101 protein-coding genes, 1 pseudogene and 1 riboswitch (1 of these 103 running past the window's edge) are annotated in these 114,140 nt (G+C 72.0%); of the genes and pseudogenes, 46 read left to right on the top strand and 56 right to left on the bottom strand.

Annotated features, from left to right (window positions below):
- Positions 1-103: 103 nt before the first annotated feature.
- From gcvP to ABEA87_RS06990, 10 genes are all read right to left on the bottom strand, one after another.
- On the bottom strand, positions 104-2,911 hold the full coding sequence (gene gcvP / locus ABEA87_RS07035; RefSeq protein ID WP_345627168.1) for an aminomethyl-transferring glycine dehydrogenase: 2,808 nt from the start codon (positions 2,909-2,911) through the stop codon (positions 104-106).
- 79 nt (positions 2,912-2,990) lie between these two features.
- A riboswitch (glycine riboswitch) is annotated at positions 2,991-3,092 on the bottom strand.
- Between the two features lie 315 nt (positions 3,093-3,407).
- Positions 3,408-3,983, bottom strand: coding sequence for a MerR family transcriptional regulator (locus ABEA87_RS07030; protein ID WP_425570790.1), 576 nt, complete (start codon positions 3,981-3,983; stop codon positions 3,408-3,410).
- Between the two features lie 121 nt (positions 3,984-4,104).
- Positions 4,105-4,569, bottom strand: coding sequence for a bifunctional nuclease family protein (locus tag ABEA87_RS07025; RefSeq protein WP_345627165.1), 465 nt, complete (start codon positions 4,567-4,569; stop codon positions 4,105-4,107).
- A 175-nt stretch (positions 4,570-4,744) separates the two neighbouring features.
- On the bottom strand, positions 4,745-5,548 hold the full coding sequence (gene ftsR / locus ABEA87_RS07020) for a transcriptional regulator FtsR (RefSeq protein ID WP_345627163.1): 804 nt from the start codon (positions 5,546-5,548) through the stop codon (positions 4,745-4,747).
- 11 nt (positions 5,549-5,559) lie between these two features.
- Positions 5,560-6,003, bottom strand: coding sequence for an oxoglutarate dehydrogenase inhibitor Odhl (gene odhI / locus ABEA87_RS07015; RefSeq protein WP_203921430.1), 444 nt, complete (start codon positions 6,001-6,003; stop codon positions 5,560-5,562).
- A 193-nt stretch (positions 6,004-6,196) separates the two neighbouring features.
- Positions 6,197-6,574, bottom strand: a complete 378-nt coding sequence (gcvH, locus tag ABEA87_RS07010) for a glycine cleavage system protein GcvH (RefSeq protein ID WP_345627158.1) — start codon at positions 6,572-6,574, stop codon at positions 6,197-6,199.
- 19 nt (positions 6,575-6,593) lie between these two features.
- Positions 6,594-7,523, bottom strand: coding sequence for a DUF881 domain-containing protein (locus tag ABEA87_RS07005; protein WP_425570789.1), 930 nt, complete (start codon positions 7,521-7,523; stop codon positions 6,594-6,596).
- A gap of 199 nt (positions 7,524-7,722) precedes the next feature.
- Positions 7,723-8,055 carry a small basic family protein gene (locus ABEA87_RS07000; protein WP_345627154.1) on the bottom strand — a complete coding sequence of 111 codons (333 nt, stop codon included), beginning with the start codon at positions 8,053-8,055 and terminating at the stop codon, positions 7,723-7,725.
- A complete protein-coding gene (locus tag ABEA87_RS06995) occupies positions 8,055-9,059 on the bottom strand; it encodes a DUF881 domain-containing protein (RefSeq protein ID WP_345627153.1) in 1,005 nt (334 codons plus the stop codon). Before ABEA87_RS06995 ends, ABEA87_RS07000 begins: the two co-directional genes overlap by 1 nt.
- Positions 9,056-9,664, bottom strand: a complete 609-nt coding sequence (locus ABEA87_RS06990) for a CDP-alcohol phosphatidyltransferase family protein (RefSeq protein ID WP_345627151.1) — start codon at positions 9,662-9,664, stop codon at positions 9,056-9,058. The genes ABEA87_RS06995 and ABEA87_RS06990 overlap by 4 nt, the downstream gene beginning before the upstream one ends.
- Before the next feature lie 212 nt (positions 9,665-9,876).
- Between ABEA87_RS06990 and ABEA87_RS06985 the strand changes: the two genes are divergently transcribed.
- On the top strand, positions 9,877-10,749 hold the full coding sequence (locus ABEA87_RS06985) for an LLM class F420-dependent oxidoreductase (RefSeq protein WP_345627150.1): 873 nt from the start codon (positions 9,877-9,879) through the stop codon (positions 10,747-10,749).
- Positions 10,750-10,870: 121 nt separating this feature from the next.
- Here the strand turns inward: ABEA87_RS06985 and ABEA87_RS06980 are convergent, their stop codons facing one another.
- Positions 10,871-11,425, bottom strand: a complete 555-nt coding sequence (locus ABEA87_RS06980; RefSeq protein ID WP_345627148.1) for a DsbA family protein — start codon at positions 11,423-11,425, stop codon at positions 10,871-10,873.
- 214 nt (positions 11,426-11,639) lie between these two features.
- Between ABEA87_RS06980 and ABEA87_RS06975 the strand changes: the two genes are divergently transcribed.
- Together ABEA87_RS06975 and ABEA87_RS06970 are read left to right on the top strand one after the other, a co-directional pair.
- The gene (locus ABEA87_RS06975) at positions 11,640-14,966 is read left to right on the top strand and encodes a glucodextranase DOMON-like domain-containing protein (protein WP_345627146.1); all 3,327 of its coding nucleotides are present in this window, start codon (positions 11,640-11,642) and stop codon (positions 14,964-14,966) included.
- 279 nt (positions 14,967-15,245) lie between these two features.
- Positions 15,246-16,184: a threonine/serine dehydratase gene (locus tag ABEA87_RS06970; protein WP_345627144.1), complete on the top strand. Its 939-nt coding sequence runs from the start codon at positions 15,246-15,248 to the stop codon at positions 16,182-16,184.
- Between the two features lie 229 nt (positions 16,185-16,413).
- Here the strand turns inward: ABEA87_RS06970 and ABEA87_RS06965 are convergent, their stop codons facing one another.
- A complete protein-coding gene (locus ABEA87_RS06965) occupies positions 16,414-16,893 on the bottom strand; it encodes a histone-like nucleoid-structuring protein Lsr2 (RefSeq protein WP_345627143.1) in 480 nt (159 codons plus the stop codon).
- 303 nt (positions 16,894-17,196) lie between these two features.
- On the opposite strand from ABEA87_RS06965, the gene ABEA87_RS06960 reads away from it, so the two are divergent.
- Complete coding sequence (locus ABEA87_RS06960; RefSeq protein ID WP_345627141.1) at positions 17,197-18,057, top strand: SDR family oxidoreductase; 861 nt, start codon at positions 17,197-17,199, stop codon at positions 18,055-18,057.
- A gap of 48 nt (positions 18,058-18,105) precedes the next feature.
- On the opposite strand, the gene ABEA87_RS06955 is transcribed toward ABEA87_RS06960, so the two are convergent.
- Positions 18,106-18,768: a TetR/AcrR family transcriptional regulator gene (locus ABEA87_RS06955; RefSeq protein ID WP_345627139.1), complete on the bottom strand. Its 663-nt coding sequence runs from the start codon at positions 18,766-18,768 to the stop codon at positions 18,106-18,108.
- Between the two features lie 546 nt (positions 18,769-19,314).
- Here ABEA87_RS06955 and ABEA87_RS06950 point away from each other — a divergent pair.
- A complete protein-coding gene (locus tag ABEA87_RS06950; protein ID WP_345627137.1) occupies positions 19,315-20,589 on the top strand; it encodes a mannosyltransferase family protein in 1,275 nt (424 codons plus the stop codon).
- Positions 20,590-20,717: 128 nt separating this feature from the next.
- On the top strand, positions 20,718-22,514 hold the full coding sequence (gene murJ, locus ABEA87_RS06945) for a murein biosynthesis integral membrane protein MurJ (protein ID WP_345627135.1): 1,797 nt from the start codon (positions 20,718-20,720) through the stop codon (positions 22,512-22,514).
- 37 nt (positions 22,515-22,551) lie between these two features.
- Here the strand turns inward: murJ and ABEA87_RS06940 are convergent, their stop codons facing one another.
- On the bottom strand, positions 22,552-22,965 hold the full coding sequence (locus ABEA87_RS06940) for a TIGR03668 family PPOX class F420-dependent oxidoreductase (protein WP_345627133.1): 414 nt from the start codon (positions 22,963-22,965) through the stop codon (positions 22,552-22,554).
- A 116-nt stretch (positions 22,966-23,081) separates the two neighbouring features.
- On the opposite strand from ABEA87_RS06940, the gene ABEA87_RS06935 reads away from it, so the two are divergent.
- The 3 genes from ABEA87_RS06935 to ABEA87_RS06925 all read left to right on the top strand — a co-directional run bounded on the left by ABEA87_RS06935 (position 23,082) and on the right by ABEA87_RS06925 (position 25,862).
- Positions 23,082-24,020, top strand: a complete 939-nt coding sequence (locus ABEA87_RS06935; RefSeq protein ID WP_345627132.1) for a sulfotransferase family protein — start codon at positions 23,082-23,084, stop codon at positions 24,018-24,020.
- A gap of 58 nt (positions 24,021-24,078) precedes the next feature.
- On the top strand, positions 24,079-24,993 hold the full coding sequence (locus ABEA87_RS06930; RefSeq protein WP_345627131.1) for a hypothetical protein: 915 nt from the start codon (positions 24,079-24,081) through the stop codon (positions 24,991-24,993).
- A 104-nt stretch (positions 24,994-25,097) separates the two neighbouring features.
- Positions 25,098-25,862 carry an alpha/beta fold hydrolase gene (locus ABEA87_RS06925; protein ID WP_345627130.1) on the top strand — a complete coding sequence of 255 codons (765 nt, stop codon included), beginning with the start codon at positions 25,098-25,100 and terminating at the stop codon, positions 25,860-25,862.
- 100 nt (positions 25,863-25,962) lie between these two features.
- Here the strand turns inward: ABEA87_RS06925 and larC are convergent, their stop codons facing one another.
- Positions 25,963-27,243, bottom strand: a complete 1,281-nt coding sequence (gene larC, locus ABEA87_RS06920; RefSeq protein ID WP_345627129.1) for a nickel pincer cofactor biosynthesis protein LarC — start codon at positions 27,241-27,243, stop codon at positions 25,963-25,965.
- On the opposite strand from larC, the gene larE reads away from it, so the two are divergent.
- Positions 27,242-28,099, top strand: a complete 858-nt coding sequence (gene larE, locus ABEA87_RS06915) for an ATP-dependent sacrificial sulfur transferase LarE (protein ID WP_345627128.1) — start codon at positions 27,242-27,244, stop codon at positions 28,097-28,099. The genes larC and larE overlap by 2 nt on opposite strands.
- 241 nt (positions 28,100-28,340) lie before the next feature.
- Here larE and ABEA87_RS06910 read toward each other — a convergent pair whose 3' ends face one another.
- From ABEA87_RS06910 to ABEA87_RS06895, 4 genes are all read right to left on the bottom strand, one after another.
- On the bottom strand, positions 28,341-29,255 hold the full coding sequence (locus tag ABEA87_RS06910) for a lysophospholipid acyltransferase family protein (RefSeq protein ID WP_345627127.1): 915 nt from the start codon (positions 29,253-29,255) through the stop codon (positions 28,341-28,343).
- Positions 29,256-29,264: 9 nt separating this feature from the next.
- Positions 29,265-30,842: an NPN-dependent hydroxyacid isomerase, LarAH14/15/16 family gene (gene larAH, locus ABEA87_RS06905; RefSeq protein ID WP_345627125.1), complete on the bottom strand. Its 1,578-nt coding sequence runs from the start codon at positions 30,840-30,842 to the stop codon at positions 29,265-29,267.
- A gap of 91 nt (positions 30,843-30,933) precedes the next feature.
- Positions 30,934-32,124 (bottom strand): zinc-dependent alcohol dehydrogenase, encoded by a 1,191-nt coding sequence (locus ABEA87_RS06900; RefSeq protein WP_345627124.1) that lies wholly within the window; start codon positions 32,122-32,124, stop codon positions 30,934-30,936.
- On the bottom strand, positions 32,121-34,403 hold the full coding sequence (locus tag ABEA87_RS06895) for an HAD-IB family hydrolase (protein ID WP_345627122.1): 2,283 nt from the start codon (positions 34,401-34,403) through the stop codon (positions 32,121-32,123). The genes ABEA87_RS06900 and ABEA87_RS06895 overlap by 4 nt, the downstream gene beginning before the upstream one ends.
- Positions 34,404-34,913: 510 nt before the next feature.
- Between ABEA87_RS06895 and ABEA87_RS06890 the strand changes: the two genes are divergently transcribed.
- Positions 34,914-36,086, top strand: a complete 1,173-nt coding sequence (locus ABEA87_RS06890; RefSeq protein ID WP_345627120.1) for a low temperature requirement protein A — start codon at positions 34,914-34,916, stop codon at positions 36,084-36,086.
- Here the strand turns inward: ABEA87_RS06890 and ABEA87_RS06885 are convergent.
- Together ABEA87_RS06885 and ABEA87_RS06880 are read right to left on the bottom strand one after the other, a co-directional pair.
- Positions 36,049-38,151 carry a prolyl oligopeptidase family serine peptidase gene (locus ABEA87_RS06885; RefSeq protein WP_345627118.1) on the bottom strand — a complete coding sequence of 701 codons (2,103 nt, stop codon included), beginning with the start codon at positions 38,149-38,151 and terminating at the stop codon, positions 36,049-36,051. The genes ABEA87_RS06890 and ABEA87_RS06885 overlap by 38 nt on opposite strands.
- Positions 38,152-38,211: 60 nt before the next feature.
- Positions 38,212-38,805 (bottom strand): pentapeptide repeat-containing protein, encoded by a 594-nt coding sequence (locus ABEA87_RS06880; protein WP_345627116.1) that lies wholly within the window; start codon positions 38,803-38,805, stop codon positions 38,212-38,214.
- A 108-nt stretch (positions 38,806-38,913) separates the two neighbouring features.
- Here ABEA87_RS06880 and ABEA87_RS06875 point away from each other — a divergent pair, with 108 nt between their 5' ends.
- Positions 38,914-39,468: a type 1 glutamine amidotransferase domain-containing protein gene (locus ABEA87_RS06875; RefSeq protein WP_345627114.1), complete on the top strand. Its 555-nt coding sequence runs from the start codon at positions 38,914-38,916 to the stop codon at positions 39,466-39,468.
- An 85-nt stretch (positions 39,469-39,553) separates the two neighbouring features.
- On the opposite strand, the gene ABEA87_RS06870 is transcribed toward ABEA87_RS06875, so the two are convergent.
- Positions 39,554-41,116 (bottom strand): carbohydrate binding domain-containing protein, encoded by a 1,563-nt coding sequence (locus tag ABEA87_RS06870; RefSeq protein WP_345627113.1) that lies wholly within the window; start codon positions 41,114-41,116, stop codon positions 39,554-39,556.
- Positions 41,117-41,366: 250 nt separating this feature from the next.
- Between ABEA87_RS06870 and ABEA87_RS06865 the strand changes: the two genes are divergently transcribed.
- The 5 genes from ABEA87_RS06865 (at position 41,367) to ABEA87_RS06845 (ending at position 45,532) form a co-directional block, all read left to right on the top strand.
- Positions 41,367-41,963, top strand: a complete 597-nt coding sequence (locus ABEA87_RS06865; RefSeq protein WP_345627112.1) for a sulfite oxidase-like oxidoreductase — start codon at positions 41,367-41,369, stop codon at positions 41,961-41,963.
- Positions 41,933-42,685, top strand: coding sequence for a ferredoxin reductase (locus ABEA87_RS06860; protein ID WP_345627110.1), 753 nt, complete (start codon positions 41,933-41,935; stop codon positions 42,683-42,685). Before ABEA87_RS06865 ends, ABEA87_RS06860 begins: the two co-directional genes overlap by 31 nt.
- A 31-nt stretch (positions 42,686-42,716) precedes the next feature.
- The gene (locus ABEA87_RS06855) at positions 42,717-43,037 is read left to right on the top strand and encodes a DUF6510 family protein (protein ID WP_345627108.1); all 321 of its coding nucleotides are present in this window, start codon (positions 42,717-42,719) and stop codon (positions 43,035-43,037) included.
- Between the two features lie 245 nt (positions 43,038-43,282).
- Positions 43,283-44,500: a Gfo/Idh/MocA family protein gene (locus tag ABEA87_RS06850; RefSeq protein ID WP_345627364.1), complete on the top strand. Its 1,218-nt coding sequence runs from the start codon at positions 43,283-43,285 to the stop codon at positions 44,498-44,500.
- A 24-nt stretch (positions 44,501-44,524) separates the two neighbouring features.
- The gene (locus ABEA87_RS06845; RefSeq protein ID WP_345627107.1) at positions 44,525-45,532 is read left to right on the top strand and encodes a sugar phosphate isomerase/epimerase family protein; all 1,008 of its coding nucleotides are present in this window, start codon (positions 44,525-44,527) and stop codon (positions 45,530-45,532) included.
- A gap of 180 nt (positions 45,533-45,712) precedes the next feature.
- Here ABEA87_RS06845 and ABEA87_RS06840 read toward each other — a convergent pair whose 3' ends face one another.
- From ABEA87_RS06840 to ABEA87_RS06830, 3 genes are all read right to left on the bottom strand, one after another.
- A complete protein-coding gene (locus tag ABEA87_RS06840; protein ID WP_345627106.1) occupies positions 45,713-47,494 on the bottom strand; it encodes a putative bifunctional diguanylate cyclase/phosphodiesterase in 1,782 nt (593 codons plus the stop codon).
- Positions 47,491-47,625, bottom strand: a complete 135-nt coding sequence (locus ABEA87_RS06835; protein WP_345627104.1) for a hypothetical protein — start codon at positions 47,623-47,625, stop codon at positions 47,491-47,493. The genes ABEA87_RS06840 and ABEA87_RS06835 overlap by 4 nt, the downstream gene beginning before the upstream one ends.
- Positions 47,626-47,886: 261 nt before the next feature.
- Positions 47,887-48,459, bottom strand: coding sequence for a MarR family winged helix-turn-helix transcriptional regulator (locus tag ABEA87_RS06830; protein ID WP_345627103.1), 573 nt, complete (start codon positions 48,457-48,459; stop codon positions 47,887-47,889).
- 109 nt (positions 48,460-48,568) lie between these two features.
- Between ABEA87_RS06830 and ABEA87_RS06825 the strand changes: the two genes are divergently transcribed.
- Positions 48,569-49,228 (top strand): FMN-dependent NADH-azoreductase, encoded by a 660-nt coding sequence (locus tag ABEA87_RS06825; RefSeq protein ID WP_345627101.1) that lies wholly within the window; start codon positions 48,569-48,571, stop codon positions 49,226-49,228.
- A gap of 169 nt (positions 49,229-49,397) precedes the next feature.
- Here ABEA87_RS06825 and ABEA87_RS06820 read toward each other — a convergent pair whose 3' ends face one another.
- Complete coding sequence (locus ABEA87_RS06820) at positions 49,398-49,817, bottom strand: DUF6069 family protein (RefSeq protein ID WP_345627099.1); 420 nt, start codon at positions 49,815-49,817, stop codon at positions 49,398-49,400.
- A gap of 230 nt (positions 49,818-50,047) precedes the next feature.
- Here ABEA87_RS06820 and ABEA87_RS06815 point away from each other — a divergent pair, with 230 nt between their 5' ends.
- The 5 genes from ABEA87_RS06815 to ABEA87_RS06795 all read left to right on the top strand — a co-directional run bounded on the left by ABEA87_RS06815 (position 50,048) and on the right by ABEA87_RS06795 (position 54,784).
- Complete coding sequence (locus tag ABEA87_RS06815) at positions 50,048-51,166, top strand: sensor histidine kinase (protein ID WP_345627098.1); 1,119 nt, start codon at positions 50,048-50,050, stop codon at positions 51,164-51,166.
- Entirely contained in the window at positions 51,163-51,825 is a 663-nt protein-coding gene (locus tag ABEA87_RS06810) for a response regulator transcription factor (RefSeq protein WP_345627096.1), read from the top strand. Before ABEA87_RS06815 ends, ABEA87_RS06810 begins: the two co-directional genes overlap by 4 nt.
- 117 nt (positions 51,826-51,942) lie before the next feature.
- Complete coding sequence (locus ABEA87_RS06805; RefSeq protein WP_345627094.1) at positions 51,943-53,073, top strand: NAD(P) transhydrogenase subunit alpha; 1,131 nt, start codon at positions 51,943-51,945, stop codon at positions 53,071-53,073.
- Positions 53,070-53,387, top strand: coding sequence for an NAD(P) transhydrogenase subunit alpha part 2 (locus ABEA87_RS06800; protein ID WP_345627092.1), 318 nt, complete (start codon positions 53,070-53,072; stop codon positions 53,385-53,387). The genes ABEA87_RS06805 and ABEA87_RS06800 overlap by 4 nt, the downstream gene beginning before the upstream one ends.
- Entirely contained in the window at positions 53,384-54,784 is a 1,401-nt protein-coding gene (locus ABEA87_RS06795) for an NAD(P)(+) transhydrogenase (Re/Si-specific) subunit beta (protein WP_345627090.1), read from the top strand. The genes ABEA87_RS06800 and ABEA87_RS06795 overlap by 4 nt, the downstream gene beginning before the upstream one ends.
- A 78-nt stretch (positions 54,785-54,862) precedes the next feature.
- Here ABEA87_RS06795 and ABEA87_RS06790 read toward each other — a convergent pair whose 3' ends face one another.
- On the bottom strand, positions 54,863-55,873 hold the full coding sequence (locus ABEA87_RS06790) for a hypothetical protein (RefSeq protein ID WP_345627088.1): 1,011 nt from the start codon (positions 55,871-55,873) through the stop codon (positions 54,863-54,865).
- A gap of 650 nt (positions 55,874-56,523) precedes the next feature.
- On the opposite strand from ABEA87_RS06790, the gene ABEA87_RS06785 reads away from it, so the two are divergent.
- Complete coding sequence (locus tag ABEA87_RS06785) at positions 56,524-57,288, top strand: GNAT family N-acetyltransferase (RefSeq protein ID WP_345627086.1); 765 nt, start codon at positions 56,524-56,526, stop codon at positions 57,286-57,288.
- Here the strand turns inward: ABEA87_RS06785 and ABEA87_RS06780 are convergent.
- The 5 genes from ABEA87_RS06780 to ABEA87_RS06760 form a co-directional block, all read right to left on the bottom strand.
- Entirely contained in the window at positions 57,285-59,546 is a 2,262-nt protein-coding gene (locus ABEA87_RS06780; RefSeq protein WP_345627084.1) for an amylo-alpha-1,6-glucosidase, read from the bottom strand. The two genes, ABEA87_RS06785 and ABEA87_RS06780, sit on opposite strands and share 4 nt — an antisense overlap.
- 303 nt (positions 59,547-59,849) lie before the next feature.
- Positions 59,850-61,217, bottom strand: coding sequence for a DUF6745 domain-containing protein (locus tag ABEA87_RS06775; protein ID WP_345627083.1), 1,368 nt, complete (start codon positions 61,215-61,217; stop codon positions 59,850-59,852).
- Between the two features lie 403 nt (positions 61,218-61,620).
- Entirely contained in the window at positions 61,621-62,226 is a 606-nt protein-coding gene (locus ABEA87_RS06770) for a TraR/DksA family transcriptional regulator (RefSeq protein WP_345627081.1), read from the bottom strand.
- An 84-nt stretch (positions 62,227-62,310) separates the two neighbouring features.
- A complete protein-coding gene (locus ABEA87_RS06765) occupies positions 62,311-62,856 on the bottom strand; it encodes a hypothetical protein (RefSeq protein ID WP_345627080.1) in 546 nt (181 codons plus the stop codon).
- Positions 62,853-63,740, bottom strand: a complete 888-nt coding sequence (locus ABEA87_RS06760) for a pirin family protein (protein WP_345627078.1) — start codon at positions 63,738-63,740, stop codon at positions 62,853-62,855. Before ABEA87_RS06760 ends, ABEA87_RS06765 begins: the two co-directional genes overlap by 4 nt.
- Positions 63,741-63,973: 233 nt before the next feature.
- Between ABEA87_RS06760 and ABEA87_RS06755 the strand changes: the two genes are divergently transcribed.
- A complete protein-coding gene (locus ABEA87_RS06755; RefSeq protein ID WP_345627077.1) occupies positions 63,974-64,729 on the top strand; it encodes an SDR family oxidoreductase in 756 nt (251 codons plus the stop codon).
- 132 nt (positions 64,730-64,861) lie between these two features.
- Positions 64,862-65,428: a hypothetical protein gene (locus tag ABEA87_RS06750; RefSeq protein WP_345627075.1), complete on the top strand. Its 567-nt coding sequence runs from the start codon at positions 64,862-64,864 to the stop codon at positions 65,426-65,428.
- A 19-nt stretch (positions 65,429-65,447) separates the two neighbouring features.
- On the opposite strand, the gene ABEA87_RS06745 is transcribed toward ABEA87_RS06750, so the two are convergent.
- Positions 65,448-67,190, bottom strand: coding sequence for an AMP-binding protein (locus ABEA87_RS06745; RefSeq protein WP_345627073.1), 1,743 nt, complete (start codon positions 67,188-67,190; stop codon positions 65,448-65,450).
- Positions 67,191-67,266: 76 nt separating this feature from the next.
- The gene (locus tag ABEA87_RS06740; RefSeq protein WP_345627071.1) at positions 67,267-68,907 is read right to left on the bottom strand and encodes a glycoside hydrolase family 43 protein; all 1,641 of its coding nucleotides are present in this window, start codon (positions 68,905-68,907) and stop codon (positions 67,267-67,269) included.
- 144 nt (positions 68,908-69,051) lie between these two features.
- On the opposite strand from ABEA87_RS06740, the gene ABEA87_RS06735 reads away from it, so the two are divergent.
- Positions 69,052-70,074, top strand: a complete 1,023-nt coding sequence (locus ABEA87_RS06735) for a LacI family DNA-binding transcriptional regulator (protein WP_345627069.1) — start codon at positions 69,052-69,054, stop codon at positions 70,072-70,074.
- Between the two features lie 36 nt (positions 70,075-70,110).
- Here ABEA87_RS06735 and ABEA87_RS06730 read toward each other — a convergent pair whose 3' ends face one another.
- Complete coding sequence (locus ABEA87_RS06730) at positions 70,111-70,665, bottom strand: DUF1707 SHOCT-like domain-containing protein (protein ID WP_345627067.1); 555 nt, start codon at positions 70,663-70,665, stop codon at positions 70,111-70,113.
- Positions 70,666-71,029: 364 nt separating this feature from the next.
- Between ABEA87_RS06730 and ABEA87_RS06725 the strand changes: the two genes are divergently transcribed.
- The 5 genes from ABEA87_RS06725 to ABEA87_RS06705 all read left to right on the top strand — a co-directional run bounded on the left by ABEA87_RS06725 (position 71,030) and on the right by ABEA87_RS06705 (position 74,333).
- Positions 71,030-71,509 carry a peroxiredoxin gene (locus ABEA87_RS06725; protein WP_345627066.1) on the top strand — a complete coding sequence of 160 codons (480 nt, stop codon included), beginning with the start codon at positions 71,030-71,032 and terminating at the stop codon, positions 71,507-71,509.
- A gap of 14 nt (positions 71,510-71,523) precedes the next feature.
- Positions 71,524-72,258 carry an SDR family NAD(P)-dependent oxidoreductase gene (locus tag ABEA87_RS06720; protein WP_345627065.1) on the top strand — a complete coding sequence of 245 codons (735 nt, stop codon included), beginning with the start codon at positions 71,524-71,526 and terminating at the stop codon, positions 72,256-72,258.
- A gap of 64 nt (positions 72,259-72,322) precedes the next feature.
- The gene (locus ABEA87_RS06715) at positions 72,323-72,772 is read left to right on the top strand and encodes an FAS1-like dehydratase domain-containing protein (RefSeq protein WP_345627063.1); all 450 of its coding nucleotides are present in this window, start codon (positions 72,323-72,325) and stop codon (positions 72,770-72,772) included.
- Between the two features lie 5 nt (positions 72,773-72,777).
- Positions 72,778-73,197, top strand: coding sequence for a MaoC/PaaZ C-terminal domain-containing protein (locus tag ABEA87_RS06710; protein WP_345627362.1), 420 nt, complete (start codon positions 72,778-72,780; stop codon positions 73,195-73,197).
- Positions 73,194-74,333 carry a CaiB/BaiF CoA transferase family protein gene (locus ABEA87_RS06705; protein WP_345627061.1) on the top strand — a complete coding sequence of 380 codons (1,140 nt, stop codon included), beginning with the start codon at positions 73,194-73,196 and terminating at the stop codon, positions 74,331-74,333. The genes ABEA87_RS06710 and ABEA87_RS06705 overlap by 4 nt, the downstream gene beginning before the upstream one ends.
- A gap of 29 nt (positions 74,334-74,362) precedes the next feature.
- On the opposite strand, the gene ABEA87_RS06700 is transcribed toward ABEA87_RS06705, so the two are convergent.
- Positions 74,363-75,034: a hypothetical protein gene (locus ABEA87_RS06700; protein WP_425570787.1), complete on the bottom strand. Its 672-nt coding sequence runs from the start codon at positions 75,032-75,034 to the stop codon at positions 74,363-74,365.
- 412 nt (positions 75,035-75,446) lie between these two features.
- Between ABEA87_RS06700 and ABEA87_RS06695 the strand changes: the two genes are divergently transcribed.
- Positions 75,447-76,208, top strand: coding sequence for a TetR/AcrR family transcriptional regulator (locus ABEA87_RS06695; protein ID WP_345627058.1), 762 nt, complete (start codon positions 75,447-75,449; stop codon positions 76,206-76,208).
- Here ABEA87_RS06695 and ABEA87_RS06690 read toward each other — a convergent pair.
- From ABEA87_RS06690 to ABEA87_RS06670, 5 genes are read right to left on the bottom strand one after another with little or no spacing between them, the layout of a single operon-like run.
- Positions 76,124-77,389 (bottom strand): ABC transporter substrate-binding protein, encoded by a 1,266-nt coding sequence (locus ABEA87_RS06690; RefSeq protein ID WP_345627057.1) that lies wholly within the window; start codon positions 77,387-77,389, stop codon positions 76,124-76,126. The two genes, ABEA87_RS06695 and ABEA87_RS06690, sit on opposite strands and share 85 nt — an antisense overlap.
- Before the next feature lie 46 nt (positions 77,390-77,435).
- Positions 77,436-78,536 carry a branched-chain amino acid ABC transporter permease gene (locus tag ABEA87_RS06685; RefSeq protein WP_345627055.1) on the bottom strand — a complete coding sequence of 367 codons (1,101 nt, stop codon included), beginning with the start codon at positions 78,534-78,536 and terminating at the stop codon, positions 77,436-77,438.
- Positions 78,533-79,411 carry a branched-chain amino acid ABC transporter permease gene (locus ABEA87_RS06680; protein WP_345627053.1) on the bottom strand — a complete coding sequence of 293 codons (879 nt, stop codon included), beginning with the start codon at positions 79,409-79,411 and terminating at the stop codon, positions 78,533-78,535. The genes ABEA87_RS06685 and ABEA87_RS06680 overlap by 4 nt, the downstream gene beginning before the upstream one ends.
- A gap of 18 nt (positions 79,412-79,429) precedes the next feature.
- Positions 79,430-80,146, bottom strand: coding sequence for an ABC transporter ATP-binding protein (locus ABEA87_RS06675; protein ID WP_345627051.1), 717 nt, complete (start codon positions 80,144-80,146; stop codon positions 79,430-79,432).
- Positions 80,143-81,066, bottom strand: coding sequence for an ABC transporter ATP-binding protein (locus ABEA87_RS06670; protein WP_345627049.1), 924 nt, complete (start codon positions 81,064-81,066; stop codon positions 80,143-80,145). The genes ABEA87_RS06675 and ABEA87_RS06670 overlap by 4 nt, the downstream gene beginning before the upstream one ends.
- A gap of 229 nt (positions 81,067-81,295) precedes the next feature.
- Between ABEA87_RS06670 and ABEA87_RS06665 the strand changes: the two genes are divergently transcribed.
- On the top strand, positions 81,296-82,858 hold the full coding sequence (locus ABEA87_RS06665) for a trypsin-like peptidase domain-containing protein (RefSeq protein WP_345627047.1): 1,563 nt from the start codon (positions 81,296-81,298) through the stop codon (positions 82,856-82,858).
- 141 nt (positions 82,859-82,999) lie between these two features.
- On the opposite strand, the gene ABEA87_RS06660 is transcribed toward ABEA87_RS06665, so the two are convergent.
- Genes ABEA87_RS06660 through ABEA87_RS06645 form a run of 4 tightly spaced genes read right to left on the bottom strand, consistent with a single transcriptional unit; the run spans position 83,000 to position 86,841 of the window.
- The gene (locus ABEA87_RS06660) at positions 83,000-83,965 is read right to left on the bottom strand and encodes a sulfate/molybdate ABC transporter ATP-binding protein (RefSeq protein WP_345627045.1); all 966 of its coding nucleotides are present in this window, start codon (positions 83,963-83,965) and stop codon (positions 83,000-83,002) included.
- Positions 83,966-84,826: a sulfate ABC transporter permease subunit gene (locus ABEA87_RS06655; RefSeq protein WP_345627043.1), complete on the bottom strand. Its 861-nt coding sequence runs from the start codon at positions 84,824-84,826 to the stop codon at positions 83,966-83,968. It abuts the gene before it with no gap.
- Entirely contained in the window at positions 84,819-85,712 is an 894-nt protein-coding gene (gene cysT / locus ABEA87_RS06650) for a sulfate ABC transporter permease subunit CysT (protein ID WP_345627041.1), read from the bottom strand. Before cysT ends, ABEA87_RS06655 begins: the two co-directional genes overlap by 8 nt.
- A 7-nt stretch (positions 85,713-85,719) precedes the next feature.
- Positions 85,720-86,841 carry an extracellular solute-binding protein gene (locus ABEA87_RS06645; RefSeq protein WP_345627039.1) on the bottom strand — a complete coding sequence of 374 codons (1,122 nt, stop codon included), beginning with the start codon at positions 86,839-86,841 and terminating at the stop codon, positions 85,720-85,722.
- 342 nt (positions 86,842-87,183) lie between these two features.
- Here ABEA87_RS06645 and ABEA87_RS06640 point away from each other — a divergent pair, with 342 nt between their 5' ends.
- The 5 genes from ABEA87_RS06640 (at position 87,184) to ABEA87_RS06620 (ending at position 93,453) form a co-directional block, all read left to right on the top strand.
- The gene (locus ABEA87_RS06640; RefSeq protein WP_345627037.1) at positions 87,184-88,593 is read left to right on the top strand and encodes an O-antigen ligase family protein; all 1,410 of its coding nucleotides are present in this window, start codon (positions 87,184-87,186) and stop codon (positions 88,591-88,593) included.
- Positions 88,590-89,036: a hypothetical protein gene (locus ABEA87_RS06635; RefSeq protein WP_345627035.1), complete on the top strand. Its 447-nt coding sequence runs from the start codon at positions 88,590-88,592 to the stop codon at positions 89,034-89,036. The genes ABEA87_RS06640 and ABEA87_RS06635 overlap by 4 nt, the downstream gene beginning before the upstream one ends.
- 148 nt (positions 89,037-89,184) lie before the next feature.
- Positions 89,185-89,547: an ArsR/SmtB family transcription factor gene (locus ABEA87_RS06630; protein ID WP_345627034.1), complete on the top strand. Its 363-nt coding sequence runs from the start codon at positions 89,185-89,187 to the stop codon at positions 89,545-89,547.
- Positions 89,531-92,281 carry a magnesium-translocating P-type ATPase gene (gene mgtA / locus ABEA87_RS06625; RefSeq protein WP_345627032.1) on the top strand — a complete coding sequence of 917 codons (2,751 nt, stop codon included), beginning with the start codon at positions 89,531-89,533 and terminating at the stop codon, positions 92,279-92,281. Before ABEA87_RS06630 ends, mgtA begins: the two co-directional genes overlap by 17 nt.
- 137 nt (positions 92,282-92,418) lie before the next feature.
- Positions 92,419-93,453, top strand: a complete 1,035-nt coding sequence (locus tag ABEA87_RS06620) for a cytochrome c oxidase assembly protein (RefSeq protein WP_345627031.1) — start codon at positions 92,419-92,421, stop codon at positions 93,451-93,453.
- Positions 93,454-93,617: 164 nt separating this feature from the next.
- Here the strand turns inward: ABEA87_RS06620 and ABEA87_RS06615 are convergent, their stop codons facing one another.
- Both ABEA87_RS06615 and ABEA87_RS06610 read right to left on the bottom strand, forming a co-directional pair.
- Positions 93,618-94,037, bottom strand: coding sequence for a CBS domain-containing protein (locus ABEA87_RS06615; RefSeq protein WP_345627029.1), 420 nt, complete (start codon positions 94,035-94,037; stop codon positions 93,618-93,620).
- Positions 94,038-94,118: 81 nt separating this feature from the next.
- On the bottom strand, positions 94,119-94,802 hold the full coding sequence (locus ABEA87_RS06610) for a class I SAM-dependent methyltransferase (RefSeq protein WP_345627027.1): 684 nt from the start codon (positions 94,800-94,802) through the stop codon (positions 94,119-94,121).
- A gap of 247 nt (positions 94,803-95,049) precedes the next feature.
- On the opposite strand from ABEA87_RS06610, the gene ABEA87_RS06605 reads away from it, so the two are divergent.
- Positions 95,050-95,952: a hypothetical protein gene (locus tag ABEA87_RS06605; RefSeq protein ID WP_345627025.1), complete on the top strand. Its 903-nt coding sequence runs from the start codon at positions 95,050-95,052 to the stop codon at positions 95,950-95,952.
- Positions 95,953-96,008: 56 nt separating this feature from the next.
- A complete protein-coding gene (locus ABEA87_RS06600; protein WP_345627023.1) occupies positions 96,009-96,911 on the top strand; it encodes a haloalkane dehalogenase in 903 nt (300 codons plus the stop codon).
- Between the two features lie 221 nt (positions 96,912-97,132).
- On the opposite strand, the gene ABEA87_RS06595 is transcribed toward ABEA87_RS06600, so the two are convergent.
- From ABEA87_RS06595 to ABEA87_RS06580, 4 genes and pseudogenes are all read right to left on the bottom strand, one after another.
- The gene (locus ABEA87_RS06595; protein ID WP_345627021.1) at positions 97,133-97,567 is read right to left on the bottom strand and encodes a VOC family protein; all 435 of its coding nucleotides are present in this window, start codon (positions 97,565-97,567) and stop codon (positions 97,133-97,135) included.
- A 49-nt stretch (positions 97,568-97,616) separates the two neighbouring features.
- Positions 97,617-97,925 (bottom strand): annotated as a pseudogene (locus tag ABEA87_RS06590) (class I SAM-dependent methyltransferase); the annotation flags it as partial.
- Between the two features lie 12 nt (positions 97,926-97,937).
- Positions 97,938-98,099, bottom strand: coding sequence for a hypothetical protein (locus ABEA87_RS06585; RefSeq protein WP_345627019.1), 162 nt, complete (start codon positions 98,097-98,099; stop codon positions 97,938-97,940).
- Positions 98,100-98,142: 43 nt separating this feature from the next.
- Positions 98,143-98,706 (bottom strand): NADPH-dependent FMN reductase, encoded by a 564-nt coding sequence (locus ABEA87_RS06580; protein WP_345627017.1) that lies wholly within the window; start codon positions 98,704-98,706, stop codon positions 98,143-98,145.
- A 469-nt stretch (positions 98,707-99,175) separates the two neighbouring features.
- Here ABEA87_RS06580 and ABEA87_RS06575 point away from each other — a divergent pair, with 469 nt between their 5' ends.
- Entirely contained in the window at positions 99,176-99,745 is a 570-nt protein-coding gene (locus ABEA87_RS06575) for a hypothetical protein (protein ID WP_345627016.1), read from the top strand.
- Positions 99,746-99,756: 11 nt separating this feature from the next.
- Here the strand turns inward: ABEA87_RS06575 and ABEA87_RS06570 are convergent, their stop codons facing one another.
- The gene (locus ABEA87_RS06570; RefSeq protein WP_345627014.1) at positions 99,757-102,477 is read right to left on the bottom strand and encodes a VWD domain-containing protein; all 2,721 of its coding nucleotides are present in this window, start codon (positions 102,475-102,477) and stop codon (positions 99,757-99,759) included.
- Between the two features lie 266 nt (positions 102,478-102,743).
- Entirely contained in the window at positions 102,744-103,151 is a 408-nt protein-coding gene (locus ABEA87_RS06565; RefSeq protein ID WP_345627012.1) for a PPOX class F420-dependent oxidoreductase, read from the bottom strand.
- Positions 103,152-103,293: 142 nt separating this feature from the next.
- Here ABEA87_RS06565 and ABEA87_RS06560 point away from each other — a divergent pair, with 142 nt between their 5' ends.
- Positions 103,294-103,791, top strand: coding sequence for a GNAT family N-acetyltransferase (locus ABEA87_RS06560; RefSeq protein ID WP_345627011.1), 498 nt, complete (start codon positions 103,294-103,296; stop codon positions 103,789-103,791).
- Between the two features lie 46 nt (positions 103,792-103,837).
- Here the strand turns inward: ABEA87_RS06560 and ABEA87_RS06555 are convergent, their stop codons facing one another.
- From ABEA87_RS06555 to ABEA87_RS06545, 3 genes are all read right to left on the bottom strand, one after another.
- Positions 103,838-104,488 (bottom strand): SUKH-4 family immunity protein, encoded by a 651-nt coding sequence (locus ABEA87_RS06555; RefSeq protein WP_345627010.1) that lies wholly within the window; start codon positions 104,486-104,488, stop codon positions 103,838-103,840.
- 352 nt (positions 104,489-104,840) lie between these two features.
- Positions 104,841-107,045 (bottom strand): CBM35 domain-containing protein, encoded by a 2,205-nt coding sequence (locus ABEA87_RS06550; RefSeq protein WP_345627009.1) that lies wholly within the window; start codon positions 107,043-107,045, stop codon positions 104,841-104,843.
- Between the two features lie 541 nt (positions 107,046-107,586).
- Positions 107,587-108,603: a LacI family DNA-binding transcriptional regulator gene (locus tag ABEA87_RS06545; protein ID WP_345627008.1), complete on the bottom strand. Its 1,017-nt coding sequence runs from the start codon at positions 108,601-108,603 to the stop codon at positions 107,587-107,589.
- A gap of 488 nt (positions 108,604-109,091) precedes the next feature.
- On the opposite strand from ABEA87_RS06545, the gene ABEA87_RS06540 reads away from it, so the two are divergent.
- The 3 genes from ABEA87_RS06540 to ABEA87_RS06530 all read left to right on the top strand — a co-directional run.
- Positions 109,092-110,879 carry an amylo-alpha-1,6-glucosidase gene (locus ABEA87_RS06540; RefSeq protein WP_345627007.1) on the top strand — a complete coding sequence of 596 codons (1,788 nt, stop codon included), beginning with the start codon at positions 109,092-109,094 and terminating at the stop codon, positions 110,877-110,879.
- 1,447 nt (positions 110,880-112,326) lie between these two features.
- On the top strand, positions 112,327-113,766 hold the full coding sequence (locus ABEA87_RS06535) for a hypothetical protein (RefSeq protein ID WP_345627006.1): 1,440 nt from the start codon (positions 112,327-112,329) through the stop codon (positions 113,764-113,766).
- A gap of 16 nt (positions 113,767-113,782) precedes the next feature.
- Positions 113,783-114,140, top strand: partial view of an outer membrane protein assembly factor BamB family protein gene (locus ABEA87_RS06530; RefSeq protein ID WP_345627004.1) — the 5' portion only. Its footprint extends 1,325 nt past the window's final position; 358 of the gene's 1,683 nt are visible here — the first part of the coding sequence; its start codon is at positions 113,783-113,785; the stop codon falls past the right edge of the window.

Here is a 114,140-nt window from a genome sequence, read left to right as displayed (position 1 = left end):
AGGCAACCCCTGAGCGCGACTGGAGCCGCATTCAGCGGCGGGTACGGACGCGTTCGGCGGGTCGCCAGCTGACGACCCGCCGAACGAACGGTCACACCGCCGGCTACTCGGCGAACGCCTCCGGCGGCGGGCAGGAGCACACCAGGTTCCGGTCGCCGTACGCCCCGTCGATCCGCCGTACCGGCGCCCAGTACTTCCCCTCCGCGGTACCGGTCGGGTACGCCGCCACCGACCTGGGGTACGGGTGAGCCCACTCGTCGGCGCTGACCGACGCCGCCGTGTGCGGGGCCCCCGCCAGCGGATTGTCGCCCGCCGGCCACTCCCCCCGGCCCACCTTGTCGATCTCCGCCCGGATCGCGATCATCGCGTCCACGAACCGGTCCAGCTCGGTCACGTCCTCCGACTCCGTCGGCTCGACCATCAGGGTGCCCGCCACCGGGAACGACATGGTGGGCGCGTGGAAGCCGTAGTCGATCAGCCGCTTGGCCACGTCGTCCACGCTGACCCCGGTGGCCTTGGTGATCGGCCGCAGGTCCAGGATGCACTCGTGCGCCACCAGGCCCTTGTTGCCGGTGTAGAGCACGGGATAGTGGTCGGCCAGCCGGGCCGCCACGTAGTTCGCCGCCAGCACCGCCGTGCCGGTCGCCGCGACCAGCCCCTCCGGGCCCATCATCCGCAGGTATGCCCACGGGATCGGCAGGATGCCGGCCGAGCCGTGCGGCGCCGACGCGATCGCCTCGGGCAGGTGCCCGGCCAGGTGCGCGCGCACCGCCACCGGCCCGACGCCCGGGCCGCCGCCGCCGTGCGGGATGCAGAACGTCTTGTGCAGGTTCAGGTGGGACACGTCCGCCCCGAACCGGCCCGGCCGGGCGTACCCGAGCAGCGCGTTGAGGTTCGCGCCGTCCACGTACACCTGACCGCCGGCGTCGTGCACCTTCGCGCACAGCTCGGCGATCCCGGTCTCGTACACGCCATGGGTCGACGGGTAGGTCACCATGATGGCGGCCAGCCGTTCGGCGTTAGCCGTGATCTTGCGATCCAGGTCGGTCAGGTCCACGTTGCCGTCCGCGTCGCAGGCCACCACGACCACCCGCATGCCCGCCATCACCGCGCTGGCCGCGTTCGTACCGTGCGCCGAGGACGGGATCAGGCACACGTCGCGATCGTGATCGCCCTGGGCCTGGTGGTACCCGCGGATCGCCAACAGCCCGGCCAGCTCGCCCTGCGAGCCGGCGTTGGGCGCCAGGCTGACCGCGTCGTACCCGGTGACCTCCGCGAGCCACCGCTTCAGCTCGTCGATCAGCTCGCGGTAGCCGGCGACCTGGTGCGCCGGCGCGAACGGGTGGATGTCGGCGAACTCCGGCCAGGTGATGGGCTCCATCTCGGTGGTCGCGTTGAGCTTCATCGTGCAGGAGCCCAGCGGGATCATCCCGCGGTCCAGCGCGTAGTCCTTGTCGGCCAGCCGGCGCAGGTAGCGCAGCATCGCCGTCTCGTTGCGGTGGCTGGCGAACACCTCGTACCCCAGCAGCGGCCCGGTGCGCCGCAGCGGCTCCGGCAGGCTGCCCGGCAGCCCCTCCCCGGGCTCGGCCTCCTCGACCGCCGGCGCGTCCACGCCGAACGCGGCCCACACCGTCCGCAGGTGCCCGATGGTCGTGGTCTCGTCGCAGGCGATGCCCACCCGGTCCGCGTCGACCAGGCGCAGGTTCACCCCGGCCGCCTCGGCCGCGGCCACCACCCGCTCGGCCTCGCCGGGCACCACCGCGGTGACCGTGTCGAAGAAAGCGTCGTGGGCCAGCCGCACGCCGCCGGCCCGCAGCCCGTCCGCCAGCGTCGCGGCCCGCCCGGCCACCCGGCCCGCGATCGCGCGCAGCCCCTCCGGACCGTGGTAGACCGCGTACATGCCGGCGATCACCGCGAGCAGCACCTGCGCGGTGCAGATGTTGCTGGTCGCCTTCTCCCGCCGGATGTGCTGCTCGCGCGTCTGCAGCGCGAGCCGGTAGGCCGGCGCGCCGTCCGCGTCGCGGGACACCCCGACCAGCCGCCCCGGCAGTGTGCGCTCCAGGCCGGCGCGTACCGCCAGGTAGCCGGCGTGCGGCCCGCCGAAGCCCATCGGTACCCCGAACCGCTGGGTGGTGCCCACCGCGACGTCGGCGCCGGCAGCGCCGGGCGACCGCAGCAGGGTCAGGGCCAGCAGGTCCGCCGCGACCGTGGCCAGGGCGCCCCTGGCGTGGGCCGCCTCGATCAGCGCCGCGTGGTCCCGGATCGCCCCGCCCGCGCCCGGGTACTGCAGGTGCAGGCCGAAGAACTCCTCGGGCAGCGCCTCGGTTTCCAGGTCGAGCACCCGCACCTCGATGCCCAGCGGCCAGGCCCGCGTCTGGATCACCGCTACCGTCTGCGGCAGGGTGTCCGCGTCCACCACGTAGACCTGCGAGCGTGCCTTGCTGGAGCGGCGCGTCAGCGTCATCGCCTCGGCGGCGGCGGTCCCCTCGTCGAGCATCGACGCGTTGGCGCTGTCCAGACCGGTCAGGTCGGACACCATGGTCTGGAAGTTGAGTAGCGCCTCCAGCCGGCCCTGGCTGATCTCCGGCTGGTACGGGGTGTACGCCGTGTACCAGGCCGGGTCCTCCAGCACGTTGCGCCTGATGACGGCCGGGGTGTGGGTGCCGTAGTAGCCCAGCCCGATCATCGAGGTCAGTACCTGGTTGCGTGAGGCAAGCGACTTCAACTCGGTGATCGCCTCCGCCTCGGTGGCGGCCGGCGGCAGGTCCAGGGTGCCGTGCCAGCGGATCGATTCGGGGATCGCGGCATCCATCAGCTCCTCGACCGAGGAGTACCCGACGGCACCGAGCATGCGCTGGATTCCATCCGGGTCGGGGCCGATGTGACGGCGGGCGAAGGGCAGGTCGCTCATTGGTCTGGCTCCAGGGGGGGAGGCGGGGCGTCTGGCTAGCCCTCCCCCTCTGTCGTCACGGTGCCCTCCAGAGGTGCCTGCCCGAGTCGCGGTCCTTTTGCCTGAGAGGTTCCGGGGAGGATTTGCCCCTTCGGCGCCATCGACCCGTGACCGGTCCGATGAACTCTCCCGCGCTGGCGTATCGGCGATCTCCACGCTACCAGCGGAACCTCCCGCCGGCGGAACCCGGTCCCGACATCAGGGGTGGAACCCCTGATGTCGGGACGAGGGCCGGACCACTCCCCCTAAGGCATCCTAGGACGCTAGGTCAGAGGCTGGCCAAGCATGGGCGACGAGGCCATCGCTGGATGCGCGGACGGAGGATGCAGGCGAGAGTTCCTGGTGCGGAAGGGGCTGATCGCCACCGAGCCGCTCGAATGCGGTGCGGACGGGTCGGTGCGGACCGGTCGGTGGCGGTCGAAGGCCGAGGACGGCCCGACGCGGATGGTCGCGCTGGTCAGCCGGCCCGGCGCCGGGCCCGACGGGCGGCCAGCTCGTCCGCGATCACGCCGCTGTCCTCGTCGCCGGCCGGGTCGGACTGGCTCGGAACCTCGCCGGGGCCGGCCCCCGCCGCCCGCTCCGCGGGCAGGTGCGCCAGCGAACCCTGGATCTCCTTGAACGCGCCACCGATCGCGATGCCGAACACGCCCTGGCCGCCCTGCAGCAGGTCCACGACCTCCTCCGGCGACCGGCACTCGTAGACCGTCGTCCCATCGGAGATCAGCGTGATCTGCGCGAGATCGTCGGTCCCCCGCGAACGCAACGCCTCGATCGCCTTGCGGATGTTCTGCAGGGAGACCCCGGCGTCGAGCAGGCGCTTCACGACCTTGAGCACGACCATGTCCCGGAACGAATACAGCCGCTGGGTACCCGAGCCCGAGGCGTCCCGGATGCTGGGGACGACCAGTCCGGTACGTGCCCAGTAGTCCAGTTGCCGGTAGCTGATCGTGACAGCGTGGCACGCGGTCACGCCGCGATAGCCGACCGAGCCTTCCTCGGCATCGATTCCGTTCGGGTCCTGCGGCTGATCCACTGCCACTGCCCTCCCGCTCGTGAGCCAGACCGACTGGCGGTGAGGAACACGCTATACCGGAACGGGCCGCGCGTCGGGGAGCTCTCCTCGCGACACGCCGGACTATCCGCGCGTTGTGGCGCTACCCGGCGAAGTCTTCCGGGCTGACCTGGTCCAGGAACTCCCTGAACTTCTCGACCTCGTCCTCCTGCTCATCCGGGATAACGATGCCGTTCTCCGCGAGGACCTGGTCTGTGCAACGAATAGGCGCACCCACCCGTAGCGCCAGCGCGATCGAGTCGCTCGGCCGGGCGGAAACGCGCACCCCGTCACCGATGAGCAGATCCGCGAAGAAGATGTTCTCCTTCATCTCAACGATCTCGACCGCGTTCAACGGGGCCTTCAGCGCGGCCAGAATGTCGCGCATCAGGTCGTGGGTGAGCGGGCGAGGTGGCTTGACTCCCTGCTGCTCATACGCGATCGCGGTCGCTTCGACGGCACCGATCCAGATCGGCAGGTACCGGTCGCCGTCGACCTCTTTGAGCAGCACGATCGGCTGGTTACTGGGCAACTCGACCCGAACCCCGACCACGCTCAGCTCACGCACCGCCGCCTCCGTGACATGTCGTTCAGGCCGCTGGACCGCGCCACCGCTGCCGGCGACGCCGCATTACTCGTTTCCCCTTCTCTGCACGGTACACGCGCGAAAGCGGGGACGGACCCCACGTATTTGCGCCGGCGACGCGCACCGTACATACCAAGAGTAGTGCATGATCGCTGGACTATTGCCCCAGGGTGTCCCGCAGACCGGCCCTGACCAGCGCCGAATGGAGCTGCTGGGACAACGCCGTCAGCTCCCGCACCACCTCGGCGGCGCGGTCCCGGGCGGCCGGGGTGGTCTGCCGGGCCAGCGGCGCGACGAGCTGTGTGAACAAGCCCACCTCACGGTCGGCGGCGGCCCGGTACGCCCGCAGGTGCCGCGGCTCCAGGCCGTACTCGGCCAGCTGGGCGGCCACCCGGGCCACCGCGAGCGCGTCGGTGTCGTACCGGCCGGCGCGCGCCCGCAGCAGGCCGTGCTGCTCCAGGTCGGCGAGCACCGGCTCGGCCAGCCCGGACCGGGTCAGCAGCTCCTCGCGGGACAGCCTCAGCTCCGCCGGCTCCGGGCGCTCCACCGGCTCGTCGACCGCCATCAGCGGCGGCCGGCGGCCGGCGAGGCCGGTCACGGTCGGCCCGGCCACCCCGGCCGGAGTCGGGTCCTGGCCGGCCACCCCGAACGCGGCCCGGGCCAGCGCGGCGGCCGACTCCCCCTGGTCCAGCGCGGCCAGCTGCTCGCGGATCACCCGCAGCGGCAGGTAGTGGTCGCGCTGGGCGGCCAGAACGAAGCGCAGCCGGGCCAGGTCGGCCCGGCCGTACTTGCGGTACCCCGCAGCGCTGCGCTGCGGCTCGACCAGCCCTTCGGCCTCGAGGAACCGCAGCTTGGAGATGGTCACGTCGGGAAACTCGGTACGCAGGTGTTCGAGCACCTCACCGATGCTCATCAGCGCCGGCGGCCGCGCACTCGCGGCCGCCGCTGGCGAACCCGTCATCTCGCCCTCGTTCAGGGGCCCTCGTCTGGTCGCGGGCCGGCGATGAAGACCAGCCGGAACTTGCCGATCTGGACCTCGTCGCCGTTGGACAGGGTGGCCGCCTCGACCCGCTCCCGGTTGACGTAGGTGCCGTTCAGGCTGCCCACATCCCGGACGGTGAATGTGCCACCCTCCCGGTGGAATTCGGCGTGGCGGCGGGAGACGGTGACATCATCGAGGAAGATGTCACTGTCCGGGTGCCGGCCACTGGTGGTCACGTCGTGATCGAGCAGGAAGCGGGCACCGGCATTCGGTCCACGCCGCACCACGAGCAGTGCCATGCCCGGCGGGAGCGACCCGGACATCCGTCCGGGTGCGACGTCGGCGTCCGGACCCTCGAGCACGTCGTCTAGGGCGCCAAGGTTCAGCGTCGAAGTGACGTCGAGCGGGGGGAACTCGTCGTCTGGGCGCGTCATCGCAAGTCACCTCACGGGTCATCGGCCGGCGCCGGAAGTCGCCGGTACGCGGCTTCGCTGCCGCTCGACGTTGTCCTGACGCGCGACCGCAGGGTTCACGGTCGACTGGGCGAGCCTAGCCATGGTCGAAATGGGGGGTCAACCGGACGCGCGGAGAACTACCCACCAGATCAACGGGGCTCGGCGCCCGGGGTTACTGTTCGGTCAGTTGCCGGTAGCCGTTGGCGTCCAACAGCTCATCGAGATTGGCCGACGCGTCCGGCTCGATCTCGACCAGCCAGCCATCGCCGTACGGGTCGGTGTTCAGCAGCTCGGGCTCGTCGCCGAGCCGGGAGTTGCTGGCCACCACGGTGCCGCCCACCGGCGCGTAGATCTCCGACACGCTCTTGGTCGACTCGACCTCGCCCAGCGACTGGCCCGCCTCGACCGCCGTGCCCGGCTCGGGCAGTTGGACGAAGACGATGTCGCCGAGCGCGTCCTGAGCGAAGTGAGTGATGCCCACCTTGACCGTGGGCACGCCAGGCGCGACCCACTCGTGCTCGGCGGTGTAACGCAAGCCGTCGGGAATCAACGTGGGCCGTCCTTCTGTGTCAGCTGACCGGTTTGGCGTACCGGAGCGGAGTGTTCTGGTGCAGCGCGGTCACCTGGACGGTACCCGGCGCGATGACGGACACCGTACCGCCGTTGCTGTGCACCGTGTCCACCACCCCGCTCGGGATGTTCAGGGCGATCTGCATGGTCGATGGATCACCGATCACGGTGATCGTGTACGGGCCGTTGAGCGTTTCGTCGTCGACCACCAGGGTGCCGTTCGCGCCGTCCACGAAGGAGGTGGACGCGACGATCCGGACCACGGCGCCCGCCTTCCCCGAGATCTGCATGGCCTCGGCACCGGCGCCGCGCAGCTCCTCCACGGTGTCGAGCACGTCGGAGGCCCGGATGGCCTTGCTCGCCGCCCTGAACTGCACCCGCAGGCCCGGCCCCTCGGCGGGCAGCGTGCCGGCCAGGATGCCCAGCGCGTCCGCGCGCTGGCTCGCCTGGTCCAGCGCCGCCTGGCGGCTCTGGGTACCGGCGGTCAGCTGCTGCTTGAGCGTCTGCTGCTGGCTGATCTCCTGGCCCAGGCGGTCCTTCTGAGAGTCCAGGTCGGACAGGAGCCGGACCAGGTCCTCGGGGCGCTCGGAGGACAGCTGGTCCTCGGCGGAGTTGCTGCGCAGCTGCACCACCAGAGCGAAGCCGAGCAGGCCCAGCAGCAGCCCGATGACGGCGCCGGCCGCGGAGATCCGGCGGCGGCGCGGGATACCGCCGGTCGCCGGCCCGCCGGGCCGGTCGTCGGCGGGTCGGTCGCCGCCGCGATCGTCACCGGGACGGTCGTCACCAGCGCCGTGCTGGTCGGCGTGTCGGTCGATCGCGCCGGGCTCCTCGGCCGGCGACGACTCGGCGTGCGGCCGGCGCGCGGCCGGCGGCCCATCAGGCGGGTCGGGCGGCTCGCTTGGGGACGAGTCCGACCGCGGCCCGGGCACCACGGGCCCCGAGGCCACAGGCTCAGGCACCACGGGCTCGGGCGGCGCCAGCGACCGCGACGGCGCGGAATCCGGCCGCCCGGGCTCGGGGGGTGCCGCCGGATCGGGCGACACCGCCTCCGGGGAGGCCGGGCCCGGTGGTGGCTCGGGCGCGTCCGTGGCGGCCCGCCGCTGCTGGTCTTCGGTCATCTCGGCAACCTTAGGCCCGGAACAGGCGCCGGCGGATACCGGCCACGTTGCCGAAGATGCGCACGCCCAGCACCACGACCACCCCGGTGGACAGCTGGCTGCCCACGCCCAACTGGTCGCCGAGGTACACGATCAGCGCGGCGACCAGCACGTTGGACACGAACGAGATGACGAACTGCTTGTCGTCGAAGATGCCCTCCAGCTTCGCGCGGATGCCCCCGAACACGGCGTCCAGCGCGGCCACCACGGCGATCGGCAGGTACGGCTGCAGGGCCAGGGGTACCGACGGCTCGAACACCACGCCGAGCGCCACCCCGGCGATCAGCGCGAGCACCGCGAACATCAACGTCCTCCCGAGGGTGACGGGTCAGGCGAGCCGCTGGTGCGGTTCGCCGCGGTCGAGGGGGTTGACGCAGTGGCGCTCGTCAACGGCTTGGCGTAGTGCAGCTGCGGGTCCGCCGCGGCGGCGACCGTGAGGTCGTTCTGCGACTTCACGGACACCTGCATGTGGTAGTCGGTGGCGAGCTCCCGGAACAGCTCCCCGGTCGACGACCCGTCGAAGCGTTTCTGCAGGTCGTCCGGGCCGATGGCGACCACCTGATAGGGCGAGGTGATGGGCCGGAAGTCGACCAGGATCGTCTCGCCGGCGGTGCGGACCGTGGACGTGGCGGTCAGTCGCTCGCCGTTGATCGCGATCGCCTCCGCGCCGTCGCGCCACAGCTCGTTACAGACCGACTGCAGGTCACGGTCCTGCACCTTGCCCAGGTTCTCGGTCTGCTGCCCGCTGACCGGGTCGATCTGGGGTGGCGCGTCGGTCAGCCGCACCACCGCGCCGTCGCCGCGCACCTTGATGACGCCGGTCATGGCCTCGAGCGTCTGCAGCGCGCCGGAGTCGCCGTCGCCCAGCGCGTCGTCGCGCAGCTTGCTGACCTGGTCGCGAAGCTCGTCGGCCTGCTTCTGCATGGCGTCGGTCTCGGCCTGGCGGCTGCGGACGTCGCCGACCAGGCTGGACTGGATCTGGTCGCTCTCCGGCGTGCTGGCGACCGTCTGGTGGTACGCGACCGCCAGCAGCCCGCCGGCCAGCACCAGGACCACGGTACGGGCCACCCGGGCGCTCAGCCGGCTGCGGCGGGACGGCTCGCCCCGCTCCGCGCGCCGGCGCGCCGCCTCGGCGTACCCGGGGTCCAGCGGATTGCGGAACAGGTCGGTGACGAAATCGGGGGTGTACCTGCGCTGGGCCGGCGCGTCGGGACCGGCCCCGCCGCCCGGGGGCCCGCCGTCCCGGAGCCCGCCGTCCTGGGACCCGCCCCGACCGCTCGGCGCTCCGCCCCCGCCCAGCACGCTCACACAACCGCCGTCGGGCGCGTCGCGGCGTTGCCCCGTCGGGCGGCGCGGACCAGGCCAGACGCCTGGATGACGTACAGCGCCGCGGCGGCCCAGTACAGCACCAGACCCCACCAGGCCAGGGCCCAGCCGGCGGGCCACGCCACGTGCGCCGCGCCCGCGCTGGCGTGGGCCAGCAGCAGCACCGGGAACGCGAAGAGCAGGATGAAGGTCGCGGTCTTCCCCAAATAGTGCACCGGCAGCGGTTCATACCCGTAGCGGCGCAGAACAAGCAGGAAGACCAGCAGGACCAGCTCGCGCAGCAGCAGCGCGGCGGTGAACCACCACGGAACCACGTGGCGTGCGGTCAGCGCGAACAGCGTGGCGAGAATGTAGAGCCGGTCGGCCACCGGATCGAGCAGCGCGCCGAGCCGGCTGACCTGGTTCAGCCTGCGGGCCAGGTAGCCGTCGATCCAGTCGCTGCTGCCGCCGACCGCGAGCACCACCACGGCGGTGACCTCGTGTGAGGTGCCGAGGAACAGGTACAGGAACAGGGGCACGCCGAGCAACCGCGCGAAACTGATGACGTTCGGCACGGTCCAGATCCGATTGGTCACCTCAGAGGTCATCACCAGAGCACGCACTCCCCCCGGCCCACTCGCGATGACGCTTCCAGTGCCGGGCCACTATATCGGACCCCGACAGGCCGTCCGGCCAGGGGCGCTGCCGGCGCGACCGGTTTTCACCATCACCCCAGGTAGCGCCCTAATCACGATGAGCGCCCGACGTTCGGCGTGGCGGCCGGCGGGCGGGACGGGGCCCGGCCGGTAGGGTTGACCGGGTGCGAGTCGGCGTCGTCTTTCCCCAGACCGAGATCGGTTCCGATCCTGGCGCGATCCGCGCCTATGTGGCCGCCGCCGAGGACCTCGGCTACCGGCACCTGATGGCCTACGACCACGTGGTCGGCGCCGATCCGGCGGCGCATCCGGGCTGGTCGGGGGTGTACGACGTGGACACCACCTTCCACGAGCCGATGGTGCTCTACGGCTACCTGGCCGCGATCAGCTCACTGGACCTGATCACCGGCGTCATCATCCTGCCCCAGCGGCAGACCGCGCTGGTCGCCAAGCAGGCCGCACAGGTCGACCTGCTCACCGGGGGCCGGCTGCGGCTGGGCGTGGGCATCGGCTGGAACGCCGTCGAGTACGAGGCGCTCGGCCAGGACTTCTCCCAGCGCGGCCGGCGGCTGGCCGAGCAGGTCGGGCTGCTGCGCCGGCTGTGGACCGAGCGCAGCGTCACCTTCACCGGACGGTACGACACGGTCACCGGCGCGGGGATCGCCCCGCTGCCGGTGCAGCGGCCCATCCCGATCTGGTTCGGGGCACAGTCCCCCGCCGCGTACCGCCGGGTCGGCCGGCTCGCCGACGGGTGGCTGCCGCAGGTCCAGCCGGGGCCGGAGCTGGACGAGGCCAGGCAGATCATCGAGCGGGCCGCCACCGAGGCCGGACGCGACCCGGCCGCGCTGGGCATGGAGGGCCGGATCCACTACGGGCACGGCGGCGCCGAAGCGGTGGCCCGGGCCGCCGCGCAGTGGCGCGACGCCGGCGCCACCCACGTGGCCGTCAACACGATGAAGGCCGGCCTGCGCACGGTCGACGAGCACATCGCGGCGCTGACGGAGGTGGCCGGCACCGGCGTGCTCGACCCGCGGTGAAGCCGCCACCGGCGGCAGGGCTCTCGCGGCAGGTCTCCCCGACCGGCGGTGCGGACGGCGGCCGGCGGGTAGGAACGGGCGGGTAAGAAACAGTGCCCGGCGGTAGGGGCGGCGGACGGGGTCAGTCCCGGCCGGCCGCCGAGTCGACCGCCTCGATCAGCTCGCCCAGCGTGTACCCACCGTCGTGGCGGATCCCGTTGATGAAGAACGACGGGGTGCCGTTGACGCCGCTACGGATCCCGCCGGCGAAGTCGCGCTGGACGCGATCCAGGTACAGGTGCTCGTTGACCTCCCGGGCCACCGTGTCACCCGGCAGCCCGACCTGGTCGACCGCGGTGGCCACGAACGCCGGCTGGAATTGATTCTGGTGCTCGTAGAGCCAGGCGTGCATCTGCCAGAACCGGTCCCGGACCCCGGCCGCCTCCGCGGTCTCGGCCGCCATCTCCGAGTACGGGTGGACGTTGGTGAGCGGGAAGTGGCGGAAGGCGAACCGTAGCGTCTCGGGTCGCTCGCGCAGCAGGTCGTTGATGATCGGGTGGGCCGCCGCGCAGTACGGGCACTGGTAGTCGCCGTACTCGACCAGGGTCACGGCCGCCTGGTCCGGACCGCACACGTGGTCGTACTCCTGGACCGGCACGGTCAGCCGGGCCGGCGACACCTGCAACGGCGTGGTCATCCGCTCTGTCCCCTCTCTCCGATCGCCGGCCGGACCCCGCGGAGGGTCGGGTCACGGCGGGTGGATCACGGCGGGCCGGGTCACGACGCGGCAGGTCACGGCACCGCTCATCGATCGTGCGGCGGGGCGGGGTGAGCGGTCATCACCTCGCCGGAGTGAGACCGACCCCCTCCGTGATATTGCCAGGCATCGAACAACGTGCTCGAATGCCGCCATGAGACGCGCCCCGTTGGCCGGCATCGTCCTTGCCGGCGTCGTCGTTGCCGGCCCCGCGATCGCGATCGCGCCGGCGTCCGCCGCGGCACCCGCCGGGCCGGGCACCCTGTCCCACTTCGACCTGGCCCGCAAGGACTGCCTGGGCACGTCGGCCGGGCGCTCCTCCAAGGTCTGGTACACAGTGGCCGGCGGCGTGCTGTCCGACGTGTACAGCCCGACCATCGACAACACCAACGTCGAGAGCATGCAGTTCGTGGTCACCGGCACCGGGTTCACCGACCTGCAGTCGCGCGACACCAGCTACACGGTCCGCTCGCTGGACTCCACCGGGATGGCGTGCGAGGTCACCAGCACCGCCCACAACGGCAGGTACCGGCTGGTCACCGACTACGTCACCGACCCCGACCGGGACGCCGTGGTGGTCCGGGTACGGCTGCTGCCCGCGCGCGGCGCCGGCCCGCTCAAGCTCTACGTCCGGCTGGACCCGAGCGTCAACGGCAACGGGGGCGGGGGCGCGACCAACGGCGGTGCCGACGACGCGAGCATCGACCCGGCCACCACCGCGCTGGTGGCCACCGACCCGAACACCGTCACCAACGCGACCAACCGGGACTACGCGGTGCCGAACGCCCTCGCACTGCGGGCCGACCGGCCGTTCCTCGCCGGCACGACCGGGTTCGTCGGCACCGGCAGCGACGGGCTGGCCCAGCTGGACGCCGCCGGCCGGCTGACCGCCGACGACCCGGCCGCCAGCGACGGCAACGTGGTGTCCACCGCACGGCTGGACCTGCGCTCCGGCGCCGCCACGCTGGCGTTGGGCTTCGGCCGGGACGCGGGCGGCGCCGTCGCCACCGCGGGCGCGGCGCTGCGCCGGCCGTTCGACGCCACCTACGCCAAGTACCGGGACGGCTGGCGCGGGTACGACGCCAAGCTGCGCCGGCCGGCCGGCTGGGCCGACGCGTACTGGCTGTCGGCGAACGTGCTCAAGGCCAGCGAGGACAAGACCTTCCCGGGTGCGGTGGTCGCCTCCCTGGCCAGCCCCTGGGGCCAGGCGGTCAGCGCCGGTGACACCCCCAATGGCTCCCCGGTCTACTTCGGCTCCTACCGGGAGGTGTTCTCCCGCGACCTGTACGAGGCGTTCACCGGCCTGCTCGCCGACGGCGACCTGGCCACCGCCCGGGACACGGTGCGCTTCCTGTTCGGCAGCCAGCAGCTGGCCGACGGCCGGTTCCCGCGCAACTCCCTGCTCAACGGCGAGACCGCGCCGGACACCGGCGGCGACCAGCTCGACGAGTCGTCGTACCCGATCCTGATGGCCTGGCAGGCGGGGCTGGCCGGTGACGCCTCGCTCTGGCCGGGCATCCGCCGGGCCGCCGACTTCGTGGTCGCGCACGGGCCCTCGTTCGGCAGCGAGCGCTGGGAGGAACAGAGCGGCTACTCCCCCTCGACCATCGCCGCCGAGATCGCCGGACTGGTCGCGGCCGGCGCCATCGCCGACGTCCAGCACGACCCGGACGCCGCCCGGGTGTACCGGTCCACCGCCGACGCGTTCCAGCGCTCGGTGAAGGATTGGACGGTCACCAGCACCGGCCCGTACGGCGACGGCCGTTACTTCATCCGGCTGTCCAAGACCGGCGACCCCGACGCCGCCGTCGAGTACAACCTCGGCAACGGCAGCGTCACCGCCGACCAGCGCGCGGTGGTCGACGCCGGCTTCCTGGAGCTGACCCGGCTGGGCATCCTGCCCGCCGACGACCCCGACGTGCGGCGCTCGCTACCCATCGTCGATCAGGTCATCGGCCGCCCGCAGGGCGAGTACCGGTACGGCACCTCGACCGCCGGCAGCGAGGACGGGTACGGCGACTGCTACACGCCCGACCCGACCGGCTGCCCGGTCGACGGCCAGCCCTGGCCGACCGGCAACGCCGGCTCCGGGCACCCGTGGCCGGTGCTGTCCGGGGAGCGCGGCGAGCAGCAGCTGCAGTCCGGCGACCGGGCCGGGGCCCGGGCCCAGCTGAACCGGATGATCGACGGCTCGTCCGGGGTGGGCCTGGTGCCCGAGCAGGTCTGGGAGGACCCGAACCTGCCGGCGTCGCCGTACGGCACCGACCCGGCGACCGCGTCGATCGGGTTCACCACCGGGCACGCCGCCGGCTCGGCCTCCCCGCTGACCTGGGCGCAGGCCCAGGAGCTGCGGCTGATCCTGTCACTGTCCGGCGACGGGTCCGGGTCGTCGCACGGCGTGGGGCGCGCCGAGCCAGACCGGGCGAAAGGCGGGGACCGGCCGGTGGAGCAGCCGGCCGTGGTGCGCGACCGGTACGTGACGCACCAGGCCCCGGCGGCCCTGCCGCTGACCGTCACCGGCCCCGCCGACGGCTCGACCACCGGCGCCGGCACGGTGCGCGTCACCGGCCGCACCGCGGCGGGCGCGCGGGTGTCGGTGGCCGCCACGCCGACCGACATCGGCGCCGCCACCACCGTCGCGTCGGCCACCGCCGACCGGCACGGCGACTTCTCCGCGACGGTACCGGTCGGCTTCGGCACCAACGTGCTGACCGCGGCGGCGTCGCTGGGCGGGGCGACCGGGTACGCCCGCGTCGGCGTGGTGTCCAGCGCGCTGCCCGGCACCGCGGTGCTGTCCGCCGACGACCCGGCCGGCGACGATCACGGGCCGGGCAGCTACACGTACCCGACCGCCGCCGACTTCCATGACGGGGCCTTCGACCTCCGACAGTTCCAGGTCATCGACGCCGGGGCGACCATCTACCTGCGCGCCCAACTGCGCGACCTGACCCCGACCTTCGGCTCGCCGCTGGGCGCCCAGTTGCTCGACGTGTACGTGCGCGACCCGGGCGCCACGGCCTCCTCCACCGCCGCGCCGTACCCGTCGCGCGGCTACGGGGTGGCCGCCGACTCGGCCTGGTCCAGCCGGATCGAGGTGCAGGGCTTCGCCGACCCGGCCTTCGTCGACACGGCCGGGCACGGCCTCGGTACCGTCTCGGTCACCGCCAACCAGGCCACCGGCTCGATCCTGATCGCCGTGCCGTCCGCCGCCCTGGGTCACCCCACCAGCGGTTGGGTGTTCACGGTCGCGCTGCACGGGCAGGACGGGTTCAGCGCCGACCAGGCGCGAGGCTTCGCGGCCACCCCGCAGCCGTATCAGTTCGGGCTGTGCGCGGCGGGCGGCACCTCACCGGTCTGCGGCATCGACCCGGGCACGGCGCCCAAGGTGATGGACACGCTCACGCCGCCGGGCGTGGACCAGGCCGGCGAGCTGGACCCGACCGTCGGGCCGCCGACCCTGCACGGGGTGACGGTGCCCTGAGCCAGACCGCCGCCGGGCCCGCACCGCCGGGACTCCTCCGCGGGGTCTCCGCCGCGGGGCCCGGGGTTTGCCGGCCCGCGTCTGACAAGGCCCGGGTGCCGCCGATCCGGCGGGGCCCGGGCCCCGCGGTGTCGCCAGGCCGGCCCGCCCGGGGTGCCGCCCTCGCGGCGCGGGCGGGGCGGGCCGGGGCGGCCACCGGCGGGGGTGCCGGCGGGCCGGCGGGGTAGGTTCGTTCCCGGCCCGGTGGTGGGCCGGCGGACGGATGCGGGGAGGCTGGGAATGATCGGGCTTGCGGACGTCGAGGCCGCCACGCGGCGCATCGACGGGCGGGTGCGGCGCACCCCGGTCGCCCCCGTCGGGGGCGCGGACCTCGGCCTGGCCGGCCCGGCCTGGCTCAAGCTGGAACACCTGCAGCACACCGGCTCGTTCAAGGCCCGCGGCGCGTTCAACCGGGTGCTGGCCGCCGCCGAAACCGGTGGCCTGGGCGCCGGCGTGGTGACGGCGTCCGGCGGCAACGCCGGCCTCGCGGTGGCGTACGCGGCCGGGACCCTGGGCGTGCCCGCCGAGGTGTACGTGCCGCTCACCGCGCCCGCCCACAAGGTCACCAAGCTGAAGGCGCTGGGCGCCGAGGTACGCCAGGTCGGCGACGAGTACGCCGAGGCCAACGAGGCGGCCCTCGCGCGGGCGGCGCAGACCGGTGCGCTGTTCTGCCACGCGTACGACCAGCCGGAGATCTGCGCCGGCCAGGGCACCGTGGCGCTGGAGATGCTCGACCAGATCGACGGGCTGGACACGGTGATCCTCGCGGTGGGCGGCGGCGGCCTGCTGGCCGGCGTCGCGGCGGCGCTGGCCGGCCGGGCCCGGGTGGTCGGCGTGGAGCCGGAGACCATCCCCACCCTGCACGCGGCGCTGCGCGCCGGGCACCCGGTCGATGTCGACGTGTCCGGGGTGGCCGCCGACTCGCTGGGCGCCCGCCGCGTCGGCGAGATCGCCTACCGGGTCGCGGTCGACACCGAGGTACGCAGCGTTCTGGTCGCCGACGGGGACATTGTCGAGGCCCGCCGGCTGATGTGGGAGCGGTTCCGGCTGGTCGTCGAGCACGCCGCTGCCGCCGCCGTCGCGGCGGCCGTCACCGGCGCGTACCGCCCCGAGCCCGGCGAGCGGGTCGGGATCCTGCTGTGCGGCGCGAACACCGATCCGACCGATCTCGCGCATTGATCGGCACGGGCCCCGGCCGGCCCATTCGGTAGCGCCCGGTCCGGATCCGGGCACGCCTGACCGGCGGGTAACGCCCGCTATCCCAAGCACACACCTCAGGCGGGGAACTCCGGCCGTACGCGGATAGCTGGGCCCGGGTCCGCGCAATAGCCTCGGTGATTCGGAGGGCCGATCCGAATGGCGACGCCGACCCCCGGGGGCGTCGCGGACCGGTCCGGTTGATCGGCGGCTAGCGGCCGGCCTCGACCTCGTACTGCTCGACGACGGCCCGCGGAATGCGACCCCGCTCGCTCAAGTCCATTCCCTTGCGCCTGGCCCAATCGCGGATAGCCTGGTTCTGCACGCGATCCGACCGGGCCGGCGCGGTGGCCTTCAGCCGACCGGCCGCACCTACCTGGCCGCGGCCCACCCGCCGGGCGGACTGCACGTACTTCTCCAAAGACTTGCGCAGCTTATCGGCATGCCGCGTCGAGAGGTCAATTTCGTAGTTGGTGCCGTCCAGCGCGAACTTCAGGGTTTCGTCGGCCTGCGCGCCATCGATGTCGTCCAGCAGGTGAACTTGAACTTTTCGGGCCACATTCGCCTCCGGGTCGCTCGGGGACTGCTGCGTCCAATGATGGCATAAGCGTGCACGATCCGAACGCCTCATCGGCGAATACGGCGGTTTTAATACGCGCGGTAACGGCGAGTCGAGCGGATCGTCAACCACTCGGCGACATTGGCGGCGCTTTCTGGCCGATTGATCGGCGACCGGCGGCGAATTCATTTCCGAATGCGTGATCGGCGGGAACCGGCGGGGGAAACGAGCGGCGCCGGTCCCGGGGCGGCGGGCGGCGGCGCGGTTGCGGCGGGCGGTCGCGCGGGGCGTTTGGGCACATCATCCCGTTTCGGACGGGTCCGGCCCTCCCGCCCGATCCGCCGGCTCCCCGCCGCTCGGGCCGGCGGCATCGAAATAGTTGGCCCAGGTTCGGGTAAGACCCCGGCAACCGGAACCAGGAGCCAGGGGGAGCAAGTGATCATCGCTATCACCGGGGCCGCTGGGCCACTCGGCCGGCTCGTCATCGACGAGCTGCTCGGTCGGGGCGTACCCGCCTCGGACATCATCGCGGCGGTTGGGGATCCGCAGAAGGCGACCGATCTCGCCGATCGTGGGCTGCAGGTGCGGCAGGCGGACTACGACCAGCAGGACACGCTGTGCCGCGCCTTCCTCGGCGCCGACCGGCTGCTGCTGATCTCCTCCAGCGAGGCGGGGCACCGCCGCGAACAGCACCGCAACGTGATCGACGCCGCGCTGTCGCACGACATCCGGCAGATCGCCTATACGAGCATCCTGCACGCGGACAGCAGCGACGTTCCACTCGCCGCCGAACACCGGGCCACCGAGGACATGATCCGCGAAAGCCGGATACCGTTCGCGTTCCTGCGCAACAGCTGGTACGTGGAGAACTACACCTCGCGGATGGGCCAGATCCTGGACAGCGGGGTGATCATCGGTGCGGCCGGCGACGGCCGGGTCGCCGCGGCCGGGCGGGCCGACTACGCCGCCGCCACGGCGTCGGTGCTGGCCGGCAGCGGTACCGGCGACGCGGTGTACGAGCTGGGCGGCGACGAGCCGTTCACGCTCACCGAGCTGGCCGACGAGATCTCCCGGCAGACGGGCACCGAGGTCGTGTACCGCGACATGCCGCCCGACGACTACGCCAAGGCCCTCATCAACAGCGGCATGCCGGATAGCTACGCCACGGCCATGGCCGACGCGGACGTGGGGCTGTCCAAGGGAGAGCTGGACACCGACAGCGGCGACCTGACTCGGCTGGCCGGCCGGCCGACCACCAGCCTCGCCGACGCGGTGTCCGCCGGGCTGAAGCGCTGAGTCCCGCCCACCCGGGTCGGCCTGCCGCCACCCGGTGGCGGCGGGGGCTCAGCCCGCCGGTGTCGACAGCACGGCCAGCGCCGCGTCGACGATGTACCGCCTGTCCGCCTCGCTGAGCCGGCCGCGAACCGGGGCGCCGGCCGCGGCATCGGGCCCGGAGCCGACCGGTGCGCGGCCGGCCGGTCCGCGGCCACCGGGGCAGGCCGGGCCCGAGGCGGAGGGGCCCGGATTCCGGCGCGCCGAACGCACCCCGGCCTCGATGACGCCCAGCGCGCACCGGCCGCGCAGCATGGCCGCCGGCCCGTCCCGCCCGGCCAGGGCCAGCGCCAACGCCGGAATCCGGATCCGCAGCAGGTGCTCGCGCCCCGATTCGGGGGTCCCCGGCGGCCGGCCGAGCAGTTGCCCCAGCATCCCGGACTGCCGGTCGAACAGGTCCACCAGCCGGCCGAGCAGCCCCGGGCCCACCCGCCCGGTCGCGCCGGCCTCGGCGATGAACGCGCCGAGCTCCTCGGCCAGCGGGGTGACCAGGGCGCCGAACAGCTCATCCTTCGACGCGAAGTGGTAGTACATCGACCCCTTGGTCATGCCCAGGCGCTCGGAGATGTCCCGCACCGAAGTGCCCTGGTAACCGCGCTCGACGAACAGGTCACGCGCGACCTCGATGATCCGCTGCCGCGTCTGGTCCGCAACGCTCCCTGACGTCCGTGCCATAGATACGGATCTCCCAGCTTCGCGAAAGGCGATTCGCACGGTTTCCTCTCATCTGTTCGGAACGCTACGCTACTTTTTCGCGAGGTCGGTACCGGCCGTTCAATTAACTGAGAGTGAGGGATGGCCGGGATCGCTCGGTGGTGTTTCCGCCACAAGTACCTGGTGCTCGTGATCTGGGTAGCCGCCCTGATCGGTCTCGGCGCCGGCGGGCGGGGCGCCGGCACCGGCTACTCGGAATGATTTCTCCCTTCCCGGTGCCGATTCCACGCACGCGCTCAACCTGCTCCAATCGGCCTTTCCCGGCCAGTCCGGCGATTCGGACATCATCGGGTGGCACGTGAACTCCGGCTCGGTCACCGACGCCTCGGTCTCCCGGCCCGTCGCCGGATGCCGCACCTGTCGGTGGAGCCGGTCAAGGCGCCTGAGCACCGGGGCAGGCACCGCGCACCCGAGCCCGTCGGCGTCTGACCTGGGCCTCGACACCGGCCGCCGAGCGGGCACCGGCGGCACGTGGCGAGCGGCGGCCGGTACCCCTATATTGACGGCGTGCCCGAGGCCATAGCCGGCGACGCGGTAGCGGCCGGGGACCACACCGCCGCACCGGACCCGCCGACTCTGGACTCCCGGGTCCCGGACCCACCGGCCGGGACCGCCGACCGCGACGCCCGGGGCTCCGGGGGCTGGCGCGGCTCGCTGTTGTTCGGGCTGTGGACCTGGCTCGGCGGGCTGCTCGCCTGCGTCCTGGTCACCGCGGTGGCCTGGCTGCCGTTCGAACAGCTCCGGGACGCGCCCCGGACGCTCGGCGAGGTGCTGGACAACTGGCACCGGTGGGACACCACCTGGTACGTCATCATCGCGCAGTCCGGGTACCGATACGACCCGCGTGGCGCGGCGTTCTTCCCGCTGTACCCGCTGCTGGTCAGGGGCGCCGACCGGCTGGTGCCGGGCGACGCGTTCGTGGCCGCCCTGGTGGTGGCAGTGCTGACCTGTTACGCCGCGCTGGTCGTGATCCACCGGCTGACCGACGAGATCCTCGGCGCCGAGGTGGCCCGTCGCACGATCTTCTACCTGCTCGCCTTCCCCACCGGCTTCTTCCTCATCGCCGCGTACAACGAGTCGCTGTTCCTCGCCCTGGCCGTCGGCTCCCTGTACTGCATGCGCCGCCGGGTCTGGTGGCTGGCCGCGGTGCTGGCCGGGCTGGCCAGCGGTACCCGGCTGGCCGGCGCCCTGCTGGCCGTGGTGTTCGTCTACGAGTACCTGCGCCAGCGCGGCTTCTCGCCGCGCCGGATCCGGCCCGACCTGCTCTGGGCCGGGCTGGCCCCGGCCGGACTGGTCGCCTACGCCTGGTACTGCGCCCGCACGTTCGGCGACCCGCTGTACTTCCAGGCGGCGCAGGGCGTCTGGTCGCGCAGCGGGTTCAGCGCGCCGTGGACGACCCTGATCGACGTCACCCGGATGATCGTCCATGCCCCGGTGCTGCTCTCCCCCACCGAGATCCGCAACATCATCAATCTCGGCACGGCGCTGGCCGTGCTCGCGCTGCTCTACCTCGCCCTGGACGGCCGGTGGCGGCTGGGGCGCGAGCAGTCCTACCTGGTGCTGTTCGCCGCGATGGACATCGCCCTGCCGCTGCTCAGCCCGTTGCGCACCGACTACCCGCTCAGCTCCCTGTGGCGCTTCGCGCTCGAGTGCGTACCGGTGTTCATGGTGCTGGCACGGATGGGCCGCAACCAGACCTTCGACCGCCTCTACCTGATGGCGGCGCTGCCGGTGCAGGGCGTGATGATCTTGACCTTCGTCCAGAACCAGTTCGTCGCCTAGCGGCCGTCTTCCCTCCCATTGTCAACGGAGGGTACCGACTGGATCGCTCCCGGCTGTCCGGATTCCCCGAGCCGCGTGGTGCCCGGTCCGGACTGATCCGTACCAGCGCAAGTCGATAGGGTCAGGGCATGAGTTGGCCCGCCGGAACCCCCCGGTACGACCCCGACGCGACCGTACTGCTGCCGGTCGTGCCCGCAGACGCCACCGTCGTCCTGCCCGTGTACCAGCCCGACGGCTCGGCGCCCCCCGGCGGGATGGGCCAGCAAACGGTGCCGGACCGGGGTCCGGAGCCCGACGAGGGCGGCCGGTCGGTCGCCCGCAACAGCGCGATCATGGCGGCCGGCAGCATCCTCAGCCGGCTCACCGGTCTGGTGCGCACCGCGGTGTTCGCGGCCGCGCTCGGCGCGTTCGCCGTCTCCAACTCGTACAACCTGGCCAACACCGTTCCCAACCAGATCTACGAACTGCTGCTCGGCGGCGTCCTGGACAGCTCGTTCGTGCCGCTGCTGGTTCGCGCCCGGCGCCGCGACACCGACCGCGGTGAGGCCTACGCCCAACGGCTGCTCACCCTGTCCATCGTCTTCCTGGGCATCGCGACCGTGCTCGCCGTGGCCGCCGCCCCGCTGATCAGCCTGATGTTCTCCAATGACAAGACCACGCCGGCGGCCCTGCACCTGACCACGGTCTTCAGCTACCTGCTGCTGCCGAGAATCTTCTTCTTCGGGGCGGCCGCGATGATGGCGGCGGTGCTCAACACCCGCGACCACTTCGCCGCGCCCATGTTCGCGCCGATCCTCAACAACATCGTCGTTATCGCCACCGGCGTGCTGTTCATCCTGCTGCCCACGAAGGGTCACCCGCCGACACCGGGCAACATCAGCACCGCGCAGATCCTCGTGCTCGGCATCGGCACCACGCTGGGCATGCTGGTGCAGACGATCGGGCTGCTGCCCGCGCTGCGCAAGGTCGGCTTCCGGTGGAAGCTGCGGTGGGACTGGGGCAAGCTGCACCTGCGCGAGCTCGGCCGGATCAGCAGCTGGATGCTGGTCTACGTGGTGGCCAGTCAGGTCGCGCTGGTGATCGTGCTGTGGATCTCCAACCGCGCCGGCTCGCAGAAGGTCGACGGCCAGTTCGCCCCCGGACCGGCGATCTTCAACAACGCGTACCTCATCTTCATGATGGCCAACGGCATCGTGGCGGTCTCGATCACGGTGGCGCTGCTGCCCCGGATGTCCGTCGCCGCCGCCGAGCGCCGCTGGAGCGATCTGGTCCGGAACCTCTCGCTGGGCACCCGGCTCTCCTCGGTGATCCTGATCCCGATCAGCGTCGCCCTCATCGTGCTCGGCCGGCAGCTCGCCGTGACCCTGTTCGGCTGGCACGATTACTCGGGAAAGCCGGCGATCCAGACCGGCTGGGTGATCGCGGGGGCCGGGCTGTGCCTGGTGCCGTTCGCCATCAGCCAGCTGCAGCTGTTCGCGTTCTACGCGATGCCGGACACCAAGACACCGGCGCTGCTCAACTTCCCGGTGGCCGGCGTGCGGATCGCGGTCGACCTGATCCTGCTGGTCACGCTGCCGGTGGTGTGGGTCGACGCCGGCCTGATGGTCGGCAACGCGATCTCCTTCGTGCTCTGCGCCGTCGCCGGGTACTGGCTGCTGCGCCGTCGCGTCGGGTCGCTGAGGCTGCGCGAGGACGGGGCGACGCTGGGCAAGCTGGTCGTCGCCGGAGTGATCGCCGCCCTACCGACCCTGCTGGTAGCCCTGATCTTGGAGCACTACCTGGGGCTGGGCAAGGTCGGCAGCCTCGTCGGCCTGCTGGCCGGCGGGCTGGTGCTGATCGTGGTCTACATCGCGGCCGCGCTGGCGCTGCGGGTCCGGGAGATCAACGAGGTGTGGGGCATGGTGCGGTCCAGGCTGGGCCGCTGACCCTGAGCCACTGAAGGGTTGGGCCGCCCGCGGCGGCTCAGCCCGCGTACCGCCAGCCGCGCCAGGTCGAGATCGTCAGCCGGATCACCGGCCCGCCGATCTCGACCTCGGCGTACTGGCGGTACTTCTCGCGCAGCAGCGCCACCGCCCGCGCGACCTGTTCGGGCTCGTCGGTGACCACGGCCGACCCGTCGACCCGCACCCACCAGAGGCGCGACCAGTCCTCGTCCCACTCCTGGGCCAGCAGGCTGACCTCGGGCCGGCGCCGGATGTTGACGTGCCGGCGCAGCTCGCCGGTGCGCTTGGGCTTCGCGTCCAGCCCGGTCCAGACGGTCGGGCCGTCCAGCGCGAAGGTCACCGGCACCAGGTGCGGGGCCCCGTCGCCGGAGATCGAACCGAGCGTGGCCACCCGGGCGGCGGCCAACCGGGAGCGCGCCTCCGCTTCCGTCACCGATGCCATGATCCACCCTAACTCTGGGTATCCATGGGTCGGATTGTTCAGCACCCGGTAACCCTCGGTCGACCGTCGCGTTTGACCTCCCGAGTGCCGGACAAGGAGGTCTTCCCGTGGCGCTACCCGACTTCCTGGTCATCGGCGTACCCAAGGCGGGCACGACCGCGCTGTACGCCGCCCTGGTCCGGCACCCGCAGCTGTTCCTGCCGGGTGTCAAGGAACCCAAGTTCTTCCTGTCCGACGGGCCGCCACCCCGGCAGCGGGGCGGCCCCGGCGACCGGCAGACCTACGGCGAGCACATCTGGCGCCGGGACGCGTACGAGGCACTGTTCGCCGCGGCGCCGCCGGGCGTCACGCGGGGCGAGGCCACCCCGTTCTACCTGTACGACCTGCGGGCGCAGGAGCGCATCCGCCAGCTGATCCCGCACGCCCGGCTCGTCGCCATGCTGCGCGACCCGGTCGACCGGGCACACTCCAACTGGGCCCACCTCTGGGCGGCCGGGCTGGAGCCGGAGTCGGACTTCGTGGCCGCCTGTCGGGCCGAGCCGTACCGCCGGGCGGCCGGCTGGGCGCACTTCTGGCACTACGTCGGGCAGGGCCGCTACGGCGAGCAGCTGACCCACCTGTACAGCCTGTTCCCGCGCGAACAGGTGCTGGTGCTGCGTTACCGGGATCTTCGGGACCGACCGACCGACACGCTCGATCAGGTGTGTTCGTTCCTCGGGGTCACCACCGGCGTGATCGATCGGGTGCCGGATGAGAACGTGATCCCGTACCCGGCCCAGACGGCGGTCAACGACGCCCTGCGCGCCACACTGCGCCTCGGCGGTCGGATCGGGTACCACTTCCCCGTGCCGCTGCGGCGCACTTTCCGCGAGCCCCTGCTGCGCCTGCTGCACCGCAGGAAGGACCGCCGACCCAAGCTGACGCGGGCCCAGCGCGCCGCGATTTTGCCCTATTTTGTCGATGACATCGCGTTGCTGGAGCGCGTGACGGGCAACTCGTATTCGGACTGGCTTTCCGCAGGTCACAATACGTTAGTACCCGACTGAGGGCCCCTCGCAGCGGATCGGGCCCGCCATGTCCCCGTCCGTGCCGAAGGAGTCCTCGGTGTCCGGCCTCGCGCACTCCATGCCCACTCCCCGATGGGAAGGGTCCACCGTCGTGGTCCCGCCCCCGGAGGCGGGGCCCGGAGCGTGGGCCGGCGCGCCCAGCGCGGTGCTGGTCGACGGCGTGGTGTACCTCGCCTACCGGCTGCGCCTGCGCATCGGGCAGGGGCGCGGGTACGGCAACGTGCTGGCCCGCTCGGACGACGGGGTGCACTTCGAGCAGCTCGGGTTGATCGAGAAGTACCGGTTCGGGGCCGAGTCGCTCGAGCGCCCGGCGCTGACCGTGACCCCGGACGGGCGGTGGCGGCTGTACATCAGCGCCGCCACCCCGGGCACCAAGCACTGGCGGGTGGACCTGCTCGAGGCCGACGCGCCGGAGAACCTGCCCGACGCGCCCGCCAAGACCGTGCTGCCCGGTGACGACACGATCGGCGTCAAGGACCCGGTGCTGCTGCACGACTCCGGCCGCTGGCACCTGTGGGCCTCCGTGCATCCGCTGGAGTCGGACGAGAACGCCGACCGGATGACCACCCGCTACGCGATCAGCCCGAACGGGGTGGACTGGGCCTGGCAGGGCACGGTGCTGCAGGGCCAGGCCGGGCAGTGGGACGCCCGCGGGGTGCGGCTGACCTCGGTGCTGGCCCACGACGACGGGCTGCTGGCCAGCTACGACGGCCGCGCCAGCGCCGCGGAGAACTGGGAGGAGCGCACCGGTACCGCCCGGGGCGGGCGCCTGCCCGACGGGCTGTTCGGAGCGCTCCGGGCCGACGACGCGCCGCCGCTGGGCTCTCCGCACCCCCCGAACGGGCTGCGCTACCTCAGCGTGCTGACCCTGCCCGACGGCCGGTACCGGATCTACTACGAGGCGACCCGCGCCGACGGCGCGCACGAGCTGCGCACCGAGGTCCTGGACTGACACTCCTGGAACCGACCGCCAGGGCGGCGGCGACCGATCGAGACTGACCGAACGGCGGGCGAGCCGCGCTGGCCCGCACCCCCGCCAGCGGCGATCATGACCGGGTGCTACGTCTTCACAGCTTCGGCCCGCCGGACGGGCGGCCGGTCCTGGCCCTGCACGGGCTCGCCGGCCACGGGCGCCGGTTCCGGCAGCTGGCCACCGAGCAGCTGCCGCACCTGCGGGTACACGCGCCCGACCTGCGCGCCCACGGCGGCTCGCCGACCGACCCGCCATGGACGCTGGCGCGGCACGTCGCCGACATCGTGGCGCTGCTGGACGGGCTCGGGGTGGACCGGCTCGCCGTGATCGGCCACTCGCTGGGCGCCACCGTCGCGGTCCACCTGGCCCGCCGGGTGCCGCACCGGGTCAGCCGGCTCGTGCTGCTGGCCCCGGAGACCGGGGTACCGGACGAGGCGATCCGCGCGAAGATCGAGTACCCCACCCAGACCCCGGTCTTCGACGACCCGCGCGCCGCGGCCGGGGCACGTGCGGCTCACTGGCCGCGGACCGTCGCCCACCTGGTCCCCGCCGAGGTCGAGGACCACCTGGAGCGGGGGCGCGACGGCCGGTGGCGCTGGCGGTACCTGCCCGAGGCGGTCGCGGCCACCCGGTACGAGCTGCTCCAACCCGCGCCCACCCCGCCGCCGGGCACCCCGACGCTGCTGGTCGTGGCGGCCCGGGACGGCGCCGTCAGCCCGGAGTACGTGGCCGTCGGCCAGGACGCGCTCGGCCCCCGGCTCAGCATGGTCGAGCTGGACTGCGGGCACGAGATCCACCTCGAACGCCCGGCCTGGACCGGCGCGCTGATCCGCGACTTCCTGGCCTGACGCGCTCACGGCCGGCCCGCCCGGAGAGCAGCCCGGCCCGCCCGGAGAGCGGCCCGCTGCTGTCTCGGAGCCCCGGTCTCGCGGTCCCGGCGGGCCGGCGTCAGCCGTCGCCCAGCGCCCGGTCCAGCTCGGCGAGCAGGCTGGCCACCGGCACCCCGGCACGCCGGGCCTGCGCCAGCAGGTCGTCGTACTCGGGCTGGCTGGTCACCAGCCGGTCGCCCAGGAACCCCCGCTTGACGTGCACCACGCCCCCGCCCACCGGCACCTCGATCTGGTCGCGGCGCAGCGAGCGCCGGCGCACCTGGCCGACCCGGACGCCCAGCGTCGTGGTCTGTTCGAAGATCATCCGGCACAGCAGGTCGACCCGGTCCGCCTCGGCCAGCACGGTCAGCACCTGGCCCGGGCGCCCCTTGCGCATCAGGACCGGCGCGCACCACGCGTCCGCCGCCCCGGCACCGCGCAACTGGTCGAGCAGGTCCGGCCAGATCCGCGGGTCCAGATCGTCCACGGTGGTCTCCAGCTGGTACAGCGTGCCCTCCAGCCAGTCCACCGGCGCCGTACGCGGCTGGCCGACCAGTACCCGCAGCACGTTGGCGTGGCCGGCTGGATCGGCCCGCCCCGCCCCGACGCCGACCGCCCGGGGTACGCAGTCCGGCACGGCGCCCCAGCTCGTGGCCAGGGTGGCCAGCAGCGCGGCCCCGGTCGGCGTACACAGCTCGAACTCCGCCTGGTGCGCCCGGATCGGCGCCCCGGCACCGGTGAGCAGCTCCAGCACGGCCGGCCCCGGCACCGGGATGACGCCGTGGGCGGCGCGCACGGTACCGGAGCCCAGCGCGATCGGCGACACGACCCGTACCGGGGCGTCCAGCAGGTGCAGCTGGTGCAGGGCCAGGGCGCAGCCGACCACGTCCGCGATCGCGTCCAGCGCGCCGACCTCGTGGAAGTGCACCTGCTCGGGGTCGATGCCGTGCACCCGGCCCTCGGCGTCGGCCAGCCGGCGGAAGGTGGCCAGGGCGAAGTCCCGCACCGGCTCGGGCAGCGGCGCGCCGCCGACGATCGCCTCGAGGTCGGCCAGGTGGCGCTGCGCCGGGGCGTCGGCCACCCGTACGGTCAGGGCGCTGGCGCGCAGCCCGTGCCGGCGTACCGGCTCCAGTTCCAGCTCGATCGGCTCGACCGGCAGCGTGGACAGGCCGGCGCGTACCCCGTCAAGATCCGCCCCGGCGTCCAGCAGGGCCGCGAGCAGCATGTCGCCGGCCGCGCCGTTGCCCGCGTCCACCCACAGCACCGGGGCCGGCGGCGGCGCTTGGCCGTCCGGCGCCGAGGCGGGAGGGGTGTCCTCCGCCGCAGCGTCGCCCGATGATCTCCGGTACCGTTGCGCCATGCACTCCCCCAGCCGTGATGTGGGTCCCCTCGCCGATCGGCTGCTCGCCGAATTCGCCGGCTACGGCCGGACCCTGGTCGCCTTCTCCGGCGGCGTGGACTCCAGTGTGGTGCTGGCCGCGGCGGTCCGCGCCCTCGGCACCGACGATGTCGCCGCGCTCACCTCGGTCTCCGACGCGCTGCCCGGCACCGAGCGCGACGCCGCGGCCGAATTCTGCGCCCAGCTCGGCGTCGCCCAGCACTCCGTGGCCACCCAGGAGATGAGCAACCCCGGCTACCGGGAGAACGGGCCGCGCCGCTGCTACTTCTGCAAGAGCACGCTGCTGGACGCCGCTCGGGAGCACGCCGCCACGCACGGCTTCGACACCGTGGTGACCGGCACCAACGCCTCCGACCTGGCGGCCGGGTTCCGGCCGGGCATCCGGGCGGCGGCCGAGCGCGGGGCGCGGACCCCACTGGCCGACGCCGGCCTGGACAAGGAGGCGGTGCGCGGCATCGCCCGGCTGTGGGACCTGCCCACCTGGGACAAGCCGGCAGCCGCCTGCCTGTCCAGCCGGATCGCCTTCGGCGTGACGATCAGCCCCGCCAGGCTGGCCCGGGTCGAGCGCGCCGAGGCGGCGGTACGCGGGCTGCTGACCCACCGCCACCCGGTGCGCGACCTGCGGGTACGGGACCTGGGCGACGCGGTACGGGTGGAGCTGGACGCCGAGCTGGTGGGGCCGGTGCGCGCCGACCCGGCGCTGGCCGAGGCGATCAACGAGGCCGGCTTCGCGGGCGTCCCGTTGAGCGTGGCCGCCTTCCGCTCCGGCTCCATGAACGAGCTGCTGCCCGACCCGGCCCGCTGGCGCGAGGGCTGAGCCGGCGGGAGCCGGACCGCAACGAGAGGCGCCTGGCCAAGAGGGGCCCGAGCCAGCGGGTGCGACGGGTGAGTGCCCGGCGGTCGTCGCCGCCGGGCACGGGAAGCCACCGGCCGCCGGGCCGGGTCGGGCCGCCGCGCGTTGGCCGGCTACGCCGGCCCGTGACACGGACGGACCGGCGTAGCCGAACGGAAGTGGATGACCACCCGGGTACGCGTACCCGGGTGGTGCGCGGGTGGCATCAGGCGCCGTCGCGCCAGGCGGGCGGCGGTCCGGGGCGGGTGACCGGGCGGGTCGACTCCCACATCCGGCGCCACTCCGCCGCCTGCGGGCCGGTCGGCATGCTCAGTTCACCGGCGGCCTGGGCGCGCAGCGACTGGTACCAGCCCATCTCCTCCTCGGCCCACAGCCGGGACACGGTCTGGCCGAGCCGCTGGTTGAACAGCCGGGCACTCTCGCCCTGCTCCGGCTTGACCGGCGCACCGTAGCGCACCACGACCCGCGGCCGGCCGGGCAGCGGCCAGTTGCGACCGCGCGGCATGGCCGCGTACGTGCCGCGCAGCACCACCGGTACCGCCGCGACGCCCTGGGTGACGCACAGCTGCGCGGCGCCCATCCGCAGCGGGGCCATCCAGCCGTCCTCGCTGCGGGTGCCCTCGGGGAACAGCAGCAGGCTCCAGCCCCGGGCCAGCAACTGCGGCGCCAGGCTACGCAGCCGGCGCGACCGGTACCGCTCGACCGGGAACGCGTTGAACACCAGCGCGGTCGCCGCCGCCCGCCAGCGGGCGTCGAAGAAGTAGTCGGCCGCCGCGCCGACCGCCGTGCGCTTCGCGATGTGCTCGGGCAGCGAGCCCAGGATCAGCGGAGTGTCCAGGTGGCTGGCGTGGTTGGCGATCAGCACCACCGGCCCCTTGGTCGCGTCCAGGCCCTCCCGGCCGGTGACCTCCGGCCGGGTCTGGCTCCAGGTCAGCGGGGTCAGCACCCCGCGCTGCAGGCCGCGGCGGGCCACCCGGGCGGCCGGGGTGCGGGCCCAGCCGGTGGGAAACTCGCGCGGCTCGTCCGGCGGCTGGTGGTCGGCCGCCGAGCGCGGGGTGCGCGAGCGCCCCCGCCAGTCTCGGCCGGCGGTGAGCACCCGGGCTTCGCGGAACAGTCCCATTCCCGTCCCTTACCTGACGTCGGCCATGACGAGCGGCGGGGTGTGCTGGTAGGTGATGGTGGGGCTGCCGCCCACCTTCTCCCGGGCCATCTCCAGCGCGTCGTTCAGCGTGGTTGCCGCCCGGAAGCCCATCCGCTCACAGGTGCGCCGGTCGCCGCCGACCACGATGACCTGCCCCAGGTGCTCCAGGGCGTGTGCCCCCCAGTACCACATGTACAGCGGGTGCACGCCGTGGTACGCGTAGCTGTTGCGGTACAGGTGGGTGTACCAGGGGTCGGTGGCGAACTGCTCCTCGTACTTGGCCTCGATGGCCACCGGGTCGGTGGTCTCGGCCAGCACCTCTTCGTAGAAGTCGATGTAGCTGGGGTGGTGCACGGGGTGGAACTCGTTGCTGACCGGGTGGTAGTAGATCGCCACGCCGCCGGGCCGGACCAGGGGCTGGCCCCGGTACAGGTTGAAGAAGTAGCCCAGGCCCAGGCTCATCATCAGGATCGGGTTCATGATCGAGTTGACGTTGTACGGGCAGATGTACGGCAGGCCCCAGATCCCGATGTCGGACGGCCCGTTGACCTCGGTGAGCTGCTGGCGCAGCACGTGCTGGAGGGTCACCTCGTGCACCGCGCCCGGGTCGCCCGCGGTCACCGAGGTGATCCCGTACGGCGCCGCGGTGCGGTGCCAGATCTGCCGGCGCTGCTTGGCCGGGGTCAGGTCGTTGGCCCGCTTGACGGCCAGGTACGCGGCCTGGTCCTTGAGCGTCCACTCCCACTCACGCTTGTTGAGGAAGCCGAGCTGGGTGGGGAACGTGTCGTTGTTGAGCGACGTCTCGATCTGGAAGATCTTGACGTGCTCGTCCAGCACGCCCGCCATCCGGTGGTACGAGTGGTGCATGGCCGAGTTCGGCGGGTCGTTGAACGAGCGCGAGTGCCGCAGCGTGTGCACGTTGTGGTGGTGCTTGAGGCTGCGGTAGGAGGCCAGTCCGACCGACACCGACTTCGGGCCGCCGCTCATCGCGGTCAGCGTGACGTTGACGTACACGATCAGGTCGCTGGTCGCCGCCCGCTTGTTGATCTCCACGACCTCGCCGTGCTTGGTGTGGCCCACCTCGACCAGGTTGGCCCGGTCCTCGGCGTCGTGGTTGCGCAGGTGGTGCGGGAAGAACGAGCGGAACACCCGCTCGCCGACGGTGCGCTTGAGCTCCGCCGGGGTCATCCGGCGGTGCAGCGCGTTGCCGGCGATCAGCTCCACGTCGTCGACGCCCGCCGCGGCGGCCATCTCCAGCACCTGCTCGATGATCCGCTGGCGGACGTCGGGCGTGCGCATCTGCGGCAGCGGGATGGACAGGTCGTCGAAGACGATGGTCAGCCGCATCCCGGCGTGCAGCAGGTCCGGCAACGGCTCGCTACCCAGCGGGTTCAGCAGCGCCTCACGGATGCGGGCGTCCACGTCGCGCAGGCCGGGCAGCGACTCGGGCGGGTACACCACCCGGCTGCCCAGCGGCAGCTTCTCCAGCCGGAAGCCCTCCCCCTGGTGCATCAGCAGCGCGGGGGTGCGCTCGTCGACCTCCAGGACGAAACCGGGGCGGCTCATGCCGTCACCCGTCCCAGCCCGAGGTACCGCTGACGCGCAGCCCGCGGCCTATGATTCGCTCGCTGGCGCTCGCTCATCGATTTCCTCTCCCTCAATCCCGGGTCGGGTCAAAAACGACCTTGACGGTGCCCAGCCGGCCGGCGGCCGCGGCGTGGCCGATCGCGTCGCGCCAGCGCGACAGCGGGTAGACCGCGTCGACGTACCCCTTCAACGGCGCCTGCGCCGCCAGCTCCAGCGCGTGCGGGAAGTCCCTGCCCCCCGAGGCGTACGCGCCGACCAGATTCAGCTCGCGGAACCATACCGGCGTCAGGTCGACCGATCCGTTGGGCATGCCGGATAGCAGCACCGTACCGCCGGCACGGGTCAGCCGCAGCGCGGTGTCCAGGCCGGAACCGCCGGTGCACTCGAACGCCATGTCCACGCCGCCGAGCAGGAACTCCTCGCCGCGCTCCGGGTGGGCCAGAAAGCCGCCGGTCGCGCGGCGCAGCGCGCGGGCCGCGCGGTTGGCCGACAGCACCTCGGTGGCGCCCAACTCGCGGGCACGCTCGCGCTGGTGTCCGTGCTTGGCGATGACGTAGATCGGTCCGGCCTCGGTGCACTCGCGCAGGGCCAGCACGGTGAGCAGGCCGACCGTGCCGGCACCGACCACCACCACGCTGGCGCCCCGCGGGATCGGCACCCGACGTACCGAGTGGATCGCGCAGGCCAGCGGCTCGACCAGGACCGCCTGCTCGTTGTCGAGCGAGTCCGGCACCCGGTGCAGCTGACTGCCGTGCGCCACCAGCATCCGGCTCCAGCCACCGCCGGTACCCGCGCAGTAACCGGTCTGCATGCCGGGCGAGACGATGCCCGCGGTGATGTGGTCGCAGCGGCTGTGCTCGTCGATCGCGCACGACGGGCAGGCCCGCACGCCCCGCGGCTCGCAGCCCAGCACCGGGTCCATCACCACCCGGCTGCCCTTGGGCAGGCCGTCCAGCTCGTCCAGGGTCTCGCCGACCACCTCGTGGCCGGGCGTGAACGGCATCGACACCAGCGCCGACAGGTACGGCGAGTTGCGCCCGGTGAGCAGGCCCAGGTCTGAGCCGCAGATGCCGGACAGCAGCGGGCGCACCCGGGTCCAGCCGTGCCCCGGCCGGTCCGGGTCGGGCCGGTTGATCAGCCGCAGCGGGGACAGGTTCGCGGCGAACACACCCGCCGCCCGGCCACCCACCCGGGTCGAGGTCACCCCGCGCCCGGCGACGTACCGGGTCATCGAGCGGTAGTACTCCAACGTGATGATCATGCCAGGGTCTCCACCAGGGCGTCGCCGGCCGGCAGGGTGTACGCGGTCCACTGGGCCACCGGCCACTGTCGCGACCGCGCGTGCCGGTAGAGCTGCGGATCGGGGTTGACCGCGACCGGGTGCCCGACGGCCTCCAGCAGCGGACGGTCGGAGTAGCTGTCGCCGTATGCATACGAGCGGGACAGGTCCACCCCGGCCGTGCCGGCGTACCGGCGCAGCCACGCCGCGCGCGCCTCACCGACCAGGGGCGGAGACTCCAGGAAGCCGGAGTAGACGCCGTCGCGGGTGTGCAGCCTGCTGGCCACCACCTCGTCGAAGAGCACCGCCAGCGGCTGGACGAGCACGTCGACCGTGCCGGTGATCAGGATGGTGCGGTGCCCCGCCGCGCGATGCTTGCGGATCCGCCGGATCGCGTCGGGCCTGGCCCGGCGCAGCAGCGCGTCGCCGACGCGCTCGTTGACCAGCCGGGCCAGCGCCGCCTCGTTCGCGCCGGCGTACCGGCGAACGAACCGGCGCAGGAACTCGGCACGGTCGCGGCGCTCGGCCGACAGGTACCGGGGCATCCGGCGGGCCAGGTCGATCAGCTCGGCGGCCCAGTCGCCGCGGTTCAGGTCGGACAGCCGGGCCCACAGGTAGGTCTCGATCACGTTGGAGGCCACGATCGTGCCCTCCAGGTCGAACACGGCCGCCACCTCGCCGTCGTGCGACTCGGCCACGGGCGGCAGGGCCCGCGCCCCCGAACTGCGCCCGGAGGTGGCCCGGCGCACCGTCGCGGTGATCGCCGGGCAGTGCACCTGCTGGATGTAGTGCGACCAGTCGATCACTGCCGGGTCGAAACCGAACTCGTCCTGCCGCTCGGCCGGCAGCGACCGGTGCAGCGACAGCAGCCGGTTGTCGGTGTAGATCACCTCGGCCTCGGTGTAGACCCCGTACAGCTCCGAGTACTTGCGCAGGAAGTCCAGCCGGTCCTGCTCCCGCTTCAGATCGTCCTGCCAGCGGCGGGTACGGGAGTTGGGCGGCGCGGCCATCAGGGCCCGCTGAGCCACCGACAGCGCCCGCTCGCCGGTGCGCATCATCCGGTCGACCCGCTTCGCGCCCGGGAAGTCCCAGACCGGCACCTTGATCTGGCCCCGGCCACCGTCCGGCATGGGGTGGTCGGTGAAGTACTCCCGGATGTTCTCGTGCATGGCACGGAACGTCAGCGGGTTACGGGCGCCGGAGCCCACATGGTAATAGGCCGGTTCGTCGGCCGGCGGCGGCGCGTCGGCCGCGGCCAGGATGGCGTTGACCACGATGTCCACCGGGATCACGTCCAGCACGCCGTCGGGCAGGCCGGGGAACTCCGGCAGGATGCCCCGCCCGTACGCGATGATCAGCGGGTCGGCCATCTTCCAGCCGTCGATCCAGCCCGGGTACGGGTGGCGCAGCGCGCTCTCCACGATCGCCGGCCGGACCACCGACAGCGGCATGACGCCGGTCAGCTTCTCCTCGGCCACCCGCTCGCCCAGCGCCTTGGTCAGCGTGTACACGTCCGGCCAGCCCAGGCTCTGGGCGCGCAGCCGGCCGTACTCCACCAGCTGCTTGCTGACCCAGTCGACCCGGGCCTCCTCGGCCGCCCGGGCCACCGACTGCGGGCCCGACTTGCCGTGCTCGTCCCGCGCCTCGGCCAACGCCCGGCGCAGGGCCGGCGGGCGCCGCGAGTCCTGCTCTACCTGCTCACGCGAGCGTGACGCCGAGGCCAGCTCGGTGCGCCAGTCCGCGTCGTGATCCAGCGCCGTCTCCGGCACGGTGCCCTTGCGCGCCCCGGCCACGTACGCCGTGGACACGTGCACCACGTGCGGGTTGGAGCCCGAGGCCCGCACCGCGTCGTAGAGGTCCACCACGCCGCGCACGTTGGTGTTGAACGCCCCGTCGATCGGCTCGTCGAAGGAGACCGTTGACGCGCAGTGGATGACCACGCTGAGGTCGCCCGGGAGCACGACGTCGGTGCTGCCCAGCCGGGCGTCCACCACGCTGACCCGCTCGGCGACCGCGGCGGCGAGCGCCTCCGCGCCGATCGCCTTGCGCAGCTCGGTGAAGACCGGCTTGCGCAGCAGCCCGGCCAGTCGGTCCGCGCCCGACGAGCTGCCCCGGCCACGGATCAGCAGGCTGACCCGGGTATCCGGCCGGTCGCGCAGCAACCGTTCCAGCACCGCCTGTCCCAGGAAGCCGGTCGCCCCGGTCAGCAGCACATGGCCACCGCCGAGGGGGCCCTGTTGCCCACCTGGCGTCACCGTCACCCCCATCCCGCCCGGCGCTACCGCGCCTCCGGCCCCAAACCACCGCAGTCAGTGCGAGCACCGTAGCCCACACCGCCTGTTACCGGCGAGGGTGGTCGGCATCGGGCGGGCGTTGGTGATGTGCGCCACGACACCCCGCCCCGGCCGGCCCGCGCGCCGCCGGATGTGGTGAGCACGGGCCGCCGACCGGCGCCACGCGCGCGGCCAGCGGAGACCCGCCGCGGCGGGGTCGCGCGGCACGCCGGCCGGGCGGACCGGAACGTGAACGCCGCGACCCCCCAGCAGGGCGCGAACGTGAACGTGAAGGCTCCGCGACACGAGCGGGAGACGACGCGGCCGGCGAACGGGAACGTGCGATCGGGCGAACGCGGAGTGAACGAGGCTCGAAGACCGCGCGCCGCGCTGACGCGACCGGTACCCGCGAACGCGGAACGCCGGGTCCGGGGACGAACCGCGGCCGGCTACGCGATGATTACCAACGGTAATTGGTGCGGGGGCGAGGAGCGCGGCGTGTGGGTGACCCGGCTGTCCCGGATCGCCGACCGGCTGCGCCTGCGCTACCCCGGCGGCCCGGACGCGGAGCAGGAGCGGCACGCTACCTGGCTGGAACTGTTCTTCGACCTGGTCTTCGTGCTGGCGCTGTCCGGCGTGACCGCCCGGCTGGGCACCGGCAGCCCGGACGCCGCCCGGATCGGGGTGGCCATCGGCCTGTTCGTGCTGGTCCAGTGGGCCTGGATCGGTCAGGCGTTCTACGACACCCGCTTCGACCCGGACGACGTGCCGCACCGGCTGCTGGTGCTGATCGCCGGGGCGGGGGCCGGTGCCATCGCGCTGGGCGTGCGCGACGTCCCGGTCGGGGTGCTGCTGCCGATCGGGTACCTGGTGGTGCGCGGTGCCCTGCTGCTGATGTACCTGCGGGTGCTCACCGCCGATCGGTCCAATGCGGACCTGGTGGCCGTCTACGGTGCCGGCTTCGGCACCGGCTGGCTGCTCTGGTTGACCTCACTGTTCCTGCCGATCGAGATCCGGCCGGTGCTGTGGATCATCGCGCTCGGGGTCGAGCTGGCCACGCCGTGGCTCGGCCGGCGCTGGCTCAGCCGGTACCCGGTGCATGTCTCGCACCTGCCCGAGCGTCTCGGGCAATTCACCATCATCCTGCTCGGATCCACCCTGACCAACCTGCGCGACGCGGTGCCCACCGCCCATCCGCCCATCCGGACGCTGGTGGCCGCGAGCCTGGGCATCCTGCCGCCGATCGGCATCTGGTGGATCTACACCACGTTCGTGGCCAGCGGCCTACCGGTCCGCCGGCTGGGCAACGGACAGGCGTACGCCTACCTGCACACCCCTGCCGGCGTCGCGGTGCTGTTCATCGGCTGGGGACTGGGCGAGGCGGCCCGCGAGGTGGATGGGGGCGCGCACACCATGCCGCTGGGCGTGCGGTTGGTCTACGGCGGGTCGCTCATCGGCTGGATGGCGTGCGGCTTGGGGCTGAACTGGTTCGCGCTGGGCCGCCTGCACCGGTACCGGCTGGCCATCGGGGCGCTGGGGGCCACGCCGATCGCGGTGGTGATCGGCGTGCCCTCCGCCCCGACCCTGGTCCTCGCCGTGACCTCGGCCGTGTTCGTCGGCTACGCGGCCCTGGTCAATCCGCAGCTCGTCCGGGTGCGGGAGCAGCTGTAGCCGCCGGCGTGTCGTGCGGCGGGACGGTCAGGTGCTGCCACAGGAACTCCAGGACCAGCGCCCACTTGAAGGACAGCTGCGCGTTGTCCGCGGCGCCGCCGTGGCCCCCCTCGACGTTCTCGTAGTAGTGGACGTCGTAGCCCAGCTCGTCCATCCGGGCCACCATCTTGCGGGCGTGCCCCGGGTGCACCCGGTCGTCCCGGGTGGAGGTCACGAACAGCACCGGCGGGTACGGCTGCCCGGCGCGCACGTTGTGGTACGGCGAGAACTCGCTCAGGTACGCCCAGTCCGCCGGGTCGTCGGGGTCGCCGTACTCGGCCATCCAGGACGCGCCGGCGAGCAGCTCGTGGTAGTGCCGCAGATCCAGCAGCGGCACCTGGCTCACGATCGCGCCGAACAACCGCGGGTACCGGGTGAGCATGACGCCCGTGAGCAGCCCGCCGTTGCTGGCGCCCTCGATGCCCAGCCGCTGCCGGGTGGTGATACCACGTTCGACCAGGTCGGTGGCGACCGCGGCGAAGTCCTCGTACGCGCGGGGACGCCGCTCGCGCATCGCGGCGTGGTGCCACGCCGGTCCGTACTCGCCGCCGCCCCGGATGTTGGCCACCACGTACCGGCCGCCCCGCGAGAGCCACCCCCGCCCGATGACCCCGCTGTACCGGGGCGTGTTGGCCAGCTCGAACCCGCCGTAACCGGTCAGCAGGGTCGGCCCATCGCCGGGCGGAGCCACCACGAAATACGGCACCCGGGTGCCGTCCGCGGAGACGGCGAAGAACTGCCGGACCGACATGCCCTCCGCGTCGAAGAAGGCCGGCTCCTCCTTGAGGATCTCCGGCCCATCGGCGCCGACCGTGCCGTGCCGCAGCGTCGCCGGTCGGGTGTACCCACTGGTCGACAGCAGGTACTCGTCGGTGTGGTCCGGGTTGGTGTCGGCCACCTCGGTGTGCCCCTCGGCCAGCCCCGCCCCGTCCGCGGCCGCGGCGGGGTCCACCAGCGGGCCCAGCGTCCAGCCGTGCTCGCCCGGGGTGGCCAGCAGCTGCCGGCTGCGCACGTCGGACAGCACCGTCATGATCAGGTGGTTGCGGGTCCACGAGTGATCGGTCAGCGAGGTGTCCGGCACCGGCTCGAACAGCACCGTCGGCTCGCCGCCGCCGGCCACGAACTCCTCCAGCCGCACGGCCAGCAGGCAGCCCGCGGGGTAGGTGATGGCGTCGCGGGTCCACGGCGTGCGGGTGCGGATCAGCAGCCACTCCCGGTGCAGGTCCACGACCGCGTCGTCCGGCACCGGGATCGGGACCAGCCGCGCCCCGCCGTCCGGCCCGACCACCCGCAGGTGGCGCTGGACGCTGAAGAAGTCGCGCCACCGGCTCACCACGTCGCGCTCGAACCCCGGCGTCGGGTCGTGCACCGCCGACACCGCCACGTCGTCGATGGCGCCCTCGAAGACCACCGTCGCCTCGGACAGCGGCGTGCCGCGCCGCCACTGCTTGACCACCCGCGGATATCCGGAGGAGGTCAGCGAGCCGGGGCCGAAGTCGGTGCCGACGTAGATCCGGTCGAGGTCGATCCAGCCCACCTCGCTCTTGGCCTCGGGCAGGGTGAAGCCGTCAGCCACGAAGGTCAGGCTGGTCAGGTCGAACTCGCGGACCACCGAGGCGTCGGCGCCGCCGCGCGACAGGCTGATCAGGCAGCGCTGGTAGCCGGGGCGCAGCACGGTGGCGCCCTGCCACACCCAGCTCTCGCCCTCCCGCTCGGCCAGCAGGTCCACGTCGAGCAGGACCTCCCAGCGCGGCTGAAGCGTGCGGTACTCCGCCAGGGTGGTGCGCCGCCACAGCCCGCGCGGGTGGTCGCGGTCCTTCCAGAGGTTGTAGAGGTGCTCGCCGCGCCAGGTGGTGAACGGTATCCGGTTTTCGTCGTCGAGCACCTGCCGGATCCCGTCGCGCAGGGCGGCGAACCGGGGTCCGCCGGCCAGTTCGGCCACGGTCCGGTCGCTGCGCCCCCGCACCCAGTCCAGGGCGCCCGGCGCGTCGACATCCTCCAGCCAGCGGTACGGGTCGTCGGTCACGCGGATTATTCTCGCGTACCAGCCGGGTCGAAGGGCAGATCCGGCGGAAAGATCAACCGATCAACCCAGCTCGAAGCCGAGCGCCCCTGCCACCACCATCGCCTGGTCCGGCGAGATGATCGCGCCGGCCAGGCGCGCGTCCCGGGGATCCAGCGCGGACAGGTCGCTGCCGCGCAGGTCACAGCGCACCAGCCCGATGCGCCCCAGCCGGGCGCCGGACAGGTCGACGTCGACGATCGTGGCCCCCTCGCAGTCGGCGCCGGACAGGTCGGCCTCCCGCATGCGTACCCGCCGGATGGTCACTCCGCGCAGGTCGGCGCCGGGCAGCGAGACGAACGACCAGTCGCCGTCCTCGACGCGCAGCGGGCGCAGTTGCGACTCGTGGAACCGGCTGCCGACCAGCTTGCAGCCGTCGAACCGCGTCTCGAACAGGTTGCAGCGCAGGAACTCGCAGCGCAGGAACGCCGAGTCGGCGTGCCGCGAGGCGTTGAACTTGACGTTGCGGAACACACACTCGGTGAACGTGGTGCCCGCGCTGGTGGCCTCGGTGAGGTCGACTCCGGAGAATTCGCACCCCGCGTACCGGCGGCCGGCGAGATCCTCGCCGTACCAGTCCTCACCGGAGAACCGTTCGCCCTCGATCTGATCCGCCACGCCGGCAGCGTAGTGCAGGCCGGGGCCGACCGACCGGTGTAGCCCCCGCCGCGCCGGGTACCCGATGGGGACGGCAGAACAAGCGCGATCCGAGGAGGAATCGTCACCATGGGCCACGACCTGCAGGGTCAGAAGATCGCGATCCTGGCCGCCGATGGGGTGGAGCGGATCGAGCTGGACCAGCCCCGTGGCGCGCTGCACGGCGCCGGTGCCACCACCGAGCTGCTGTCCATCCACCCCGGCGAGATCATGGCGAAACAGTCGGACATTCTGGACGCCGGCAGCGTTCCGGTCGACGCGGTGGTTTCCGACGCGGTCGTCACCGACTACGACGGGCTGCTGCTGCCCGGTGGGGCGGTCAACCCGGACCGGCTGCGGGTCAACCGCGACGCGGTGGAGTTCGTGAGGGCCTTCGCGGCGACCGGCAAGCCGATCGCGGCCATCTGCCACGGGCCGTGGACGCTGCTGGAGGCCGGCGTGGTGAAGGGGCTGCGGCTGACCTCGTACCCGAGCATCCGCACCGACCTGCGCAACGCCGGGGCCGAGGTGCTGGATCAGGAGGTCGTCGTGGACCGCCAGTTCGTGACGAGCCGCTCCCCCGCCGACCTGCCGGCGTTCTGCGCCGCCGTGATCGAACGGTTCGCCATGGTTCCGGCCAGGTGACCGGCCCGACGGCGTGAGCCGACCGTCGCGGCGCGCACTGCCTTGCGGGCGTGCGCGCCGCGACCTGGCGCTGCCGTGGTGACGGTCAGCCGACCGTCACGTCGTCGACGTCGATGGTCCCGGTGCCGTACCAGCCGTGCACCCAGATCTGCAGGTGGCCGGAGGAGCCCGAGGTGAAGCTCACCGACAGCTTGGTGTAGCCGGGGGCCGAGGCCGTCCAGGTGCTCACGTCCGAGGCCGCGCCGGTGGTGCCGATGAAGGCGTAGTTGCCCTCGACCCAGGCGCTCAGCGTGTACGCGTGATTGGGCGTCACCGTGATGCTCTGCGTGCACTGGGCGTCATCGGAGCTGCTGGCCGCCGCCTTCAGTGCCCTGGTGCCGGAGTGCACCGGCGAGGACACCACGCTGCCCAGGCCGCCGGTGCAGGTCCACGGCGACAGCGAGCCGGACTCGAAGCCACCGTTGGTCACCCCGGTGCCGCCACCGCCGGTCGGGGTCGGCGTCGGCGACGCCGGGTGGCTCGGCGTCGGGGACGCAGACGCGGGGTGGCTCGGCGTCGGGGACGCAGAGGCGCTGCGCGTCGGGGGCGGCGTGGGCGATGACGTCCCGGCGCCCGAGGTGAACGGTTCGAAGGCATGGCTGAACTGCCAGGTCGACTGGGGCACCCCGGAGCAGGTGTCCGAGGCGCCGCTGCCCGGGCAGCCGCCGTTGTCCCGCTGCAACGCCCAGAACGATAGCTCGGCGATGCCCTGGCTGGCGGCCCAGCTCTCCACCGCGGGCGCGTCCGCGGTGGTGAACGTCTCGGCCGACCCGAAATCGTCGATGCCCGGCATCTCGGTCACCCCGACCATGCCCCACAACTGGGCGCTGGTCCTGCCCGGGTACAGCTGCTGGAGCTGGCCGACCAGGCCCGCCGCCGCGGTCTTGGTGTCGTTCGCCATCTCGTGGCTGGCGCCGTCGTAGTAGTCGAAGGTCATGATGTTCACGACGTCGATCCGGGCGCTGTTGGCCACCGCGTTCTGCAGCACGGCCAGGCCCTTGGAGTCCAGCCCGTGCGTGGTGGTCGGCAGGGTGTAGACGAACTGCACGGTGCGGCCGTTGCTCACCGCCCAGTCCTCGACCTGCTTGATGGCCTTGTTGCGCCGGTCGATGCCGGCGCTGTTGGTCAACGAGTTGTCCTCGGTGTCCAGGTCGATGCGGGTCACGTTGTAGGTGGTGATGACCTTCTCGTACTGGGCCGCGATCGAGGCGACGTTGGTGCAGCTGTCGGCGATCTCGGTGCCGGTGTCGTCGGCGGCGAACCCGCCGAACGACGGCACCACGTTGCCGCCGCCGGCCTGCATCGCCGAGATGTCGGACCCGAAGGTCGACGAGGCCAGCGGCATGCTCGGGTCACCGTTCCAGTACGCGGTGCACGAGCCCTGGCTGGGGGTCTGGATGAACGCCATGGTCAGGTACTTGTTGCCGGACTGCTGGGCCAGGCCGGACAGGCTGTCGCCCTGGTACGCCTCGAAGTAGGGCGCGAAGACGTGCGCGGGCAGCGGTGCGCCGGTGGCCGCCTGGGCCGACTGGGAGATCGCCAGGGTGGCGACCGCGCCGGCCACGACGACGGCCGCTCCCATGGCGCTGAGTGCACGGGTGCGTCGCATGGAACCTCTTCCTCGGCGGGACGGAATGGGGGGTGAGACGTTGATGAACGTCGGTTAGGAAACTTAACTAAGAGAAGTCCATCTCTGCGTCGATGTCAAGAGGAGCGTGGGCGGAGGCCGGCGTTGACGGAGGCCGGAGTCGGCGGAGGCGCGGAGTTGGCGGAGGCCGGGGTTGACAGGGGCCGCGGAGTTGACGGAGGCCGGAGTGCGCCATCCCCGGATGAGGTAGGTTCACGCCCGAGGGGGTCCGATGGGTGTGATCACGCGGGGGTTCACCGGTCGCGGCCGGCGCGACCTCAACCTGCCTCCGGGGCAATACCTGACCGAGGACTTCCCGGTCCTGTCGGCCGGCCCCACTCCCCGACTCGACCTGGAGCGCTGGGAGTTCGTTCTGGCCAGCGAGACCGGGCAGCGCTACGCCTGGACCTGGTCGGAGCTGCGCGCCCTGCCCAGCGAGCGGGTGACCGTGGACATCCACTGCGTCACCCGGTGGTCCAAGCTCGGCACCCGGTGGGAGGGCGTGTCGCTGGACACCCTGCTGGCCGACGTGGACACGCAGGCGCGCTTCGCGCTGATCCGCTCGTACGGCGGGTACACCACCAACCTGCCCCTGGCCGACCTGCGCGACGGCAAGGCCTGGGTGGCCCACCGGTACGACGGCCGGGACCTGGCTCCCGAGCACGGCGGGCCGGCCCGGCTGCTGGTGCCGCACCTCTACTTCTGGAAGAGCGCCAAGTGGGTGCGCGGGATCGAGCTGAGGCACGAGGACTCGCCGGGTTTCTGGGAGAACGCCGGCTACCACAACTACGGTGACCCGTGGCGCGAGCAGCGGTACACCGACGACTGACCTGGCAGCCGGCCACCGTCGCGCAGGTCAACGACGAGACGGCGACCGCCCGCACCCTGCTGCTGGAGGTCCCCGGCTGGCCCGGCCACGTCGCCGGCCAGCACGTCGACGTGCGGCTGACCGCCGAGGACGGGTACTCGACGCAGCGCAGCTACTCGATCGCGTCGGCGCCCGAGGTCGACCGGCTGGAGCTGACCGTCCAACGGGTGCCGGACGGCGAGGTGTCTCCGTACCTGTGCGACATCGCCCGCCCCGGCGACCAGGTGGAGGTGCGCGGGCCGGTCGGCGGGTACTTCACCTGGCAGCCCGAGTCGGTGGAGCCGGTGCTGCTGGTGGCCGGCGGGTCGGGCATCGCGCCGCTGATGTCGATGGTCCGGGGCCGGGCGGGGGCAAACAGTCGGGTGCCGTTCCGGCTCGTGTACTCCAGCCGCACGCCGGAGGACGTGATTTACGCGCGGGAGCTGAGCCGCCGGGTACGCGACGACCGCGGGCTGGACGTGGCCTTCGCGTACACCCGCAGCGCGCCGCCGGGCTGGCCCCGCCCGCCGGGTCGGCTGGACGCCCCGCTGCTGACCGAGGTCGGCTGGCCGGCCGACTTCGCGCCCGCGGTGTTCGTCTGCGGCCCCACCGGCTTCGTCGAGTCGACCGCGAACCTGCTGGTCTCGCAGGGCCACGAGGCGCAGCGGATCAAGACCGAACGGTTCGGCCCGACCGGAGGTTGAGCGCATGACCGAGCGCCAGACAGGATCCGCCATGAGCGACATCAGCGAGGATCCGATCGACGGCGAGGGCTGGGTGGACGGCAACGAGGCGGCCGGGATCCTCCAGGAGATCTTCACCATGGACATCACCAGCGCCCGGGGCCGGTGCGCGGGGTGCGGACTGGTCGGCCCGATGGCCGAGCTGCGGGTGTACGACCGCGCGCCTGGGCTGGTGGCCCGCTGCCCGGGCTGCGAGAACGTGCTGTTCACGGTGATCCGCGCACCCGACCGGGTCTTCCTGTCGGTCGGCGGCATGACCTACCTCGAGATGGCCCTGCCGGAGGTCGCGGCGCCCGGCTTCACCGGTGCGTGACGAGGAGCTCGCATGACGAGAGACTTTTGCCGAGACGAATAAAAGTTCGCCTCAAAACCTCAGAAGCTCTTTACCTACCGAGCGATATTGCCTAAAGTCCCCGGCGTGGTCCAGAGCCCTGGAGCGCCCGATGGTCCCCTGACGCCGCCACCCGAGCCGGGGTGGGGTGGATCGGTCCACGGATCCACGAGCGGCAGGGGGTGGCAGGCGTGACAACGGCCGACAAGGCGCGGCTGCGGGTTGGCATGGTCGGGTACGCGTTCATGGGCGCGGCACACTCGCAGGCGTGGCGCACCGTCAACCGTGTCTTCGACCTACCGTCACAGGTCTCGATGGTGGCCGTGGCGGGGCGCGATCCGGCGAAGGTCAACGCCGCGGCGCAGCGGCTGGGCTGGGAGCAGGCCGTGACCGACTGGCGCGAGCTGGTCGCCCGCGACGACATCGACCTGATCGACATCTGCACCCCGGGCGACAGCCACGCCACCATCGCGCTGGCCGCGCTGGCCGCCGGCAAGCACGTGCTGTGCGAGAAGCCGCTGGCCAACAGCGTGGCGGAGGCCCGCGACATGGCCTCGGCCGCGGCCACGGCGCGCGAATCCGGCGTCCGGGCGATGTGCGGTTTCAACTACCGGCGGGTGCCGGCGGTGGCCCTGCTGCGCCGGCTCGTGGAGGACGGCCGGCTGGGCGAGATCCGGCACGTGCGCGCGGCCTACCTCCAGGACTGGATCACCGACCCGCAGTTCCCGCTGGTCTGGCGGCTGCGACGGGAGCTGGCGGGGTCCGGCGCGCTGGGCGACATCGGCGCGCACATCGTCGACCTCACCCAGTACGTCACCGGCCAGCGGATCACCGGAGTCAGCGCGCTGACCGAGACGTTCATCAAGCGCCGCCCGCTGCCGGCCGAATCGTCGGGCCTGTCGGCGTCGGCCGGCCCGGCGCCGTCAGGTCCGCCGGCGACGGAGGCGTCCGCGTCGCCCGCCGCCGAGGAGGCGGGCATCGCCGCCGGCACCGGGCCGGTGACCGTCGACGACGCCGCGCTGTTCCTCGCCCGGCTGGAAGGCGGGGCGGTGGCCACGTACGAGGCCACCCGGTTCGCCACCGGCCGCAAGAACGGGCTGCGCGTAGAGATCAACGGCTCGCTCGGCTCCGCCGCCTTCGACCTCGAACGCCTCAACGAGCTGGAGTTCTACGACGCGACCGCGCCGTCCGCGCGGCAGGGCTTCACCCGGATCCTGGTCACCGAGCCGGAGCACCCGTACCTGTCGGCGTGGTGGCCGCCGGGCCACCTCATCGGGTACGAGCACAGCTTCACCCACCAGATGCGCGACCTGATCGAGGCGGTGGCCGGCGGCACCGACCCCCGGCCGTCCTTCGACGACGCGCTGCAGGTCCAGCTCGTCCTGGACGCCGTCGAGCGCAGCGCGGCGAACGGCTCGGGCTGGACAGCCGTCGGGCACGCCTAAGTCAGTACCCATGGAGGAGACGCGATGACGCGACCGATCACCCTGTTCACCGGCCAGTGGGCCGACCTGCCGTTCGAGCAGGTGTGCCGGCTGGCGTCGGAATGGGGGTACGACGGCCTGGAGATCGCCTGTTGGGGCGATCATTTCGAGGTCGACCGCGCGCTGGCCGAAGACGGGTACGTCGAGGGCAAGCGGGCCATGCTGGCCAAGTACAACCTCAACGTGTGGGCCATCTCCAACCACCTGGTCGGGCAGGCCGTCTGCGACCACCCGATCGACCAGCGCCACCAGGGCATCCTGCCGTCCCGGATCTGGGGCGACGGGGAGCCCGAGGGGGTGCGCCGGCGGGCGGCCGAGGAGCTGAAGAACACCGCCCGGGCCGCGGCCCGGCTGGGCGTGCGTACCGTCGTCGGGTTCACCGGCTCGTCCATCTGGCACACGGTGGCCATGTTCCCGCCGGTGCCGGCGTCGATGATCGAGGACGGGTACCAGGACTTCGCCGACCGGTGGAACCCGATCCTCGACGTGTTCGACGAGGTCGGCGTGCGCTTCGCCCACGAGGTACACCCCAGCGAGATCGCGTACGACTACTGGACCACCCGCCGGACGCTGGAGGCCATCGGGCACCGGCCGGCCTTCGGCCTGAACTGGGACCCGTCGCACTTCGTGTGGCAGGAGCTCGACCCGGTCAACTTCATCCTGGAGTTCGCCGACCGGATCTACCACGTGGACTGCAAGGACGCCAAGGTGCGCACGGGTGACGGCCGCCGGGGCCGCCTCGCGTCCCACCTGCCCTGGGCCGACCTGCGCCGGGGCTGGGACTTCATCTCGACCGGCCACGGCGACGTGCCGTGGGAGGACTGCTTCCGGGCGCTGAACTCGATCGGGTACGACGGGCCGCTGTCGATCGAGTGGGAGGACGCGGGCATGGACCGGCTGGCCGGCGCGCCGGAGGCGCTGGAGTTCGTGCGGCGCTTCGCCTTCGACCCGCCCACTGCCGCGTTCGACGCCGCCTTCAGCAGCCAGTCGTAGCCCGACCCACGCCCGGCCCCGGGCCTGGTAGCGCTCACCGCTACCGGGCCCGGGGCCGTCGCGCATCCGCGTCAGGCCGCGCGGGCGGCCGTCGGCTTCGCGGCCGGGCCGGCCAACGGTCGGCTTCGCGGGCCGGGCCGCGCGGGTCGCGCGAACGGGTCGGCGGCCGGGCCGGCCGGCTCAGCGGCTGACAGTGGTGAGCAGCGTGGTGATCCGCTCCGGTGCGCCGGGCAGCCCCAGGTGCCAGCCCTGGCCCACGTCGCAGCCCAGTTCGGCCAGGGCCTGCGCCTGCTCCGCCGTCTCCACGCCCTCCGCGGTCACCGTCAGCCCGAGCGTGTGCGCCAGCGACACCATGGTGGACAGGATCGCCTCGCCGGTCGGGTCGGTACCCGGCTGCTTGAGCGAACGCACGAACGCACCATCGATCTTCAACGCGTGTACCGGCAGGGTGCGCAGGTACGCCAGGTTCGCGTACCCGGTGCCGAAGTCGTCGATGGCCAGACGTACCCCGAGATCCGCCAGCTCGTGCAGGGTGCCGATGGTCCCGTCGTCGGTGCCGATGACCGCGCTCTCAGTGATCTCCAACTGGAGCCGCTCGGCCGCCAGCCCGGTCTCGTCCAGCACGCCGCGGATCTCTTCGAGCAGGCCCGGGTGGCGCAGCTGACGGACCGCCAGGTTGACGCTGATGAACGGGGCGTCGGGGCTGAGCCGGTGCCAGTCGGCGGCCTGCGCACAGGCCTGCTGCAACAGCCGCAGGCCCAGCGGGACGATGAGCCCGGTGTCCTCGGCGAGGTCGATGAACCCGTCCGGGGTGATCACCCCGTGCACCGGGTGGCGCCACCGGGCCAGCGCCTCGGCACCCCGGGTCGCACCGTCGACCAGGTCGACCAGCGGCTGGTAGACCAGCGCGAATTCGCCCCGGGTCAGCGCCCCCGGCATCTCCGCGGACAGCGTGTACCGCGCGACGTAGCGCGCGCTGCGGTGCGGGTCGTACAGCACCCACCGGCTCTTGCCGTCCAGCTTGGCCCAGTGCAGGCTCATCCGGGCCGCCCGGGCCACCTCGGTCGGGTCGGTGCCGTCCACCGACTCCTCGACGATGCCGACGCTCGCGGTCACGGTCAGCCGGTGCCCGTCGAGCTGGATCGGGTCGCTCAACGCCTCGAGGATCGCGTCCGCGATGGCGGCGGCGTCCGCGGTCCCGGTGGTGTTCTCGACGATCAGGCCGAACTCGTCGCCGCCCAGCCGGGCCAGCCGGTACCCGCTGGCCCGCGCCAGCCGGCCGAGCCGGCGCGCGGCGGCGACCAGCAGGTCGTCGCCGGTCTGCTGGCCGAGGGTGTCGTTGACCAGGTCGAAGCGGTCCAGATTGACCGCGCACACGGCCAGCCGGCGGCTCGGCGTCGCGTCGGCGAACAGTCCGGCCAGCCACTCCATGAACAGCACCCGGTTGGGCAGGCCGGTCAGCGGGTCGTGCTGGCTGGCGTAGTGGCGCTGGTCCTCGCTGGCGCGCAGTCGGGCCTCGGCCCGGGACCGGGCGACCAGCGCGGCCCGGCGGATCGCCTCCTGCTCGTCGAGGGTGCGGTCGCGCAGCGCCCGGGTGTACCCGGTGATCAGGGCCGGCACCAGCCGGTCCAGCCCGGCCCGGTACGGCGCCTCGGGCAGGTTGAGGCAGGCCAGTAGCCGGTCGTTGAGGATGGCGACGGTGCGGCCCAGCGCCTCGGGAGCGGCGAAGTTCGCGGCGACGAGGTCGACCCCGGTCTGGTACGCCCGGTCCGGACCACCGGGCGCCCCGTCCAGCACGTCCGCCAGCCGCACGGTGAACCGTTGCAGCAGCGACTCGATCTCCTCGCGGGTCAGCGGCACATAACCGGTGCCCAGGATCGCGCCCGCCCAGGCCCGGGCGAAGGCGCGGGCACCCGGCCAACCGGCGGTGGACAGCTCACCGGTCGCCGTCTCGGCAGTCACCCGTTGTACCCCGCGCCGGCCGGCGCGGTGGCGAGGCCCGGCGGCGCCACCCCACGGGCGGCGGCGGACCGTGCGACGCCGAGCCGTGCGTGGCCGGCGCCGGAGGGCGTCCGGGTGATGTTCTCGATCATGGCAGCCGCCGTCTCGGGGTGGGGATGTCCACCGACACCCTATTGCCTTCGCCGTGTCGAATCGATATTCGGAGGGCGGTTTCGGCACGGCCGGGCGGGCCGGCCGGCGGCGGCCGGTTCGCCCGCGCGGCCTGGGCCCCACGCCGTGATCCACCGGTCGCCCTGCTGCGCGGCCACCCCGCGGGCGGACGATGGGCCCCGCCCGAACGATCGGCGCGAACGCCCGCCCGACCCGCCGAACCGGGCGGGTGGGCGTGGCACCTAACGGCGGCGGGTGCGGCGCGGCGTGGCCGCCTGCGGCCCGTCCTGGACGATGCCGGTCTCCTGGACGGCCTGGCAGGCGTCGGTCATCGGATGCCGGCTGTTGGCGTGGGTGGCCAGGCGCCGCAGCAGGTCCCGGAAGGTGGTCCGGTCCGCCTCGTCGAGGGCCGAGAGCAGGTGATCCTCGGTCAGCCGCAGCCGCTCGTCCAGCTCGGTCAGCCGGGTCCTGCCCGGCTCGGTGACGCAGACGCGGCGCACCCGGCGGTCGGCGGGGTCGGGCTGACGCACGATGAGGCCCGCCCGCTCGAGGTCGTCGAGCAGGTAGGTCATCACGGTGCGGTCGATCCCGAGTTCGTTGGCCAGCGCGAGCTGGGTCCCCAGGGCGGTGGTGGCGGCGGCCGCGAGGACCTGGTATCCGCGCGGTCCACCGGGCAGGTCGGCGACCGCGACGTTGGCCTCCTTGACATACGACCGGAAGACCGCGCCCAGCGCCCAGCCGAGATCACTGTCCAGGGGGCCGCACGGCCCGGCCGGCGCGTCGGCGCTGGCCGAGGGGACCGAGGACGCTGCCATCCGCCCATAGTACCTGGCCAGCCGCTCCAGCACGGAAGAGTTGCGAGGGAGATGTTCTGCGTGGCAGACTTTCTGCTTGCCAGTAGATCTGCAATACCAAGGAGTTCCTGTGAGCCTCTTCCGCCTGGATGCGAGCATTCGCACCGAGGGATCGATCAGCCGCGAGGTCGCGGATACCGTCGAGAAGGCCTGGCGAGCCGAACACCCGCACGCCCAGGTGGTCCGCCGCGACGTGGGTCAGGAGCCACTGCCGGCGACCAGCTGGCGCGACGCGGTCGGCGGCTGGCACACCCCCGCCGAGCAGCGCACGCCGCAGCAGGCCGAGGCGGTGGCGCTGTCCACGACGCTGCTCGACGAACTGCTCGACGCCGACGCGTACCTGTTCGCCGCTCCGCTGTACAACTACGGCGTTCCGCAGTACCTGAAGGCGTGGATCGACCTGATCATCGCTAACCCCGGGGGCACCTCCGCCGAGAGTCCGCTGCTGGCGGGCCGGCCGGGCGTCCTGGTGCTCGTCCGGGGCGGCGGGTACGGCCCGGGCGCCCCGCGGGAGGGGTGGGACCACGCCGGCCCGTACCTGCGGCGCGTCCTCGGCGACCTGTGGGGCCTGGACCTGCACGTCGTGGAGGCCGAACTGACCCTGGCCGGCGCCGTGCCGGCCATGGCGTCGCTGGTCGGGCTGGCCGACGAGTCCCGCCGCAACGCCCACGTCGTCGCCGATTCGCACGGCCGGACCCTCGCCCAGCGCATGCGGGCCGCCGCGGCCTGAGCGCCGTTGTCCCGATGACCGCGGTCCGGGAACCGGGGCCAGGTCCCCGGACCGCGGCGCTCAAGCGGGGAAGCGTGGGGGGTGCGCGCCCGCGCCGCGGCGCGGTCGAGGGGGACATTCCCCGGTGGCCGCGCTCCCCCGCGGTCGCGCTTCCCGGCGGTCCCGGTCCTCAGCCGAGGCGCCCGGCCGTGCGGGCGAGCAGCGGGATGAGGACCGCGGCCGCCGCCAGGTGCATGCACATCAGCGAGACGGTGGCGGTGGTGGTGGCCCCGCCGAGCGGGCCGGCCAGCGACAGCACCAGCACCGCCAGCGCGATGGCGGTCCAGATGCCGCGCGCCCGGCGGCTGAACCTCTCCAGCACGGCGAGCAGCGCCCAGGCGGCGAGCCCGACCAGCAGGCTCACCACCACGACCTCGGCCGGGCCGACGCGGTAGACGTCACCGCCGGAGTCGACCGCGAGCCTGACCCCGGCCAGCGGCCCGGCGACCGCCCAGACGGTCAGCGTCGCGACCGCCGTGGCGGCCACGGCGAGCATCCGGTCGCGGGGGCCCGAACGGGGCCGCGATCCGGCCCGGACAGTCGTGGACACGGGTACCTCCCATAGGAACGGCAAACGGCGTCGACCCGAAAGGTAGGAGTCCGGCCGGCCCGACCGGATCGGTCCGCGGACCGGACTTCGGCTCGATCCGCGGAAGGAGTCGCGGCACCGCGCGAGTACCTCCGACGGACGGCGCCGGCTCGGTCGCGAGGATGAGCCCGCGTCCCGGCTCAGCCTCGGGACCGATGACCACGCCGGTCGCGCCACCTATGCTTCGCAGCGTGCGCCCCAACGCCTCCTGTCGATCCGAGGGTCCGTGGGTCGGCGACATCCTGTTCGCCGCGCTGATCGCGGCGGTGCTGGCCGTCCTGATCCCGATCGTCCCCGGCGGCCCGCACACCGCCGTGGGTACCGCCGCCGCGCTCGCCCTGGCGGTGGTGCAGGGCGGGGCGCTGATCTGGATGCGCCGCCACCCCGAACGCGCCATGGCGGTGGTCATCCTGGCCGGACTCGGGCTGCAGATCCTGGGGCCGCACCTGCCCTGGTTCGGCCTCGCGTCGGCCCCGATGATCACGTTCAGCATGCTGCGGCCACCCCGGGTGACCCTGTGGGCGCTGGGCATCCTGATCGTCCCCACGCCGTGGGTGCTGGCCTCCGGCGGCGGGTGGCGGGACCTGCTGCTGGCCATCGCCGGACCGGCCCTGTCCTGGTCGCTCGGGGAGCTGGCCCGCACCCGGTTCCTGCGCCGCGACGCGGAGCGGCGGCGCATCATCGCCGAGGAGCGCGCCCGCATCGCCCGGGAACTGCACGACGTGGTGGCGCACACGGTGTCGGTCATCGTGGTGCAGGCCGCCGCCGCCGAGGACGTGTTCGACGCCCGGCCGGAGCGGGCCCGGGAGGCGCTCGGCGGGATCCAGGCCGCCGCCCGTACCGCCCTGTCCGAGCTGCGCACCCTGCTTTCGACCATGCGCCCGGAGGAGTCGGACGAACCGAACGCGCCGCAGCCGGGGCTCGCCCAGCTCGACTCCCTCGCCGCCCCGCTGCGCGCCGCCGGGCTGACCGTCGTGCTGCGCACCGAGGGCAGCGCCGGACCCATGCCGCCCGGGGTCGATCTGTCCGCGTACCGCATAGTGCAGGAGTCGCTGACCAACACGCTGCGCCACGCGCACGCGACCAGGGCCGACGTCACCGTCCGGTACGCGCCGCTGGCGCTGCAGTTGGAGATCGCCGACGACGGTACGACGCGGTCGGCCGGCGGCGCGGCCACGTCGGGGACCCGCCACGGGATCGTCGGCATGCGGGAGCGCGCCCGGCTGCTGGGCGGCACGCTGGACGCCGGGCCCGGCCCACGGGGCGGCTTCCTGGTCCGCGCCCACCTGCCGCTGAGCTCGGCCCGATGAACGTACGCGTACTGATCGCCGACGATCAGGAGCTGGTCCGCGCCGGCCTCGCCATGATTATCGACGCCCGCGAGGACCTGTCGGTCGTGGGCGAGGCCGCCGACGGGCTGGAGGCGATCGTGCTCGCCGAACGGCACCGCCCCAACGTGATCCTGATGGACGTGCGCATGCCCCGCCTCGACGGCATCGAGGCGACCCGCCGGCTGGTCGCGGCCGGCAACCCGGCGCGGGTCATCATGCTCACCACGTTCGACCTGGACGAGCCGGTGTTCGCCGCGCTGCGCGCGGGGGCGAGCGGCTTCCTGCTCAAGGACACCCGCCCCGCCGACCTGGCCGAGGCGGTCAGGGTGGTGTCCCGGGGCGAGGCGCTGCTCGCGCCGACGGTGACCCGGCGGCTGCTGGACCGCTTCGCCGACCAACTGCCCGGCGGCCGGCGGCCCAAACGGTTGGACGCGCTGACCAGCCGCGAGGTCGAGGTGCTCACGCTGGTTGCCCGAGCGATGTCCAATGCCGAGATCGCGCAGCGGCTGAGCCTGAGCCAGGCCACCGTGAAGACGCACCTGTCGGCCATCCTCACCAAGCTCGACCTGCGCGACCGGGTCCAGGCCGTCGTGCTGGCCTACGAGGTCGGGCTGGTCCGGCCGGGCTCGGCACCGTAGCGCACACCACGGCTCGGCCCCCCGCGCCGATTGCCGCCACGCCGGGATGGGGTGGGCAGCGCCGCTCGCCGGTGCCTAATGTTCACCCATAGACAGCGTTGTCGATGGGAGGCGCTCGTGACGACGAGCATCGGTGTGGTGAAGGAATCCGAACCTGGTGAGCACCGGGTAGCCGTGGTACCCGCGGTGATACCGCGGCTTCGCGACCTGGGCTGCGAGGTGCTCGTCGAGAACGACGCCGGCACCGGCGCGTTCCTGCCCGACAGCGCGTATACCGAGGTAGGCGCGGTACCGGTCGCCGGGGCGGAACTGTACGAGCGGGCCGACGTGCTGGCGTGTGTCCGGCCGCCGTCCGGCGACCAGGTGCCGCGGATGCGCCGGGGTCAGGTTCTGGTGGGAATGCTGGAGCCGCTGGCCGACCCGGATCTGTTCAGGGCGCTGGCCGAGCGCGGCGTGGAGGCGGTGAGCCTGGACCTGTTGCCCCGCACGCTGAGCCGGGCGCAGTCGATGGACGCGCTGACCTCGCAGGCCAGCATCGCGGGGTACAAGGCGGCGCTGGTGGCCGCCGACGCGTACGGCCGGTACTTCCCGATGCTGATGACCGCCGCCGGCACCGCGAAACCGGCGCAGGTGCTGGTGCTCGGGGTCGGGGTGGCCGGGCTGTCGGCGATCGGCACCGCGCGCCGGCTGGGCGCGCAGGTGACCGGCTACGACATCCGCCCGGAGACGCGCGACGAGGTCCACTCGATGGGCGCCCGGTTCCTGGACCTGGCCGGAGTCAGCGTAGGCAGTGGTGAGGGCGGCTACGCCAGGGCGCTGTCGGAGTCCGAGCGCGACGCCCAGCAGGAGGCGCTGCAGCAGCGCATCGGTGAATTCGACGTGGTGATAACCACCGCGCTGGTACCGGGCCGAAAACCCCCGCTGCTGGTCACCCGCGAGGCGCTCAAGGGAATGCGCCCCGGCTCGGTCGTGGTCGACCTGGCCGCCGGCCCGCGCGGCGGGAACGTGGAGGGGTCCGAGCCCGACCGCAGCGTGCTGATCGCCGACGGGGTACGGCTCATCGGCGCCGGCAACCTGCCCTCGAGCATGGCGCCGGGTGCCTCGGCCGCGTACGCGCGCAACATCGCGGCCCTGCTGGCACACCTCGTCCGCGACGGGGCGCCACGCCTGGACCTCGACGACGAAATCCTCGCCGCCACCGTGGTTACCAGCGGTGGACAGGTGCGCATCGGCGGAGGTGCCCGATGAGCGCCGACCTGATGTTCGACCTGACCGTGTTCGTGCTCAGCCTGCTGGTCGGCTTCGAGGTGATCAGCAAGGTGCCGGCGACCCTGCACACCCCGCTGATGTCGGGCGCCAACTCCATCCACGGCATCGTGCTGGTCGGCGCGATGCTCATCGCCGGCACCGCGCACGGGCCGGCCGGGTACCTGCTGGCGTTCGTCGCGATGGCCTTCGCCACCGCGAACGTGGTGGGCGGGTACGTGGTCACCGACCGGATGCTCGGCATGTTCCGGGCCCGCACCCCGCAGCCCCGCCAGCGAAGCGAGGATCCGGCATGAGCGCCTTCGACACCGCCACCCGCCTGGTATATCTGGCCGCCGCGGCCGGCTTCGTACTCGGGCTGCACCTGATGAACTCCCCCGCCACCGCCCGGCGCGGCAATCAGCTCTCCGCCGCCGCGATGGCCGTCGCCGTGCTCGTCACCGGCGCCGTGCTCATCCACGACGACAGCATCACCGCGGTCGGCGTGGTGGTGTTGCTGGCCGGTGCCGCCTTCGGCGGGGCCGTGGGCCTCTACGCCGCGCGTGGCGTCGCGATGACGGCCATGCCCCAACTGGTCAGCCTGTTCAACGCCGTCGGCGGGGCCGCCGCCGCCCTGCTGGCCGTCAACGACCTGACCGACGGCACCAGCGCGGGTACCTCGGTCGCGGTGACCGCCGCGCTGGACATCCTCATCGGCACCGTCACCTTCACCGGTTCGCTGATCGCCGCCGGCAAGCTGCAGGGCTGGATACCCAGCCAGCCGCTGGTGTTCCCCGGCGCGCGGGCGCTGACCGGCGTGCTGGCCGCCGGGTTCCTGGGCGGGGGCTGCTGGCTGGTCGCCGCGCCCGGCGACCGGGTGGCGCTGGTGCTGCTCGTGCTGTGCGGGCTCGGCTTCGGGGTCACCATGGTGCTGCCCATCGGCGGAGCCGACATGCCCGTGGTCATCTCGCTGCTCAACGCCTTCACCGGTACCGCCGTGGCGATGGCCGGGTTCGTGCTGGCCAACCCGGTACTCATCATCGCCGGTGCCCTGGTCGGCGCGTCCGGCACCATCCTGACCAAGCTGATGGCCGACGCGATGAACCGGTCCATCCCCAGCATCATCGTCGGCGGCTTCGGCACCGGTGACGCCCCGTCGGTCGGTACCAGCCGGGACGCCCACGTCCGCGAGGTGTCCGCCGACGACGTCGCCATCCAGCTCGCGTACGCCAGCAAGGTGATGTTCGTGCCCGGGTACGGCCTGGCCGCCGCGCAGGCACAGCACCAGCTCGCCGAGCTCGGGCAGTTGCTGGAGGCGCGCGGCATCGAGGTCAGCTACGCCATCCACCCGGTGGCCGGGCGCATGCCCGGGCACATGAACGTCCTGCTCGCCGAGGCCAACGTGCCCTACCCGCAGCTACAGGAGATGGACGAGGCCAATCCCGAGTTCGCCCGGACCGACGTCGCCCTGGTCGTGGGCGCCAACGACGTCACCAACCCGGTCGCCCGCCGGCCCGGCAACCCCATCTCCGGCATGCCCATCCTGGACGTCGATCAGGCCCGGGCGGTGGTGGTCATCAAGCGCTCGATGGGCCACGGGTACGCCGGCATCGACAACGAGCTGTACGCCGACCCGCGGACCGGCATGCTGTTCGCCGACGCCCGCAGGGGCATCACCGAGCTCACCGCGGCGGTGAAGACCCTGGTCGGCTGAGGGCCCGGCACCGCGGGCCCCCCGGAGACGGCGTGGGGGCGGCCGGTCGCCCGGCCGCCCCCACGCAACGGTGGTGCGCTACGGTGCCACGTCCCAGTACGGGCCGATGTGGTAGGTCGCCAGCACCATGTCGGTGGCCTGCTTCTCCCACTGCGCGTACCGGTCGCCGAACGCGGAGACCTGCACGTCCTGCGCCGCCACGGTCAGCGGAAGGTTCTGCCAGCCCGGCACCCGGGTCAGCGCGTCGTAGAACGCGGAGGCGGCGTAGTGCGGGTCGGTCAGCTCGGCCGGCGTGCCCCACCCGGACGACGGACGCTGCTGGAACAGGCCCAGCGAGTCGTGGTCGTTGCCCGCGCCGAGGTTGCCGTAGTTGTGCAGCTTGGTTTCCTGCAGCGAGGTGGCCACGGCGATCACCCACGCGCGGGGCGGCAGGTTCAGCTGCTGCCCGGTGTCGACGATCGAGCGAGCGTTGTCCATCTGCTCGACCGTCGGGATGAAGGTCGACTGGTCGATGGGCATGCCCTCCGGCATCAGCTGCCCCGGGCTCGGCGCCATGGCGGCGGGGGTGGCCGGCGCTGCCGCGCCCGGCTTGGCCTGCTGCTGAGGCTGGGCCTGCGACTGAGGCTGGGCCTGGGGTTGGGGCTGGCTCGCCGACTTGGCCTGCGGCGCGAGCCCCGGAACGGCCGACACCACGGGCGCCTTCGCCGGCTGTGCGGCCTCGGCGCTCACCGCGTGGAACGCGGCCGGCCAGGCCAACTGCGCGACCAGCAGCAGGCCGAGGACGGCCCGCCGGGAGATGCCGGGCATCCACTGCTGGAGGCGGTCGACGCGGGCCAGCAGCCACCGCCCGTACGGGGCGAGTCGGGCCAGAATCGGACGGCTGCGCTCGGCGAGCCAGCGGCGGGGCCGGGCGGTCCGGATCATGATCCAGGCCACACCGGCGAGCAGCCAGCGCCTCGCGCGGTCGCCATACGGACGCGCCCGATGTCCGATGCTCAGAAGCCAGGAGCGGGCGCGGTCAAGGTTGACCAGTGCCCAGTTCGCGACGGCTGACAGCCATCGCCGGGCACGGTCGAAGTTGACCAGCACAATGGTTCCTTTTCTTTTCGGGGGACGGACGCCACGGTACAACCGACCCCCTCTAAAGGGCATTCCAGGATTATTGGCTCAGCACAATCGAGACGAATTAATTGCATGACACAATGAACGATTGACATCTATTTTAGCTGGCCAGACCGCATCGAAGTAGGCTCGCTCGGCGCCTTATCGCGCTCTTCTCGTGACCCGGCTCACGACAGATCAGGGTTTGAAGGATCGGCGGAGACATCGACCGGATAGGCAGGTACGTGGACGTTTCCACCCGGATGATGTCACGCCTCGCCTATCGAATCCCGTGCTCCGCTACGACGCCTCCCGGCCTGCATGGCCGCCAATTCGTTCGGTGCGCCCGCTCATCCCAGACGCCGGATATCGTGCGGTTTCCGATTCGCCGCGAGACGCACCGGGCGAGCCCGATACCGGCGAATGCGCGCATTCGAAAAGCGGCGTTCGTTCGTTCCCGCGCAACCCGACCCAGCGGGAGGCGTACCGGTTCGGCGGGGCCGTTACCGGGCCGCGCCATCCGGGACAGTTTCCCGCCGGTTGACAGATCGACAATCAGTGTTGACCATTGCCCCCGATGTCACCGGCCACCCCGGCGGGAGCCGACCGCTCCCCAACGGCATGAAGGGCGATGATCGATGTACTACTCGGCCGCGCGGATCGCCACCACCCGCCCCGACCGCTACGTCAAACAGCTGGTCTCCCACCTGAGCCATGGGGCGCCCGCCGACCTGGACGACGAGGGACGCGGCAGCGTCACGCTGAGCCTGGGCGCGTGCTCGCTCGTGCCGTCGGCCGACCGGATCGACCTGGTCGCCAGGGCCAGCAACGCCGAGGACCTGACCGGGGTGCAGGACGTCATCGCCCGCCACCTGCTGCGCTTCGCCACGCAGGACGAGCTCGCGGTCGACTGGGCTCCCCTGGTGCGCCCCGCGACGCTCGCGGACGACGCCGCACTGCTCGATCTCGACGCCACGTCGTGGACCGCCGGGTCGGGCTTTCCGTCATTCCACACCGAGCAGCGGGAGTCGTTCTTCCGCGACAGCAAGGTGCCGGAGCACCACCTGGTCGCGCAGCTCGGCGGGGAGCTGGTCGGCCGGGTCTGCACACGACCCAAGTACGAACTGGTCGAGGGCGACGGCGTCTACGCGATCATCGGGCTGGTGGTGGCACCGGACGCGCGCCGGATGGGCGTCGCGTCGGCGCTGCTGGCCGCGGCCGAACGGACGGCCGTCGACAAGGGCGCCCGGAAGCTGAGCCTGAGCGTCCTGGGCAGTAACCCGACCGCGATCCGGCTCTACGAGCGCCACGGGTACGCCATCGAGAACCGCGGTGTCGACGAGTTCCTGATCGACGGTCGGTACGTCGATGACGTCGGTATGGCCAAGCCACTGCCCCGCTAGTTCGGCGGCGGTCCGCCACCCGGCCCGGCGACGGCCACGGACGGCACGGCCGGGCCCGGCCCGCCGTCGTGCGCCTGGGCCGGGATCGCCGGCGCCGCCGGGCCCACCACCCGTACCGAGCCCGGCAGCCCGTCGACGATGATCCGGCCGGTGCCGTCCAGCGTGGCGCCCACCGCCGCCCCGGCCACCCGCAGCCCCCGCGCCGCGATGGCGCCCAGGGGCGCACCGGGCATCGGCCGCAGGCGCAACTCCCCGGCCGGTACGTCGGGCTCCAGGCCCAGCGCCGCCGCCAGGATCGCCACCCCGGCGGCGGCCGACCACGCCTGCGGGTGACACGCCATCGGGTACGGCACCGGGCGGCCCGGCGTCTCGCGGTCGTCGCCGCCGTACAGTTCGGGCAGCCGGTACCCGAAGGACTCGGCCGCGGCCAGGACGCCGTCGGCCAGCCGGGCGGCCTCCGCACCGAACCCGGCCCGGGCCAGCCCGGCCACGGCGATCGCCGTGTCGTGCGGCCACACCGAGCCGCAGTGGTAGGACAGTGGGCTGAATCCGGCGTCTTCGGTGGACATGGTGCGCAGGCCGTAGCCGCCGGACAGGGCGGGCCCGGCCAGCGCCCGCGCCACGTGCCCGGACTCCGCCTCGTCGAGCAGGCCGGTGCCCAGCAGGTGACCGATGTTGCTGGTCAGCGAGTCCACCGGGCGGCCGTCGCGATCCAGAGCCAGGGCCGGGTACGGCCCGAGCGGCCCGTCCACCCAGAATCTCGCCCGGAACCGCCGCGCCAGGTCGGCCGCGTACTCCCGCCAGTGCCGCGCCCCGGGCTGATCGAAGGCGGACAGCAGCGCCGCACCGTGCAGCGCGGCCTGGTACGCGTAGCCCTGCACCTCGCACAGCGCGATCGGGCCCCGCGCGATCGTGCCGTCGCGGAAGCGCACCGAGTCCCCGGAGTCCTTCCAGCCCTGGTTGGCCAGCCCTCTCCCATCGCGATCGAGGTAGCTGACGAAGCCGTCGCCGTCCAGGTCGGCGTACCGGTCCAGCCAGCCCAGCGCCGCGCGCAGCTGGGGCAGCAGCGCGGCCACCTCCGGCTCGGGCAACCCCCACCGCCACGCGTCGTGCAGCAGGGCAATCCACAGCAGCGTGGCGTCGACCGTGCCGTAGTACGCGGCCGGTGCGTCGCCCGCCCGCACGGCGAACACGCCGCTGTACCGCAGCTCATGCATGATCTTGCCGGGCTCCTCGCCGGACACCGGGTCGACCCGCGCGCCCTGCCGGCGGGCCAGCGCGCGCAGCGTGCCGGCGGCCAGCCCGGTGCCGGTCGGCAGCAGCATCCGGGCGGCCCAGATGCTGTCCCGGCCGAACAGCGTCAGATACCACGGGACGCCGGCGCCGAGGAAGGTGTCGCCGGGGCCGGACGGCTCGGCCAGGCGCAGCGCCGCCAGGTCCGCCATCGACCGGTGCAGCAGCCGGACCAGCCGGCGGTCGTCGGCGACCACCTCGGGGGTGGACCACTCGACCGGCCCGTCGGCCGCGGTGACCACGGCGGCCATCGTGGCCACCCGGACCCGCCAGCGCAGGGTCACGGTCCGGCCCGGCGGCAGGTCGACCGGCCAGCTCAGCCGGGCCCGCGCCGACCCGTCCCCCACCGCGGAACCGGCTGCGGGGTCAATACCGGGGTCCATACCGGGGTCAATCGCGGGATCAATACCGGGGTCGATGGCGGAATCAGCGGCGGGAGAGATCTCGGCGCCCTCGGCGGTGACGCGCACCGAGGTGCCGGGTGTCGACCAGACCAGGTCGGCGCCGGCCCGCCGGGCCGGCAGCGACACTCCGGTGCCGCCCCGGCGAACCGACCTCATCGCGGCCAGGTCGCAGCCTAGGTCGACGGTGACGGTGACGCGCACGGGAGCGGACGCGGTCGAGGCCAGCCGGATCTCCTCGGACAGCCCATCCGGTGCCATCCGGCGCAGCCGGTCCACCCGCACGGTCGGGTCCGGCCCGGTGTCGCCCAACCCGCGGACCAGCGCCACGAACCACGCCGAGTGCGGGCCGTCCAGCGTGTGCAGAACCGACTCCGGCTCGATGCCGTCGATCCGCAGCACCGCCTCGGACAGCGCGCGGCAGTCGGCGTAGAAGACGCCCTGCACGCCGCGCGCGCGGATCTGGCCATCCTGGCCGGACAGCGCGCTGACCGGAGCGCGCACGGTCACCGTGAGGTCGTGCAGCATCGGCTGCAGGGGCCGCCGGTGCGGGGTGATGGTCACCCGACGCCTCCCCTCGGGGCGAGAGGCCCGCCGCGCGGGATGCTCCGTGTCATCCGCCCCTTATGAACGATTTTATCGTCTTTAATCATCCCCAATCCGAGCGGATCATTCAAGACCTCGGAGAGGGGCAACCTGCCCGGCGGACGTGACCGCCGCCACGCCGCCACCGCCGCCGCCGCCACGCCGCCACCGCCGTCGAGCCGACCGCCGTCGAGCCCACCGGCACAGTGTCGCCGGCACAGTGGCCGGACCGCGGCACGGGTGGTTACCGGAGGCCCGCGCGGGAGCAAGCGAAGGGTGGGTTCAGGGTTTTTCGGCGCCGAAGGCCACCCGTGCGGCGTCGCGCGGTACCCGCTGGCCGGGCGGCGCCGGGACCACCCGGCGCCGGGCCGGCCCCGGTACGCCGGGCGCCTCGCCCGTGGCCTCGAGCAGGACGAGATCGTGCGGCAGCTGCCAGAGCGTGCCGGACTCGTCGGTCGCGATCCGCTGAGCCGGCACCCGGCCGAGCAGCCAGTCATAGCCCATCCGCTCCGCTATGGCCCGCCGCACGTCCGGCTCCGATTCCCGCTCCCAGTCCCGGCCGGTCACCTCGCCGCCGATGACCTGCGGGCGCACCGGCACGCCGTGCCACGCGTACCCGGCGAAGCCGTCCCGGTAGGCCAGCGCCGGCCCCTGCGCGCTGTGCAGCCGCAGGCCGGACTCCGTCTGCTCGACCGCCAGCCGGAAGGGCCGCTCCGCCACCACGCACGCCGCCGGGTGAGGCCACCAGCGGCCGGCCGCCCGCACCGCGTCGGCCACCAGGTTCAGCCGCAGCAGGGCGTTGGGGTGGTAATCGACCGCACCGATCCGGTGGTACAGGTCGTACCGCGCGACCCAGCCGAGCTCGCCCAGGCCGCCCCGCTGGGCGGTCGCCGACGCGCGCAGCGACCGCGCGAGCGAGGACCGCACCGCGTCGCCCTCCCAGCCGGCCGGGTCGCCGAGCTTGGTCAGCAGCGCGTCCCGCAGCAGTTGACGCTGCGCGCGCAGCACGTTCTCCAGGTCGATCGGTGCCCAGGAGCGCTCGATCGTCCGGCGCAGCGACGGGTGCAGCTGCCGGTCGACCGCGCGGCGCAGCGCGTCGCCCAGCGACGCGTCACGCAGCCGCTGGCGCCGCACCGGCTCGGGCATGCGCCGCACGTTGCGGAACAGGGTCGCCCACTCCCACCAGGGCGGGTAGCCGCTGAGCAGGTCGAGGCCGAACAGCCCGGTCGCCGCCTCGGCGAACGAACGGTACGGGTCGCGCAGCAGATCGCGCGGCCGGCCGGTCCGGGGCAGCAGGTCCGCGATGGACTCGGCCAGCGACGCCGACACGGAGTCGCGCAGCCGGCCGCCCAGGGCGTCCCACAGCGGGTCGGACAGCGCCTCGCGCAGCGTGGCGGTCAGCGGCGTGCCCTCCTCGGTGGTGACTCCCGACAGCAGCCACAGGGCAAGGCTGCCGCTGGCCGGCGAGTCCACCCAGACGAACCGGGGCGGTCCGAGCCCCCGCAGCTCGTACAGGCGGGCGATGGCATACTCGGCGGCGGCACGATCGGCGGGCCTCGTCGCGAGCGCGTGCGTCAGCCACTCGGCACGCACCTGATCGACGAGGTGCCACTGCTCCCCCGTCAGGCTGCGTACCTGAGGATTCGCCATCTGAAATGCTCGCTTCCGCCACATAAAGGGCTATTGACAGAATACGAAAGGCGCTGCGTCGTCCCAAGTGTTGGCGAAACCAAATATGTGAAATATTCTGGCGGCGATTATGCCCTGATCACCTCAGTCGATCGGCCGCGGGGCCCGGGCGTTGGTAGGACACGTGGCTGTCCTGACGAGTGAAGTCTACGTAATGGCCGGTGGCGCCGCTCGGCGATGATGCGGCCGCGATCTGCGAGGACCCGGCGAGCGACCCCATTCGAGCGCGCGAACGCTCCGCCGCGCGGCATAGCTGTCCGAGATCGGTCTGCGGACCGCCGATCGGGATGGCCATTCGCGGCGAATGCGTCGCGCGTGGGGAGGCGGGCCGGATATCGCACCCGGGCCCAGCCTCCCCGACGAATCAGGCCCCGACGGATCCGGACGGGGTGCGGGCCGTCGAATCGGCCCCAGCCGCCGGATCGGCCTCGGTCGGGGCGGCCATGGCATCCGGCGCACCCTCGGGCGTCGAGGCCGGACGGGGCACCGACGCCGGGCTGGGCGTCGAGGCCGGGCCGGGTACCGAGGCCGGACGGGCCGGCACGCCACGGCTCGGTCCCGCGGCGGACGCCTCGGTGGCGCGGGCGCCACGGGCCCGGTGGCAGTCGGCGCACAGCGCCGTCTGCGGCAGGGTGCGCAGCCGCTGCATGCCGATCGGTGCCCCGCACTGCAGGCAGGAGCCGTACTGACCGTTCATGATGCGGTACAGGGCGGTCTCGATGTCGGTCAGTGCCCGCCGCGCGCCGGCCAGGAGGGCGGCCGTGACCTGGCTCTGTGCGTTGTCGGTGGCGGAATCGACGCCGGGGACGCCGTCCAGGGACCCGGCGTGCGCGCCGCCGACGCCCATGAGCGCGGCGATCTGCTCGATGCGGAACTGCCGCTGCTCCTCGAGCCGCGCGCGCAGCGTCGGCAGGCTGAGCAGGAGTTCCGGGCGTGGTGGTTCGGGGGTGGGCAAATGTGTGCCAGACATGCTGGTCTCCAGGAACGGAGGGCTGGTACGGGAATGCGGCCGGAACGGACGTGTCCGGCGGTGGAGCGGTCGGGAACCGACCGGTCAGGCGATGGAGAGGTTGGCGGCGGCGAGTTGCCGGCGCGAGAGGCGTGACCGCGCGGAAAGGACCGGCGGCGCGCGCACGCCGTGCAGCTGTGCTCGGTGCCGTGCCGTGACCCGCCAGCCCACCGCGCCGAGGCCAAACAGGGCCTGCAGGACGATGGCCGTGGCACGCAGGGCGGCGCCGCCGGCCGCGCCCTGGGAAGCGGAGGTGACCCCCACCCTGATGTGCCCCGGCCGGGCGGTGACGCGTTGGGCGAAGTGCTGCACGCTCTGCTGCGTGACGGCGACCCCGGCGTGGTCGCCCCGGGAGATCGGATCGTCATTCGTGGCGGCGAGGACGCCAAGCCACACCAGCGCACAGGCCAACGCGGCGGCGAGAACGAGCGTCGCCGGGTGCCGTCGGTGCGCGTGGCCGGACATCCTCGGCCCAGGGTACATGGCCCGGTCACGCCGCCCGCGCAGGTCAGGCCGCCCGTACCGGACGGTCACACCGCCGGCGCGGCGCCGGGCGTTCTCGGCGGGTACACCGCCGGCCGTGGGGGTCATCGGGTGAGCAGCCGGGCTCGGCGCGGGATGTCGCCGAACTTACCGGCGTGAAAGTCGGCGAACGCCTGCTGGATCTGCGCCTTGCTGTTCATCACGAACGGGCCGCCCGCGACCACCGGTTCGTTCAACGGCCGGCCCGCGAACAGCATCACCCTGGTCCGCTCGTCGGCCTCCGGCGTGGACAACGGCAGCGCGGTCGCGTTCTCCTCCTCGCCGACAGGGTCTGACCAGGCGATCTGGCCCGACTCCACCGAGCGGCCGGCGATGGTCACACGGCCGTCCAGCACGTAACAGAACGCCCGGTGGTCGGCCGGCAGCAGTTGAAGGTGTTCGGTGGCCGGATCGAGGGTGAGCAGCAGGCCAAGGATCGGCCAATGGTTGGCGGCCGGACCGGTGACGCCGCCGGAGCTACCCGACACCACCGCGACGCTCACGCCATCGCCCGCGTACTCCGCGTGAGCGCGGGCCCGCAGATCCTGGTACCGGGTCGCCACGAGCTTGCGGTCGGCGGGCAGGTTGACCCACAGCTGCAGCGTGTGCGCGTACTCGTCGCGAAAGGCCAGCTCACGGTGGATGATCCCGCTGCCGGCGGTCATCCACTGCACGTCGCCGGGCTCCAACGCGCCCGCGTTACCGAGGCTGTCCCCGTGCTCCAGTACGCCGTCGAGCACCAGGGTCACGGTCTCCACACCCCGGTGCGGGTGCCAACTGAATCCGGCGGAGGAGAACCAGTCCTCGCTGAGCACCAGGAACGGGTCGGTGAGCCCGACGTTGTCCGGTGCGATGATGACGGCCTTCGCGTCCACCTGCGTGTCCGGTCCGAAGACCGTCTTGGTGTGTACCCGATCCACCCGGCGCAGCGGCACGGGCTGCGAGTCACTCATCGAGCCCTACCTTCCCTGACAGGCTTCGCTCACTCATCGGCGTCTCGCCTCGCTCATCGGCGCGAAGGGTCGCGACCAGGTGCCCCGTGAATCGCTCGCCGCGCTCACTCATCGCTGGCCTCCCTGCTCGCGCCGTGGTTCACGGCGGCACGTCCACTATGCCGGACATCGAGGGCGCGTGTGGCCCGTACTTCCGGTCCGGACCGCGCATCGCCGCGGCGGTACGGTGGCACATGACTTCTCGCTTTGACGGACGCGTGGCGCTGGTGACCGGCGCCAGCCGTGGCATCGGCCTGGCCATCGCGCAGCGCATCGTGGCGGAGGGCGGCCGGGTCTGCCTGACCGGCCGGAAACAGGACGGGCTGCGTGAGGCGGTCGACTCCCTCGGCGGCGCGCCGCACGCGATCGGCGTGGCCGGGAAGGCCGACGACGAAGCGCACCAATTGTCCACTGTGGAACGGGTGATCGGCGAGTACGGCCGGCTCGACGTCCTGGTCAACAATGCCGGCATCAACCCCGCGTACGGGCCGCTGCTCGACCTCGACCTGGGCGCCGCGCGCAAGACGGTTGAGGTTAACGTGATCGCCGCGCTGGGCTGGTTGCGCGCGACCCATCGGGCGTGGTTGGGCGCGCACGGCGGCGCGGTGGTCAACGTCGCCTCGGTGGCCGGGCTGCGGCCGGCCACCGGCATCGGCTTATACGGCGTGAGCAAGGCGGCACTGATCCAGCTCACCGCGCAGCTCGCCGTCGAGCTGGGACCGTCGGTCCGGGTCAACGCGGTGGCGCCCGCGGTGGTGAAGACCAGGTTCGCCACGGCGCTGTACGACGGGCGCGAGGAGCAGGTCGCGCAGGCGTACCCGCTGCGCCGCCTGGGCGTACCGCCCGACGTCGCGTCCGCGGTCGCGTTCCTGGCCTCCGATGACGCGGCCTGGATCACCGGCCAGACCCTCGCCGTCGACGGTGGCGTCACGCTCGGCGGCGGGGTGTAGATCCCCCCTACGTGAGGACGATGAATCCCCTACGTGAGGAACAATGAGTACGTGAGAAGTCACATAGTGTGTTCATCCATCGGTATCCGGCTATCCTGATGGTCCGGGGGGCCGGCCTATCGGTGGTGACACATGTATGGGACAGACTTCCTACCGATCCTTTCCAACACGAAGCCCGAGCCGATTCCTCGGCGGCACATGATCTACGGCTGGGTGGTGCGCATCGACGACGCGTACGGGCGGGACGTGCGGGTCAGCGCGCACTTCGCCGCCGGCGTGGTCGGCGCGACGGCGGTGGCCAGGGCGGCGAGCCGGATGCTCGGGGCCCTGGTCAGGACGCCGGCCGCGCAGGGCCCGGCGCGTAAGTTCAAGGACCTGCGCAAGGGGCCCGAATTCCAGGTGACCCAGGTGTGGCTGACCGACATCGACGGCACCATCACCCCGGTCGAGGTCCACGGGCACCTGTCCCAGGGCGCCCTGGTGCTGCGGGACCGGGTCCGGATCTCGGTGCGCCGCCAGCGCGATCCGTACCAGCCGCCCCGGGTGGTGGCCATCGAGAACCTGTCGACCGGCCGCACCCTCAAGCCGCGCGGCGCCAACATCTGGAGCCACCTGGGCCCGGCGCTGATCCTGCAGGCGCTGGTCGGCGTCGGCGTGCTGGGGACGCTGCTGGCCATCCTGCTGAACGCGCGCACCTGACCGGCCGGGCGCCGCGGCGTCAGGCCGGGGGCATCGATCCGGCCGGCGGCGCCGCGGCCTCGACCGGCGGCGGAAAGTCCTCGTCCCGGTACTCGCCGTCCGGGCGCGCCTGCGGGTCGAGGTGCTTGACCGCCTCGCCGGCCCGCAGCTCCACCCGCCGGATCTTCCCCGAGATGGTCTTCGGCAGGTCCGCGAACTCCAGCCGACGGATCCGCTTGAACGGCGCCAGGTTGGCACGGCAGTGCGCGAAGATCGCGGCTGCGGTCTCCTCCGACGGCTGCCATCCGGCGGCCAGCACCAGGTACGCCTTGGGCACCGCCAGCCGCAGCGGGTCGGGCGAGGGCACCACCGCGGCCTCGGCCACCGCCTCGTGCTCGATCAGCACGCTCTCCAGCTCGAACGGCGAGATGCGGTAGTCCGACGCCTTGAACACGTCGTCCGCGCGCCCCACGTACGTCAGGTACCCCTCGTCGTCGCGGGAAGCCATGTCGCCGGTGTGGTAGAAGCCGCCGGCCATCGCCTCCGCGGTCCGTTCCGGGTCACCGTGGTAGCCGACCATCAGCCCGAGCGGGCGGTCGGTGAGGTCGAGGCAGATCTCGCCCTCCTCGGCCACCTCCCCGGTGAGCGGATCGACCAGCTCCACCCGGTACCCCGGGGTGGCCCGGCCCATCGACCCCGGCTTGACCGGCTGCCCGGGTGTGTTCGCCACCTGCACGGTGGTCTCGGTCTGCCCGAAGCCGTCCCGGATGGTCACCCCCCACGCCTTGCGGACCTGGTCGATGACCTCGGGGTTGAGCGGCTCACCGGCGCCGACCGCCTTCTCCGGCGGGGTGCGCAGCGAGGCCAGGTCGGCCTGGATGAGCATCCGCCACACGGTCGGCGGGGCGCAGAAGCTGGTGACCCCGCAGCGCTCCATCTCCCGCAGCAGCCGGGACGCGTCGAAGCGCGCGTAGTTGTAGATGAACACGCACGCCTCGGCGTTCCACGGCGCGAAGACGTTGCTCCAGGCGTGCTTCGCCCAGCCGGGCGAGGAGATGTTGAGGTGCGTGTCGCCGGGGCGCAGGCCGATCCAGTACATGGTGGACAAATGCCCGACCGGGTACGACGCGTGGGTGTGCTCGACCAGCTTGGGCAGGGCGGTGGTGCCGGAGGTGAAGTAGAGCAGAAGCGTGTCGTCGGCCCGGGTGACGCCGTCCGGCACGAAGTCGGTGGGCGCCTCGTATGCCCGCGCGTACTCCTGCCAGCCCGGCACCGGCGGGCCGACCGCGATCCGGGTGTAGTCCCCCGGTACGCCGTCGAACTTGGGCGCGTCCACCGAGCCGACCACCACGTGGCGCGCGCCGCCGCGCCGCACCCGGTCGCGCAGGTCGACCGGGCCCAGCAGCGGGGTGGCCGGGATCAGCACCGCGCCGAGCTTCATCGTGGCGAGGATCGTCTCCCACAGTTCCACCTGGTTGCCCAGCATCAGCACCAGCCGGTCGCCGCGGCGCACGCCCAGGTCGCGCAGCCAGTTGGCGAGCTGGTTGGAGCGGCGCGACAGCTGCGCGAAGGACAACTTCGTCTCGGCACCGTCCTGCTCGACGATCCACAGGGCCGGCCGGTCGTTGCCCTCGGCCACCACGTCGAACCAGTCCAGCGCCCAGTTGAACTCGGCCAGCCGAGGCCACTCGAACTCGCGGTACGCCGTGTCGTAGTCCTCCGCGTGGGCCAGCAGGAAGTCGCGTGCCGCGCGAAAGGACTCGGTGCCAACGGTCGCCGCCATGCCGCCTCCCCGTGCCGACGATGTCGCCGTTGACAATAGAACCCCGGTCCGATCGCGGGCTAGCGACGGGCGGCGTTCACTTCACCGCCCCGTCGTCGCCCGGCCGGGTCGAGAAGCGCACCCGGTCGAAGTCCGCGTACCCGCCGTCGGCCCCGAGATCCTGCACCCACAGGCCGACGAAGGCGCCGGTGAAGCCCCACGCCTCCGGCTCGCCGCGCACGACTCGGGCGGCGTGCTCGTCCGACAGGATGGTCGCGTCGAGCTCGACCGGCAGGTCGTGCCAGCCAGCGCCCCGGTCGTAGCCGAAGCGCACCACCGGGCCGTCGAACTCCACGCGCAACGCGACCGGGCCGGCGCCGGCCAACTCGACCCGTGCCGACGGGTGGCCGGTGCGCCGCCCGGAGTCGCAGCTGAGCACCTCCAGCACCCGGCGGCCGTCGTCATCGAGGGTCACGTACGCGTAGTGCCAGTTGCGCGTGTTGTAGTACGCCGTGACGCCGGCGAGCTGCCGAAACCCGGCCGGTTCGAACTCCATCACGGTCTCCAGCGCACAGCGCGGCGCGGTGACCCGCCGGCCGACCAGGCTCGGCCGGGTGCGGCCCACCGGCGACTGTCCCCCGTGGATCCTCAGGTGTCCCGGACGGGCCGCGAGCGTCAGCCAGTCCGCCGAGGCGGGCCGGCGCAGCGTGCTCCACTGCGGGCCGAGCTGGGGCGAGTCGAAGTCGTCGACCTCCGGCTCCGCCGGCCAGGGGTGCGCCGGCAGGTCCGGCCCGGCCACCCGCACCGCCGGCACCGCGCCGGCCACCCGGGGCCAGCCGTCCTCGGTCCAGTCGACCCGCTGGATGGCGGTCTCCCGGCCCAGGACGCAGTCCCCCAGCGGCTCGTACGGCCGGGCGGTCAGGTGCGCCAGATACCACTCCCCGGCCGGGGTCCGCACGAGCGAGCCGTGGCCCGCCTTCTGTAGCGACAGGTCGGGGCGGCCCCGGGAGGTGAGCAGCGGACCGGCCGGGTCCACCTGGTACGGCCCGGTCAGCGAACTCGACCGGGCGACGGTCACCTGATGCTCCCAGCTGGTGCCGCCCTCCGCGGTCACCAGGTAATACCAGCCGTTCCCGCGGTACAGCCGTGGGCCCTCGGTCATCCCCGCCGACGTGCCCTCGAACAGCCGGTGCACCGGGCCGACCAGGCGCATGCCGGCCCGGTCGAACCGCCGGGCCTCGATGCCGGCGAACCGCTCACGGCCCGGACGCCAGTCCGCGCTCATCGACAGCATCCAGGTGCTGCCGTCCTCGTCGTGGAAGAAGGACGGGTCGAAGCCGTGGCCGTGCAGCGGGACCGGATCCGACCACGGCCCCGCGATGTCCGGTGCGGTGACCACGTAGTTGCGCGGATCCCAGTAGCCGCTCTCGAAGCTGGCCGTGTCCGTGAAGACCAGATAGAAGCGGCCGTCCACATAGGACAGGTCGGGCGCCCAGATCCCGCAGGAGTCGCCCGCCCCGGACAGGTCGAGCAGCCGCCGCTCGGTCAGGATGCCGCCGAGGGTGCGCCAGTGCACCAGGTCCCGCGAGTGGTGCACGCGCACCCCCGGGTACCACTCGAAGGTCGAGGTGGCCAGGTAGTAGTCGTCGGCGACCCGCAGGATCGACGGATCCGGGTCGAAGCCGGGCAGCACCGGATTGTGGATGAGGGAAACGGACGCGGTGACATCGGTGGTCATGTCATCCCTTCGGACGCCGGCCTTTTCGACGACGATTCCGATAAGTTTCGGTTGCCGGACCCTAAGTCACTCGGCGATTCTCCGTCAATAGTCATGAAAATTCGGGGTTCCAAATCCCGAAACTTTCGAGGTAAACTCCCCTCTATGTCACAGAGCCGGACCACCATGTCCGAGATCGCGGCCGCCGCCGGCGTCTCCGTTCCGACAGTGTCCAAGGTGGTCAATGGCCGGCCCGACGTGGCCACCGGCACCCGGGAGCGGGTGGAGCAGCTGCTGCGCCAGCGCGGATACCAGCCGCGCCGCGCCCGGCCCGACCACCGGGTCGGTCTCATCGACCTGGTCTTCGTCGACCTGGGCAGCCCGTGGGCGATGGAGATCCTGGCCGGCGTGGAGGAGGTCACCCACCGGGCCGGCACCGGGGTGGTGGTCTCGGCGGTGCACGGCCGCCACCGCACCCGTCCGGACCGCCGCTGGCTGGAGAACCTGGCCGCCCGGCGCTCCGACGGCGTGCTGCTCATCCTGTCCCAGCTCTCCGCCGGCCAGCAGGCCCAGCTCGACGATCTGGGCATCCCGGTGGTGATCGTGGACCCGGCCGGTCAGCCCGCCCCGAAGGTGCCCTCCGTCGGCGCTACCAACTGGGCCGGCGGGCTGACCGCCACGCAGCACCTGATCGGCCTCGGCCACGAGCGGATAGCGGTCATCGGTGGACCGCCCGACGTGCTGTGCAGCCGGGCGCGGATGGACGGCTACCGGGCCGCGATCAGCGGCGCCGGGCTCAAGGTGCGGCCGGGATACGTGCGCTCCGGCGACTTCCTCAGCCCGACGGGTTACCGGGAGACCATGGCGCTGCTGGACCTGCCGGTGCCGCCGACCGCGGTCTTCGTCTGCGCCGACCAGATGGCCCTGGGTGCCTACGAGGCGCTGTACGAACGGGGCCTGCGGGTGCCCGACGACATGAGCGTGGTCGGCTTCGACGACCTGGACGAGGCGCGGTGGGCCATCCCGCCGCTGACCACGATCCGGCAGCCGCTGACCGAGATGGCCGGCATGGGCGCGCGCATGCTGCTCAGCCTTATCAACGGCGAGGAGCTGGAAACGCCCCGGGTGGAGCTGGCCACCCCGCTGGTGGTCCGCGCCAGCACGGCGGCGCCGGGCGCGCGCCACTGAACCGGCCGGCGGGCAAGACCCGACCGGCCGTGGGGTTCAGCGTCGGCGGTGGCGGTGGATCTCCCGTACGCCGATCGTGGTGGCCAGCAGCGCGGCGCCCGAGGGGCCCGCGACCCACATCGGCCACGGGTAGACCGCCTGCCCGGTGCCGACCATGACCAGCAACCACACCACCACGTTGATGAGGACCGCGCCGCCCCAGATCGTCCAGAGCACCATGAGCGCGGTCGGCATCCGCCATTCCTGGTTCGCCGGTGTGGGCGCGGCCGCCGGCTGTGACGTGGGCGTGGCGGCCGGCACCACGGCGGCAGCCCCCGGGGCCACGGGCGGAGGAAGATCGTCGAGCAGCGCGTTGAGCTCCGCGTACGTGCGCGCCGCGTAGGCCACACGCAGCCGGTCGTCGTATTCGGCGAGCCGCAGCCGACCCTGGTCCAGCGCGAGGCGCAGCCGGTCGGCCACCCATTGACGATCCTCGTCCGCCGCTCGCAGCCCGTCCTCGGGCCGGGATCGTTGGTCCCTGCGTTCGTCGCCCTGCGCCGTCATGTCGGCTACCCCCGCCTCTATGCACTGCCGCGCCTGGATGTTACCCATCCCCGCGCCACGCCGTGGTGCGTGCCGCGGATGTTATCCAGAATGGAGCCTCCCGCCGCGCCCTTCAAGGCGCTCACGCCCACCGCAACGCCGACGACCGGATGAATGCCGTGCTCGGCCACGAACCACGACAGCCGGCGGTGCTACCGGGCACGCTGGTCTGCTGCGTGATCAACGGGAGAATGTCCAGGACCGGCGGGTTCGGGTCCAGCGGGCCGAGAGCTGACCGGCACGCGGCCCGACCGTTACGCGGTCGAGCCGGGCGCGGTCGAGCCGGGCGCGGTCGAGCCGGGCGCGACCGGCGCCGCCGCGCGGCGGATCGGCGGGCGTGGCACCGCGGGGTACCGGCGGGTAACCTCTTGCCGTGGCCAACATCAAGGGGCTGGCGCCCGGTGATCCGGCGCCCGACTTCACTCTTCCGAGCCAAACCGGCGAGCAGGTATCGCTGCACGATCTCTACGCGGAAAAGGTGGTCGTGCTCTACTTCTACCCGAAAGACGACACCTACGGCTGTACCAAGGAGGCGTGCGCGTTCCGCGACGCCTACGAGGTGTTCTCCGAGGCGGGCGCGCAGGTGGTCGGGGTCAGCTCGGACTCCGTCGACTCCCACGACCAGTTCGCGCGCAAGCACAACCTGCCGTTCGTCCTGGTCGCCGACTCCGGCGGCGAGCTGCGTCGGCGCTACGGCATACCCACCACGCTGGGGCTCCTGCCCGGCCGGGTCACCTACGTGATCGACCGCCAGGGCGTCATCCGGCACGTCTTCTCGTCCCAGATGCAGTTCAACGGCCACGTCCAGGGCGCCCTGAAGGTGGTCAAGGAACTGGCCGGACAGCCGGCCTGAGACCTGGGACGACGATGAACCGAACCGTACTGGTCACCGGCGGCACCGGGGGTCTCGGTGCCGCTGTGACCGGCACTCTCCTGGCCGCCGGCTGGCGCGTGGTGGTGCCCTGGCGCACCCGGGCCGGGCTCGACCGGTTGCCGACCATGCGACCGGCCGGGCTCGGCGCGTCTGATGCCGCGCCCCGACCCGGACCGGTCCCCGACGCGCTGGTGCCGGTCGAGGCCGACGTGTTCGACCCGGACTCGGTGCGCCGGTGCGTCCAGGTCGCCACCGGCGACGCGGACCGGCCGCTGCGCGCGGTGGTCAACCTGGTCGGCGGCTTCGCCATGGGCGGCCGGGTGCACGAGACCCCGGTCGAGGACTTCGAGGCGGCGCTGCGGAGCAACCTGCGCCCCACCTACCTGGTCTGCCAGGCCGCGCTGCCGGCCCTCGTGGCGGCCGGCGGCGGCGCCGTGGTCTGCGTGTCCAGCCGGGCGACGGGCGCTGCGTTCCCCGGCGCGGCCGGCTACCTCACCGCGAAGACCGCGGTGCTCGGGCTGGTGGCCGCGCTGGACGCCGAGTACTGGGGCGACGGGATCCGGGTCAACGCGATCCTGCCCGGAGTGATCGACACCCCGGGCAACCGGGCCGGTCAACCGGAGGCCGACCGCCGCGGCTGGACGGACCCCGTGACCATCGCCGACACCGTCGCGTTCCTGTGTGGGGACGGGTCCGCGGCGGTACACGGCGCCCAGATCAAGGTGTGAGCGGGCACCCGGCCGGCGGTTCGCCGGCCGGACCGCCGGCGACGATTTTCGAAGGAGGCGGTTGATGAGCAGTCCATCCGGCCGGACCGGCCAGCCGTACGAGTTTCCGGTGGAGCGGGGCAAGGTGCGCGAGTTCGCCCGCGCGACCAAGGCGCGCCGGGACAGCTACTTCACCGACCCACACGCCGTGGTGCCCCCGACCTTCCTCATGTCGTCGGCGTTCTGGGCCGGGCCCGGCGCCTCGGCGCTCGGCGACCAGGAGCGGGACATGTCCCGGATCCTGCACGGCGAGCAGGAGTTCGTGTACCCGGCCGGCCCGCCCCGGGCGGGTACTCCCCTGATCGCCACCCAGCGCGTCGAGGACGTGTACAGCAAGCAGGGCCGGCGCGGCGGGACGATGGAGTTCACCGTGCTGGTGACCGAGTACCGGGACGAGCACGGCACCCTGGTCGCCGAGGCGCGCAGCACCGTCATCGAGACCAGCCAGGCGCCGGAGCGGGAGGCCGCGTCGTGACCGGCATGGACGAGCTGAGCTGGGAGGCGCTGGCCGCCTCCGACACCCTGCCGGAGTTCGTCGACGAGCCGCTGACCGTGACGGACTTCGTCCGGTACCAGGGCGCGTCGGGCGACCTGAATCCGATCCACCACGACGAGCGGTTCGCCCGGTCGGCCGGCTTCCCCGGCGTGTTCGCGGTCGGCATGCTGGCCGCCGGCATCCTGGGCAGCTACCTGGCCGATCTGTTCGGCCCGCGGGCCATCCGGCGGTTCAAGGTGCAGTTCCGGGAGCAGGCCTGGCCGGGTGACGTGCTCACGTACCGTGGCGTGGTGACCGAGCGCGAGGAGCGTGACGGCGAGCGCCTGGCCCGGCTGGAGCTGCTGGTGCTGCGCCAGACCGGCGGCGTGCACGCCAAGGGTTGGGCGACGGTAGCGCTGCCGTGAGCGGTCCGCTGGCCGGCGTGCGGGTGGTGGAGCTGGCCGGCATCGGCCCCGGCCCGTTCACCGCCATGATGCTGGCCGACATGGGCGCCGATGTGGTGCGGGTGGACCGGCCGGACGGGGTCGACCCGGAGCGGTTCGGCACGCCCCATCCCGACCTGCTCAACCGGGGCCGGCGCTCGATCGCGGTGGACCTCAAGCACCCGGCCGGGCGGAACGTCGTGCTGGGCCTGGTGGGCCGGTCCGACGTGCTGCTCGAGGGCTTCCGGCCGGGCGTCACCGAGCGGCTCGGCCTCGGGCCGGACGACTGCCTGGCGGTCAATCCACGGCTGGTCTACGGCCGGATGACCGGATGGGGTCAGGACGGGCCGCACGCGGGCTACGCAGGCCACGACATCGACTACGTGGCGCTGACCGGCGCGCTGTGGGCGACCGGCCGGCCCGACTCGCCGCCGGTACCGCCGATGAACCTGGTCGGCGACTTCGGCGGCGGCGGCATGCTGCTCGCCTTCGGAGTGGTGTGCGCGCTGCTGAACGTGGCCGGCGGCGGCACCGGCCAGGTGATCGACGCGGCCATGGTGGACGGGGCGTCGGTGCTGTCCACCATGATTCTCGGGCTGCGCCAACTGGGCCGGTGGCGCGACGAACGGGGCGCCAACCTGCTCGACGGCGGCGCCCCGTTCTACGACACGTACGAGTGCGCGGACGGCCGGTACCTGGCGGTCGGCGCGCTGGAGCCTCAGTTCTACGCGGAGCTGGTGCGGCGCACCGGCTTCGAGGCGCCCGAGGCCGCGGCCGACCGGCTCGACCCGGCGGGGTGGCCGGCCGCACGGCAGGCGTGGGCGCGGCTGTTCCGTTCCCGTACCCGCGACGAGTGGGCCGCGCTGCTGGAGCACAGCGACGCCTGCGTGGCGCCGGTACTGGACTGGCGGGAGGCGCCGCGACACCCGCACCTGGCGGCCCGGCGCACGTTCGTCGAGTACTCCGGGGTCACGCAGCCGGCACCGGCGCCCCGGTTCTCCGCGACGCCCGGTGCCATTCGCCGACCACCGCCCCACGCCGGCGAGCACACCGACGAGATCCTGCGCGAGCTGGGTCTCGACGCCGATGCGCTGCGCGGCGACGGGGCGGTGGCTTAGCCCGTGATGGCCGTGGCCGCCAGACGGCGTCAGCCGTCGTTGGCGTACGCGCCGATGTGGTAGTAGGACAGCACCAGGTTGGTCGCCTGCTGCTCCCACTGGGCGTAGCGGTCGCCGAACGCGGAGTCCTGCACCGCCTGGGCGGCGTCGGTCAACGGCAGGTTCTGCCAGTTCGGCACCTGTGTCAGGGCGTTGAGGAACGCGGTCGCCGCGTACGTCGGGTTGGTCAGCTCGGCCGGGGTGCCCCAGCCGGCGGACGGCCGCTGCTGGAACAGGCCCAGCGAGTCGTGGTCGTTGTCCGCGCCGAGGTTGCCCAGGTTCTCCAGCTTGCTCTCCTGCATCGAGGTCGCCACCGCGATCACCGCCGCGCGCGGCGGCAGGTGCAGGGCGTTGGACGCGGCCACGATGGTGTGCGCGTTGTCGATCTGGGCGGAGTCCAGGTCGAGGCTCGACTGCGTGAACGCGGCGGGCGCTCCCTCGGGCAACAACTGGCCCGCGCTCGGCGCTCCCCCGGTGGCGGCGGAGCCCCCGGTGGCGACCGAGCCGCCGGTCACCCCGTTGAGGGCGGTGCTGGCGGGGCTGTCCGTGCCCGGATGGGCGCTCGCGGCGGTGGCGGTACCGGCCAGAGGGCCGGCGGCCACGCCCGCGATCAGCGCCACCGAGGCGGCGGCACGCTTGTGCGTACGGACAAAGTCGGGCAGTAGCGTCTGGATCCGCTTGTAGTCTACGCGGTAGTTCAGGTGCACGGTTTCTCCCCCGTTTTCGGCCGTGGACATGGTGCAACCACGGCCGGCCGCCGCGCATTCCGCGACCCAACCCGACCGTTCTCCCCCGCATCACAAGCCTCTGACCTGCACTGATGCGAAACGCATCGGGGCGCGTACCGGACGGTCAGCACCAGCCGGAAATGCGGCGCCCGCCGATCGCGAATGGGTTATCGCCGCGCCGATGACGGCGGTACGGGACATCGGATATGCATTGACAATCAGAAATAAGTGAAAGGAGATCCGTCCGGTTGACCGCCGTTCGCGACCCGGATCCTTAAACTAACGGTGTCAGCTTTGTACCAGCGGAAGGGTCGCGACCATCGTGGCAAGACCCCGGCAGCCCGTCTTGAGCCGACAGCGCATCGTCGAGGTCGCCACCGCGATCCTCGACGCGGACGGGCTGGACGCCCTGTCCACCCGCCGGCTCGCGCACGACCTGGGGGTGCGGGCGCCCTCGCTCTACAACCACTTCGCCACCAAGGACGCCATCCTGGACGCGGTGGCCGACGCCATCATCGAACGGGTCGACCTGCGCATGTTCGGCCGGATGTCCGGCGCGGGCGACTGGGCCACCGCGCTGACCGAGTGGGCCCGGGCGTACCGGGGCGCGCTGGCCGCGCACCCGAACGCCGTACCGTTCCTGGCGCACGGCCCCGCGCTTCGCCCAGCCGCGCTGTCACTGGCCGACGCCGTGTACGGCGCGCTGGTCGAGGCCGGCTGGCCGCCCAGCTACGCCACCCGGATCGGCGCCGCCATGCGGTACTTCGTGGCCGGCTCCGCGCTCGGCTCGTTCGCCCTCGGCTTCCCCGACGATCCCTCGGTCTACGCCCAGCGCTACCCGAACCTGCGCGACGCCCACCGGCTGCGCGAGAACCGCCAGCGGGTCGACGACGGCGCGTTCGAACTCGGCCTGGCCACCCTGGTGCGCGGCTTCGAGTCGCTGTACGCGCAGGTCGTCGCCCACCCGGTGAACGGGTCCGGGAGCGCGCCCGGACCCGTTCAACCACAGTTCGAGCAGACGGTTCAGGAGGGGATGCCGTCGGCCGGCGGCGCCGGCTGCGACGGGCTGGACTCGGTGATCGGCCCCGACGCGTCATCGGTCGTGTAGAGCGGGCCGAACACCTCCTGCTTGCCGCCCTCCACCTTGGCCATCTGCAGGCCGCCGAAGCCGGAGTGGTCGGTCGCGGAGAAGCGCAGCGGCGACAGGCCGGGCCCGGCGAAGCCGTTCTTCTCCACCGCCGCGATGATCCCCTGACGGGTCAGGTTCTTGCCGGCCGCGAGCAGCGCCTGGACGAACAGGTACCCGACGGCGAAGCCGTACTCGACGTTGCCGTCGAACGCGGCGTTGTTGTCGTACTGCTGGTCCAGCTTGAGGAACAGCGCGATCCACGGGTTGGTGGTGTCCGTGGGCGCCGGCAGGTACGCGGTGCTCAGCATGCCGTCCAGCAGCGGGCCCGTGGCGTCCTTGAGCTGGCTGCCCAGGGTGGCGTAGTCGGCGCCGACGTTGGAGACCATCCACTGGGTCTTGAAACCGAGCTGGGCCGCGGTGCCCAGGGCCAGTGCGGTGAACCCGGGCACCGTGAAGGCGATGGTGACCTGGCAGCCGGCGGCCTTCAGGGCGCCGATGGCCGGCGCGACGTTGGTGTTGGTCACGTCGTACGTCTCGCTGTGCGTGACGCCGGAGGCGCCGAGCACGTCCTGCACGCCCTTGAGGCCGTCGGCCCCGAAGTCGTCGTGCTGGCCGAAGGTACACACCTTCTTGTCGGCGAAGTTGGCCTTGATGTAGTTGCCGAAGGTCTTCCCCTCGATGGTGTAGTCCGGGTTGTAGCCGAAGGTGTACGGGTACTTCTTCGGCTGGTTCCAGCTCAGGCTGCCCGACGCCACGAACAGGTCGGGCACCTTGTTGGTGTTGAGGAAGTCGAGCACTCCGGTGTGGGTGGGGGTGCCCAGCCCGGACAGGATGGCGAACACCTTGTCCTGCAGGACCAGCTTGCGCACCTTCTGCTGGGTGGTCGCCGGGTCGTACGCGTCATCTTCGATCTTGAACGTGATCTTCCGGCCGTACACGCCGCCCTTGCTGTTGACGTAGTCGAAGTACGCCTTGGTCGCGGGGGAAATCTCGCTGTAGCCGGCCGCGGCCGGTCCGGTCAGCGGTGTATGGGTACCGACGATGATCTCGGTGGACGTCACGCCGGGAACGGATCCGCCCGACGAACTCGAACTGCCACCACACGCGGCCAGGCCGGCCACCACGGCCATCGCGGTGGTCACCGCCATTGCGCGTCGCACGAAGTGGTACATGCTCCGGCCCCCTTCAGGGGTTGGGATCGGGATCTCAGGTGCGCGAAGCCACGGGAGCGTGCGGCTCGGCGTCAGGGGCGGAGGGCTCCGCCCGGTGCGCGCCACGGCCGTCACGCCGGCCGCGCACCCATCGGGCCGCCCGGTTCAGCAGGCCCTGTATGCCGCCCGGGGCGGCGATCATCACCACGACGAGCAGAAGCCCGAAGACGGCAAGGGGAAGGTTCCCCGCCAGCCGTTGCTGCGCCGCGGGCGAATGGATGAGCGAGCTGGTCGCGGTGTCGGCCAACCAGGGCAGCAGGACCAGCAGGATGCTGCCCCACACCGCGCCGGTCAGGCTACCGAGGCCGCCGACGACCACGGCGAGCAGCAGGTTCAAGGAGAGGGTGAACGCGAAGGCACCGGGTGAGACGCTCTGCGCCAGCACGGCGAGCATACCGCCGCCCAGCCCGGCACAGGCCGCGCTGACCACGAACGCGATCACCTGGACCTTCGCGACGTTGATGCCGCCGAGCCGCGCGGCGATCTCGTCGTCGCGCACCGCCCGCAGGGTGCGGCCGAACTGCCCGGAGGTCAGGTTGCCCAGCACCAACATGGTGACCAGCGCCGCGATCAGGGCCAGCCACGCCTGCCAGCGCTCGAGCGGAAAGCTCTCGCCCAGCGCGGCCGGGGCCGGCACCAGATACACCGACAGCCCCTGGTCGCCGTGGAACAGGCCGTTCCACAGCGAACCGATCGAGGGCACCGCGACGGCGACGACCAGGGTGAGCCCGGCCAGGTACGGGCCGCGCAGCCGGGCGGCCGCGACCCCGATCACCGCTCCCGCCACGGCGGCCACGCACACCCCCGCGGCCAGCGAGGCGAGCAGCGCCCACTGGGTCAGCACGTTGTGCGCGCCGAACTTGTTCTGCACCATGGCCACCGTGTACCCGCCGATGGCCATCAGCGCGCCGTGCCCCAGCGACAGCTGCCCGTTCTGGCCGGCCAGCATCGTGAGCCCGGCCGCGGCACACAGGTACGCGGCGGCGGTGGCCAGCTGGTAGTCCCGGAACGGGTCGAGCCCGGCCGTGACCCCGAGCATCACGGCTGCGGCCACCAGCAGGATGGCCAGGTGCCGTGGCAGCGTCCAGTGCCTCATACCCGCCTCACCGCACGACCGGAGAACAGCCCACCCGGCCGGGCGAGCAGCACCACCACCAGAAGTGCCAGCACCGCCAGCGGGGTACTGGCGCTGCCGAGATAACCGCCCACATAGGACAGCACCAGGCCGACCACGAGCCCGCCGACCACCGCCCCGAGCGGACTGTCCAGCCCGCCCACCACGGCGGCGGTGAAGGAGGACACGAAGACCAGATCCATGGCCGTCGGGTGCAGCCCCAGCCCGGTCGGGATGATCAGCATGCCGGCTACCGCGCCGACCAGCGCGGCCAGCGCCCAGCCCAGCGTGAGCGCCCGGCCCACGTTGACGCCGAGCAGCCGGGACACCTGCGGGGCGAACGCGGCCGCGCGCATCCGCAGCCCGGTCGCCGTACGGGTGAACAGCACCGCCAGGGCGAGCAACAGCACCAGTACGGTGCCGAACACGAACAGGTCGTACCGGGTCACCAGCGGTACCCCGCCGACAGTCATGGCGGTCTGGCTGAACGGCGCCGGGAACGGCAGGTACCGATTGCCGTAGATCATTCCCAGTACACCCTGGGTCAGCAGCACCAGGCCGAGCGCCACGATGACCGCGTTGAGCGGGGGCGCCTGCTCGACCCGGCGCATCACTATCCGCTCCACGAGCGCACCGAGCACCAGCCCACCGACCAGGGCGGCCGCGAACCCGAGCCAGTACGATCCGGTCGCGCCCGAGACGCTGTACGCCAGGTACGCGGCGACCACCGCCAGCACGCCCTGCGCGAAGTTGACGATCCGGGTGGCCCGAAAGATCAGCACCAGGGCCAACGCGAACGCCGCGTAGATCGCGCCGCGCGAGAGCCCGTAGACGGTGAGGAACACGAAACGATCCATTCGCGACCCTTTGGGTGTCTAGAAGCCGAGGTACGCATGCCTCAACGCGTCGTCGCCGGCCAGCGCGTCGGCGACGTCGGCGGCCACGACCCGGCCCTGCGACATCACCACGCCCGAGTCGGCTACCGACAGCGCGCCGCGGACGTTCTGTTCGACGAGCAGGACGGTCAGCCCCGTCTCGTCGCGCAGCCGCCGCAGCAGCGCCATGATCTGTGCCACCACGAGGGGCGCGAGCCCCAGCGATGGCTCGTCGAGCAGCAGCAGCCGGGGACGGGCGATCAGGGCCCGACCCAGCGCCAACATCTGTCGCTCTCCCCCGGACAGCTGGTGGCCGGCGTAGCCGCGCCTGGCCGCGAGCGAGGGAAACAGCTGGTACACCTCGTCCAGCGGGCCACGAAGCGCCCGCCGGTCCGCCCGGAACAGCCCGCCGAGGCGCAGATTCTCCTCGACGGTCAACTCGTCGATCACGCCCCGGCCCTCGGGCACATGTGCCAGGCCCCGGCGGACCAGTTGCTCGACCGGCACCCCGCGCAGGTCGGCCCCGTCGAGCAGGACCCGGCCGGCCGCGGGCCGCAGCAGGCCGGACAGCGTGCGCAGCAAGGTGGTCTTGCCGGCGCCGTTCGCGCCGAGCACCGCGCAGATCGTGCCCTCCGGTACCCGCAGATCGACGGCGTGCAGCACGGGCACACCGCCGTACCCGGCGGTCAGGCCCTCGACCCGAAGCAGCTCGCTCATGACAGCGGACCACCTCCCGTGGGCGCCCCGCCCTCGACCACTCCGCCCTCTACCACTCCGCCCTCGACGGCTCCGTCCTCGACGACCTGGGCGCCGGTCGGCTGGTGGCCGCCGGCCTCGGCGCCGAGGTACGCCTCGGCCACCGCCGGATCGTCGCGGATCTCGTCGGGCGTACCGGCCGCGATGACCCGGCCGAAGTCCAGCACCACCACCCGCTGGCAGACCTGCATCACCAGGTCCATGTGGTGCTCGACGAGCATGACCGTGACGCCGCCCCCGCGCCGGCTGCCCAGCGAGCGGATCAGCGTGGCCAGTTCCTCGATGTCCTCGCCGCCCAGGCCGCCGGCCGGCTCGTCCAGCAGCAGCAGCCGGGGCTGCGCGACCAGCGCGCGGGCCAGCGCCACCTTCTTGCGCACCGGGTAGGGCAGGTCGTCCGGGCGCCGGTCCGCCCAGCTGGCGATCTTGAACTCCTCCAGCCGGGCCATGGCGGCGCCCCGCAGCTCCCGCTCGGCACGGTCGGAGCGGGGCAGCGCGAGCAGGGACGAGCCGAATCCGATCTTCTTGCGCTGGTCGGCCCCGGCCATCACGTTCTCCAGGACGCTCAGGCCGGGGAACAGCCCGATGCCCTGCAGGGTCCGGGCGATGCCGAGACCTATCAGCTTCTGCGGCCGGGGGCGCAGCGGCCGGTCCTGCCAGGTGATCGTGCCGGCGTCAGCTCGGACAAAACCGCAGATAACGTTGAAAAGAGTGGTCTTTCCGGCCCCATTGGGACCGATGATGCCGACGGTGCCGCCCTCGGGTACCTCCAGCGAGACGTCGTCCAGCGCGGTCAGCCCGCCGAAGCGCACGGTCACTCCGCGCAGGGTCAGCGCGGGGTCCCGCGCCGTTCCCGGCGGCTGTGCCTGCTGCGCCTGAGCCATTCGACATCACCCTCGATCCGAGCGATGTTGCAGGGAGGTGGCGGTGGTAGACCCACAAACTAACAGTGGTAGTTAACGTGCGCCAGACCCCATAGCGCCCAGTTGGGGCTCGCCGCGAACTCGCCGGCCATTCCCAGGGGGCGTGGAGCTAACTCTCAGGCAATCGAGGTGTACTAGAGCGAATCACGGTAACGCACCAAGGAACTGTGCCTTCCCGAAGGAGTAGGAAATGAGCGCGGCGAGCGAGCCCACTCCTGGCGATCGGCCGCCGGCCGACGACACGACCGAGGGTCTGCGGCCACCGACCGCTGCCCAGGGTCAGCCGGGCGGCTACGTGCCGCCACCGCCGTACCACACCGCGCCCGGTATGGGTGCGGTTCCGGGATATCCGGCTCCCGGCCAGGGCGACCAGTCCTGGTACGCCAACCAGCCGATCTACCAGCCCGGCTACGCCACCCCCGGCTACCCGCCGCACGGCGCGCCGCAGGATCAGCCCACCGCCTGGGGCTGGCCGCCCCAGCCCGGCGCCCCCTGGGGCCCGCCGGTCGGGCCGCAGCCCCGCCCGATCAGCCACCGGATCCCCGTGCTGGTCGGACTCGGCTGCGCGCTGATCATCGTGGCCATGGTGGCCGGGCTGCTGGTCGGCCGGGCGGTGTGGCAACCCACCTCGTCCCCGACCTCCAACGCGGGGTCGACCGGCAACGGGACCTTCCCGGGCTTCACCGGCCCCGGCAGCAACCCGGGCGTCGGCCCCGGCAACCAGGCGCCGAACGCCCCGGCCGGACCCGCCAACGCCTCGGCGATCGCCGACGCCGTCAGCCCCGCCCTGGTCGACGTGGTCACCCAGCTCGGCTTCCAGGGCGGCGAGGCCGCCGGCACCGGGATGGTGCTGACCTCCAACGGGGTGGTCCTCACCAACAACCACGTCATCGAGGGCGCGACCGCCATCAGCGTCACGGACATCGGCAACGGTAAGACCTACACCGCGAGCGTGGTGGGCTATGACCGGTCCGACGACGTGGCCGTGATCCAGCTGGCCAACGCCTCCGGCCTCAAGACGGTCTCCACCGCCGACTCGTCCAAGGTCAAGGTGAACGACCCGATCCTGGCGATCGGCAACGCCGGCGGCGTCGGTGGCACGCCGAGCGTGGCCGGCGGCACGGTGACCGCGCTGAACCAGGCGATCACCGCCAGCGACGAGTCGGGCGGCGGGTCCGAGCAGCTGACCGGGCTGATCCAGCTCAACGCCGACGTGCAGCCGGGCGACTCCGGCGGCCCGCTGGTCAACGCCGACGGCAAGGTGGTCGGCATGGACACCGCGGCCTCCGCCGGGTTCCAGTTCCAGAACCAGGGCAACCAGGGCTTCGCCATCCCGATCAACCAGGCGACGACCATCGCCAACCAGATCCGCGGCAGCAAGTCCTCCGCGACCGTGCACATCGGGGAGAGCGCGTTCCTCGGGGTCGAGGTCTCCGCAGGCTCGCAGGGCGGCGACCAGGGCGGCTTCGGCGGCAACGGCGGTGGCGGTAACGGCGGTGGCGGTAACGGTGGCAGCAACAGCAACGCGGCGATCGTCGCCGGTGTGGTGAACGGCTCCCCGGCCGAGCAGGCCGGGCTGCAGGAGGGCGACGTGATCACGTCGCTGGGCGGCAAGACGGTGGACAGCGCGACCACGCTGACCAACCTGATGACCCAGCACCACCCGGGCGACAAGGTCAACCTCGGCTGGACCGACACGGCCGGACAGTCCCAGTCCACGACGGTTCAGCTCGCCACGGGCCCGGCCTTCTGATCGGACCCACCGCACGACACGCAGCGGGGCGCCCACCGGCAAACGCCGGTGGGCGCCCCGCTGTCTGGGTCCGGCCCGGCTCGCGCCGGAGGGTCGGCCGCGCCGTCGCCGCCACGCGGCGGGCTCCCCGCGACGGGCCGATCAGCTCGGTAGCCGCGGCGCCGGGATGTTGGTGCTGCCGGGCGCCGGGCGCACCCAGACCTCCGCGCCCTCGACCAGGTTCAGGGCCTCGCTCTGGCCGCGGGTCAGCTGGGCCCAGCCGCCGGTGTCGCCGAGTTCCGCGCGCACCTCGAACCCGACCCGCTGCAGCCGGGTGACCTTCGCCGGCAGGCCGTCGGCCACCGGCGCGGTGAACACCTCGATGTCGTGCGGCCGGATCAGCCGCTCCCCCAACGTGGTCACCGGCCCGAGGAAGGACATCACGAACGGGTTGGCCGGCCGGTCGTAGAGCTCGTCGGGCTTGCCCACCTGCTCGATGCGGCCGTCGTTGATAACGACGATCTCGTCGGAGACCTCGAGCGCCTCCTCCTGGTCGTGGGTGACGAAGACCGTGGTCACGTGCACCTCGTCGTGCAGGCGGCGCAGCCAGTCGCGCAGCTCCTTGCGAACCTTCGCGTCCAGGGCGCCGAACGGCTCATCCAGCAGCAGCACCTTCGGCGCCACCGCCAGGGCGCGGGCCAGCGCCATCCGCTGCCGCTGGCCCCCGGACAGCTGGGCCGGCAGCCGGTCGGCGAACTGCTCAAGGTGCACCAGTTCGAGCAGTTCGAACACCCGCTCGCGGATCTCGGCCCGCGGCCGTTTGCGGATCTCCAGGCCGAACGCGACGTTGCGGTACACGGACAGGTGGCTGAAGGCGGCGTAGTGCTGGAAGACGAAGCCGACGCCGCGGTGCCGGGGCGCCAGCCGGGTGGCGTCCGCGCCGTCGATCTCAACGGTGCCGGTGTCGGGCCTCTCCAGCCCGGCGATGATGCGCAGCAGCGTCGACTTGCCGCCGCCGCTGGGCCCCAGCAACGCGGTCAGCGCGCCGGTGCGCACCGACAGGTCGATGTTGTCGAGCGCGACGAAGTCGCCAAAGCGCTTGCCGATCCCGTGGACTTGGATACCCATTCAGCTTCTCCTTCTCCGTCGGATCCAGGCCGACAGGAGGATGGCGGCGAAGGCGACGACAATGAGCACGAAGGTGATCGCGTACGCGGCGTTGTAGTTCAGCTCGTTCTCCACCAGGTTGCCGACCCGCAGTGGGGCGGTCTCGGTGGTGCCCTCGACGTTGTTGGACACGACGAGCACGGCGCCGTACTCCCCGATGCAGCGGGCCAGGCTCAGCACCACGCCGTAGGTGAGGGCGGCCCGGATGGTCGGCAGGGTGATGCGGCGCAGCCGGGTGAACGCGGTCGCGCCCAGCGACGCGGCGGCCTGCTCCTGCTCGATGCCGGCCTGCTCCAGTACCGGAACGAGTGCGCGCACGACCAGCGGCAGGGACACGAAGACCGTGGCGAGGATCATCCCCGGCTTGGCGCCGATCATCGTGACCCCGTGGCGGGTCAGGAAGGGTCCGAACCATCCCGTCGGCCCGAACACCAGGACCAGCGCCAGCCCCACCACGATCGGGGAGACGCTGACCGGCAGGTCGACGAACGCGCTGAGCACGCGGCGGCCCCAGAAGCGGTAGCGCGCCAGCAGGATGGCCACGGCTATGCCGAACACGGTGTTGATGACCACCGCCGACAGCGCCACGATCCCGGTCAGCTCAAACGCGTGCGCGGCCTCGGGCGAGTCCAGCGCGGAGAAGAACTCGCCGAGCCCCGGCTGGAAGGTCCGGTAGAGGATGACCACCACCGGGAGCAGCACGAGCAGCCCGACGTAGACCATCGCCACGCCCCGCAGCGCCAGGGAGCCGGGCCTGGCCCGGTCGCGGGAGGTCGAGGACGGCGACAGCGGTCGGGGCGCGGGCGTGACGGTGTCAGCCACGGCGGCTCACCCGCCTGCCCAGCACCTCGATCAGGACCAGCACGACGGCGCTGGCCACCAGCAGGATGGTGGCGATCGCCGCGGCCTGCTGGGTCGACCGGGCCGCGTTGTCGGCGTCCTGCAGCTTGCCGTAGATGACGGAGGAAGCGATCTCGGTCTTGAACGGCAGGTTGCTGGAGATGAGCACCAGCGACCCGTACTCGCCGATCGCGCGGGCGAAGGACAGTACCGCCCCGGAGACGATCGCCGGCATGAGCTGCGGCAGGGCGATGCGGCGGAATATCACCGGCGCGCTGGCGCCGAGAGAGGCCGCCGCGTCCTCGGCCTCCCGATCCAGGTTGAGCAGCACCGGCTGGACCGTGCGCACGGTGAACGGCAGGGTCACGAACAGCAGCGTGACCAGCAGCCCGGTGCGGGTACCGACCAGGCTCACGCCGATCGGGCTGTCCCCGCCGTACAGCGCGAGCATCACCAGGCCGGCGACGATGGTGGGCAGGGCGAACGGGATGTCGATGACCATCTCGAAGATGCCCGACCCGGAGAACTTCCCCCGCACCAGCACCCACGCGACGATCGTGCCCATCACCGCGTTGATGATGGCCGCGGCCGCCGACAGCCCGAGGGTCAGCCGCAGCGCGGCGGCCGTCGCGGGCTGCGATATCGCGTCGGTGAAGCCGGACCAGCCGCCGTCGAAGGCGTGGCCGACCACGGCGGCGAGCGGTATCAGGACGAGCAGGCTCATCCAGATGACCACGACACCGAGGCTGGTACCCGATGCCGCGCGCAGCGGCAGTCCGGTCTTCGGCCGGCCGCGACGGCGGCGCGCGGCCGGCCCGGCGGAGACCGCTTCGGTCGCCGCCGGGGCTGCTTGGACGTCGGTGGTCATCCGGACCTCAGCTGTCCCCTTCAATCTTGGTGACGATGCCGTTGTCGGAGAAGAACTTGTCGTTGACGGCGCTCCAGCCGCCCAGCTGCTCGATGGTGGCGAGCTTCTGCGGGTTCGGGAACGGGTTGTTCGGGTCGTTGGCGCCCTTGACCGGGCCCGGGTTCGTGCCGGCCACGACCGGGCGGAACCCGGTCTGCGCGAAGATGGTCTGGCCGTCGACGCTCTCGGCGTAGTCGAGGAAGTTCTTGGCCGACGCCGACGCGGTCTTCGTCACGGCGGCGGGGTTCTCGATGAGGAAGCTCTGTGCGGGCACGACGTAGTCCAGTGACTGGCCGGCCTGCCGGGCGTCGATCGCCTCGTCCTCGTACGAGATCAGAGCGTCACCGGTGCCCGAGGTGAACTGGGTGGTCGCGACCGCCCCGCTCGAGGCGCGCACGACGACGTTCTTGAAGAACTTGGTCAGGTAGTCCTGCGCCTGGGCGTCCGTGCCGCCGTTCAGCAGCACGTGCTCGTACGCCGCCAGGACGTTCCACTTCGCGGAGCCCGAGGTGGCCGGGTCCGGGGTGACAATCTTGACGCCGGGCTTGATCAGGTCATCCCACCCGCAGATGTGCTTCGGGTTGCCCTTGCGCACGGCGATGACCACCACCGAGTCGGAGACGAGCCCCTTGGTGGGGCCGGAATCCCAGCCCGCGGCCACCTTGGAGGGCACCAGCTTGGTGAGGTCCGAGCCCACCGAGAAGCCGACGTAGTCCGCCTTCTGTCCGCCGGCGACGTTCTTGCTCTGCGTGCCGCTGGGTCCGTACGACGACTTGAAGGTCACCCCCGCGCCGGCGGGCGTCTTCTTGAAGGCCGTGCTGAGCGCGTCGTAGGCCGGCTTCGGCACCGAGTAGGCGACGACGTTCACCGCACCGCCGGCGCTGGTCGCCGGGGGTGTCGCCGTCGGGGCGGGGATCGTGGGCGACCAGTTGCCGCTGGTGGTCGTCGGGCAGGTGAACGATCCCCCGCCGCCGGCCTGCGCGCCGCTCGCCGATGACGAGGAGGAGCAGCCGACCAATCCCATCGTCACCGCGACCCCGGCGATGAGCATCGCACCCGCGCGGGTGCGGTGCGTTCGAAGACTCAGCACGAGCGCTCCTCAATCGAAGACTGTCTCTATATTAAACCGATCAGAAACATGAAGCCGATCGGACTAGTAGAGAATAGCCCACGGCGGGTCGGCGCTCGACTGCCCCCGTTACGCGAATTGTGAAGCACTGGGCGGCGCCAGCGGCGGTCTCACCACACAGCGGTCGGAACGGATGCGTCGGCCGCTTTCCGGCATAAGGCCCATCGGGGCGGCCCGAACGGCCGCCTCGCCCGCGCGGTGCGCACCCGTTGTCCGCCGGTCATATACCCAGCGCAACGCCGCCGGCCCCGGCCGCGTGTCTTGCATGTCTCGAGCCCCACGACGTCCACGGGGGGAATCACCATGACCGTCTCCGGCGCCACCCGGCCGGCCCTGCGCGCGACCGACCCGACCGACGACACGATGCCCGTCGCCGTGCTCGGTCTGGTCGCCGCGTTCACCGCGGCCGTCGTCGCGCAGGGCGGCTACTACCTGCCCGGTCGGCTGCTGGTCATCCTGCTGGTGGCGGCCAGCCTGGTGGCCACGCTGCCGGGCCGGCCGTGGTCGGTCGGGGACCTGTGGCCGGTACCAGCGGCGTGCGCGGCGCTGGGCGGGTGGGCGCTGATCCGGGCCGCGTTCGCCGGCGGGTACCCGGCCGCGGCCGGTGAGGCGGCGACGCTCGGCTGCCTCGTCGCCGTACTGCTGGTGCTGCGCCGCACCGGATGGCGGGCGCGGGAGCGGCTCGCCGGGCTGCTGGTCGGCATCGGCGCACTGGTCGCGGTCACGGTCTGGCTCGGGGTGGCGTGGCGGCTGCGCCGGCTGGCCGTGCTCGTCGACCAGCAGTTGTGGCGCGGCGGCGGCACGCTCACCTACCCGAACGCCGCCGCCGCCCTGCTCGTGTCGCTCGCGCTGCTCGCGATCGCCCTGCCGGCGGCCACGCCGCGGGCACCGGGCCGCCCGGCCACCAGGTACCTGCTGCTGGTGGGGGTCGGGGCCACGCTGAGCCGGGCCGGCCTGCTGGCGCTGGCGATCGGCCTGGTGGTGCTGGCGGTGCTGGCCGGCCCCGGCCAGACCGTCCGGCGCGCGGCGGGTCCGCTGATCGGTGCCGCGGTCGCGACCGGCGCGCTGGCGCCCTCGTTCCCGGTCCGCGCGCAGCCCCACCCGGCGCTGGCCGTGGCCGGGCTGCTCGCCGGTGCCGCCGTCGCGCTGGGGCCCGAGTACCTGCCCCGCCGGGTACGCGCCGCCGCCACGGGAGGCGTGCTGGTGCTGGCCGGAGTGGTGCTGTGGACCCGGTTGGGCACCGGCGCGGCGCACAACATCCTGCGCAGCCGCTGGAGCGTCACGTCCTCCGGGCGCAGCGGCGCACTGCACGCCGCGCTGCGGCTGATCGCCGACCGGCCGCTGACCGGTACCGGCGTCGGACAGGCCCGGTTCGTCTGGGTGGCGCCCGACGGCACCGCGCAGATCGCGCTGTACGCCCACGACGAGTACCTGCAGACCCTGGTGGACCTGGGCGCGATCGGCCTGGCCCTGCTGCTGGCACTGCTCGCGGCGATGGCGGTCACGCTGTACCGCGCCCGCGGCTGCGACCACCGGCCGGGGGTACGGGCCGGCGCCATCGCGGCGCTCGCCGCACTCGCCGCGCACAGCGGCTTCGACTTCCTGTGGCACCTGGCGGTACTGCCGCTCGCCGCCGCGCTGTTCCTGGGTCTCGCGGCGTCCGCCACCGGAGGAGGAACACCCATCGACCATCACGAGGGAGAAATGGCATGAAATTCACCCGTCGACACACGCTGCTGCTCGCCTCCGGCGCGGTAGCCCTCGGCGCCACGGTCGCGTTCGCGCTACCCGCCGGCGCGGCCGTCGTCGACCAATCGCCGCCCGCGCCGGTGCTCAAGCTCGGCGCGACGGCGAACCTGCAGGCGAACGGTGCGGTGGTCTTCGTACCCGTCAAGGTGACCTGCCAGCCGGGCGCCAGCGCGTACCTGTCGGTCACCGTCACCGAGAACGTCGGCGGCGGCTTCATCGCCAGCGGCTCCGGTTCGACCGACAGCCTCACCTGCACCGGTCACTCGCAGACCGTCAACGAGGCGGTGGTCCCCACCCAGCGCGCGTTCGCCAAGGGCGTCGCGTTCGCCCAGACGCAGATGAGCGTCTGCGGTTCGGTGGACTGCGCGAGGGCAAGCGACCAGCGGGTCATTCAGATCGTCAAGTAGCACCACCGGTGGGGCACGGGCTCATCCCGTGCCCCACCGGCACCCTTGGACCGGCCCTCAACTGTCGTCGCGTCATTACCTCACGTGCTGTTGCGCGGGCCGCCGAGGCCGTAGGGTGGCACAAACGCCGCCGACGAGAGGAGGACCAGTGATCCGTGCTGCCACCGCCAGCCGACCCGCTGGCGGCGAGGAGATGACGCCAGAACTCTTGCAGACCGCGGCCGGCATGTTCGGGATGCTCGCAGCCACCGTGCGGCTGCACATCGTCTGGATACTCGCGCACGGCGAACGCGACGTCGGCTCGCTGGCCGAGGAGGTCGGCGCGACCGCCCAGGTGGTCAGCCAACACCTGGCCAAGCTGCGCCTGGCCGGCCTGGTGCACGCCCGCCGCGAGGGCCGCCGCCAGGTGTACCTGGTCGACGACCGGCACCTGGTGATGATGGTTCGGGAGATGGTGGCTCACCTGCAGGGCGCGTCGCTGCCGGGAGGGACACGTGGCGTCAGCGCCTGAGCTGGCGCCGATGGCCGCCCCCGGGGCGGCAGACCAGCCGGCCGTGGCCCGGACCCCGCTGCCCACGGTGCTCACCCGGCTGCGCCGGTTCGCGGCGATGCCGCCGCTGCAGGTGCTACGCCTGGTGGAATCCTCGCCGTCGGGACTGGACGAGCCGCAGGCGCAACTGCGCGCGCAACGCGACGGCGAGAACCGGCTCATCCGGCAGCGGTCGCGGCACTGGTCGAGGCGGCTGCCCCGGGCCATGGTGAATCCGTTCGTGCTCATCCTGCTCTGCCTCGCCGCCGTGTCCGCGGCCACCGACGACCTGCCCGCCGCCGCCGTCATCGTCACGCTCGCGGCGGCCAGCTGCGTGCTGCAGGTGCGCCAGGAACACCGGGCCGATCAGGCGGCGACGACCCTGCGGGCGATCGTGTCGCGCACCGCCACCGTGGTGCGCAGGCCCCGACCCGGCGGGCCGGCGGTCGCCCGCGAGGTTCCCACCGACCACCTGGTGCCCGGCGACGTGGTGCGGCTGGCCCCCGGCGAGCTGGTGCCGGCCGACATCCGGCTGCTGCGCTCCGGCGACCTGATGGTCAACCAGGCGCTGCTGACCGGCGAGTCGCTGCCCGCGTTCAAGCACGCCAGCCTCAGCGGCCTGGAGATCGCGTACCACGGCCGGTCCGGCCGCCACGACCGGGCCACCGGTGCCGGCGCGGGTCGGACCGAGGACGCGCCCGGCACGCTGTTCGACGATCCCCGACTGTGCCTGCTGGGCAGCACGGTCATCGGCGGCACCGGCACCGGCGTGGTGGTGGCCACCGGCACCGACACCTACCTGGGCGCCACCCGCCAGAACCTTCCGCCCCGGGGCGAGACCGCGTTCGACCGCGGGGTACGCGGGGTGTCGTTCACCCTCGTGCGGGTGATGCTCGCCGCGGTGCCCGCCGTGCTGGCGGTCAACGCGCTGGCCCGCGACGACTGGTCCCGGGCGCTGCTGTTCGCGGTCTCGGTGGCGGTCGGGCTGACCCCGGAGATGCTGCCGGTGGTGACCACCACCGTGTTGGCCCGCGCCGCCGCGCTGCTGCGCGAACGCGGCCTGATCGTCAAGCGGCTGCCGGCGATCCACAACCTGGGCGCCATGGACGTGCTGTGCACCGACAAGACCGGCACGCTGACCGAAGACCGCACCAGGGTCGCGTGCCACCTCGACCCGACCGGCACGTCCGACCGCTCGGTGCTGGCCTGGGCCGCCCTGAACAGCCAGATCAACACCGAGCGGCTCGGGCCGCTGTTCTGCGATCCGCTGGACGAGGCGCTGATCCGCCGGGCGGACGAGCTGAGCCTGCGCGTCGACGACGGGGTCACCGGCGTCGACGCGTTCGGCTTCGACGTGGCGCGCCGCCGGGCCACCGTCGTGGTGCGGCGCACCGCCACGCCGGGCGTGGACACGGTCGTCACCAAGGGCGCGGTCGAGGAGGTGCTGGACACCTGCGCGCGGGTACGCCGCGGCGGGGTGGACCGGCCGATGTCGCCCGACGAGCGGCGCCGCCTCGACGAGTTGGCGGGATCGCTGTACGACGCCGGGGTACGGGTGCTCGCGGTCGCGATCGGTACCCGCCGTGGCGGGCGCGGCCCGGTCGGCGAGCGCGACATGACGCTGATCGGGTACATCGGGCTGCGCGACGAGCTGCGCGGCGGCGCCCCGGCCGCGTTGGCCGCCCTGGCCGCGCAGGGGGTCGGCGTCAAGCTGGTCACCGGCGACCACCCGCAGGTCGCGGCGCGCATCTGCCGCGAGGTCGGCCTGCCGGCCGGGCGGCCGGTGCTCGGCAGCGAGCTGGACGAGCTCGACGACGAGGCGCTCGCCGAGCTGGCCGAGCGCACGACGATCTTCGCGAGGGTGGACCCGCACCAGAAGGCCCGGGTGGTCACCGCGCTGCGCGGCCGGGGGCACACCGTCGGATACCTGGGCGACGGGCTCAACGACGCGAGCGCGCTGCGCGCGGCCGACGTGGGCATCTGCGTGGAGAACGCCGCCCAGGTCGCCCGCGCCTCGGCCGACGTGATCCTGGCCCGCAAGGACCTGGCCGCCCTCAACGACGCGCTCGGCCCGGCCCGGCGCGCCTTCGTGAACATCATCAAGCACATCAAGATCACGGTCTCGTCGAACGTCGGCAACGTCACCTCGGTGGCGGTCGCCGGCGTGCTGCTCCCGTTCCTGCCCCTGCTGCCGTTGCAGATCCTGGTGCAGAACCTGCTCTTCGACGTCTCCCAGCTCTTCCTCGCGTTCGACCGCACCGACGAGGGCGGGCACGGCCGCCCGCGCACCTTCGACAGCGGCGACCTGCTGCGGTTCGTGGTCTGCTTCGGCGTCATCAACGCGCTGGCGGACCTGGCCACCTTCGCCGCGCTGCGGCACGTGCTCGGCGCCTCGGCGAGCCCGTCGGCCCAGGTGCTGTTCCACACCGGATGGTTCGTGGAGAACCTGCTGACCCAGATCCTCGCCGTACACCTGCTGCGCAGCGGCGCCGGCATCCGGCGCTGGTCGTGGGCGAGCCGGCCGGTGATGTTCGCCTCGCTGGCCATCGTGGCGGTCAGCGTGGCGCTCACCGTCGGGCCCGTCGACGGCCTGCTCGGCTTCCGGCCGCTGCCCCCGGTCTACTTCGGCTGGCTGGGCGTGGTGCTCGCCGGGTTCTGCGTGATGACGCTGGCCGGCAAGTTCGCCTACCAGCGGGCGGTGCGCAGCTGGCTGTGAGCCGGCTCACCGGCGCCGCGCGCACCCCGGGACCGCCCCGGCTCCTTCCGGCTCCTCCCTGGGCCGGCCGGGCGGCCCCAGGCGTGCGGCCCGAGGTCGCGCTGCCATAGTGGGTTGATCCAACCCAGGGAGGCGCGATGGCGGTGCAGGCCTTGACCTACGCGGGCCCGGCGACCCCGGCCCTGCATGGCGCGTGGGGTTCCTGGTACTTCGACCCGGTCACGGTGGTCATCGTGATCGCGGCGGCGGCGGCCTATCTGGCCGGCGTGCGCCGGGTCGGCCGGGGCGGTACCCGCTGGCCCGTCGGCCGTACCGTGGCCTTCCTCGGCCCCGGCCTGGGCGGTCTCATCGTCATTACCATGGCCTCGCCGGCCGTGTACGCGCGCGTCCTGTTCTCGATCCACGCCGTGCAGCTGATCGTCCTGCTGATGGTCGTGCCGTTCCTGCTCGCGCTGGGGCGCCCGATCGCCCTGGCCCAGGCGGCCCTTCCGGAGCGGGCCGGCCGGCGCTTCGAGGCGATCCTGCACAGCCGGTACGCCCGGTTCGTGACGGTGCCCGTGGTCAGTCCGCTGCTGCTGGCCGTGGTGCCGATCGCCATCTACTTCACGCCGCTGTACACCCTGACCCTGACCAACCCCGTGGCGGCCTCGGTCAGCCGGGTGCTCCTGCTGCTGTTCGGACTGGTGGTGCTCATCCCGCTGTGGGAGGCGGGCACCATCAACGTGCACGTGCCGTACGCGCTCGCGCTGTTCTTCTCCCTCATCGAACTGCTCGCCGATGCGGTACCCGGGATCGTGCTGAGGCTGGACACCCACCCCATCGCGGCCAGCTACTACGCCGCGCTGCCCCACGTCTGGGGCCAGACCCTGCTGGGCGACCAGCACCTCGGCGCCGACCTGCTCTGGTGCATCGGGGAGGCGATCGACGTGCCGGTGCTGGCACTGCTGATCATCCAGTGGATCCGCTCGGACGCCCGGGACGCCGCCAGCGTCGATCTCGCCCTGGACCGGGCGGCGGTCGAGGAGGCCACGCGGCGGCGCGAGCGGGCCGCCACGCCGGCCGAGCGGGCCGCCGCCGACGCGGAGAGCGAGGACGGCCTCGCTCGGCCCTGGTGGGAGAGTGACGCGTCGGTCTTCGGCGACCGCGCGGACGCCTTCCGCCGGCGGCGCTGAACACCACGACGCACGCCGCCACATCATCCGCCGGGGCACCGGCGCCGCCTCCGACAAAGTCACCGGCGCGCCGGACAGCGTTACCGCCGGCTCAGGGCGGACGGCCTTGGGACGGCGTTTCGGCCACCGGGCAGGCCCGGTGGCCGAAAGCGTGAGCGGCGCGGTCAGGAGTTCGGATCGGCCGCCGAAATCTCCGCCAGCGCCGAGGCCTCGTCCCGGTTGATGGCCATTTCCCCCAACGACAGCACGCCGACCAGTTCACCGCGGTCGACGACCGGCAGCCGCCGTACCGACGCGCGGCGCATGAGCGCGCTGGCCTGGTGCACGTCGTCCTCGGGCCGGACGCTGACCAGGTCGTTGGTGCAGATCTCCCCGATCGTCATGTTTCCGGGCTGCGAACTCTCGGCGACCGCGCGGATGACGATGTCACGGTCGGTCACCATGCCGATCGGCTTCTTCGCGTCGACCACGATCACGTCGCCGATGTCGGAGTCACGCATCATCTTCGCGGTGGCGCTCACTGTGGTGTCCGCCTGGACCGTCACGGCCGGCTCCACCATGAGTTCACGTACGAGCTGCACCATGGCTACCCCCTCTTTCGGTGTCATCGAAAGGCGTACCCATCGCACCCAGCCACAAACGGATCTTGGTCGATCGCGGGCCGACTATCGGCCCGGCCGCTCCCCCTGTCCGGTACGCCCCGGCAGCTCCCAGATGGAGGTCCGCCTGACCCGTACGCCCTCCAGCACCTTGGGCACCGGCACCTCGTACCCGGCCGCGAGCCGGAACAGCTCGCGGCGCAGGAACTTGCGCTCCGGGTCGCCGGCGAGCACCCGCGCGCCATGCCTGGCCGCCCGCCGCAGAAAGTCGGTCATCCGGTCGGACATCGCCTTGCTGTAGAAGGCATCCCCGGCGAGTACCAGATCGAAGCCGTCCGCGTCGCCGTCGAGCACGTCCTCGACCGCCCCCTCGACCCGGTCCGCGACGCCGTTGGCCTCGGCGTTGCAGCCGACCGCCGCCACCGCCACCGGGTCGATGTCCACCGCCCGCACGTGTGCCGCACCGGACCGCGCCGCCGCGATGGCCACCAGGCCGGAGCCGGTGGCCACGTCGAGCACCCGCAGCCCGGCGACCGATTCGGGGTGGTCGAGCAGGTACCGGGCCAGCGCCTGGCCGCCCGCCCAGGCGAACGCCCAGAACGGCGGCGGCTGCTCGCTGTGGTACTCACCCTCACTGAGCTCCCAGAGCCCGATCGGCTCCCCCGCCTGGCGCAGCCGCAGCTCGGGAACGAACGCGACCGGGGCGAGCTCGGTGTTGTCGGTGACGAAGGCGATCGGGTCTGCTTCCACCAGCCGAATTCTGCCGACGCGTCGCGACCCGGCCGGCGTCGGGGTCCGTGCCCGGATCCGGGCCGTTGCCGGGGTCGGAGCCGGACGGGCCGGGCCGGGGCCGGACAGGCGGGACGGATCGGGGCGGGACGGATCGGGGCGGGACGGGGCGCGAATAATTCGGCCGGCGCGGGTAAGGCGACAGAAACGAGGTCACGCACGCGTGGGGCTACCGTACGAGCGGTCGTCCCAGTACGAAGGAGTAACCGTGGTCGCCGCTGGTGCCGGGTCCCGCCGCCGGTTCGGGATCGTGATCGCGACGCTGGCCGCCGCCCTGACGCCGACGGCCTGCGGCATCCCCCGGCACGCCCAGCCGAGGGCGGTCCACGCCGCCCCGTCCGCCATCAGGAGCGACCTGCTACGCAAGACCGCGGCCGGGCTCTGCGCCGCCGAGAACGCCCAGGAGATGGGTACCCAGCGCCTGGGCCAGCTCTACGACGCGCCCCCCGGGCAGTACCTGACCGTGCAGCGGGCCGAGTCCGGCGCCCGGCAGAAGCTGCGCGACGCACTGGCCGCGCTGGCCGCCACCGGTGTCGACCGGTCCACCCTGGGCCGGCTGGTCGACGACGAGGACGCCGTGCTCACGTCTCGGGCGCGGCTGCTGAAGGTGCTCGGCGGGCAGCCGGGCGGGAGCAGCCTCGCCCTGCTGACCGGGCCGCCCAAGGTCGTCTCCGCGTACCGCGACGTGGTCGGCTCCTACGTCGCGGCCGGCAGGGACTTCCTGTCGGCGGGGCTGGCCGCCTGCGCCACCCCGATGATCACCGTGCTCGTCGGGCCGGGGCAGGACGAGGCGTCGGCCGCCACCGTGGAGTTCCGGATCGCCGCGGCGTGCCGCACCGTCGGGTACGTCACCCGCAGCCAGCGGCCGGCTCAGTCGATGCCCGGCACCGCCACCCTGGGTACCGTGGTGCAGCCCGGCACCCAGAAGCACGACGACCTGTATGACGGGTCCAGCGGGCAGGTGTCGCCGCCGGTCGGAGCGGATGAGGCGATCGTGCTGACCAGCGTCCACTACCCGGTCGACTCCGCCACCTGTGTCTCGAACGGGACGGCCGGCCCGTCCCCCGCCGCGCCGTCGGCGACGGCCAGCCCCTCCCCCACCGCCAGCTGACGTCCACCGCCAGCCGCCCGGTTCCGGTCTCGGCGCCATCGTGAGAGGGTGGCCGGATGCGAATCTTGCGTACCCCCGAGGACCGGTTCGCCACGCTGCCCGGCTTCGATCGGCCCCCGCGCTACGCCGAGGTCGGCGGAGCCCGGATGGCCTACGTCGAGGCCGGGCCCGCCGACGGCCCGCCGGTCCTGTTGCTGCACGGCGAGCCGAGCTGGTCGTTCCTGTACCGGCGGGTGATGGACGTGCTCGCCGACGCCGGACTGCGCGCGATCGCCCCGGACCTGATCGGGTTCGGCCGCTCCGACAAGCCGGCCGAGATCGCCGACCACAGCTACGCGCGGCACGTCGAGTGGGTGCGCGCGCTCGCCTTCGACGCGCTGGACCTGCGCGGGGTGACCCTGGTCGGGCAGGACTGGGGCGGGCTGATCGGCCTGCGGCTGGTCGCCGAGCACCCGGACCGCTTCGCCCGGGTGGTCGCCGCGAACACCGGCCTGCCCACCGGCGACCAGAAAATGCCGCCGGTGTGGTGGCAGTTCCGCGAGACGGCCACCACGGCGCCGAAGCTGAGCGTGTCGAGGCTGGTGCAGGCCGGCTGCCGCACCGCACTGCCCGACGAGGTACTCGCGGCCTATGACGCCCCGTTCCCGGACGAGAGCTACCTGGCCGCGGTGCGAGCCATGCCCCTGCTGGTGCCGACCGCCCCGGACGATCCGGCGGCACCCGCGAACCGGGCCGCGTGGCAGCGGCTGTCCACATTGGACAAGCCGTTTCTCGTCGCGTTCAGCGACCAGGATCCGATCACCGGTGCGATGGCGCCGGTGCTGATCCGCGCGATGGCGGGCGCGGCCGGCATCGACCACCCCACGCTCCACGGCGCCGGCCACTTCCTTCAGGAGGACGCGGGCACCCGGCTCGGCGAGATCGTCGCGGACTTCGTCGCGCATCACGGCGCCGGCTGATCCGGCGGCCGTGCGGCCTGCCCGTTCAGTTGCTGTTCCCGAAGGGCCAACGGCGCCCGACCGCGACATGCGGGATGATGCCCACGCCAAATCGCGATCGCCGGCCCGCTGGCGCTGAACGATCCGGCGACGGCGTTGATCGCCTGCGGGAATAGGCCACCGAGGTCGTGCAGCACGATGTAGGTCAGCAGGGCCGGAGGTTCATGCTCGTCCGCGGCCGCTCAGTCGAGGCAGAATTCGTTTCCCTCGATGTCCTGCATCACGAGGCACGACTCGTTGTCCTCGTCGGCAGGCAGCAGCCGCACGCGTACCGCACCGAGCGGGACCAGTCGCGCGCATTCCGCCTCCAGTGCGGCCACGCGCTCTTGACCCACGAGCCCGGTGCCGACCCGCACGTCAAGGTGCAGCCGATTCTTGACGACCTTGCCTTCGGGAACGCGCTGGAAGAACAGCCGCGGGCCCACACCCGAGGGATCCATGCACACGAACGCCGAACCCTGCTTCTCAGCCGGCAACGCGTGATCGAAATCGTCCCACGTAGCAAACCCCTCCGGTGGCGGCGGCACGACGTACCCCAACACCTCGCACCAGAAACGAGCGACGCGCTCGGGCTCTGCGCAGTCGAAGGTGACTTGGACCTGCCTGACCGACGCCATCGGTACACCATAGAGGGATCTCTTCGATCGTCTCCACAGGCCCGCTGGTGTCGTGCGTGAAGACCACCACGCGGCGAGGGACGCGCCGCAGTTCGTGCAGACCCGCGATCGGGTCCTGCCGGTGATGGATGGTGGCAAAGGCCATCGCCGCGTCGAAGGACTGCTCTTCGAACGGAAGGCTCTCCGCCGCGGCCGCCACGCACGGCGCCGCGCCTGCGGGGCGCTGCTCACGCATGAGCGCCGACGGCTCCACCGCGGTGACGTCACGGTCGGCGGGCTCGTAGGAGCCGGTACCAGCCCCGACATTCAATAACGTCCGCGCGTCACCGGGCGCAGCCCAGACCCTTGCGGCGATCCGCCGCAGGCACCTTCACACCACAATGGTCCGCCACCAGGGCGTGACCCTGGCGTTCGCCATGGTCGTCGTGTGCCGTTCGAGAATTCGGGGATCGGCGCAGCCCGGGGGCGGCGTGAGCCCGTCGGGCGTCGCACGATCCTGTGCGACCCCGACGGGCTCGGCCGTGTCGGTCACCGCCGACACCCGGCGTCGCACGGGCGTCAGGCGGAAACGGTGTTCAGCCCTGCTCGCGTACGCCCTTCAGTGCCGTGCCCCAGGAGATGACCTGGTCGAAGACCGTGTTGAGGCCGGCCACGTGCTGCTCGGTCGGCTTGAAGTCGTAAAAGTTCTCGAAGTCCCGGTAGGAGTCGAGTGTCACCTGGGCGCGTACGGTAGCGACCTGCAACTCGGCCAGGATCAGACGGAGCGCCTCGACGGCCCGGATGCCGCTGGCCGCGCCGTAGCTCACGAAGCCGGCGGCCTTGTTGTTCCACTCGACGTGCAGGTAGTCGAGCGCGTTCTTCAGCGCGCCCGGCACCGAGTGGTTGTACTCCGGCGTCACGATGACGTATGCGTCGAACGACGCGACCTTCGCCGCCCAGTCCTTGGTGTGCTGGTTCGCGTACTGCCCGGCGAGCGGCGGCAGCGGCGCGTCCAGCAGGGGCAGGTTCTGCTCGGCGATGTCGACCAGCTCGAACTCGGCGTCGGTGCGCTGATCGGCGATCGTGCGGACCCAGTTGGCGACGACAGCGCCGACCCGGTTGGGACGGGTACTGCCGAGAATGATGGCAATCTTGAGCATTGTGAGTCCTTCTCAGTTTGTTGGTAGCGAGGGGTGCCATGGCATGGACGCACGCAACGGGATCCCCGGAAACCCCAGCCGGATCAGCACCTGCCCGGGGCCGGCCCGGCCAGGTCAGCTCCTGAAATACGGCCGCCTGCCGCGGCTGGCCGAACGACGCCGTGCCCGACCGGAGTTCATTTCTACACCCTTATCTCGTGCTACGATCTAACCCCCTTTCGTACGATACGCACACCAGCCGGCCTTGCCCGTTACTTTTCCTCGACCGCGAAGAGTCCCGGAGGTGAAGCTCCGATGGCCGCGCGGTTCCGGCGGGAGGCGCCCAGGGCGATCGAGGCGCTTGTGCTGGGCACCCCGGAGGCCCACGACCGGGCCCTCTCACCGCGGTTGCCGGCCAGCTACCCGGCCCGGCACCTCACCGGCGCGATCCGCTGTCGACCGGGGGCCCAGGTCTGCGAAGATCACTGCCGTGGCGAACGACGACGAGGACAAACTGGGCATCGACGACCTCATCCCCGCTGCCGGCGGCGAGTGGCATGGGCTGCTGTTCGACAACCCCACTCTGCGGCTGCCGCCGTGCCTGACGTGGTCGCTCGAATTTCCCTTCAAGGACGTGGCACGCGGGGGTGATGCCAGCCCGGTCAGCGTCAGTGTGGAGTGGCTTCCCATCCCGGCAGACAGTTGGCGCCGCGTCGCCGGTCACCACCTGAGCAGCGCTACCTTCGGGGAACCGGCCGAAGCCACCGTCTACTACTACCTGCACCGCCGCTTCCAGAGCGTCGACGTGCGGCTGACGGACCAGGACAACCGTTCACTGCGGGCCGTGGCCGCGTTGTCCGGCGACATCGATGGTCTCGGCATCGACCCGGTGCGCGCCGACGCCTGGCTCACCTTCACCGGGATAACCGTGTCACTGCACGACGTGAACTCGCCCGAGATGGCATTGACCCGCCTGCGCCAGTTCACCGACACCACCGGGCTGACGATCGGCCCGGACAGCCGCACCGCGGGGCTGCGGTTCCTCGCGACGCCGCGCTAATCGCCGCGTCGTCACGCCGGGGCCAGCTGGAAGCTGTAGCTGCCGGTGCCGGCGGTGTCGGACCACACCATGATGAGGTACCGGGTGCCCGGCTTGAGGCTGGTGAGCGAGGTACCCGAGCAGGTACTCAGCGGCGAGTAGATCTGGGGTTCCGGTCCGTCCTCGGTGATGCCCATGGTGAAGTCGCATGAATCGCCGGGAATGATGCGCGCCGCGGTGGTGGTGGGGGTGAAGACGTACACGTCCAGCTGTCCGGGTTTGGTGATCGTCCCGGTGCCGGCCAGCCCGTCGGGACCACCGACGCGGTCGCCGACGGCGACCGGTACCCGTTGGGGTTTGATGGTGACGAAGCGGAAACTGTAGTCGCCGCCGGTGGTCTGTGCGGACACCGAGAGGAAATAGGAGTCGTCGCCAATGAGCCGGAAGGCGTTGCTGTTTCCTGGGAAGGTACTGCCGTCCGTGGCGGGGGTACCGTCCTGGTGCACGAGCGAGATGGTGATTCCGCCCGGCTGGGTGTTGAGGCCGGCATCGGGCTTGACGTCGAAGAGCCGGACCTCGGTGGCGACGCCGAGATCGACCAGCGAGTAGCGGCGGGTCTCACCGGCGGCCAGGTGGCCGCTGACGCGGTCACCGTCCCGTACCGTGCCGGCGGGGCTTGCCGGTGCGCCGGAGGAGGACCCGCCCGGGGTGGGTCCGCCCGAGGATGGCACGGGCGTGGCGGAAGCGGCGGCCCCGGTCGTGCTCTGTGCCGTCAGCGCGGCAACCGCGAACTCCGCGCTCCCGGTGTTCGCCAGGTCGATCGCGCAGGCGTGGAGCGAGTCCGGGTCGGTGACGCCGACCTTCCGGCACAGATCCTCGGCCCAGCCCTGTCGGGGCACCGAATCCGGGTACCGGGCGGGGGCGCTTCGATCCGTGTACGTCTCGGTGTCGGTGCCCGGCGGGTAGGTGAACAGCGACGTCTGGGCGGTGACCCGGAGGCTGTCGGCGTACCTGGGGTAGAGGGCGTCGAAGGTCGGGTCCACGATGGGAGCGCCGCCGCCGACCCGGATGTCGTTGGCCTTGTTGCCGTCGAAGTCGCCGAACAGGCCGGTGAGCTTGCCGGCTCGGGCGGGCGCGGGCCAGACGTTGACCGACAGGGTGGAGAATCCGCCGATCACGATGAGCCGCGTGCCGTCCGCCCAGTCCAGGGTCACCTGGTTGCCGGGGCTGAAGGTCAGGTTGCCGCCGTGCGGAAGCCGGCGGGACTGTGCCGGCTGCTCGGCGCCGTTGACCAGCACGGTGAAGGTCCCGTTGTCGATCCTGGCCTCGACCCGGTCGCCACCGACGTCGGCGGCCACGGCGGTGTTCATGGACACGTGCCGGGCGCCCTCGACGGCGCGCTGGCGTACCTGGATCTGGAGCGCGTTCGCCCCGCTGGCGGAGCGGTCGAGGGCGGCGACGAACTCCCCGTCGGCCTGGAAGTCGAAGCGCCGGCCGTCGAACGTGACGATGTGGGGATCGCCGCTGGAGCCCGCGGGTGGGGCCGAGGGCTGTTGCGGCGGGCAGCCGTTCTCGGCCGTGCAGATCGGGTCATCGGGCTTGGGCGGCCGGCACTGACCGACCGGAACCTCGTGATCGCCGTACGTCGTGCGGATCGGACGGCCCATGATGGCACGATGCTTGTTCTCGGCCTGCGTGGCGTGGACCTCGGCGGTGGAGATGCCGGTGTGCGTGCCGTCCGCGGTGACGCACTCGTGCAGGTCAAGCGGTCCCTTGGTGTCCTCGTAGGCGTGGTAGAGCTCGTGGTAGAGCTCCTCACAGGGATCGTGAGCCACACCATCCTGGAACGTCGCGTGGTCGTCGGGGTTCCAGTAGACGATGATGGCGCCGAATGCCTTCTGTTCGCCATTGCTGCCGACGGAGCGGTTGATGCCGACGCTGACGTTCGCGGCGTCCAGGGTCGGGAGGATGTCGGAGGTGTCGCCGCCGTAGCTTCGGAAGCTCTTCATGCAGGGGCCCGCGGCGTCGGCGATGGACTGATCAGCGAAGGTGATTTTGGCGTGTGCCGCGGGCGCCACCGGACCGAGCACGGCCACGGTCACGGCGAGCAGGGCCAGCGCCGTGCCCGCCGCGGCCGGCCGCCGGCGGCGCAGCAGGAGCACCACCACCGCGGCGACGCCGAGCCCGGCGATGACTCCCCCGACCCAGATTGTCCAACGTGGACCTGATCCGGAATCGGCGGGCCCACCGATCGCCTGCGCCCGACCGCACATCGGCGTGCCGTTGGCCGCCTCGACGGGCGCCTGATAGACGACGTCGAGCCGGAGCGGCTTGGCGGGATCGACCGGGTACAGCGAACCCGCGGTGAGCTGCGGCGTCCAGCTCACGGTCTGCAGCGCCACGCCCGTCGGGCCGGCCGGCACCACCGGCAGGGGCAGGTCGACCGAACCGCCGGGCGGCACGGTACGCAGGTCCGCCCGCAGCTGGTAGCCCAGATCGTCGTCGAACGACGGCAGCGTGGCGACCGGCTCGACCACGGCACCGTTCTGCGTGACCCGCGACAGGGTGATTGTTCCCAGCGCGTTGGCCACGACCGCGCACGGTTCGGTGCCACGGTTGGTGACCGTGACCACCGGCGACCGGACGTTGTCGGCCCGGATCGCGAGTTCGGGACCGGTCCCCCGCGCCTGGGCGGTGGTCGGCATTCCCAGCAGCATGGCAACGGCCGCGGTCAACACCACAATGGCGCGCATCCGCACGGGGCTCACCCTTCACCGGGGTACTCGTGGTCAACGCCATTATGCGGACGGGGCGCACGCCTTCCGGCCGCCATGCACGCGCCCTGCCTGCGCGGATTCCGGGCGCTGCCACCGAGTCACGCGGCGTTCATCAACGTTTCGTCGAGCCGACGTGTCCGGCGCTTCGAGGGATGCCCGGGGCGGTTGTCCGTTCCGGTGGCCAACCGGGCTAATGGTTCGCCGCTGCGCGGCACCGGCCTCGTTGGAGGCTCTCCGGGCCGTCAGGGGGTTACCGTGCGCTTGCCGGCCGCCGGGCTGTCGGGGTCGATGCCGAAGCTGATGATACGGCGTGGGTGGATCCGGATGATGGGTCCGTCCAGGCGGGCCTCGGAGTCGGCCGGGGCGACAATCGCCTCGGCGTCGCCACGGATCTCCAGGCAGCGGACGGTCCAGGGATTGAGCGAGGCGATGTCGTCGACGACAAACGCGACCTTCGAACCGGCGGCCACGTTGCGGAACTTCTGACTCTGACCCATGTTGTGCCCGCCGATGTCGATGGTCTGCAGTCGTTCGTTGTAGCCGAAGCCGACCGGACTGTTCTGCGGGGTGCCGTCCGGCCGTACCGTGGCCAGCCGGCCAAGGCGCTGCTCGCGCAGGTAGGCCAGTTCCCGTTCGGTGAAGACCGCCACTGATCGCTCCGTTCGGCTCTGTCGACAGGACTCGACAACGTTAGCGCGCGAGGTCCACCGCTCAGGATCGTGTGGCGTCTTGCGCGTCAGCATCGCCTGGCCTCCGCTCGGCTGACCGCGAACAGCGGTAGCCTCCGGAATCATGAGCTGGCTTCCCGACGACTTCGTCCACCCCGTTCACGTTCCGCTGCCCGGCGGCACACATCATCTGCGGCCGATCAGCGAGGCCGATACCGCGCTGGACTATCCGGCGGTGATGGGCTCCCGCGAACGGCTGTGGGACATCTTCGGCCCGGCCTGGGGTTGGCCCCAGGAGACGATGTCCTACGAAGAGGACCGGGTGGACCTCCTGCGGCACGAGGAGGAGATAGCCGCCCACCGGTCCTTCAACTACGCGCTGTTCGATACGGCGGAGACCGCCCTTCTCGGCTGCGTCTACATCGACCCGCCCGAGCGAGCCGGCTCGGATGGCGAAATTTCCTGGTGGGTGGTGGACAACTTGCTCGGCGGCGAGGTGGAGCGCACGCTGGACACGCTGGTGCCACAGTGGATCGCCGCCGATTGGCCGTTTCGGCGGCCCCGGTTCCTCGGCCGTGACATCTCCTGGCGGGACTGGTTGGCCCTGCCTCAACATCCCTGACGGGCCGCTGCGTCTCCGGAAGCCGAGACGACTCCGGGCCGGTCAATCAGGGACATCTCGGCCAGCCGTAATCCGCGCGCAGAGCGTTCTGCAACTCCTCGTTGTAGTACTCGAATTCGGGCTCCACGACAAACATCAGGGCGGAGTACCAATGAGACCGGGGGTTCTCCAGCGCGACCGGGTCGACGGCCCGGAACGCGTCTTCGATCCGAATGCGGGCGCCCTGCGGGTCCAAGGACTCGTCCCCACCCTCCCATTCGGGATCGAAATAGGGAAGCTGTGACTCATAGATGTACATGAAGTGGACGTAATTCCGGAACGAGGCGCTGAGGAGGTAGATGTCACCGTCCTGGGGCAGGCAGAAGACCTTCCCGGTGCCCGGGTCGAGTACGACGCTGTCGTCGCTCATGTCGCACAGATTGATCCAGCGATCGGCCCCGGGAGGAACGGGATCATAACGCTCGTCGAGCTTCCATTGATGGTCCTCCCGCTCCCCCATGATGCTGAAACTATCCCCGACCGCCCAGTACAGGCCGAACATGGGGTTTCTGCCGACGGGGAGCCCCAGCGTGCCCATCACGTCTCTGGTGTCGGGGTCCGCGATTTCCGCCAGCCGGCTCTCCGGGACGGAGATCAGCTGGTCCGGACCGTAGACGGCCTCAAGTGACCGGCGGCTGAGCTCAAAGAGATCGTGCATCCGATTCTTCTACCACAGGCGAAGTGAGCCCAAGCCCATCGGCCGGCGCCGACCGGGCCTCCTCGGGTGGGGTCCGCTCAGTTCACGGCCGTTCGCTCTGGTGACGCCACCCAAGTGCGCCGATGCATGTCAGCGCCAGAGTGAATGGGCCGAATGTTGCCGGGAAATCGTTGTCGCTGGTGTCCCACGCCCAAACCATCATGCCCACAAGTACAACCACCACCGGCCGACTTCATCGCCCGAACCAGACCGTGGGTGCTCGGAGCCGCCGCGCTCTGACCCACGGTGGCGCAACGCCCGCGTCTTGGGTTTGCCCCGCCGCCGGACCGGCCGATCCGGCGGCGGGCGCCCTTCAGTTGGTGACCACGAGGTGGTCGAGGTTGAACCAGCCGGTATCAGACGGCAGGTATGCGACGGTGATGTCGTTGGTCCCTGCCTTGAGCTGCAGCTTGATCGTCGCGTCGGCCCAGGTGTTCCAGCTCCCGGTCAGCGGCAGCGAAATCTGTTGCGCAGCGGCGCCGTTGACGGAGACTGTCGCGGTCCTGGTTTGCTTCGGGCCGTCCGGGCCCGCGGCGTACCGAAGGTCCAGCGTGTAGGTCCCGTCCGCCGCGACGCTGAACTGTTGGGTGACGCTGGGACCCGAGGAGGTGAAGCAGGCAACGAATCCCGAGCCGGTGTAGCCCGGATGGTCGGTGGCAAGGCATGCTCCGCCGCCCATGGTCCCGTTCTCCGCCTCGCATGCCTGACCGAGGCCGCATGGCATCGTCAGGTCGACCGCGTCTTGCGCGGTGACCCGCCCCCCGGTCGAGATCGCTGTGGCGGTGCCGGTGAGTCGATAACTCACCTGCGGAGCCGTGGCGGGTACCACCACGGTGAAGTTAGCCGTGGTTGTCCCGCCCGGCGGTAGGTCAAGGACGGGCAGACACGTGCTCCCCTGCGCCAGACCGCAACTCACGTGCAGCTGCGAGGCGGACGTCGGGTCGTCCGCGGAGACGGCGAGCGACGTCTGGACGAGGGCGTCGTCCAGGCCGCTGCCATTCGTGAACGTGACGGGGATCTGGTAGGTGCCACCAGCCGTCAGCTGCGCCGGCGCGTTCACGGTGACGGTCTGCGGGTCGGTCCAGGACAAGTAGACCCCGAACGCGTCGTGCGCCGACTGGAAGGTGAGCGGCACGGTGACCGAGCCGCCGGACGCGCTCATGGTCTGGTTGAAGACCACCGGCCGCGAGTACAGCGGTGCCTTGTCGGGGATCCGGTAGACGGTGACGTGTACCTCGCCCTGCCTCACGAGCCAGGGAACCGACGAGAGCCCGTTGAAGGTTACGGATGCGGCACCCGTGTATCCGTCGGAGTCTCCGACGATCGCGACAGCTCGCTGCTGCGAGGCATCCTTCGCCGCTGAGATCGCCGTGGTGCCGACCTCACCGGAGGTGGATACCAGCGAACCGGTCAGGTCGGCGTAGGTGCGAAGCGCCCACCAGTTTCCGGTTGGCGCCCATCCGGTGGCCGCGTGGCTGAGCAGCCCGGTCATGTTGGGGATCATGCAGCACTGCCAGTTGCCGCGCATGGCGTTGGTGTAGTTGGACTGCGCGAAGCGGGCGACGTACCAGGCGGTGACGCCCGCGGACTGCCGATCGGCGGGCTGATACTCGTTCGCCGACAACGGGATGGGCTTCAGTCCGACGGCCGTCGCGTCACTTTCGATGGCCCGTCCCACGGTGACCGGGTCGTCGACGTCACCCTCATCGTGGTTGGAAATCATGTCTGGCACCGTGTTAGCCGCCTTGACGTGCGCGAACCAGGTCTGCCATTCCTGCGGCATCCGCTGTGGTGTGAAGGCGAAGGAGGGGCCGACGATCGTCGCGTTGGGCGCGAGCCGCCGGATCTCCTGGTACGCGGTGTCCCACATCTGGAAGTACTGCGGGGTGTTGACCCCGGGCGCCCAGAAGATGGAGAGATCCGGCTCGTTCCAGATGTCGAAGGCGAAGTTGATTCCGGAGTCCTTCACCGCGTTGACGGTGGTGTCGATAAAGGTGATCCAGTTTGAGCAGTCGCCGTTGATGCACGGCCACATCGTGCTCGCGGGCGCGCCACCGGTCGACCCGAACAGATCGCTGACCAGAAGTTGGTACTGGAAGCCTTTGCCCGACACCTGCTGCAGGCGCTTGGCCTGCGCGATGATCGAGGCGATGTCCGCCTTGGTGGCGTCGCCGTACTGATATTTGTCCTTGATCCAGCCGCCCGAGAACCAGCCACCGCCACGGAAGGCGTTGATGTGCAGGGGTTGCAGGTACTGGTCGGCGGGTTGGGTGCCGTCCTGGCTGACACCGTAGAGAATGCCCTCGCCGACTCCGGTTGCCGGCCCGGTCGTGGAGGCGAGATTCACGCTCAGCGACTTCACGTCCGTCGGGCTGGCCGCGGCCGAACTCTGCGCGGCCGCCAGCAGCGGTGCCGCGAGCGCCAGGGCCATCCCGGATGCCAGGGCTAGGCGGCCGAGGCTCGATCTCGTTCTCATCTGGTCTTCACTCCTGCTCCTTAGATGAGGTTGGGTGGGCACGACGAGGTCGCGCGGTGCGGCCTCGACCTGGCCGCCACCGCGGGGACGCGTGTGCGGGCAGGGGCTTTGGGGCGCCAGTGGCGCGGGTGTCCGGCAAGCGGTGTTGGTGTTGGGCGTCGCGCGGCAGGGCTGAGGTGTCGGCTGGAGTGCCGCGGCCGGATCACGGTGCCGGCGAGGTTGTTCCAGGGTCCGGCGAGCACCGCCGTTGGGCGGTCGTGAGGTGTCTGCGACGGCGGTGGGTCACGGACTGGCATCAGGCGTCGTTCGACAGCGGTGATCGACCCGACGGACCGGCCGCTATCGTTCGTGCGTGGTCCGGCGGGTTGAGCGTGCGCGGCGTCGGTGGTTCGGTGGCCGGCCGTAGAAACCGTCGCGCGTCTGGGCCGGGCGGCGAACCCGGACGCGAGCCGCCGCTTCCCGCGCGTCAGGTAGCGCGGACGCGCAGCGGCGTCACCGTGACGGGTCTACTACGGCAGCGGCTTTCGCGGGGTGCCTGTTCATGCGCTCTCCTGGGGGTGTGCGGCGCGCGGGGGTAGTTGGTTCACCGGGCGGGTGGTACGGGTCCGGTGCTGGCTCGCAGCGAGATCGGTGGGCTGAGCAGCAGGTGGCGGGGTGACGTGTCGGGTGTGGCGATGCGTTCGCGCAGCAGCTCGACGGCGTGCGCGCCCATCTGCGTGGCAGGCACGTCGGCGGAGGTCAACGGCGGGCGGAAGTCTTCGGCCCAGTGCCGGGCCGCGACTCCAGCGATGGAGAAGTCTTTCGGTACCGTGCGTCCGGCGCGCTCCAGCCCTCGGCCGATGCCCGGCAGCGCCGCCTCGTTGAGGGTCGCGATGGCGGTCACCTCTGGTCGGGTGACCAGAAGCCGCTGGACGCATTGCTCACCGGCGGCCGCGTCGTCGGCGCAGCACACGTCGGTGCCGGACAGGCCCCGTTCGGCCACCGCGGTGTTGAAGCCCGCCAGCGCCCGGTGCCCGGGCCCGTATCCGGCGGCGACCAGCTCGGCCGACCGGTTGACCAGGGCGACGTGCCGGTGACCGAGGTCGGCGAGGTGATGCACGCAGCGGCCGATCAGGGTGGCGTAGTCGACATCGACCCAGCAGGTGTCGTCCGCGTGTGCGGTGCGGCCGATGGTGACGAACGGCAGCCTGGTCTGCTGCAGGCGGGCGACCCGCGCGTCTTCCAGACGGATCTCCATGAGGATCACGCCATCGACCCGGCGGCCGGTGATCATGCGCTCGAAGGATCGGTCGTGGTCGCCGCCCGAGGGCGACAGCAGCACATCCAGGTCGGCCTCCGCGGCCGCCTCAACCACGCTGGCTACGAATCCCAGCTGCATATCGGTCAACCGCTGGGCGGCCGGCGGAATGACCAGGCCGAGTACGCGGGTGCGGCCTTCCTTCAGCGCCCGGGCGCTGGCGTTGGGCCGGTAGTCCAGCTCATCGATCACCTGCTGGACGCGCCTGCGGGTCGGCTCCGATACCGTCCGCCTGCCGCTCAGCACGTACGACACCGTGCTGCGCGACACCCCGGCCTGGCGGGCGATCTCCCCGATGTTCATGACGCGGCTCCCTCATCACATCGGTTCGCGGACCTGGGTCGCGGCAGGCATTCTCCCCGACCGGGGACGTCGATGCCGACTCAGTGTCGAACCGGTTCGCTCGGAGCGTACGGCGGCCGAAACGTCGATGTCAACGATGAGCCCTCGATGTCACGAGCACACACGCCCGAGCCCGTTCACCCCATTGACCTTGGCACCCGGCGCGGCCTACTGTTCGGCGAATCGATTCGGCGAATCGATTCGACACGGCAGTCAGTCCTCGCCATCCTGCCCGGACCCGTCCGCAGCCGGCCGGTCCGCAGCCGGCCGGTCGGCAACCGTCCGCTCCGCGCAACGCCCTTCGAGAGGCTCACATGAATAGGTCACCTGTCCGGCGCCCCGCCGCCGGTAGCCTCGCTGCCTGCCGGACTGGTTCCGGGCCGTTCACCGAGCCGGTGAACCCCCACGTCGTCACCCGCTAGCCACCTTTCCGAGAGGACTGTCCGTTCATGCCCCTCGCCCGCACGGGTCCGGTGTTCGACATCCGTGAGATCCCCTTCAGCTTCACCGGCTCCTGGTTCAACGTCTCACCGGTCATCGCCGAAAAGGTGTACGCGGACGACCTGCACCTCGTGTCCCACCAGACCGGCCTGCACCCGGTACTGCGCCTGCGCCCCATGCTGGACGGCGACGCCGTCGCCACCACCGTGGTGGTCCGACCCAGCCACCTGACCTGGCAGCACGACATCGGACGCATCGAGGCCGCCTACGAACGCGCCGACACGCTGCGCATCCGCGGCACCGGCCTCGGACTGGCCCTGCTCGCGGCCCAACCAGAACTGACCCCGTTCAGCGGCCCCTACCTGTTCCGCGATCCGGTCGACGGCGCCCACATCATCACCCTCTACGAGACCGGCCGCCGCTACCGGATCACCATCCTGTCCGGCGCACCGCGCCAGGTTCTTGGCGAGGAGTCCCTGCGCACCGCGGCCCGCGGCGTCATCATGGACGAGTCGGCCCCCTGGGAGATCGCCGTCGAAGAATTCGACGCCGCCCGCCCCCCGTACACCGCGTCGATGGACTTCCCGTCGGCGGTCGCCGCCGCACGGGACCAGTTCGACACCTTCCTGGAGGCCGTCGCCGGATGGCGCAGCCCACAGACCCCGGCCGCGGACCTGGCCGCCTATGTTCTGTGGTCGGCCACCGTCAGCCCGGCCGGCATGCTTGGCCGCACCGCGGTACTGATGTCCAAGCACTGGATGGACAAGGTCTGGAGCTGGGACCACTGCTTCAACGCCATCGCGCTGGCCGCCGGCGCACCGCGGCTAGCCTGGGACCAGTTCCTACTGCCGTTTGACCATCAGGACAGCGCCGGCGGGCTGCCCGACTCGGTGGCCCACTCGGAGGTGCTGTACAACTTCGTCAAACCACCCATCCACGGATGGGCGCTGCGGAGAATCCGTTCCCACACCGCTCGCGACCTCGGCCGCGATGCGCTTTTGGCGCTGTACCAACAGCTGCGTCACTGGACCAACTTCTGGCTGACCACACGCCGGGCCCCCGGACACGACCTCCCCCACTACCACCACGGCAATGACAGCGGCTGGGACAACGCAACCACCTTCGACCCGGCCCACGTCATCGAATCCGTCGACCTCGCCGCCTTCCTCATCCTGCAACTGCACGAGCTCGCCTCGCTCGCCACCGAACTCGGCGACCCCACAGCGGCCCACGACTGGACCGCGACGGCACGGCAGCTGACCCGGGCCGTGCTGGCCGCCTGGAACGGTGACGCCTTCCACACCACCGCCGCGCACACCGGTCAGACCTGGACCAGCGGCAGTCTGCTGAACCTCATGCCAATCGTGTTGGCCGACCTGCTACCGGCCGAAATCCGCACCGTCATGGTCGAACGCATCGGCCGGCACCTCACCGAATACGGTCTGGCCACCGAACTGCCCGACAGCCCAGACTACGAAGCCGACGGATACTGGCGCGGCCCGATCTGGGCTCCTTCGACCGTGCTCATCGAAGACGGGCTGCGCCGAGCAGGCCACGTCGACCTCGCCGACGAGATCAGCCGACGCTTCCGGGGATTGTGCGAAAACTCCGGCTTCGCCGAAAACTTCGACGCCAAAACCGGTGCCGGGCTACGAGACCGCGCCTACACCTGGACAGCCAGCAGCTATCTGATCCTCGCCGCCGCATACGAGCACCGCCGCCACACGAACATCGCTTCGCCGACGGGACTGCCTCATCAGGCCATCGAGCCCACGGGTAGCCATCAGCGAGTCTGACCTCGACGTGCGACGACTCCTCCAGCCGCTCGCGCGCTCGTTCCGGCCGACCCCCCAGTGAGCCGCGACGCCCAGGTGCCGCAACGCCTCGGACTCGGTCGGCTGGTCGCCGACCCGCGCCGCCAACTGGCAGGCGCGCTCCAACTCCGGCGATGTGATCAGCGACCGATCCCACCACGCCGCATCAGGCCCGGACGTAGCGGACCCGTAGTCGGGCCGTAGCGCCGTCCAGCAGGCTGACGCCGCCCAGCTTGTTGGTCCGGCTCTGCCGGCCAACGGAGGCGGCTACCATCGCGGCTACTCACCGCCAGGTCCAACGGACGCAGCGTCCACGACCGCGAGGAGAACCGCGTGCGGAAGAACGCGACGGCCGTCCTCACCGCGCCGGGGCTTCACGGTCGGGTCACGGCCGCACGCCCTCCCGGCCCGGCGGCTGCGGGTCGACCCGGCCGCGGTCTGGAGACCCGCGGGTCGAGGCGTCCTTGTGGTACCTGGTGACCGGCGAAGTCCTGTGGGGCTCGCCCGTAGTTGTTCCATAGCGAACCCGTAGTCGGCCCGTGTTTAGTAGGCGCCGAGCAGCGCGTTGACCTTGGCCCCGATACCGTCGGAAGCGGCGGGACGGCGCGGCGATGACCGACTCGTACCTACTAGGAGAATTCCCGTGGCACTCAATCTGCATGGCGGGCCCAGCCGCCCGTCTTCGCGCCGGTCTTTACCGAAGTTCGGTGAACGCCGCGGCGACGCGCGCCTGCGGACGCAACTCATCGAGTATCGCGGGGTCTAGGTCTCGGCGACGCACCACCTGTCGCCCGGGTCCCGGCGCAGCCGTGCCGCGGCGAGCAGCGGGTGAGCCGGTGCACAGTGACGTGGCCAATCTCGACACCTGCGCTCAAGCAGGCGTTCCTCCACGTCGCGATAGGACTACCCGAAAGCGCGAATACCAGCGGATCGCGACACGATCGGCTCGGACCGTGAACCGGAACCCGGCGATCACCGAACTCGGCGGCAACCACACACGCACGCGAGTCGACGATGTCACCACCCGCGCTCGGCTTGCCGGCGCTCAACGCAACAGTGCCGAACACGGGCTAGCCGTCCTAGCGATTCGTGAGAGCACCAGCCGATTCCAGAGGACACAATGAGTCAACCACCATACGAGAACCAACTACCACCCCCGCCGGGTGCTCCCGGGCAGTACGGGCCACCAACGCAGTACGGCCCGCAGGGGCCGCGGCCACAGTACGGCCCACCAACGCAGTACGGGCCGCAAGCACCGCAGGGATCGCGGCCACAGTACGGGCCGCCGACGCAGTACGGACCGCAGGCGCAGCAAGGGCCGCGGCAGGGGTGGGTCGCGCAGCCGACTGCGCCCGGACCCGCACCCGGCACGCCGGGACCTGGCATGCCGGGACCTGGGATACCGGCTCAGCCGGCCGGCCAGCCGAAGGTGAACAGGCGTGCGCTCATCGGCGGCATCGGGGGCGGCGCGGCCGTCGTCCTGGTTGGCGGCATCTTCGGCATCCGCGCGCTGGTCGGCGCCGCGAGCAAGGCATCCGCGAACAACTCGGCGAACGATTACGATCCCAACACCCTGCCGACCGCGGCCGGTGCCAGCGGCGGAATCACCACCGCCGACGTCTCCGCGCTGATCAAAGACCTGAACACGGCGCTGTCCAAGCGCGACAAGGCGGCATTTCTCGCTCGGCATGCGTCGGGCGCCACGGCCACGCAGGCCGGCAGGATGTTCGACAACCTCGGCAAGTTCACGTTCGACAAGCTCGAATACCAGGTGATCGGCGAGGGCGGTCGGGTGTTCAACTCCGGCAACGGGTCAACCGTGAACGTGGACATCGCGCTGGTGCACCAGGTCACCGGGGTGGACGCCACGGAGTTGCCAGAGTGGTACCGGTGGACGGTGTCGCGCCCGACGAGCAGCGCGCCCATCGTTATCACGGCGGTGGCGGGGTCACCCATCATTCTTGGCCAGGGCAAGTACGTCTACTACCCGGCGATCTGGGACAGCCCGAACGACATAGTCGTGGTCGAGCGCCCGAATCTCGTGCTGGCCGCCGAGACGGCGTCCGATGGGAAGATTTTGAGCAAGAACGCGGACGTCTTCGCCGAGGCAATCAAGAACAACAGAACCGGTTGGAGTCAGGCGGGCGGGCAGACCAAGGGGCTCGCGCCTGGCGCCTTCATCGTCGGTACCTCCACTCGCGACAAGTTCTACTACTGGTACTCGGGCAAGGCCAACCAGTACGGGTTCGAGGCCGGTATCACGATCCCCGTGCTCAACGCCGCCAGCATGGACAACATGGGAAGCGGCGCCCCGAAGGTGTACGGGTCCAGGATCGTGCTCGACCTGACCACCTCCTATTTCACCGACGACAGCGGCGAGGACGTGCCCCAGACCCTCGTGCAGCACGAAGACGCGCACAACATCATGTTCAGCGTCATGACGACCGACCAGGCCAGCATGCCGCTGTGGATCGTTGAGGGTTTCGCTGATTTCATGGCCACCAGGACGTACTCGAACCCGGTGCAGAACTACTTGCAGTTGGCGACGCTCAAGCGGTCCGTCTCGTCCGGCGGCGGGTCGTGGGACGGTCACACCTTCCCGTCCAATGCCCAGGTCTATGCCATCGACCCGGTTGACATGGGCGCGGGCTACGCGCTGAGCACCCTGGCGTACTACTACATCGAGCAGAAGTACGGCATGAACAAGGTCATCGCGTTCGCGCAGGGGAACTACCGCGCCAACTCCACCGTCGACGGCACCACGGGAATGGATAACCCGGCAGACATCGCGTCCAGCGTGCTCGGCGTCTCTCTCGACGAGCTGCAGACGGATTGGGCAGCGTTCGTCCATCAGACCATCGGCCGGTAGAAAGCAGGAAGACATCGTGACCTCGCCGACCGGCCCCCAGCATGGACAGGGCTACCCGACGAACGAGGGCTGGCAGACGCCGGGAAGCCCTTATCCGGCCGGAAGTTACCCGCCCCCAGGGGGCAACCAGCCGCCGGCACCACCAGCGCAGTACCAGCAACCGGCGCCCCCGGGGCAGCAGTACCAGCCGGTACCCCCGCAACAGTGGGGATGGGGTGGCCAGCAGGCCCCACCTTCCCAGCCGCAGTTCCAACCGCAGCCGCAGTTCCAACCGCAGCCGCAATTTCAATCCCAGCCGCAGTTCCAGCCCCAGCCCCAGCCCCAGCCCCAGCGGGCGAAACAGAATCACACCCTGCGCAACGTGCTCATCGCCG

Origin of the sequence: Rugosimonospora acidiphila (genome assembly GCF_039543385.1) — a bacterium.
In the GTDB taxonomy this organism is placed as follows: Bacteria; Actinomycetota; Actinomycetes; order Mycobacteriales; family Micromonosporaceae; genus Rugosimonospora; species Rugosimonospora acidiphila.
Note: the sequence above shows the minus strand (reverse complement) of the source record. Positions and strands in the feature narration are given on the sequence as shown.

Excerpts from the sequence above, each read along its gene's own strand:
- gcvP (WP_345627168.1), bottom strand. The coding sequence starts at position 2,911 with ATGAGCGACCTGCCCTTCGCCCGCCGTCACATCGGCCCCGACCCGGAT.
- ftsR (WP_345627163.1), bottom strand. The coding sequence starts at position 5,548 with ATGACGGGTTCGCCAGCGGCGGCCGCGAGTGCGCGGCCGCCGGCGCTG.
- odhI (WP_203921430.1), bottom strand. The coding sequence starts at position 6,003 with ATGACGCGCCCAGACGACGAGTTCCCCCCGCTCGACGTCACTTCGACG.
- ABEA87_RS07000 (WP_345627154.1), bottom strand. The coding sequence starts at position 8,055 with ATGTTCGCGGTGCTCGCGCTGATCGCCGGGGTGGCGCTCGGCGTGGTG.
- ABEA87_RS06990 (WP_345627151.1), bottom strand. The coding sequence starts at position 9,664 with ATGACCTCTGAGGTGACCAATCGGATCTGGACCGTGCCGAACGTCATC.
- ABEA87_RS06980 (WP_345627148.1), bottom strand. The coding sequence starts at position 11,425 with ATGACCACGCCGTTGCAGGTGTCGCCGGCCCGGCTGACCGTGCCGGTC.
- ABEA87_RS06975 (WP_345627146.1), top strand. The coding sequence starts at position 11,640 with ATGAGACGCGCCCCGTTGGCCGGCATCGTCCTTGCCGGCGTCGTCGTT.
- ABEA87_RS06970 (WP_345627144.1), top strand. The coding sequence starts at position 15,246 with ATGATCGGGCTTGCGGACGTCGAGGCCGCCACGCGGCGCATCGACGGG.
- ABEA87_RS06955 (WP_345627139.1), bottom strand. The coding sequence starts at position 18,768 with ATGGCACGGACGTCAGGGAGCGTTGCGGACCAGACGCGGCAGCGGATC.
- murJ (WP_345627135.1), top strand. The coding sequence starts at position 20,718 with ATGAGTTGGCCCGCCGGAACCCCCCGGTACGACCCCGACGCGACCGTA.
- larE (WP_345627128.1), top strand. The coding sequence starts at position 27,242 with ATGCACTCCCCCAGCCGTGATGTGGGTCCCCTCGCCGATCGGCTGCTC.
- larC (WP_345627129.1), bottom strand. The coding sequence starts at position 27,243 with ATGGCGCAACGGTACCGGAGATCATCGGGCGACGCTGCGGCGGAGGAC.
- ABEA87_RS06910 (WP_345627127.1), bottom strand. The coding sequence starts at position 29,255 with ATGGGACTGTTCCGCGAAGCCCGGGTGCTCACCGCCGGCCGAGACTGG.
- larAH (WP_345627125.1), bottom strand. The coding sequence starts at position 30,842 with ATGAGCCGCCCCGGTTTCGTCCTGGAGGTCGACGAGCGCACCCCCGCG.
- ABEA87_RS06900 (WP_345627124.1), bottom strand. The coding sequence starts at position 32,124 with ATGATCATCACGTTGGAGTACTACCGCTCGATGACCCGGTACGTCGCC.
- ABEA87_RS06875 (WP_345627114.1), top strand. The coding sequence starts at position 38,914 with ATGGGCCACGACCTGCAGGGTCAGAAGATCGCGATCCTGGCCGCCGAT.
- ABEA87_RS06870 (WP_345627113.1), bottom strand. The coding sequence starts at position 41,116 with ATGCGACGCACCCGTGCACTCAGCGCCATGGGAGCGGCCGTCGTCGTG.
- ABEA87_RS06865 (WP_345627112.1), top strand. The coding sequence starts at position 41,367 with ATGGGTGTGATCACGCGGGGGTTCACCGGTCGCGGCCGGCGCGACCTC.
- ABEA87_RS06855 (WP_345627108.1), top strand. The coding sequence starts at position 42,717 with ATGAGCGACATCAGCGAGGATCCGATCGACGGCGAGGGCTGGGTGGAC.
- ABEA87_RS06850 (WP_345627364.1), top strand. The coding sequence starts at position 43,283 with ATGGTCGGGTACGCGTTCATGGGCGCGGCACACTCGCAGGCGTGGCGC.
- ABEA87_RS06845 (WP_345627107.1), top strand. The coding sequence starts at position 44,525 with ATGACGCGACCGATCACCCTGTTCACCGGCCAGTGGGCCGACCTGCCG.
- ABEA87_RS06835 (WP_345627104.1), bottom strand. The coding sequence starts at position 47,625 with ATGATCGAGAACATCACCCGGACGCCCTCCGGCGCCGGCCACGCACGG.
- ABEA87_RS06830 (WP_345627103.1), bottom strand. The coding sequence starts at position 48,459 with ATGGCAGCGTCCTCGGTCCCCTCGGCCAGCGCCGACGCGCCGGCCGGG.
- ABEA87_RS06810 (WP_345627096.1), top strand. The coding sequence starts at position 51,163 with ATGAACGTACGCGTACTGATCGCCGACGATCAGGAGCTGGTCCGCGCC.
- ABEA87_RS06800 (WP_345627092.1), top strand. The coding sequence starts at position 53,070 with ATGAGCGCCGACCTGATGTTCGACCTGACCGTGTTCGTGCTCAGCCTG.
- ABEA87_RS06795 (WP_345627090.1), top strand. The coding sequence starts at position 53,384 with ATGAGCGCCTTCGACACCGCCACCCGCCTGGTATATCTGGCCGCCGCG.
- ABEA87_RS06785 (WP_345627086.1), top strand. The coding sequence starts at position 56,524 with ATGTACTACTCGGCCGCGCGGATCGCCACCACCCGCCCCGACCGCTAC.
- ABEA87_RS06775 (WP_345627083.1), bottom strand. The coding sequence starts at position 61,217 with ATGGCGAATCCTCAGGTACGCAGCCTGACGGGGGAGCAGTGGCACCTC.
- ABEA87_RS06770 (WP_345627081.1), bottom strand. The coding sequence starts at position 62,226 with ATGTCTGGCACACATTTGCCCACCCCCGAACCACCACGCCCGGAACTC.
- ABEA87_RS06765 (WP_345627080.1), bottom strand. The coding sequence starts at position 62,856 with ATGACCCCCACGGCCGGCGGTGTACCCGCCGAGAACGCCCGGCGCCGC.
- ABEA87_RS06760 (WP_345627078.1), bottom strand. The coding sequence starts at position 63,740 with ATGAGTGACTCGCAGCCCGTGCCGCTGCGCCGGGTGGATCGGGTACAC.
- ABEA87_RS06755 (WP_345627077.1), top strand. The coding sequence starts at position 63,974 with ATGACTTCTCGCTTTGACGGACGCGTGGCGCTGGTGACCGGCGCCAGC.
- ABEA87_RS06750 (WP_345627075.1), top strand. The coding sequence starts at position 64,862 with ATGTATGGGACAGACTTCCTACCGATCCTTTCCAACACGAAGCCCGAG.
- ABEA87_RS06745 (WP_345627073.1), bottom strand. The coding sequence starts at position 67,190 with ATGGCGGCGACCGTTGGCACCGAGTCCTTTCGCGCGGCACGCGACTTC.
- ABEA87_RS06740 (WP_345627071.1), bottom strand. The coding sequence starts at position 68,907 with ATGACCACCGATGTCACCGCGTCCGTTTCCCTCATCCACAATCCGGTG.
- ABEA87_RS06735 (WP_345627069.1), top strand. The coding sequence starts at position 69,052 with ATGTCACAGAGCCGGACCACCATGTCCGAGATCGCGGCCGCCGCCGGC.
- ABEA87_RS06730 (WP_345627067.1), bottom strand. The coding sequence starts at position 70,665 with ATGGGTAACATCCAGGCGCGGCAGTGCATAGAGGCGGGGGTAGCCGAC.
- ABEA87_RS06720 (WP_345627065.1), top strand. The coding sequence starts at position 71,524 with ATGAACCGAACCGTACTGGTCACCGGCGGCACCGGGGGTCTCGGTGCC.
- ABEA87_RS06715 (WP_345627063.1), top strand. The coding sequence starts at position 72,323 with ATGAGCAGTCCATCCGGCCGGACCGGCCAGCCGTACGAGTTTCCGGTG.
- ABEA87_RS06710 (WP_345627362.1), top strand. The coding sequence starts at position 72,778 with ATGGACGAGCTGAGCTGGGAGGCGCTGGCCGCCTCCGACACCCTGCCG.
- ABEA87_RS06685 (WP_345627055.1), bottom strand. The coding sequence starts at position 78,536 with ATGAGGCACTGGACGCTGCCACGGCACCTGGCCATCCTGCTGGTGGCC.
- ABEA87_RS06680 (WP_345627053.1), bottom strand. The coding sequence starts at position 79,411 with ATGGATCGTTTCGTGTTCCTCACCGTCTACGGGCTCTCGCGCGGCGCG.
- ABEA87_RS06675 (WP_345627051.1), bottom strand. The coding sequence starts at position 80,146 with ATGAGCGAGCTGCTTCGGGTCGAGGGCCTGACCGCCGGGTACGGCGGT.
- ABEA87_RS06670 (WP_345627049.1), bottom strand. The coding sequence starts at position 81,066 with ATGGCTCAGGCGCAGCAGGCACAGCCGCCGGGAACGGCGCGGGACCCC.
- ABEA87_RS06665 (WP_345627047.1), top strand. The coding sequence starts at position 81,296 with ATGAGCGCGGCGAGCGAGCCCACTCCTGGCGATCGGCCGCCGGCCGAC.
- ABEA87_RS06660 (WP_345627045.1), bottom strand. The coding sequence starts at position 83,965 with ATGGGTATCCAAGTCCACGGGATCGGCAAGCGCTTTGGCGACTTCGTC.
- cysT (WP_345627041.1), bottom strand. The coding sequence starts at position 85,712 with ATGACCACCGACGTCCAAGCAGCCCCGGCGGCGACCGAAGCGGTCTCC.
- ABEA87_RS06640 (WP_345627037.1), top strand. The coding sequence starts at position 87,184 with ATGACCGTCTCCGGCGCCACCCGGCCGGCCCTGCGCGCGACCGACCCG.
- ABEA87_RS06635 (WP_345627035.1), top strand. The coding sequence starts at position 88,590 with ATGAAATTCACCCGTCGACACACGCTGCTGCTCGCCTCCGGCGCGGTA.
- ABEA87_RS06620 (WP_345627031.1), top strand. The coding sequence starts at position 92,419 with ATGGCGGTGCAGGCCTTGACCTACGCGGGCCCGGCGACCCCGGCCCTG.
- ABEA87_RS06615 (WP_345627029.1), bottom strand. The coding sequence starts at position 94,037 with ATGGTGCAGCTCGTACGTGAACTCATGGTGGAGCCGGCCGTGACGGTC.
- ABEA87_RS06600 (WP_345627023.1), top strand. The coding sequence starts at position 96,009 with ATGCGAATCTTGCGTACCCCCGAGGACCGGTTCGCCACGCTGCCCGGC.
- ABEA87_RS06595 (WP_345627021.1), bottom strand. The coding sequence starts at position 97,567 with ATGGCGTCGGTCAGGCAGGTCCAAGTCACCTTCGACTGCGCAGAGCCC.
- ABEA87_RS06580 (WP_345627017.1), bottom strand. The coding sequence starts at position 98,706 with ATGCTCAAGATTGCCATCATTCTCGGCAGTACCCGTCCCAACCGGGTC.
- ABEA87_RS06570 (WP_345627014.1), bottom strand. The coding sequence starts at position 102,477 with ATGCGCGCCATTGTGGTGTTGACCGCGGCCGTTGCCATGCTGCTGGGA.
- ABEA87_RS06560 (WP_345627011.1), top strand. The coding sequence starts at position 103,294 with ATGAGCTGGCTTCCCGACGACTTCGTCCACCCCGTTCACGTTCCGCTG.
- ABEA87_RS06555 (WP_345627010.1), bottom strand. The coding sequence starts at position 104,488 with ATGCACGATCTCTTTGAGCTCAGCCGCCGGTCACTTGAGGCCGTCTAC.
- ABEA87_RS06545 (WP_345627008.1), bottom strand. The coding sequence starts at position 108,603 with ATGAACATCGGGGAGATCGCCCGCCAGGCCGGGGTGTCGCGCAGCACG.
- ABEA87_RS06540 (WP_345627007.1), top strand. The coding sequence starts at position 109,092 with ATGCCCCTCGCCCGCACGGGTCCGGTGTTCGACATCCGTGAGATCCCC.